Below are 114,708 nucleotides of genomic sequence, written 5' to 3'. Positions count from 1 at the left end.
CATCGCTGTCATGCGTCCCGTCCATCCCAGGAACGTAGCGGAATGCGTCATGCCGTGCTCACATCACCTCCCAGATGGGGATACTCACACCATGTCTGCCGAGTACGCGACCTTCGGTCTGGCACCGGCCATGCGCGCCGGTGGAGTCCTCGCCAACGGCGAGTATCAAGTCCACCGCGATTTCGTCGACTTCATCGTGAACGGGCGCCCGCTGCTGTTCCAGCTCTCCGACCTCGACGCCGTCTCCCCACTGGCCTCCGACGTACCACCCGCGATCTTCACCCACCATGTACGCGGACTCCTCCTGGAGACGGAGGCGCCCCTGCACGACGACCGTCACGTCATCTACGGCTGTCCCGAGTGCGAAGGCCTGGAGTGCGGGGCGGTCACGGCGGTCATCGAGCGGGCCTCGGACGGCACCGATGCCTACGTCTGGCGGGACTTCGCCTGGCAGACGGCCGAGCGTGCCGACCTGGAACTCAACGGCTACCACGGCATAGGGCCCTTCCGCTTCGACGGCGCCGAATACCGCGACGCGCTCGGCCAGTTGCTCGACCGCGGCGAACCGGCGGCGCGGCGCAGGGTGCTCCTGATCGGCGCCCGTGTCGCCGTGCTCGCCAAGCTCGCGGCGGCGCTGCGCACGATCGGTGTCGGCGCCGAGATCGCGGCGGACGCGGCGGGTGTACCGCCGGACGAGCTGCGGACGTACGGGGCGGTGGCCTTCGGGCGGGCCGTCCCCGCGGCGACGCGTGACGCGGTGCGCGCGGCGTTCGAGGGCGCGGGGGTCCAGGTGGCGTACGTCGACGGTCTTGCCTCGATCATCCCGCTCCTGGTCGCGCAGATAGAACACGCCCTGGACCGCAGCCCGTTGGAGCAGCGCCGCCTGACGCGGCTCGCGGCGGCGGACGGCTCGGCGGACGTCGAGATCACCTCGACCTGCCGGATCCGGCTCATCGCGTACCGTCTCGACCGGCTCTCCCGCACCCAGGTCCACGAGGTCTTCGACGGTGTTCTGGAGCCCGGGGAGCACCGTGTCGCGCTGGACGAGAAGGCGACCAAGGGGGAGTCGTTCGTGGTGGCACGGACGACGGACAGTGTCCTGGTGGCGCCGATAGTGAGGTAGCCCTCCACTCCGCGCCCGCCGACCCGCAGCAGCCCGGCAATGCAGCAGCACGGCACTCCCCGACCGACCCTGTGATGTGGCTCACACTCGCGACCTGTCACGCCAGGGCGGACGTGTCTGTCCCATGGGCGTCACCGACACGACGCCCCCGGAACGGGGCACGAGCGCGGGAGTTGCAGATGAAGAGCGAGCACCGGATCGTCGTCCTGGGCGCCGGCTACACCGGCCTGCTGTGTGCGATCCGCCTGGCGCGCCGCACCCGGCGGACCGGCGCGCGCGTCACGCTGGTGAACCCCACGCCCCGGTTCACCGAGCGGCTGCGGATGCATCAGGTCGTCGCGGGACAGGAGCTGGCGGACCATCAGATCCCCGAACTCCTCGACGGGACGGGCGTCGTGTTCGTGCGCGGCACGGCGGCGGCCATCGACACCGAGCACCGGACGGTGGCGGTCGACACGCCGGACGGTCCTGCCGTGCTCGCCTACGACAGCCTGGTGTACGCCCTCGGCAGCTCCACCGACACGAGTACGGTTCCCGGAGCCGAGGAGCACGCCCACACCCTGAACAGCCCGCTCGCCGCACGCCACTTCGCGCAGCGGCTCGCGGAGCTGGCCCGCACCGGCGGCACGCTGAACGTCTGCGGCGGCGGGCTCACCGGCGTCGAGGCCGCCACCGAGATCGCCGAGAGCCACCCCGGCCTCCGGGTCACGCTGATCAGCCGGAGCGAACCCGGCCCCCTGATGAACACGAAGGCACGCGCCCACCTCTACGCGGCGTTCGAGCGCCTCGGCATCACCCTGCGCGTCGGCTCCACCATCAGTAAAGTCCTGCCCGGCGGCGTCGAGTTGGCCGACGGCGCACTCGTCGCCGCCGATGCCTGCCTGTGGACCACCGGCGTACGGGTCCCGGCCCTGGCCGCTGACGCGGGCATCGCCGTCGACGAGCGCGGCCTGGTCCTGGTCGACGCCACCCTCCGCTCGACCTCGCACCCGCAGATCCACGCGATCGGCGACGCCGCCGCCGTCCGGCAGGCCTGGGGGCCGGTCCACGGCACCTGCCAGAGCGGCCTGCCCGTCGCCGCGTACACCGCCGACGCCCTGGCGAGGCGGCTGCGCGGCAAGAGCGTCAAGCCGTTCCGCTTCGGCTACTTCCACCAGCCCGTCAGCCTCGGCCGCCGGGACGCCGTCATCCAGTTCACCCACGCCGACGACACCCCGCGCCGCTGGTTCATCGGCGGCAGGGCGGCCGTCGCCTACAAGGAGGCGATCAGCGGCAGCCCGCTGAAGATGTACCGCCTCAGCAAGCGCGTCTTTGTCTCCGCCTCCCTGTCCAAGGGCGGCCGCGCGACCCGCGCCGAGAGGAGCGCCCGATGAAGGTCCTGCTCGCCGGAGCCACCGGCGCGATCGGCCGCCCCCTGACCCGCGCGCTGATCGCCTCGGGCCACCAGGTGCTCGCCCTGTCCCGCAGCGAGGAGTCCGCATCCGCCGTACGCGGACTCGGCGCCGAACCCGTCCGGGCCGACGCCCTGGACCGCGACGAACTCCTGCGCGCGGTGGCGGGGTTGAGGGCGGACGCGGTCATCCACCAGCTGACCTCGCTGAGGAGACCAAGGCGCACGCTCGACGCGCGTGACCCCAGCAACCTGCTGCGCACCCGCGGTACCACCCACCTCCTGGAGGCCGCCGAGGCCATCGGTGCGCGCAGGTTCCTCACCCAGTCGATGGTCCTCGGCCACGGCTACGCCGACCACGGCTCGCGGACGTTCACCGAGGACGACGACTTCGGTGTGAAGCACGGCAACGTCGCCGACTTCATCATCGACGGGCTCCGCTCCACCGAGGGTCAGGTTCTCGGTGCCGGTCACCTGGACGGGATCGCGCTGCGCTACGGGGTCTTCCACGGCCCCGGCACGTGGTTCGACCCCACCCCCGGCAGCCGGTCGACTCCCGTCCCCCGCAACGGAGGTGGCTCGGTCCCCTGGATCCACGTCGCCGACGCGGCGGCCGCCACCGTGGCCGCGCTGGAGCGGGGGCGCGGCGGACAGGCGTACACGGTCGCCGAGGACCGTTCCGCGAGCTGGGGCGAGGTCGCCGCCGCCACCGCTGCGGCCCGCGGCGGTCGCGCGCTGCGGCTCCCGTCCTGGCTGCTGCGCCGGATGGTCCCGTACCTCGGTGTCCTGATGGCCGACACCACGCTCCGCGCCTCGCACGCCAAGGCCGTACGCGAACTCGGCTGGGAGCCCGTGCGCCGCGCCACGGAGCACGAGGTGCCCTCTGTGAAACATCGCGCCTCATGAGGGCGACGCGGCACCGCACATCACCAACACCCCATCACCGTCAAGGAGGTCTCCAGATGACTGCAGTCGTCTCACCCACACCGGCCGCCGCGGCAGCGACACGCGCCTCGAGCCGCCAGGCCCTCACCGGAATCAGCTTCGCCGTCCTGTTCGTCGCCAGTCTGGTCTTCTCCGGCCTGGCAGGAAGCTCCACCTACCCCTCGCCGTTCGACGCGGACAAGGTGGCGGAGGCGTACTTCGCCGACAACGGAGGTGTCGTCGTCGGCATGAGCGTCCTGCAGCTCCTGTCGGCCGTGCCCCTGGCGGCGTTCGTCCTCGCGCTGACCAGGAGGGCGGGCGGCGGCCTCGCGCGGGCCAGCGGCCTGTGCGCCGCGGCCGGCCTGGCGGTCTGCGCGCTGACCGGCCTCGCCATCCCGGTCCTCGACGCGAGCGGCGACACCCTGCACAGCCTGCATCACCTCACCTTCATGGCCGGAGGCCCCGCCCACGTCCCGTTCCTGGGGATCCTCGTCGGCGTGAGCGCACTGGCGCTGCGTACGTCGGCTCCCCGCTGGACCACGGTCCTCGGACTCGTGTCGGCGGGCCTCGCGCTCCTGTCGGTCCTCACCTTCGTGAGCGAGTCGGTCATGCCGCTCCTGCCGCTCGGCCGGTTCACGGCGATCCTCTGGATCGTGGTCACCGCGATACGGGCGGCCCGGCTCCGCAAGTGAAGGGGTCCGGTGCGGGCCGCGTACGCCTTGTCGCCCTGTTCGCCACGCTGGGAGCATGCCCCGATGACCGACGCCACGCCCGCACTTGACCCGTTCCTCGAGCACCGGCGACTGCTGCACTCCACCGCCTACCGGATGCTGGGCAGCGTCGCCGACGCCGAGGACGTCCTGCAGGACGCGTGGCTGACCTGGAGCGCGGCGGACCGCGACGCGGTACGCCACCCCAAGGCCTACCTCGTGCGCACGGTCACCAACCTCTCCTTGAACCGCCTCACATCGGCGCGGGCCACCCGCGAGACGTACATCGGACCGTGGCTCCCCGAACCCCTGCTGACCTCACCCGACATAGCCGAGGAGAGCGAGATGGCCGACACCGTCTCCACGGCCATGCTGGTCGTCCTCGAATCCCTGAGCCCGGTGGAGCGCGCCGTCTTCCTGCTCCGCGAGGTCTTCGGCTACTCCCACGCGGAGATCGCCGAGACGGTGGAGCGCCCCGAGGCCACCGTCCGGCAGATCGCCCGCCGGGCCCGCGCCCACGTCCAGGCGCGCCGCCCCCGCTTCGACACCGATGCCGGCCAGCGCCGCCAGGTCACCGCACGCTTCCTCTCGGCCTGCTCGGGAGGCGACCTGAACGCCGTCATGGAACTCCTCGCCCCCGATGTCACCGCCTGGTCCGACGGCGGCGGCAAGGTCACGGCGGCCCGCCGCCCGCTGTACGGCACGGACCATGTGGCGCGCTGGTTCCTCGGCGTCCTCGCCAAGCCCGCGCTGACCGGCGTCACCCTGGAGCCCGCCACGGTCAACGGCGAACTGAGCGTCCTGTTCAAGCTGGGCGACTACGTCGGAGGGTGCCTGACCTACGACATCGCGGACGGCCTGATCCACAACATGCGGTTCCAGTTCAACCCCGACAAGCTGAGCGGCCTGCACCTCTCGTGACGGCCGCGCCGTGCTGCCGGGGGAGAGGGCTCGGGCCTGGCCTAAACTCGACCCCCTGATGACCGCAACCCTCGTCGCCAAGAATCTCGCCGCCGGCCACGGCGACCGCTCCCTCTTCTCCGCCCTGGAGCTGGTCGTCGCCCCCGGCGACGTCATCGGCCTGGTCGGCGCCAACGGCGCCGGCAAGTCGACCCTGCTCCGCCTCCTCGCGGGCCTGGACACCCCGGAGACCGGCGAACTGCGCCTCTCCCCGCCCAGCGCGTCCGTCGGCCACCTCCCGCAGGAGCCCGAGCGCCGCCCCGGCGAGTCCATCCGCAGCTTCCTGGCCCGCCGCACCGGCGTCGACGAGGCCCAGCGGACCATGGACGAGGCCACCCAGGGCCTGGTCGACGGAACCCCCGGCGCGGACGACGCGTACGCACTGAGCCTGGAGCGCTGGCTCGCGCTGGGCGGCGCCGACCTGGACGAGCGGGCCGAGGAGGTCGCCGCCTCCCTCGGGCTCGACGTCGGCCTCGACCAGCCCATGACCTCCCTCTCCGGCGGCCAGGCCGCCCGCGCGGGCCTCGCCTCGCTCCTCCTCTCCCGCTACGACGTCTTCCTCCTGGACGAGCCGACCAACGACCTCGACCTGGCGGGCCTCGACCGCCTGGAGAGCTTCGTACGCGGGCTGCGCGCGGGCACGGTGGTCGTCAGCCACGACCGCGAGTTCCTCACCCGCACGGTCACCAAGGTTCTCGAACTCGACCTCGCCCAGCAGCAGATCAACCTCTACGGCGGCGGCTACGAGGCCTATCTGGAGGAGCGCGAGGTCGCGCGCCGCCACGCCCGCGACGATTTCGAGGAGTACGCCGACAAGAAGTCCGCCCTGGAGGGCCGCGCCCAGATGCAGCGGGGCTGGATGGACAAGGGCGTCAAGAACGCCCGGCGCAAGGCGGGCGACAACGACAAGATCGGCCGCAACTTCCGCAGCGAGGCCAGCGAGAAGCAGGCGTCGAAGGCCCGCCAGACGCAGCGCATGATCGAGCGGCTCGACGTCGTGGAGGAGCCCCGCAAGGAGTGGGAGCTGCAGATGGAGATCGCGTCGGCGCCGCGCTCCGGCAGCGTCGTCGCCACCCTGCGCGACGCGGAGGTGCACCGCGGCCACTTCACGCTGGGCCCCGTGACGCTGCAGATCGACTGGGCGGACCGCGTTGCGATCACCGGCGCGAACGGCGCGGGAAAGTCGACGCTGCTCGGCGCCCTGCTGACCCGCATCCCCACCGACGCGGGCCACGCGACGCTCGGCTCGGGGGTGCTCGTCGGTGAGGTGGACCAGGCCCGCGCGCTCTTCCACGGCCCGGAGTCGCTCCTGGACGCGTTCTGCGCGGCCGTGCCCGACACCGAACCGGCCGAAGTGCGCACGCTGCTCGCCAAGTTCGGCCTGAAGGCCGCCCACGTCCTGCGCCCCGCGGCGACCCTCTCGCCGGGAGAGCGCACCCGGGCGGGGCTCGCGCTCCTTCAGGGCCGGGGCGTCAACCTCCTGGTCCTCGACGAGCCGACGAACCACCTCGACCTGCCGGCGATCGAGCAGCTGGAGTCGGCGCTCGAAGCGTACGAGGGCACGCTGCTCCTGGTGACGCACGACCGCAGGATGCTGGACGCGGTCCGGGTGACGAGGCGGCTGGAAGTGACTGACGGCAAGGTGCTGGAACTTCCCGCGCCTTGACGGTTCGGGGTAATCGGGTGGGTGGCCGGGGCTCTCCCCGCCCACCCACCCGCGGAAGTCAGCGCTTCTTGGGGTCCAGGAGCCCGGCCCGCCGCAGCGCGTCCGCCATCGCGTCATTGGCCGGCGCCGGCCCCTGCCGCTCCTTGCGCTGGCCCTGACCCTGGCCGCCCTGGCGCTGGGGGCGCTGACCGCCGCCGCCCTGCTGCCGCTGCTGCGGGGGACGCCCGCCGCGCTTCGGGCGCTCTCCGGTGGTGTCCGCCGCGGCTTCGTCGTCCAGGCGCAGCGTCAGCGAGATCCGCTTGCGCGGGATGTCGACGTCCATCACCTTCACCTTGACGATGTCGCCCGGCTTCACCACGTCGCGCGGGTCCTTGACGAACGTCCTGGACATCGCGGAGACATGCACGAGACCGTCCTGGTGGACGCCGATGTCCACGAAGGCACCGAACGCCGCCACGTTCGTGACGACACCCTCGAGGACCATCCCGGACGCGAGGTCGGAGAGCTTCTCGACGCCGTCCTTGAAGGTCGCCGTCTTGAACGCGGGTCGCGGGTCGCGCCCCGGCTTCTCCAGCTCCTTCAGGATGTCGCTCACCGTGGGCAGACCGAAGGACTCGTCCACGAACTCGTCGGCCCGCAGCGAGCGCAGCGTCGCCGTGTCGCCGATGAGCGAGGCGACCTCGCCGCCCGTCTTCTTCGCCATCTTGCGCACCACCGGATACGCCTCGGGGTGCACGCTGGACGCGTCGAGCGGGTCGTCGCCGCCCCGGATGCGCAGGAAGCCCGCGCACTGTTCGTACGCCTTGGGGCCGAGGCGCGCCACGTCCTTGAGGCCCTTGCGGGACGAGAACGGGCCGTTCGTGTCGCGGTGCGACACGATGTTCTCGGCGAGTCCTGCCCCGATGCCGGAGACCCGGGAGAGCAGCGGCGCGGACGCGGTGTTCACGTCCACTCCGACGCCGTTCACACAGTCCTCGACGACCGCGTCGAGCGAGCGCGAGAGCTTCACCTCGGAGAGGTCGTGCTGGTACTGGCCGACGCCGATGGACTTCGGGTCGATCTTCACCAGCTCGGCGAGCGGGTCCTGGAGCCGCCGGGCGATGGACACGGCGCCGCGCAGCGACACGTCCATGTCGGGCAGCTCCTGCGAGGCGAAGGCCGACGCGGAGTACACCGAGGCGCCCGCCTCGGAGACCATCACCTTCGTGAGGTTCAACTCCGGGTGCTTCGTGATGAGTTCACCGGCGAGCTTGTCCGTCTCGCGCGACGCCGTGCCGTTCCCGATCGCGATCAGGTCGACCGCGTGCTCCTTGGCGAGCTTCGCGAGGGTGGCAAGGGACTGGTCCCACTTGTTCGCCGGGACATGGGGGTTGATGACGTCGGTGGCCACGACCTTGCCGGTCGCGTCGACCACGGCGACCTTCACGCCCGTACGGAAACCGGGGTCGAGCCCCAGCGTCGCGCGCGTGCCCGCCGGTGCGGCGAGGAGCAGGTCGCGCAGGTTCGACGCGAAGACCCGCACGGCCTCGTCCTCGGCACTCGTGCGCAGCCGAAGGCGCAGGTCGATCCCCAGGTGCACCAGGATGCGGGTCCGCCAGGACCAACGCACCGTGTCCTGCAGCCACTTGTCCCCGGGACGGCCGCGGTCGACGACCCCGAAGCGGTGGGCGACCATCCCCTCGTACGAGGACGGTCCCTCCGTGGCCTCCTCCGGTTCGAGGACGAGGTCGAGCACGTCCTCCTTCTCGCCGCGCAGCATCGCGAGGATGCGGTGCGAGGGCAGCTCCTTGAAGGGCTCGCCGAAGTCGAAGTAGTCGGCGAACTTGGCGCCCGCCTCCTCCTTGCCGTCGCGGACCTTCGCCGCCAGACGGCCCCGCACCCACATGCGTTCACGCAGCTCGCCGATCAGGTCGGCGTCCTCGGAGAACCGCTCGGCGAGGATCGCCCGGGCGCCGTCGAGCGCGGCCTGCGGGTCGGCCACGCCCTTGTCGGCGTCCACGAAGGCCGCGGCCGCGGCGAGCGGCTCCACCGAAGGGTCACCGAGCAGGCCGTCGGCCAGCGGCTCAAGGCCTGCCTCGCGGGCGATCTGCGCCTTCGTGCGCCGCTTCGGCTTGAACGGCAGGTAGATGTCCTCAAGCCGTGCCTTGGTGGCGGCGGCGCGGATCTGCGCCTCCAGCTCGTCGGTGAGCTTGCCCTGCTCGCGCACCGATTCGAGGATCGCGGCGCGCCGCTCCTCGAGCTCCCGCAGATAGCGCAGCCGCTCCTCGAGCGTGCGCAGCTGCGCGTCGTCGAGCATCTCGGTCGCTTCCTTGCGGTAGCGAGCGATGAAGGGCACCGTCGAGCCGCCGTCGAGCAGGTCGACGGCGGCCTTCACCTGCCGCTCCCGTACGCCGAGTTCTTCGGCGATCCTGCCTTCGATCGATGCTGGAGTGGACGTCTGCAGAGGTGCCACGTTTCCCGCCTTCTCACTGGGGTTGCGGGGCAATTGTGGCAGGTGGCGCCGACAGCGGGGGGATCAGACCCGGCGTGCCCGCCCCGACCGGCGCCCCGACCGTCCCGACGACCGGCGGCCCGATCGCCGCGTGGCGCTGGAGGCACCGCCGAAGAGCCGGGCAACGGCGCGGAACGGCAGCGTCACCACGGTGGCGAGCGCCGCGCCGATCTGACGCAGGACATCTGTGATCGCTCGGAACACGGGATTTCCCCTTTCGTCGCCCGGCCCGGCACGGAAGTGCGCGGGGCCGGAGACGGACGAGTACCTCGGACGGCGCCGTCCATGCGCCCGCCGCGGCCCGGCCCGGCCGGTCCCCGCGTCTACTCCTTGCCGAGCAGGTCCGCCGGGAACGCCCCCGCCTCCAGGGCCGCGCCCGCGAACACCGTCCCCAGCTCCGTCAGGCGCTCGACGGCCGCCGCGCCCAGGTGCTCGTACGGCGCCCGGTCCAGGCGGTCCGTGGCCTCCTCGACGTCCCGGCGCAGCTCGACGCCCGCCTCCGTCAACTCGGTCACCCCGTTGTGCAGTCCGCGGTCGTGGAGCCGCCGCACGGCGGCGTCCCAGTCCTCCTGGTTCCAGCCGCGCGTGGTGAAGTTCCACTTCGGCGTCATGCCCTTGCCGGTCGCCGTGTGGCTCACCAGGGCCTCCAGGCCGTCGAGTTCGGCGTACTGGAGGGCCGTGAGGTGCCCGTCGCCGCGGTGCTCGCGCAGCAGCGTCGCGGCGTGCCAGAGCGCGAGGTGCGGCTGCTCGGGAACGGGCAGGTCCGCGTGGGCGGAGTACAGCGGCCGCGCGGAACGGGAGCAGGCCTCGGTGGCGCGCAGCGCGAGCTCGGCGGCCTCCGCCATCTCCGGGGACGCGATGGCCTCCTCGCCGAGCAGGCGCCGCAGGGTCGTGTCGACGGCCCGCAGACGGGCCGCGAGGACGTCCTCGGGGGACGCGGTGCGCCAGATGCCGGGCACGTGCCGGGCGACGAGTTCGTGCTTGTAGTTGTAGAAGGCCGCCGTGACCGCTCCGGCGCCGACCGGGCCCATGGCCGCCGTGCGCACGGCGAAATTCACGGCCCTGGGGCTGGTGATGCCGAGCTCGGCCAGCTCACGCCCCGCGTCGGGCGAGAAGTAGTGCGTCGAGTGCAGCGCATTGAGCACGTTGTGACATCGACGTCCCGCGCGCGGGTGCAGTGCGGAGGCCGGGGTGGGGGGCGTGAGAGAAGTCATGGAGGCACGTTACCGACTGGTTGGTATGAGGTGAAGCCCGGGGCGCTCACACGGGCGGTCCGCCCCGGCGCCGCGTCCAGCGATGGCAGAAAGGGTGGGCCATTCGTCATTGCGGCCATCCCGCGCGGGGCCAAGAATCAGGACATGGAGCAGCGAACTGTCCTGGTCGTCCTCTTCGACGGGGTCCAGAGTCTCGACGTCACGGGGCCGGTGGAGGTCTTCGCGGGCGCCGCGGCCGTCCGCGGCGGAGGCAAGCCGGCCTACCGCATCCGCACCGCGTCCCTGGACGGAGCCCCCGTACGCACCTCCAGCGGCCTCACGCTCGTACCGGACTCCTCCCTCGCCGACGCCCCCGAGCCGCACACCCTGCTCGCCCCGGGCGGCCTCGGCACCCGCGAGGCCGACCCCCGCCTGATCGACTGGCTCCGGACGAACGCCTCGCGCGCGCAGCGCCTGGTCTCGGTCTGCACCGGCGCCATCCTGTTCGCCGAGGCCGGGCTCCTGGACGGCCGCCGGGCGACGACCCACTGGGCGTACTGCGACAAACTCGCCCGCGACCACCCCGCCATCGAGGTCGAACCCGACCCGATCTTCGTCCGCGACGGCCATGTCGCGACCTCCGCGGGCGTGACCGCCGGCATCGACCTCGCCCTGGCCCTCGTCGAGGAGGACCTGGGCCGGGACGAGGCGCTCATGGTCGCGCGGTATCTCGTGGTCTTCCTGCGGCGCCCGGGGAACCAGGCGCAGTTCAGCGCCCAGCTCGCCGCGCAGACCGCTCAGCGCGAGCCCCTGCGCGAGGTCCAGCAGTGGATCACCGAGCACCCGCACGAGAACCTCTGCGTGGACTCGCTCGCGGCCCGCGCCCGGCTCTCGCCCCGGCACTTCGCCCGCGCGTTCCAGACGGAGACGGGGATGACGCCGGGCAAGTACGTCGAGCGCGTGCGCGTCGAGCACGCGCGCCGCCTCCTGGAGGACACGTCCGACGGCGTCGAGGAGGTCTCGCGCGCCTGCGGCTACGGCACTCCGGAGGCGATGCGCCGGGCCTTCGTCAAGATCCTCGGCGCCGCTCCCGCCGAGTACCGGCGCCGCTTCCACGCCCCGTTCGCCACCCAGGCGGCACCCGCCCTCAACGGATAGGCAGCACCCATGCAGATCGCCATCGCCCTGTTCGACCGCTTCACCTCGCTGGACGCGGTCGGTCCCTACGAGACCCTCAGCCGCATGCCCGGCGCCGAGACCGTCTTCGTGGCGGAGCGCCCCGGGCCGGTCCGCAACGACAGCGGCTCCCTCGCGCTGGTGGCCGACCGCGCCTTCGCCGACGTACCCGCTCCCGACGTCCTCGTCGTCCCCGGCGGCCCAGGACAGAGCGACCACATGACGGACGAGGCGCTCCTGGCCTGGCTGCGCTCCGCCGACGCCACCAGCACCTGGACGACGTCGGTGTGCACCGGCTCCCTCCTTCTGGCCGCAGCGGGGCTGCTCAAGGGCCGCCGCGCCACCTCGCACTGGCTCGCGCTCGCGGAGCTGGAGAGGTTCGGCGTGGAGCCGACGGGGGAGCGGGTGGTGTTCGACGGCAAGTACGTCACGGCGGCCGGAGTCTCCTCCGGGATCGACATGGGGCTCGCCCTCATCGGCCGGATCGCCGGCGAGGAGCAGGCCCAGACCGTGCAGCTCCTGACGGAGTACGACCCCCAGCCGCCCTACGACGCAGGGTCCCCGCAGAAGGCGCCCGCGCACCTGGTCGAGAAGTTCCGCGCGGGCAGCCGCTTCGGCCAGTAGTTCAGTGACGGGGAGCCGCTTCAGCCAGCGGCGGTGTCGCCGGGCGTCCACGTGAAGCGCGGCTCGCGACGCTCCAGGAAGGCGGCGACCCCTTCGGCGGTGTCGCCGCCGGAGCGCGCCTGCCCGGTCCAGTAGGCGTCCCGATCGGTGTGTCCCGCCGCGAACTCCTTGGCCGCCGCCTGCGTCAGCTGTGAGCGCGCGGCGAGGATCCTGGTGAACTCCGCGACCCGCTTGTCCAGTTCACCCGCGGGCAGCACCTCGTCCACGAGGCCGGTGCGCAACGCGCGCTCGGTGTCGATCAACTCGCCCGAGAACAAGAGGTACTTGGCGGTGGCGGGCCCCACGAGCGACACCAGGCGCCGGGTGGACGAGGACGGGTAGACGATCCCCAGCTTCGCCGGAGTGATCCCGAACAGGGCGCCCTCGTCCGCGAACCGCAGATCACAGGCCGCCGCGAGCTGGCTCCCCCCGCCCACGCAGTAGCCGCGCACCGCGGCGAGCGTCGGCTTCGGGAAGGCGGCGAGCGCCTCCTCGGCCCGCACCGCGAGCTCCTGCGCCTCGCCGGGCGACTGGCGCAGCGAGGAGATGTCGGCACCCGCGCAGAAGGTCGCGCCCTCGCCGGTGAGCACGACCGTGCGTACGGCCGGGTCGGCCGCGAGCCCGGCGAGCAGCGGCGGCACCTGCCGCCACATGTCCGCCGTCATGGCGTTGCGCTTGGCCGGATGGTCGATGACGACGGTGGCGACGCCGTGGGTGACGGCCTGCCTCAGCTGCGGCTCCATGCGCAGGATGCTATCCGTACTACTCGAACGTACGATCAAGGAGGGGCGGACCCGAGAACTCTCTGCGGACCTGAGAACTCTCTGCCGTGGGGGAAGCAGGACGGAGACGCTGATGGCCCGATCCAAGAGCGCCAAGGCCGCCGCACCGGAGGCCCAGGGCGCCAAGCAGCTCAACCGCAGCCTCGGCTGGCTGGCCCTGATGGGCGCGATCCTCGCGGTGGCGGGGCTCGTGGGCCTCGTCTACACGGGCGTCGCCACCCTGACCTCCATGCTCCTCTTCGGCTGGCTGCTCCTGATCGGCGGCTGCGTCGGCCTGCTGCACGCGGTGCAGTCGCGCGGCACGAACTTCTTCTGGCTCGGGGTGGTCGTGGCCGCCCTGAACCTCGCCGCCGGTGTCGTGATCATCCGTCGGCCGGATGTGGCGGCGGAGGCGTTGACCATGTTCGCGGCGCTGCTGTTCCTGACCGGCGGTGTGTTCCGTCTTGTCGGCAGCCTGGTGGTGCGCGGCCCGCAGTTCGGCTGGACGCTCGTGCAGGGCGCCTTCGGACTGCTCCTGGGCATCCTGGTGCTCGCCAACTGGCCCAGCAGCAGCCAGTACGTGATCGGCTGCTTCTTCTCGCTCGCGCTGCTCTTCGACGGCCTCGGCCTGCTCGCCACGGGCCTGGGCGGGCGCCGGATCGTGAGCATGGTGGCCGAACCCGTACAACCCGAAGAAAGCTTGAAAGCGAAACCAGAGGGACAGGAACAGTCGCACAATTGACGCGACCGGGCGCCAGCGATCAAATGTCGTCGATAGTCGCTGACTTCTGGTCAGTTATGCGGTCCGGACCAGGAGATTCCCAACACTCGATGCGTGGTGACAATCGAGCGCAAGGGCGGCGACCGGACGATGGACGACGACGGGAGGGGGCACGGCCCACTCCCTCGGGAGCCCGGACGGGAGACCGGAGAGGTGCCGTACGAAGGCGTGTGGCGGTTCACCGCCGCCGCCGTCGACGCCTCGGTGCCCCAGGCGCGGCACGCGGTACGCGACCTGCTCGCCCGGCAGGGCGTGCCCGCGGCGGACGACCTCGTGCAGGGCCTGCTCCTGATCGTCTCCGAACTGGTCACCAACGCGGTGCGGCACGCGGCGCTGCTCTCGCCGATGCTCGCGGTGGAGGTGGCGGTGGGCGCCGAGTGGGTGCGGGTCTCCGTGGAGGACGACCACCCCTACCGCCCGACCGCCCTGGTGGCCGACCACGGCCAGACCGGCGGCCGCGGCCTCCTCCTGGTCCGCGAGATCACCCAGGAGGCGGGCGGTGCCTGCGACGTCGAGCACACCGCGAGCGGGGGCAAGGTCATCTGGGCGGCCCTGCCCCTCAAGCCCAACGGCTCTTCCTAGCAGCCCAACGGCACTTCCCGGATGAGGAGTTGACTCACCAGCCCGCGGAAGGCCCGGTGAGCTCGCGGATCGCGGGGCGCGCCGCGTCCAGGACGGTCATGAACCACGCGGAGAACGGCCCCTTCGCGTGCCGTTCCGCAAGCTCCTCGGCCGTCACGAACGCGGTCTCGCCGACCTCGGACGGGTCGGGCCGCAGCGGCGACTGGACCATCCCCACGAAGAGATGGTTGAACTCCTGCTCCACCAGGCCCGAGTCGGGGTCCGGGTGGTTGTAGCGCACGGTGCCCGCCTCGGCGAGCAGTGAGGGCGAGACACCCAGCTCCTCGTGGGTCCGGCGCGCGGCGGCCGCGAACGGGGCCTCGCCCGGGTACGGGTGGCCGCAGCAGGTGTTCGACCAGACGCCGGGGGAGTGGTACTTGCCCAGGGCGCGCTGCTGCAGCAACAGCCGCCCCTGCTCGTCGAAGAGGAAAACGGAGAACGCCCGGTGCAGCTGCCCGGGCGCCTGATGCGCGGAGAGTTTCTCCGCTGTGCCGATCGTCCTGCCGTCCTCGTCCACGAGTTCCAGCAAGATCGCTTCTCCGGTGCCGTTCGACGAACTGTTCGCCGCGGTGGCAGGTGTGGTCGGCATACCCATCCTTCGCTTCGGTCTTCGAGCCTCAAGTCTGCCGCACAAGACCGGTGCTGCTCGCAAGGAACCACCGGAAGCCACCCTCAGGGGCGTCAGTGGCAGAGCTTCGCCTCGTGCTCCGCGTGGCCGACCGGCTCCAGCTGGAAGGTGCAGTGCTCCACGTCGAAGTGGTCGCCCAGGCATCCCTGCAGCTCGTGCAGCATCTTCTCGTGGCCGATCGCGTTCAGTGTCTCGGTGCTGACGACCACGTGTGCGGAGAGGACCGGCATCCCCGAAGTGATGGTCCAGGCGTGCAGGTCGTGGACGTCCTCGACGCCCGGCAGATCCAGTATGTGCGAGCGGACCTCGGCCATGTCGACGCCCTTCGGGGCGGACTCCAGGAGCACGTTCAGGGTCTCCCGGAGCAGCTTCACCGTACGCGGCACGATCATGAGGCCGATCACGAGCGAGGCGATCGGGTCCGCCGCCTGCCAGCCCGTGGTCAGGATCAGGACCGCCGCGACGATCACCGCCAGGGAGCCGAGCGCGTCGGCCATCACCTCCAGGAAGGCGCCGCGCACGTTCAGGCTGTCCTTCTGGCCGCGCATCAGGAGAGACAGCGAGATCATGTTCGCCACCAGGCCGATGACGCCGAAGACGATGGTCAGTCCGCCCTCGGTCTCGGCGGGCGTGATGAACCGCTGGATCGCCTCGTACAGGACGTAGCCGCCGACGCCGAGCAGCAGAAGGCAGTTGGCGAGCGCGGCGAGGATCTCGGCGCGGGCGTAGCCGAAGGTGCGGTTCTCCGTCGCCGGGCGATTGGCGAACTGGATCGCGAGCAGCGCCATGCCCAGGCCAAGGGCGTCGGTCGCCATGTGCGTCGCGTCCGCGATGAGCGCGAGCGAATCCGCCATGATGCCGCCGACGATCTCGACCACCATGACGGTGACCGTGATCGAGAGCGCGATGCGCAGCCGCCCCCGGTACGCGGCCGTCGCGGTCCCCCCGTGTGAGTGTCCGTGGTCGTGCCCAGCCCCCATGGAAGCCGCCTCCGTGTGATCGGTATCGGTCTTCTGTTCCCCGGTCGTGCGTCTGTCGCGATCACAGTGAACTACGGGTGGGGGGTATCCGGCAACACGGCACTGAACACCGTTGTCATATGCTCTGACCTGCGGAAATGACCGCAGGTCAGAGCGTTGACCGGTGCTGAGTGCCTCAGGCGCGGCGCGCCTCGGGATGGTGGAGGCACCAGCCCTCCCACGCGGATTCGACCATCTCGCGCACCCCGCGCCTGGCCGTGAAGCCCAGCTCCTTCGCGGCAAGGCCCGCGTCCGCGACGGCGCGCGGGGCGTCGCCCTCGCGCCGCGGCTCGACGAGCGCCGGGCGGCGGTCGCCGGAGACCTCGCCGATGAGCGTGACGAGTTCGCGCACGGAAACGCCGTCGCCGCGGCCGATGTTCACCGTCAGGTCGCCCTCGGGGTGCGCCTGGACGCGGCGGGCCGCCGCGAGGTGGGCGTCGGCGAGATCGGCGACATGGATGTAGTCGCGGACGCACGTGCCGTCCGGGGTCGGGTGGTCGTCGCCGAAGATCCGCGGCGCCTCGTCGCGGGTGAGCCGGTCGAAGACCATCGGGATCACGTTGTAGACCCCGGTGTCCGCGAGCTCGGGCGACGCGCTGCCCGCCACGTTGAAGTAGCGCAGGCACACGGTCGCGATGCCGTGCGCCCGCCCGGCGGCCCGCACCAGCCACTCCCCGGCGAGCTTCGTCTCGCCGTAGGGGTTGATCGGCACGCAGGGGGTGTCCTCCGCCACCAGGTCCACGTCGGGCGGGTTCCCGTACACCGCGGCCGACGAGGAGAAGACGAACCGCTTGATCCCGGCATCGGCGACCGCTTCGAGCAGCGTCACCAGGCCGCCGACGTTCTCCCGGTAGTAGCGCAGCGGCTGCTCCACGGACTCGCCGACCTGCTTGCGCGCCGCGAGATGCACCACACCCGTCACGCCGTGCTCGGCGAAGAGCCGCCGCAGCAGCTCACCGTCGAGCGATGAGCCCCTAATGAGAGGGATGTCCGCGGGAAGCCGTGCGGGCACCCCGGCCGAGATGTCATCGAGGACGACGACCCGCTCCCCGGCGCCGGCCATCGCCCGCGCCACATGTGCCCCGATATATCCCGCTCCACCTGTGATCATCCATGTCATGGGCGTCGACTTTATGTCGTTTGTGCCGGTCGAATGAAGTGCGGTTTGTGGGCGCCGCCTCCGATCGACCATGATGATCGAGTTGGCACGGGCTCTCGCAGGCCGTGCTTATCGGGCCGTAAACGGGCGGTGAACGCCTGCTTCCCATCATCCGATAGCCTCTGCCGACGTGCCGCCCGGCCGCTGCCGGCCTGGGGCGCCCCTCATCACGCACGTGCCCGGCGCGAGCCGCGCCGGCAATCAAGGAGTGAGTTCGTCTGTCGACCGCCATCCTGACCGGTCAGCCGGTCCCCGGGTCGCCGCTCGAAGGCGATCTGCGGTCCCTGGGGTTTGACGTCCGGGTCGCCTCCGACGCGGCGGACACCGAGACGCTGCTGCGCGCCGTCCCCGAAGGCCAGCGGGTCGCGATCGTCGACGCACGCTTCGTGGGCCACGTCCACGCGCTCCGCCTCGGTCTGACGGACCCGCGCTTCGCCGCGTCCGCAGTCCCCGGCGCCGTCACCGCGCAGCCCGAGGCCCGACCGGACCTGACGCGCGCGCTGCGCGCCACCACAGGCTCCGGCAACGGCGGCGGCTCCGCCCTGACGGTCGAGGCGATCGCCGACCACGTGGCCGAGGCGATCGAGGCCGATGGCCGCGCGCTCCACCGCCCCGACCTCGGCACCCTCGTCGCCACCGTGCCCAGCGACCCGCAGACGCGGAACGAGGCACGGCAGGCCGTCGCCGCCGTCGATGACGAGGCCGTACGCCTGCGGACCGCCGTCAAGTCGCGGGACGGCTTCTTCACGACGTACTGCATCTCCCCCTACTCGCGCTACATCGCCCGCTGGTGCGCGCGCCGCGGCCTCACCCCGAACCAGGTCACCACCGCCTCGCTGCTCGTCGCCCTGATCGCGGCGGGCTGCGCGGCCACCGGCACCCGCCCCGGCTTCGTCGCGGCCGGCCTCCTTCTGCTCTTCTCCTTCGTCCTCGACTGCACGGACGGGCAGCTCGCCCGATACTCCCTGCAGTACTCGACGCTCGGCGCCTGGCTGGACGCGACGTTCGACCGCGCCAAGGAGTACGCCTATTACGCGGGCCTCGCGCTCGGCGCGGCCCGCGGCGGCGACGACGTATGGGCGCTCGCGCTCGGCGCGATGGTCCTCCAGACCTGCCGGCACGTCGTGGACTTCTCCTTCAACGAGGCGAACCACGACGCGACCGCCAACACCAGCCCCACCGCGGCCCTCTCGGACAAGCTCGACAGCGTCGGCTGGACGGTCTGGCTGCGCCGGATGATCGTCCTTCCGATCGGTGAGCGCTGGGCGCTGATCGCCGTGCTCACCGCGGTCACCACGCCGCGCATCACCCTGGTCGTCCTGCTCATCGGCTGCGCGCTCGCCGCCTGCTACACCACGGCGGGGCGCGTCCTGCGCTCGCTGACCCGCAAGGCGACCCGCACCGACCGCGCCGCACAGGCACTCGCGGACCTCGCCGACACCGGACCGCTCGCGTCCGCCTTCGCGGCGCTCAAGCTCGGAGGCCTGTCCCTGCCCGCCCCGGTCCTCGCCTTCGCCGGCGGGGCAGTGGTCGCCTGCGTGGCGGGGTTCACGTCGTACGGCAGCCCGTGGGTGGTCGTCGCCGCGGTGATCTACGTCATCACTTCGGGTCTCGCCGTCGCCCGCCCCCTCAAGGGCGCGCTCGACTGGCTGGTCCCGCCGTTCTTCCGCGCGGCCGAGTACGGCACCATCCTGCTGCTCGCCGCCAAGGCGGACGTGAACGGCGCCTTGCCCGCGGCTTTCGGACTGGTGTCCGCTGTCGCCTACCATCACTACGACACGGTGTACCGCATCCGCGGCGACGCAGGCGCGCCGCCGCACTGGCTGGTGCGGGCGATCGGCGGACATGAGGGCAGGACGCTGGCCGTCGCGCTCGCCGCCGCTCTGCTCACCGACACAGATTTCACCGTCGCGCTCACGGCCCTCGCCGTGGCCGTGGCACTCGTGGTGCTCGTCGAGAGCATCCGCTACTGGGTGACCGCTCACAAACGTGGAGCACCCGCCGTACACGATGAAGGAGAACCCGCATGATCGGCCTTGTGCTGGCGGCCGGCGCCGGACGGCGTCTTCGCCCCTACACCGACACGCTTCCCAAGGCCCTGGTGCCGGTCGACGGTGACACCACCATCCTCGACCTGACCCTCGGCAACTTTGCGGAGATCGGTCTGACCGAGGTCGCGATCATCGTCGGTTACAAGAAGGAGGCGGTCTACGACCGCAAGGCGGAGCTCGAGGCGAAGTACGGCCTCAAGCTCACGCTGATCGACAACGACAAGGCCGAGGAGTGGAACAACGCCTACTCCCTCTGGTGCGGTCGTGACGCGATCAAGCACACCGTGATCCTCGCCAACGGCGACACCGTGCACCCCGTCTCCGTCGAGAAGACGCTGCTCGCCGCCCGCGGCGAGGGCAAGAAGATCATCCTCGCCCTCGACACGGTGAAGAACCTCGCCGACGAGGAGATGAAGGTCATCGTGGACCCCGAGAAGGGCGTCCAGAAGATCACCAAGCTGATGGACCCGGCGACCGCCACCGGTGAGTACATCGGTGTCACGCTCATCGAGGGCGACGCCGCCGAGCAGCTGGCCGACGCCCTGAAGACGACCTTCGAGCGCGACCCCGACCTCTACTACGAGGACGGCTACCAGGAGCTCGTCAACCGCGGCTTCAGGATCGACGTGGAGCCGATCGGCGACGTCAAGTGGGTCGAGATCGACAACCACGACGACCTCGCCAAGGGCCGGGAGATCGCGTGCCAGTACTGACGAGGCTCATCCCCTCGCCGGTCGTCGTGGACATCCGGCCGGGGGCGCTCAACGACCTGGCCGGTGTCCTCGCGGACCAGCGGATCTGCTCGTCAACCGGCAAGCTCGCCATCGCCATCAGCGGCGGCTCCGGCGCGGTCCTCCGTCAGCGGCTCGAACCGTCGCTGCCCACCGCCGAGTGGTTCGAGGTGGGCGGCGGCACGCTCGACGACGCCATCAAGCTCGCCGACGCCATCAAGAAGGGCCGCTACGACGCGGTCGTCGGCCTCGGTGGCGGCAAGATCATCGACTGCGCCAAGTTCGCCGCCGCGCGGGTCGGCGCGCCGCTGGTCGCCGTCGCGACGAACCTGTCGCACGACGGTCTGTGCTCGCCGGTCGCCACGCTCGACAACGACGCGGGCCGCGGCTCGTACGGAGTGCCGAACCCCATCGCGGTCGTCATCGACCTCGATGTGATCCGTGAGGCCCCCGTGCGCTTCGTGCGCTCCGGCATCGGCGACGCCCTGTCCAACATCTCCGCGATCGCGGACTGGGAGCTGGCCGCGCGCGAGCGCGGCGAGGACATCGACGGGCTCGCGGCCGCCATGGCGCGCCAGGCCGGCGAAGCCGTCCTGCGCCACCCCGGCGGTGTCGGCGACGACGCCTTCCTGCAGGTCCTCGCCGAGGGTCTGGTCCTCACCGGCATCGCGATGTCCGTGTCGGGCGACTCCCGCCCGGCGTCCGGCGCCTGCCACGAGATCAACCACGCCTTCGACCTCCTCTTCCCCAAGCGCGCCGCGAGCCACGGCGAGCAGTGCGGCCTGGGCGCGGCCTTCGCGATGTTCCTGCGCGGAGCACGCGAGGAGTCGCTGTACATGGTGGAGGTGCTGCGCAGGCACGGCCTCCCCGTGACGCCGGAGGAGATCGGCTTCACCGTGGACGAGTTCGTCCAGGTCGTGGAGTACGCCCCGCAGACGCGCCCCGGGCGCTACACGATCCTCGAGCACCTCAATCTGAATTCCGACCAGATCAAGGACGCATACGCCGACTATGCCAAGGCCATCGGTAGCTGAACTCCGCCCCGTCGTTCACCCCGCAGGGGTGAAGGACCGGCGCAGCGGTGAGCACTGGGCGGGACGCCTGTACATGCGAGAGATCTCGCTGCGCTGCGACCGCTACCTGGTGAACACCAGGATCACGCCCAACCAGCTCACGTACCTGATGACCGTGGCAGGCGCCCTCGCCGCCCCGGCCCTTCTGGTGCCGGGGATCACGGGCGCCGTGCTCGGCGTGATCATGGTCCAGCTGTATCTCCTGCTCGACTGCGTCGACGGCGAGATCGCACGCTGGCGCAAGCAGTACTCCATGGCCGGGGTCTACCTGGACCGGGTCGCCGCCTACCTGTGCGACGCCGCGGTCCTCGTCGGCTTCGGCCTGCGCGCCGCCGACCTGTGGGGCTCGGGCCGCATCGACTGGCTGTGGGCCTTCCTCGGCACGCTCGCCGCGCTCGGCGCCATCCTGATCAAGGCGGAGACCGACCTCGTCGGCGTCGCCCGTCACCAGCAGGGCCTCGCGCCGGTCAAGGAGTCGGCCTCCGAGCCGCGCTCCTCCGGCATGGCCCTGGCGCGCAGGGCCGCGGGCGCCCTGAAGTTCCACCGGCTCGTGCTCGGCATCGAGGCGTCCCTGCTCATCCTGGTCCTCGCGATCGTGGACTCGGTCCGGGGCGACCTGCTCTTCTCGCGGATCGGTGTCGCCGTACTCGCCGGCATCGCGATGCTCCAGACCCTGCTGCACCTCGTGTCCATCCTCGCCTCGAGCAGGCTGAAGTGAGTGCGGCGGGGAGCCGGCCCCTGAAGGTCGGCGCGGTCATCATCACCATGGGCAACCGGCCGCAGGAGCTGCGCGCCCTTCTCGACTCGGTCGCCAAGCAGGACGGTGACCCGGTCGAGGTGGTGGTCGTCGGCAACGGCGCCCCCGTGCCCGACGTCCCCGAAGGCGTACGCACCGTCGAGCTGCCCGAGAACCTCGGCATCCCGGGCGGCCGCAACGTCGGCATCGAGGCCTTCGGCCCCGGCGGCACCGACGTGGACATCCTCCTCTTCCTCGACGACGACGGCCTCCTTGCCAACACGGACACGGCCCAGCTGTGCCGCGAGGCCTTCGCGGCCGACCCGAAGCTCGGCATCATCAGCTTCCGCATCGCCGACCCGGACACGGGCGAGACCCAGCGTCGCCACGTCCCGCGCCTTCGCGCGGCCGACCCGATGCGCTCATCGCGCGTGACGACCTTCCTCGGCGGCGCCAATGCCGTCCGTACGCAGGTCATGGCCGAGGTCGGCGGTCTGCCCGACGAGTTCTTCTACGCCCACGAGGAGACCGACCTCGCCTGGCGTGCGCTGAACGCGGGCTGGATGATCGACTACCGCGCCGACATGGTGCTCTTCCACCCGACGACCGCCCCGTCGCGGCACGCGGTCTACCACCGGATGGTCGCCCGCAACCGGGTCTGGCTCGCACGCCGCAACCTGCCCGCGCTCCTGGTGCCGGTCTACCTTGGTGTGTGGATGCTCCTGACCCTGGCCAGGAAGCCTTCGGGCCCCGCGCTCAAGGCCTGGTTCGGCGGGTTCAAGGAGGGCTGGACGACGCCCTGCGGACCTCGCCGGCCGATGAGGTGGCGTACGGTGTGGCGCCTGACCCGACTGGGCCGACCTCCTGTCATCTGACAAGCTCGGGTCTGAGAACATCTGGGCCATACCCCGGTCCCTGGCCCACGCCTACGCCCGACCGGCTGCGCATCTGAAGACGAAAGTTTCCACTCGTGAGTGAGACAACGCATGACGGCGGAGTCGCGGTGACCGCGCCTCCGTCGCCCGATGACGGGCTCTCCCGGGCCGATCTCGCCGCCAAGTACGGTCTGACCGTCAGCGGCGCGCGGCCCGGACTTTTCGAGTACGTCCACCAGCTCTGGGGACGGCGCCACTTCATCCTCGCCTTCTCGCAGGCGAAGCTGACCGCCCAGTACAGCCAGGCCAAGCTGGGCCAGCTGTGGCAGGTGGCGACGCCGCTCCTGAACGCCGCGGTCTACTTCTTCATCTTCGGACTGCTGCTCGGCGCGAGGGAGGGCATTCCGCACCACATCTACGTGCCGTTCCTCGTGACCGGTGTCTTCGTCTTCACGTTCACGCAGAGCTCGGTCATGGCGGGCGTACGGGCGATCTCCGGCAACCTCGGCCTGGTCAGGGCCCTGCACTTCCCGCGGGCCTCGCTGCCGATCTCCTTCGCGCTCCAGCAGCTCCAGCAGCTGCTGTTCTCGATGATCGTGCTCGTCATCATCATGTGCGCGTTCGGGATCTTCCCCGCCCTGTCCTGGTTCCTGGTCCTGCCCGCGCTGCTCCTGCAGTTCCTGTTCAACATGGGCCTGGCGCTGATCTTCGCCCGGATGGGCAGCAAGACGCCCGACCTGGCGCAGCTGATGCCGTTCGTGATGCGGACCTGGATGTACGCGTCGGGCGTCATGTTCAGCATCCCCGCGATGCTCGCGACCAAGGAGAGCGTGCCGAGCTGGGTGGGGGACGTGCTCCAGTGGAACCCGGCCGCCGTGTACATGGACCTGATCCGCTTCGCCATGATCGACGACTACGGCAGCTCGTACCTGCCCGAGCACGTGTGGTTCATCGCCGCCGGCTGGGCGGTCCTGTTCGGCGTGGTCGGGTTCGTGTACTTCTGGAAGGCTGAGGAGAGGTACGGCCGTGGCTGACGACAACAGCGCAGACAAGCCCGACAGGACGCACATCCCCACTGTCATCGCCGACGAGCTGCACATCGTCTACCGCGTCAACGGCGCGAAGACGGGCAAGGGCAGCGCCACGTCCGCGCTGAGCCGCATCATCAGGCGCGGCGAGGAGCGCGGCGTACGCAAGGTGCACGCCGTGCGCGGCGTCAGCTTCACCTCCTACCGCGGCGAGGCCATCGGCCTGATCGGCTCGAACGGCTCCGGCAAGTCGACCCTGCTCCGCGCCATCGCGGGCCTGCTGCCCGCCGAGCAGGGCAAGGTCTACACCGACGGCCAGCCCTCGCTGCTCGGCGTGAACGCGGCCCTGATGAACGACCTGACCGGCGAGCGCAACGTCATACTCGGCGGGCTCGCGATGGGCATGACGCGCGAGCAGATCAGGGAGCGCTACCAGGACATCGTCGACTTCTCGGGGATCAACGAGAAGGGCGACTTCATCACGCTCCCCATGCGGACGTACTCCTCCGGCATGGCCGCCCGCCTGCGCTTCTCCATCGCCGCCGCCAAGGATCACGACGTACTGATGATCGACGAGGCGCTCGCGACCGGCGACCGGAAGTTCCAGAAGCGCTCCGAGGCCCGCATCCGCGAGCTGCGCAAGGAGGCCGGCACGGTCTTCCTGGTCAGTCACAACAACAAGTCCATCCGTGACACCTGTGACCGCGTGCTGTGGCTCGAACGCGGTGAGCTGCGCATGGACGGGCCGACCGACGAGGTCATCAAGGAGTACGAGAAGTTCACGGGCAAGTAGCCCGTCCGTACGTCCGAATGTGTCAGGGCCCCACCGGAGTCAACCCGGTGGGGCCCTGCTGCGTCCTGAGTCTTCGACTGCCCCGGTGGCCCCTCAAGTCCCTCTGGCCCAGGGAAGATTGACGCCAATCGGTGTGTTGTTGTGATGCGCGGAACACCCCGACGATGCAGGCTGCGTTGTACAACGTAAGCTGTACCGGTGCTGATTCGCGGCAAGTGGGGCGATATCGCGCGGCGCCCCGGCTCATGACTCGGTCCGCCTCGCGGAGTGCCGGGCGGCGTGTCCGAAATGGGATGTATTGGGTCGGCAGTGTAGAACGGGAGATGTGACGGCAATGGCTACGGATGATCTCCAGCTACGCGACGCATCCGCCGTCCTCGCGAAGGCCGCGGACGAGAACTTCCCGGTGGCGCCCTTCTTCCTGCCCCGCGCCTGGCGCGACGACCTCATGGCCGTGTACGGCTACGCCCGCCTGGTGGACGACATCGGCGACGGCGACCTGGCCCCCGGCGGCGCCGACGCCCGGTATCTCGGTGTGGACCCCGAGGCCGCCGACGACCGCATCGCCCTTCTCGACGCCTTCGAGGCCGACCTGCACCGGGTCTTCGACGCCACACCGCTGCACCCCCTGATGCGGGCGCTCCAGCCCACCGTGCGCCGCTGCGGCCTCACGCCCGAGCCCTTCCTCGGCCTGATCGAGGCCAACCGCCAGGACCAGCGCGTCGCGCGCTACGAGACGTACGACGACCTCCTCGCCTACTGCGAGCTGTCCGCGAACCCCGTGGGCCGTCTCGTCCTCGGCATCACCGGCACCGCGACCCCGGAGCGGATCCGCCGCTCGGACGCGGTGTGCACCGCCCTTCAGATCGTCGAGCACCTGCAGGACGTCGCCGAGGATCTGGGACGGGACCGCATCTACCTGCCGGCCGAGGACATGAAGCGGTTTCATGTCCAGGAGCGGGATCTCGCCGCACCGACAGCAGGCGCGTCGGTGCGCGCACTGGTTGCATATGAAGCAGAACGCGCCCGCTGCCTCCTGAATGAAGGCACCCCCCTGGTGGGTAGCGTCCACGGCAGGCTGAAGGTGCTGCTTGCGGGCTTCGTGGCTGGGGGGAGGGCGGCGGTTCATGGGATCGCCGCTGCCGGATACGACGTACTTCCTGGACCGCCGAAACCCACCAAGTCGCGATTGCTGCGCGAGGTGGGGGCGGTTCTGCGAGGAGAGGGGTGAGCCGGACCGTGGAGTCAGGCCCGAACGTGTCCGCGCCGGTACTCGCCGCATACAGCTACTGCGAGGCCGTGACCGGACAGCAGGCACGCAATTTCGCGTACGGCATCAGGCTGCTGCCGATGCCCAAGCGCCGCGCGATGTCGGCGCTCTACGCCCTCTCCAGGCGCGTGGACGACATCGGCGACGGCGCGCTCGCGCCGGACGTCAAGGCCGAGCGCCTCGACGAGACCCGGGCGCTGCTCGCCCGGATCCGCAAGGGCGAGGTGGACGAGGACGACACCGACCCGGTGGCGGTCGCGCTCGCGCATACCGCGACGCACTTCCCTGTCCCGCTCGGCGGGCTCGACGAGCTGATCGACGGTGTCCTGATGGACGTCCGCGGTGAGACGTACGAGACGTGGGAGGACCTCAAGGTCTACTGCCGGTGCGTGGCGGGGGCCATCGGGCGGCTCTCCCTCGGCGTGTTCGGTACGGAGCGGGGGGCGCTGAACGTCGAGCGCGCGCCGGAGTATGCCGACACGCTCGGTCTCGCGCTCCAACTCACCAACATCCTGCGCGACGTTCGCGAGGACGCGGAGGGCGGGCGCACCTACCTGCCCGCCGACGACCTCGCCAAGTTCGGCTGCTCCGCCGGGTTCTCGGGCCCGCAGCCGCCCGCCGGTTCCGACTTCGCCGGGCTCGTGCACTTCGAGGTGCGCAGGGCGCGGGCGCTGTTCGCCGAGGGATACCGCCTGCTGCCGATGCTCGACCGGCGCAGCGGGGCCTGTGTCGCCGCCATGGCGGGCATCTACCGGCGGCTTCTCGACCGCATCGAGCGCGAGCCGGAGGCGGTCCTGCGCGGTCGCGTCTCGCTGCCGGGCCGCGAAAAGGCGTATGTCGCCGTGCGCGGTCTCTCCGGTCTCGACGCACGCACCATCTCCCGACAGACCGTCAGGAGGCGTACGTGATGGGCATCCGCGGCGAATGCGCCGAACGTAGGGCAACCTCCTGCAACCGGTGGGCAACCCTCCGCTCCGCCCCGGCGTCCCAGACTGCAACGGCCGAGGGGGAGAGAGCATGAGCGACGACGACATGCGATCGGCCGGCGAGGCCGACGGCCATGCGGGCCGGGGGGCCGCCGTGGTGGTCGGCGGGGGTCTCGCCGGCATCACCGCGGCGCTGTCCCTCGCCGACGCGGGGCTGCGCGTGACGCTGCTCGAAGGACGGCCGCGCCTGGGCGGGCTGGCCTTCTCCTTCAAGCGCGGCGAGCTGACCGTGGACAACGGCCAGCACGTCTATCTGCGCTGCTGCACCGCCTACCGCTGGTTCCTCGACCGAGTCGACGGCGCCGCCCTCGCACCCTTGCAGGAACGTCTCGACGTGCCCGTGCTCGACGCGGACCGCAACCGGCTCGGCCGCCTGCGCCGCACCGCGCTGCCCGTGCCGCTGCACCTGGCGGCGAGCCTCGCCACGTATCCGCACCTGTCGCTCGCGGAGCGCGCCAACGTGGGGCGCGCCGCGCTCGCCCTCAAGGGACTCGACCCGGCCGACCCCAAGCTGGACGGCCAGGACTTCGGCAGCTGGCTCGCCGCGCACGGTCAGTCGGCGCGCGCGATCGAGGCCCTGTGGGACCTGGTCGGCGTGGCCACGCTGAACGCCGTCGCGGGGGACTCGTCGCTGGGTCTGGCCGCGATGGTGTTCAAGACCGGGCTGCTCTCGGAGCCGGGCGCCGCCGACATCGGCTGGGCCCGGGTGCCCCTCGGTGATCTCCATGACACGCTCGCCCGCAAGGCGCTCGACTCCGCGGGCGTGCGAACCGAACTGAGGACACGAGTCACCTCCATCTCCCGTACGGAGAACGGGGGTTGGAAGGTCGAAGTTCCCGGCGAGGAATTCGCCGCCGACACCGTCGTGCTCGCGGTGCCGCAGCACGAGACCCACGACCTGCTCCCGGACGGTGTCCTCGACGAGCCCGACCGGCTGCTCGACATCGACACCGCGCCGATCCTCAACATCCACGTCGTGTACGACCGCAAGGTGCTCAAGCGGCCCTTCTTCGCGGCCATCGGCTCGCCGGTGCAGTGGGTCTTCGACCGCACCGACGCCTCCGGGCTCACCGACGGGCAGTACCTCGCGCTGTCCCAGTCCGCCGCCCAGGACGAGATCGACGCGCCCGTCGCCGCGCTGCGCGAGCGCTATCTGCCGGAGCTGGAGCGGCTGCTGCCCGCGGCACACGGCGCCGAAGTGAGGGACTTCTTCGTGACTCGGGAGCGCACGGCCACGTTCGCGCCGACTCCCGGTGTGGGCCGGCTGCGGCCCGGTGCTCGCACCAAGGCTCCCGGCCTGTACCTGGCCGGGGCGTGGACCGCCACCGGGTGGCCCGCGACCATGGAGAGCGCCGTCCGCAGCGGCATCAGTGCCGCCGACGCAGCTCTCCGTGCACTCGACCGCCCCCGTGACCACCTCTTCGACGTCGAGGAGGCCGCGTGATGCTCGACCTTCTGGGGTCAGGTCCCCAGAAATCCAGCACCGGAACAAGAGGAGAGACTGTGCCGACTGTGCCCTCGGCCGAATCGGCTGCCGACACGGTGGACGTGACCTCACTGCTCGAGCGCGGAAGGACGCTGGCCACCCCGGTGCTGCGGTCCGCCGTGGACCGCCTCGCGCCGCCCATGGACACCGTCGCCGCCTACCACTTCGGCTGGATCGACGCCGAGGGCAACCCGTCGGACGGCGACGGCGGCAAGGCCGTGCGCCCCGCGCTCGCCCTGCTCTCCGCGGAGGCCGCGGGCGCCGCTCCGGAGGTCGGCGTACCGGGGGCTGTCGCCGTCGAACTGGTGCACAACTTCTCGTTGCTGCACGACGACCTGATGGACGGCGACGAACAGCGCCGCCACCGCGACACGGTGTGGAAGGTGCACGGCCCGGCCCAGGCCATCCTCGTCGGCGACGCACTCTTCGCGCTCGCCAACGAGATCCTCCTGGAGATCGGCACCGTCGAGGCGGGCCGCGCCACGCGCCGCCTGACCACCGCGACCCGCGCCCTGATCGACGGCCAGGCGCAGGACATCTCCTACGAGCACCGCGAGCGGGTCACCGTCGAGGAGTGCCTGGAGATGGAGGGCAACAAGACCGGCGCCCTGCTCGCCTGCGCGGTCTCCATCGGCGCGGTCCTCGGCGGCGCGGACGACCGCACCGCCGACACCCTGGAGAAGTACGGCTACCACCTCGGCCTCGCCTTCCAGGCCGTGGACGATCTGCTCGGCATCTGGGGCGACCCGGAGGCCACCGGAAAGCAGACCTGGAGCGACCTTCGCCAGCGCAAGAAGTCACTGCCGGTCGTGGCCGCCCTCGCCGCGGGCGGGCCCGCGTCCGAGCAGCTCGGCGAGCTGCTCGCGGCCGACGCCAAGAGCAACGACTTCGACAGCTTCTCCGAGGAGGAGTTCGCCGCACGCGCCGCCCTGATCGAGCAGGCGGGCGGCCGCGAGTGGACCGCCGAGGAGGCCCGGCGCCAGCACACCATCGCCATCGAGGCGCTCGACACCGTCCAGATGCCGGACCGGGTGCGGGCACAGCTCGTCGCGCTCGCCGACTTCGTCGTCGTACGAAAGAGATGATCACTATCGGGCAGATATGACTCGCAGTCGCCGGCCGGCGCCCAGCGCGTCGGCCGACGGCGGACCCACAGCAGAGAAGACGACTGCACGAAGGGGAAGCCATGACAGCGACGACCGACGGAAGCACCGGAGCGGTGACGCCCCGCGCAGCCTCGGCCAGCCAGCCACTCGACCAGGCCGCCGCGACGGCACCAGGGCCGCTCGACGCCGCCACGCGCGCCATACAACGCTCCACCGCATTCCTGCTCGCACAGCAGGACGCCCAGGGCTGGTGGAAAGGTGACCTCGACACGAACGTGACGATGGACGCCGAAGACCTGCTGCTCCGTCAGTTCCTCGGAATCCGGGACGAGAAGACCACCCGCGCCGCCGCGCTCTTCATCCGCGGCGAGCAGCGCGAGGACGGGACCTGGGCCACCTTCTACGGCGGCCCCGGCGAACTCTCCACCACCATCGAGGCGTACGTGGCGCTGCGTCTCGCGGGCGACGCGCCGGACGACCCGCACATGGCGAAGGCCTCCGCCTGGATCCGTGACCAGGGCGGCATCGCCGAGAGCCGGGTCTTCACCCGCATCTGGCTCGCCCTGTTCGGCTGGTGGAAGTGGGACGACCTTCCCGAACTCCCGCCGGAGCTCATCTACTTCCCCAAGTGGCTTCCCCTCAACATCTACGACTTCGGGTGCTGGGCCCGGCAGACGATCGTGCCGCTCACGGTCGTCTCCGCCAAGCGCCCGGTACGGCCCGCGCCCTTCCCCCTTGACGAGCTGCACTGCGACGCACGCGTACCGAACCCGGGCAAGCCCCTTGCTCCCATGGGGAGTTGGGACGGCGTCTTCCAGCGGCTCGACAAGGCGCTGCACCTCTACCACAAGGTCGCCCCGCGCAAAGTGCGCAAGGCGGCGATGAACAGCGCCGCTCGCTGGATCATCGAACGCCAGGAGAACGACGGCTGCTGGGGCGGCATCCAGCCGCCCGCCGTCTACTCCGTGATCGCGCTGCACCTGCTCGGCTACGACCTGGAACACCCGGTCCTCAAGGCAGGCCTTGAATCGCTCGACCGGTTCGCGGTCTGGCGCGAGGACGGCGCCCGGATGATCGAGGCGTGTCAGTCGCCCGTCTGGGACACCTGCCTGGCGACCATCGCGCTCGCCGACGCGGGCGTGCCCGCCGACCACCCGCAGCTCGTCAAGGCCGCCGACTGGATGCTCGGCGAGGAGATCGTGCGCCCCGGCGACTGGTCCGTACGCAGGCCGCAACTGGCCCCGGGCGGCTGGGCGTTCGAGTTCCACAACGACAACTACCCCGACATCGACGACACCGCGGAGGTCGTCCTGGCGCTGCGCCGCGTCGACCACCCGGACCGCCCGCGCATGGAGAACGCGATCGCCCGCGGCGTGCGCTGGAACCTGGGCATGCAGTCCAAGAACGGCGCCTGGGCCGCCTTCGACGCCGACAACACGAGCCCGTTCCCCAACCGGCTGCCGTTCTGCGACTTCGGCGAGGTCATCGACCCGCCGTCGGCCGACGTCACCGGACACGTCGTCGAGATGCTCGCCATCGAGGGCAAGGCACACGACCCGCGCACCCGGCGCGGCATCGAGTGGCTGCTCGCCGAACAGGAGGCGGACGGCTCGTGGTTCGGCCGCTGGGGCGTCAACTACGTATACGGGACAGGGTCCGTGGTGCCCGCGCTCACCGCGGCAGGCCTGCCGGGCTCGCACCCCGCGCTGCGCCGCGCCGTCGACTGGCTGGAGTCGGTGCAGAACGACGACGGCGGCTGGGGCGAGGACCTGCGCTCCTACCGCTACGAGGAGTGGCGGGGCCACGGCGTCTCCACCGCCTCGCAGACCGCCTGGGCGCTGCTCGCGCTGCTCGCGGCCGGCGAGCGGGACTCCAAGGCCGTGGAACGGGGCGCGCTCTGGCTCGCCGAGACGCAGCGGGACGACGGCTCCTGGGACGAGCCGTACTTCACCGGCACCGGCTTCCCCTGGGACTTCTCCATCAACTACCACCTCTACCGCCAGGTGTTCCCGCTCACCGCCCTTGGCCGGTACGTCAACGGAGAGCCGTTCGCGGGCCTCTCCGCCAAGGGGGGTTGATGGAACGGACCCCGGCCGTGCCGGACCCCGCACCGCTGCTGATCGCCTGCGCGCTCGGCATCGAACGCCTCGCCCTGTGCACGGGCGACCGCACGGGCTCGCACGGGCAGGTCACCGTGCTCCGTACGGGCATGGGCCCCAAGAACGCCGAGCGCGCCGTCACCGGCGCGCTCGGCAAGGAACCGCTGCGCCACGCCGCCGTCGTGGCCACCGGCTTCTGTGCCGGGCTCGCCCCCGGCATGCACCCCGGCGACCTCGTCGTCGCCGAGCAGACCCGCGACGCACACGGCCACACGACCTGCGTCGGCACCGATCTGCTGGTCAAGGAACTGGTGCGCGCCGTGCCCGGCCGCACCGTGCACACCGGCCCGCTCATCGGCTCCGACCACGTCGTCCGCGGACACGAACGCACCGACCTGCTCGCCACGGGAGCGATCGCGGTGGACATGGAGTCCGCCGCGACGCTGCACAGCGCGATGCGGGCGGGAGACCGGCCGGTTGCCGCCGTCCGGGTGGTCGTGGACGCCCCACAGCACGAACTCGTCCGCATCGGCACGGTGCGCGGTGGAATATCGGCTTTCCGCGTTCTTCGTGCCGTGCTTCCTGCATTTTTCGAATGGCACCGTTCTTCTTTGCTCCCCCGGAGGTGAGCCAGATGGCCATGCCGCTGCGCCAGACCATCAAGGTCGCGACGTATCTCTTTGAACAGAAGCTCCGCAAGCGGGAGAAGTTTCCGCTGATCGTCGAGTTGGAGCCGCTCTTCGCGTGCAATCTCGCGTGCGAGGGATGCGGAAAGATCCAGCACCCGGCCGGAGTGCTCAAGCAGCGCATGCCGGTGGCCCAGGCCGTGGGCGCCGTGCTCGAATCCGGTGCGCCGATGGTGTCCATCGCCGGTGGCGAACCGCTGATGCACCCTCACATCGACGAGATCGTGCGCCAGTTGGTGGCGAAGAAGAAGTACGTCTTCCTCTGCACCAACGCCATGCTGCTGCGCAAGAAGCTGGAGAAGTTCACGCCCTCCCCGTACTTCGCGTTCGCCGTGCACATCGACGGAATGCGGGAGCGGCACGACGAATCCGTCGCGAAGGAGGGGGTGTTCGACGAGGCGGTGGAGGCCATCAAGGAAGCCAAGAGGAGCGGTTTCCGGGTGACCACCAACTCCACCTTCTTCAGCAACGACACGCCGCAGAACATCATCGAGGTCCTCAACTTCCTCAACGACGAGCTGGAAGTCGACGAGATGATGCTGTCACCCGCCTACGCCTACGAGAAGGCGCCGGACCAGGAGCACTTCCTGGGCGTCGAGCAGACCCGCGAGCTCTTCAAGAAGGCCTTCGCGGGCGGCAACAGGCGGCGCTGGCGCCTGAACCACTCGCCGCTGTTCCTCGACTTCCTGGAGGGCAAGGCGGACTTCCCGTGCACCGCGTGGGCGATCCCGAACTACTCGCTCTTCGGCTGGCAGCGCCCCTGCTATCTGATGAGCGACGGGTACGTCCCCACGTACAAGGAGCTCATCGAGGAGACCGACTGGAGCAAGTACGGCCGCGGCAAGGACCCGCGGTGCGCCAACTGCATGGCGCACTGCGGCTACGAGCCGACCGCCGTCCTCGCCACCATGGGCTCCCTGAAGGAGTCCATCCGCGCCGCCCGTGAAACGGTCTCCGGAAACCGCGGGTGACGTCATGACCCCTGGAGCGCCCGTCGCACTGGGCCTTCCTGAGCTGCCGGTCCGGCCGATCTCGGAGCGTCGCGTCTCGCGGCGCATCGAGGTCGGGCCGGTGGCCGTGGGGGGTGGTGCGCCCGTCTCGGTGCAGTCGATGACGACGACGCGTACGTCCGACATCGGGGCGACGCTGCAGCAGATCGCCGAACTCACGGCGTCCGGCTGCCAGATCGTGCGGGTGGCGTGCCCGACGCAGGACGACGCGGACGCGCTGTCCACCATCGCGCGCAAGTCGCAGATCCCGGTGATCGCGGACATTCACTTCCAGCCGAAGTACGTCTTCGCGGCGATCGACGCCGGGTGCGCCGCGGTGCGCGTGAACCCCGGCAACATCAAGCAGTTCGACGACAAGGTGCGCGAGATCGCGCGGGCCGCGAACGACGCGGGCACCCCGATCCGGATCGGCGTGAACGCGGGCTCCCTGGACGCGCGCCTTCTCAAGAAGTACGGGAAGGCCACCCCCGAAGCCCTGGTCGAGTCGGCCCTGTGGGAGGCGTCGCTCTTCGAGGAGCACGGCTTCCGTGACATCAAGATCTCGGTCAAGCACAACGACCCGGTGGTCATGGTCAACGCCTACCGGCAACTGGCCGCCCAGTGCGACTACCCGCTGCACCTCGGCGTGACGGAGGCGGGCCCGGCCTTCCAGGGCACGATCAAGTCGGCGGTCGCCTTCGGGGCGTTGCTGAGCGAGGGCATCGGCGACACCATCCGGGTCTCGCTGTCCGCTCCGCCCGCCGAGGAGGTCAAGGTCGGCATCCAGATCCTGGAGTCCCTGGGTCTCCGCCAGCGGCGCCTGGAGATCGTCTCCTGCCCGTCCTGCGGGCGGGCCCAGGTGGACGTGTACAAGCTGGCCGACGAGGTCACGGCGGGCCTGGACGGCATGGAAGTGCCGCTGCGTGTCGCCGTCATGGGGTGTGTCGTGAACGGGCCGGGGGAGGCCCGTGAGGCGGATCTCGGTGTCGCGTCCGGCAATGGCAAGGGGCAGATCTTCGTCAAGGGCGAGGTCATCAAGACCGTGCCCGAGTCGAAGATCGTTCAGACGCTCATCGAAGAGGCGATGAAGATCGCCGCACAGATGGAGGACGAGGGCGTCACCTCAGGGGTGCCCGACGTCACCGTGAGCTGAGAAGAACCGAAGAACCAGAGAGGGGGCCCGAGCATGACCATTCTGGAAACCATTCGGGGGCCGCGCGACCTGAAGGCGCTGACCGAGGCCGAGCTCGTCGAACTGGCCGAGGAAGTACGGGAGTTCCTGGTGCACGCGGTCGCAAGGACCGGAGGTCACCTCGGGCCCAACCTGGGGGTGGTGGAACTCTCCATCGCCCTCCACCGGGTCTTCGAGTCGCCGCTCGACCGCATCGTGTGGGACACCGGCCACCAGAGCTACGTGCACAAACTCCTGACCGGCCGGCAGGACTTCTCCAAGCTGCGCGGCAAGGGCGGCCTTTCGGGCTACCCCTCGCGCGCGGAGTCCGAGCACGACATCGTCGAGAACAGCCACGCCTCGACGGCGCTCGGCTGGGCCGACGGCCTGGCCAAGGCGCGGCAGGTCCTGGGGGAGCGGGGCCATGTCGTCGCCGTCATCGGGGACGGCGCGCTCACCGGCGGTATGGCCTGGGAGGCGCTCAACAACATCGCGGCCGCGAAGGACCGGCCGCTGATCATCGTCGTCAACGACAACGAGCGTTCGTACGCACCGACCATCGGCGGCCTCGCCAACCACCTCGCCACGCTGCGCACCACCGACAGCTACGAACGGGTCCTGGCCTGGGGCAAGGACATACTCCAGCGCACACCCGTCGTCGGCCACACGCTGTACGAGTCGCTGCACGGCGCCAAGAAGGGGTTCAAGGACGCCTTCGCGCCGCAGGGCATGTTCGAGGACCTGGGGCTCAAGTACGTCGGGCCGATCGACGGCCACGACACCGGCGCCGTCGAGTCGGCACTGCGACGTGCGAAACGCTTCCACGGACCCGTCCTCATCCACTGCCTCACCGAGAAGGGGCGCGGCTATGAGCCCGCGCTCGCGGACGAGGCCGACCGTTTTCATACGGTCGGTGTGATGGACCCGCTGACCTGCGAGCCGCTCGCGCCCTCCAACGGGCCTTCCTGGACCTCGGTGTTCGGCGACGAGATCGTGCGCATCGGTGCCGAGCGGGACGACGTGGTGGCGATCACCGCGGCCATGCTCGGCCCGGTCGGCCTGACCAAGTTCGCGCAGGCCTACCCCGACCGGGTGTGGGACGTCGGCATCGCGGAGCAGCACGCCACCGTGTCGGCGGCCGGGCTCGCGACCGGAGGCCTGCACCCCGTCGTCGCCGTCTACGCCACCTTCCTCAACCGGGCCTTCGACCAGCTCCTGATGGACGTCGCGCTGCACGAGTGCGGCGTCACCTTCGTCCTGGACCGGGCCGGGGTCACGGGCGTCGACGGAGCGTCGCACAACGGCATGTGGGACATGTCGATCCTCCAGGTCGTGCCGGGCCTTCGCATCGCCGCGCCGCGCGACGCCGACCAACTGCGGGCGCAGCTCCGGGAGGCGGTAGCCGTGGACGACGCGCCGACCCTCCTGCGCTTCCCCAAGGAGTCGGTGGGGCCCGCCCTTCCCGCCGTCGACCGGATCGGCGGCATGGACGTCCTTCGCCAGGACCCGGACCCGCAGGTCCTGCTGGTGGCGGTCGGCGTGATGGCGCCCGTCTGCCTTCAGGCCGCCGAGCTGCTGCGGGAGCGGGGACTCGGCTGCACCGTGGTCGACCCGCGCTGGGTCAAGCCGGTCGACGCCGAGCTGCCCGCCCTCGCCGCGCGCCACCGTGTCGTGGGCGTCGTCGAGGACAACAGCCGGGCGGCCGGGGTCGGCTCCGCCGTGGCCCTCGCGCTCGGCGAGGCCGAAGTCGACGTACCCGTAAGGCGGTTCGGCATCCCCGAGCAGTTCCTCGCACACGCCAAGCGGGGCGAGGTGCTCGCGGACCTCGGGCTCACCCCGGTCGAGATCGCGGGGCGGATCAGCGCCACCCTGGCAGCCAAGGAGCACGGAGCATGACCAAGGAGTTCGACCTCGGCAGACTTCTCGCCGAGCGGGGAGCCGAGCGCTACGAACTGCACGCGCGGCACCTGAACCATCAGCTGCCGCGCATGCTGCACACCATCGGCTTCGACAAGGTCTACGAGCGGGCCGAGGGCGCGTACTTCTGGGACGCGGACGGCAACGACTACCTCGACATGCTCGCGGGCTTCGGGGTGATGGGCCTCGGCCGGCACCACCCCGTCGTACGCAAGGCGCTGCACGACGTCCTGGACGCCTCGCTCGCCGATCTGACGCGCTTCGACTGCCAGCCGCTGCCCGGCCTCCTCGCCGAGCAGCTGCTCACCCACAGTCCGCACCTGGACCGGGTGTTCTTCGGCAACAGCGGCACGGAGGCCGTCGAGACCGCGCTCAAGTTCGCGCGGTACGCGACGGGCAGGCCGAGGGTGCTGTACTGCACGCACGCCTTCCACGGCCTGACCACCGGCTCGCTCTCGGTCAACGGCGAGTCCGGCTTCCGGGACGGGTTCGCGCCGCTGCTTCCCGACACGGCGATCCCGCTGGGCGATCTGGACGCCCTGCGCGAGGAGCTGAAGAAGGGCGACGTGGCCGGGCTCATCCTCGAGCCCATCCAGGGCAAGGGCGTGCACGAGACGCCCCCCGGCTATCTGCTCGCCGCCCAGGAGCTCCTTCACCGGCACAAGGCGCTCCTGATCGCCGACGAGGTGCAGACGGGCCTCGGCAGGACCGGCGACTTCTACGCCTACCAGCACGAGGAAGGCGTCGAGCCGGACCTGGTGTGTGTCGCGAAGGCCCTGTCGGGCGGCTATGTGCCGGTGGGCGCGACGCTCGGCAAGGACTGGATCTTCAAGAAGGTCTACTCGTCCATGGACCGGGTGCTCGTGCACTCGGCGAGCTTCGGGTCCAACGCGCAGGCCATGGCGGCCGGGCTCGCGGTCCTGTCCGTCATGGAGGACGAGGAGATCGTCGCGAACGCGCGCGTGACCGGCGAGCTGCTGAAGTCGCGGCTCGGCGCGCTCGTCGACCGCTATGAGCTCCTGAGCGAGGTGCGCGGCCGGGGTCTGATGGTCGGCATCGGGTTCGGGCGCCCCAAGTCGCTGAAGCTGCGCAGCCGTTGGACGATGCTCCAGGCGGCGCGCAAGGGGCTCTTCGCGCAGATGGTGGTCGTGCCGCTGCTGCAGAAGCACCGCATCCTCACCCAGGTCTCCGGCGACCATCTGGAGGTCATCAAGCTGATCCCGCCGCTGACCATCGGGGAGCGGGAGGTCGACCGGTTCGTGGAGGCCTTCACCGAGGTGATGGACGAGGCGCACAGCGGCGGCACCCTGATGTGGGACTTCGGGAAGACGCTGGTGAAGCAGGCGGTCGCGAACCGCTGAGGCCTCCTGAGGCCTCGCATGTCGTCGGGACCGGAGGCTTTTGCCTCTGAGGCAAGAAAGTTGCCTCGGAGGCAAGGGCCTGGCTCAATCGACGTATGAGCACCGCTGAGCCCGTCGAGCCCGTCGAGCCGCCGGAGGGGGCAGAAGCGCTGTCGGCCGTCGCGCCCCAGCTGCGCGAGCTGCGCCGCCGCGCGTCCCTCACCCTGGAGGCCGCGGCCCGCAACGCCGGGCTCTCGCCCGCCCATCTCTCGCGCCTGGAGACCGGGCAGCGCCAGCCGTCCCTGCCCCTGCTGCTCGCACTCGCCCGCACCTACGGTACGACGGTCTCGGAGCTCCTCGGCGAGACGCCCGCGGACCGGGACGCGATCGTCCGCGCCGCGGACATGGAGCCGACGCGGGCGGGCGGCTGGACCTACTGGCAGGCGGGCGCGCAGGCCCGTGGCATGCAGGCCCTGCGGGTGCACGTGCCGCACGGGGCGCAGGGCGACATCGTGCGCGTCCACCCGGGCGAGGAATGGCTGTACGTCCTGAAGGGGCGCCTTCGGCTGCGGCTCGGCGACACCACGTACGCGCTCGACCCCGGGGACAGCGCGCACTTCGACTCGCTGACCCCGCACCGGATCGCCGCCGCGGACCACCTCGGCACCGACCTGCTCTTCGTCCACACCCTGCTGCAGAGTCCCGCCACCGCGCTGTGCATCGGCGGGACCCCGCACAGCCCCACCATGGGAGACCCGCGATGACGGAACCTGAAGCGCAGCAGCCCGACCGGACGGATCCCGTGCCCGCTCCCGCTCCCGTTCCCGCGCCCGCCAAGAAGGCGATGTCGATGGAGGAGAAGCTGCCCCGCGGGCTCTGGATCCGGCTGATCATCTACGTGGCCGTCGGACACCTCTTCGCGGCCTTCATCTACCTGCTGTTCTCGCTGGGCGCGCAGAACCAGTAGCCGTGGGCGCGGCCGCTCAGTCCAGGAGGTGCTCGCGCAGCCGCTCGCGGATCTCCGGGGTCACCTTGAGGCCCTCGGCGAGGTAGGTCTCCGTGTCGCCCCAGATCTGCTCGATCGTCTCGAAGGCCGCGGCCAGATACTCGGCGCGGGCCTCGAAGAGCGGGCTGAGCAGCTGCATGACCTCGGGGGACATGGCGTTCGGGGAGTCGTCGCCGCGGCGGACCTTGTAGCGGCGGTGGGTGGCGTTCGACTCCAGGTAGTCCGCCTCGATGGCGTCGCGCTCGACGCCCACGGCAAGGAGCGTGACGGCTATGGAGAGGCCCGCGCGGTCCTTGCCCGCGGCGCAGTGCATCAGGGCGGGCACGCTGTCGGCGGCCAGCTCGTGCAGCACGCGGCTGTGCTCGGCGGTGCGGTCCCTGATGATCTCGCGGTACGTGTCGGAGAGGCGCCCCGCGGCCTGCCCGTCGGAGAGCGCCGCGCGCAGCTCGTCCAGGTCGCCGTCGCGCACCATCGTCCAGAACTCGGCGCCGTGGGCCGGGTCGGTCAGCGGCAGGTTCACGTTGCGTACGCCGGGCAGCTCGACGTCCGGGCCCTCGAGCCGCTGGTCGGCCGCGTTGCGGAAGTCGTAGATCGTGTGCAGACCGAGGGTGGAGAGGAACGCGGCGTCGGACGCCGTGGCGTGCGCGAGGTGCCCGCTGCGGAAGAGCCGGCCCTGCCGGACCCGGCGGCCGTCCACGGTCGGAAGTCCGCCCACGTCACGGAAGTTGCGGACTCCGGCCAGTTCGGGCTCGGTCAGCTTCGTCGGCGGGACTTCCTGCGTCACGGGGGCTCCTCCCGTCCGGCCGCCGGCGCGGCTCGCCGGTGGGGATGCGACTTCGACCATACGACATGGGTTCCTGAGGCAATCACTGCCCGTGCATGAGCGTTGCCTCACAGGTGGCGCGCCTCGATGATGTGCGCAGGCGTGCGTGCCTGTTCGTTTCATGTCGGATCCGTGTCCGTGTCTGTGGGGGATTGATGATCGAGGTCGGCGAAGACGGGCGTACGTGGCTGCTCTCCGGGCCCACCAGCAGTTATGCGCTGCGGCTCACGGACGACGACGAGCTGCTGCATCTGCACTGGGGGCCGCGCATCGGGCTCGCCGACGCCGAGGCGCTCGCGGCGGAGCCGCTGCCCGCCGAGCGGTCCTTCGAGTCGCGGCTCGACGGGCGCGAGGAGTATCCGGTCGAGGGCGGGCGGCGTTTCGTGCGTCCCGCGCTCTCCGTACGGGGCGCCGGGGTGCGCGGCAGCGAGTGGTGGTTCTCGGGATCCGTGGCCGAGCACGACGAACTGCGGGTCCAATTCACCGACGCCGTACACCAGTTGGGCGTCACGCTCGTCTACCGGACACGTGGGGACGTCATCGAGCGGTTCGCCGTCCTGCGTCACGAAGGGCCCGCGGACGCACCCGCCCTCGAACTGCTCCGGGCCGACTCCGCGACCTGGACGCTGCCCTCGCGCGAGCGGTGGCGGCTCTCGCAGCTGCACGGGCGCTGGGCGGCAGAGTCGCGGCTCGTGCGGTCGGAGATCACGTACGGCGAGAAGGTCATCGGCAGCCGCCGCGGGCACACCGGGCATCAGCACCTGCCCTGGGTGGCGCTCGACGCGGAGGGGGCGACCGAGGAGCACGGCGAGGTCCACAGCTGCGCGCTCGCCTGGTCGGGGTCCTGGCGGATCGCGGTGAGCCGACTCCCGGACGGCGCCGTGCAGATCACCGGTGGCCGGGGGCACGACGACTCCGGGCAGGAGCTGCTCGCGCCCGGCACCGAGACGGTGACACCGGTCTTCGCCGGGCTGTGGAGCGACGGCGGCTTCGGCGGGGCGAGCCGGGCCTGGCACACCTATCAGCGCGCGCACGTGATCCCGGACGCCGACGTGCCGCGGCCCGTGCTCTACAACTCCTGGGAGGCCACCCGGTTCGACATCTCCGAGGACCAGCAGCGTGCGCTCGCCGGGCGGGCGGCGGCGATGGGGGTCGAGCTGTTCGTGGTCGACGACGCGTGGTTCGGGCAGCGTGTCAGCGACCGGGCCGGGCTCGGCGACTGGACGCCCAACCCGGACCGCTTTCCCGGTGGCCTCAAGCCGCTCGCCGACGACGTGCACGCGCTCGGCATGCGGTTCGGGATCTGGGTGGAACCGGAGATGGTCAACCCGGACAGCGATCTCTACCGGGCGCACCCCGACTGGGCGCAGCACCAACCCGGCCGTACGCGCACGGAGTTCCGCAACCAGCTGGTGCTCAACCTCGCCCGCGCGGACGTCCAGGAGCATCTGTGGGAGCAGCTCGACGCGCTCCTCTCCAGTGCGCCGATCGACTACGTGAAGTGGGACTTCAACCGCAGCTTCACCGATCCGGGCTGGCCGGGCGAACGCTATCCGCAGGGGATCTGGAACGCCCATGTGCACGCTCTCTACCGGCTGTTGGACCGCCTGCGCGCCGCGCATCCGTCCGTCGCCTTCGAGTCCTGCTCGGGCGGCGGAGGCCGGATCGACCTGGGGATCCTCTCCCGCACCGACCAGGTGTGGACCTCCGACAACACCGACCCCCTCGACCGCCTCGCCATCCAGGACGGCTTCAGCCAGGTGCACCCGGCGCGGGCCATGGCCGCCTGGGTGACGGACAGCCCGAACACCCAGCTCAACGGCCGGGTCAGCGCGTTGCGCTTCCGCTTCGTGAGCGCGATGGCGGGGGTGCTCGGCATCGGCGGCGACCTCATGGAGTGGAGCGCGGACGAGCTGGCCGAAGCGGCCGACTGGGTCAGGCTCTACAAGGAGATCAGGCCCGTGGTGCAGCTCGGGGACCTCCACCGGCTGCGCCCGCCGTCCGAGCCGCTGAGCGCGGTGCAGTACGTCCACGGTGACGAGGTCGTGGCCCTCGCGTGGCTGCGGGCCCAGGCCTACGGGGAGGAGCCGCCCCGGGTGCGGCTGCGGGGGCTCGACTCCACGGCGACGTACGTCTGTCAGGAGACGGGGCAGGTCCACCGGGGCGCGGTGCTCCTGCATCACGGACTGCGGACCGGGCTGCGCGGGGACCTGGACGCGGCGGTGTTCCGCTTCCGCCGTGTATGAGTGGCGCGGGACCCGCCGTGTATTCCTGGCTTGGACGAATCTTGACCGGTGGCTTATCTCACCCCCCGTCAACCCCTCCCTACGGTGGCGTAGGTCACTTAGGGAGGTGAAAGATATGACGACGTGAGAGCAGAGTCGACATCCTTCATCCCTGACACATTCACCTCCTACGCAGCGGTCGGCGACAGCTTCACCGAAGGCGTGGGGGACCCCGGCCCGGACGGAACGTTCGTCGGCTGGGCCGACCGTCTTGCCGTGCTGCTCGACGACCGGATGCCGGAACACACCTTCCGGTACGCCAACCTCGCCGTGCGCGGCAAGCTGCTCGACCAGGTCGTCGCGGACCAGGTACCCCTGGCCAAGAAGATGGGCCCCGACTTCCTGTCGTTCTGCGCGGGCGGCAACGACATCATCCGTCCCGGCACCGACCCGGACGAGGTCGCCGAACGCTTCGAGCGGGCCGTCGTCGACCTCACGTCGGCGGTCGGCACCGTCATGGTGACCACGGGCTTCGACACCCGCGGGGTGCCGGTCCTCAAGCACCTGCGCGGCAAGATCGCCACGTACAACGGCCATGTGCGGGCGATCGCCGACCGCTACGGCTGCCCGGTCCTGGACCTGTGGTCCCTCAAGACCATCCAGGACCGCCGCGCCTGGGACGGCGACCGGCTGCACCTCTCGGCCGAGGGGCACACGCGCGTGGCACTGCGCGCCGCCCAGGTCCTCGGCCTCGAGGTCCCCGCGGACCCGGACCAGCCGTGGCCCCCGGAGCCGCCGCGCGGCACGCTCGAGGTGCGGCGCGACGACATCAACTGGGCGCGCGAGTACCTGGTGCCGTGGTTCGGGCGACGGCTGCGGGGAGAGTCGTCGGGCGACCACGTGGAGGCGAAGGGCAGCGTGGACCCGTACACCGTCAGGATGCACATCGAGTCGGCGTCCTGAGGGAAAACCTGATGCCTCCGCGGGCGGAGATCGCTACGGTGAAGGCGTCCAGGTGCGAAGGCGCGGGTTACTTCCTTTGATGAGGCGGTCGCGGGTTCGAGTCCCGTCGTCGACTTCGGGTCGGCGTAGCTCAGTTGGCAGAGCACCTTTTGTTCACCCGCACCGACTTCGATCTCTGGACACCTCGCGCGAGCCGTCTGCCCTCGGGGGAAACCGGGCAGGCGGCTTCGTTGCGTCCGGTCAGCCTGCCGACGGGCCGGCCGCGGGCAGACTGAGCTCCCGTGTCAGGGCCTCGTCCACCCAGGCCAGCATGCGGGACCGGGGCAGCGTGCCCTCGTAGGCCGTCATCTGGACCGCCAGGCCGTCCAGGAGTGCCGTGAGGCGCAGAGCCGTGTTCCGGGGGTCGGGGCAGGAGAACTCGCCCGCGGCGACGCCTTCCCCGATGACCTCGGCCAGTGCGGCCTTCCACTGCTGGTCCAGGTCGCGCGTCACCGTACGCAGAGTGGGTTCGCGCAGAGCGGCTGACCAGCCCTCGATCCACAGGCGCCAGCCCTTGGCCTGGCCCGTGGGGGCGTACCAGCGGACGGCGGCGCGCAGGCGCCGCAGAGCCGTCGTGCGGCGGCTCAGGAGGGCGCGGAGATGGGCGAGGTCGCCCTCCGCCGCGTGCGTGAAGGCGGCTGCGACCAGCTTCTCCTTCGTGGAGAAGTGGTACAGGACCAGCGCGTTGCTCACCCCGAGCGCCGCGGCCACGTCCGCGATGCGCACGGCCGCCACGCCACGCACCTCGATCTGTTCGACGGTGGCGGCCAGCAGCTCCGCCCGCCGTTCCGCCACGCTCAACCGCACTCTCGCCACGCCGGGCAGCCTACCGACCTCACGGCTGCGGGCCGTACCAGCCGAATCGCTCTCCGATCAACGGCAGACGGTCGGCCATCAGCGCGTGGGCCGCGGCGCGCGGCGTCGTGCCGTCCGCCTCCGCGCGGCGCAGCATCACGTCGACCAGGGCCCGCATCGAGCGGCGCGTGTGCGCGAAGGCCTCGTCCGCGTCGGCCCCGATGTCGCCGAAGAGCGTCCACCACCACCATGCGTTGGTCCCGGAGTTCACGACGACGTCCGGCAGGACCGTGACGCCGCGCTCGGTGAGGAGCCGCTCCGCCTCCGGCAGGACCGGCATGTTGGCGGCCTCCGCTATCCAACGGGCCGTGATCCGCGCCTGGTTCACCTGGTTGATCGTGTACGACACCGCGGCGGGGACCAGGATCTCCGCCTCCGTGGACAGCCAGGCCTCGCCCGGCAGCTCGCGGTCGCCGGGGCGCAGGGCCGAGCGGTCCACCGTGCCGTGCGCGTCGCGGGCGGCGAGCAGCGCCTCCACGTCGAGTCCCGCCGGGTTGGCGATCGTGCCCTGGACGTCGGCGACGGCCACCACGCTCAGCCCCGCGCGCGTGAGGAAACGGGCGGTCGCGCCGCCCATGGTGCCCAGGCCCTGCACGGCCACGCGCGCGCCAGCGTGCGCGTGGCCCGCGCGGTCCAGCGCCGCGAGGACCGCTTCGGCGACTCCGTGGCCGCCGACCAGCTCGTCCAGGCCGATCCCGTCGACCTCCACGGCGAACGCGTCCGCCAGGCGCCCACGGGCCGCCGCCTCGTCGTCCAGGAGCGGGTAGACGGCCTGGACGGAGGAGATCAGGCCCGCTTCCGCGGCCGCCCTGTCGACCAGGTCCTGCGTCAGGCCCAGATCCTCGCCCGTCGTCCAGGAGCTCTCGACGTACGGGCGCATCGCCCTCAGGTAGCGCACCAGGACGTCGTACGCCTCCGGGGCGCGCGGATCGCAGTCGATGCCGCCCTTGGCTCCGCCGAGCGGGATGTAGCGGGCGCTCGGGTCGTAGTGCAGGGCCTCCTTCATCGTCATCCCGCGGGCCAGACCCGTGACCTCGTCGAGGGTGCAGCCGGGGCGCATCCGCAGGCCGCCGCTGCAGACACCGCGTACGAGACGGTCGATGACCAGAAAACCCCGGTGGCCGGTGATGTGGTCGGTCCAGGTGAGGGAGAGCAGGGGCGTGGGGGGGAACGGTGACGGGCGCGACGGGAACCGCCGGCACTGGTGGCACTGCTGGCATGGAGCGCACTCCTACTGAATGGGGGATCAGTAGGAGTACATCACGCACCGGCGCGTGCGTGGCCGATGCGGACCCCTCCGGACGGCCGCTGTCGGAGGCGGTGCACATAATGGAGATCTGACCCACCCATTCCAGGAGGTGCCGTGTCCCGTTCGCTGAGCTCTGGGCTCCGCTCGCTCAGGACCGCCCCCTTCGGCGCGGATCCGGCCGGCGAGCGGCTCGCGAGGATCCACAGATCGCCGAACTTCGCCGACGGGTCCTTCCAGAACCCCGAGGGAGCGCGGACCCGGCCCACCGGGTCGACGCTCGAGTTCGCGAAGATCTATTTCCGCAAGGAAGAGCGGATCCGGCGCGGCCCCATGGGCACCATCCCCGTGCATGCCACGACCCTCGCCGACCTCGCCGAGCCACCGGCGAGCGGACTGCGGATCACCTGGATGGGGCACTCCAGCGTGCTCGCCGAGATCGACGGGCAGCGGGTGCTCTTCGACCCGGTCTGGGGCGAGCGGTGCTCTCCCTTCTCCTGGGTCGGACCCAAGCGTCTGCACCCCGTTCCGGTGCCGCTCGCGGCGCTCGGCCCGGTGGACGTCGTGGTGATCTCGCACGATCACTACGACCACCTCGACATGCCCACCATCCAGGCCCTGGCCGGCACGGACACGGTCTTCGCGGTGCCGCTGGGCGTCGGCGCCCACCTGGAGCGCTGGGGCGTCCCCGCCGACCGGCTGCGCGAGCTCGACTGGAACGAGTCCACGAAGGTGGCGGGCCTGACCCTCACGGCGACGCCCGCGCGCCACTTCTGCGGCCGCGGCCTGCGCAACTTCCAGCACACCCTCTGGGCGTCGTGGGCCGTCACTGGGCCCGAGCACCGCATCTATCACAGCGGGGACACCGGCTATTTCGGCGGCTTCCGCGACATCGGCGCCGAGCACGGACCGTTCGACATCACGATGATCCAGATCGGTGCCTACAGCGAGTTCTGGCCCGACATCCACATGACGCCCGAGGAAGGGGTGCGCGCGCACCTGGACCTCCAGGGCGGGCGGCCCGACGGCGTGATGCTGCCGATCCACTGGGGCACGTTCAACCTCGCGCCCCACCCGTGGTCCGCGCCGGGCGAGGGCACGGTCGCCGCGGCCGGGCGCGTAGGGGCGAAGGTCGCGCTGCCCGTCCCGGGAGAGCCCTTCGAGCCCGCGTCGGACTCCGCTCCGGCCGAGCCGTGGTGGCGCGGCGTCGCGATCGAACCGGAGGGCGGGTGGAACCGCCCGCAGGACATCACGGCAGGCGTCGAACACGCCGGGCCCTCCGAACGGCCTGAGCACACGGAGGGCACCGGAGAGCCCGAGGCGGCGCGGGTCGGCTGACGGCAAGCAGGCGGGGAGCAGGCAGGGAGCGGGCAGGAAGCAGGCCGGGAGGTACCGCGGGTGCTCGCGGTACCTCCCGGGAGGCGGGGGCGGTCGCGTATGACGGACGCGCCGCCCCGAAGCGTGTGTCAGCCGGGCGCGGCCGTCAGGGCCCCGCTGCCGGCGCCCTGCTCCGCCGACGCGAGCAGCAGGGTGAACCAGACGGTCTTGCCGCTGAGGATGGGCCGCGTGCCCCAGGCGTCGGCGAGGGCCTCGACCAGGAGCAGGCCCCGGCCGTCCTCCTCCGTGCTCTCGGCGAGCCGGGCCCGGGGCCGGGGCGTGCTGTGGTCGGTGATCTCCACGCCCAGCTCGCGGACGCTGTGCCACACCCGCAGATTCAAGGGACCGCGCGCGTGGCGGACCGCGTTCGTCAGGAGTTCCGAGGCCAGCAGGAGCGCCGTGTCGGCCTGTGCCGTGAGGCCCCACTCCCGCAGCTTCGCCCGCAGGAACCGCCGTCCGGCCGGGACCGAGACCGCCTCGCAGTCCAGACCCGTGTCCGCGGTGGCCAGCGGAGCCGTGGGGAAGGTGACGAGCAGCAGGGTCACGTCGTCGGCGTACGTGTCGGTGTCCGGCAGCAGGGTGTGCAGGACGCGGTCGGCGGCGCTCTCCAGGCCGCCGGCGGTGGCGAACGCGTCCTCCAGCATGGTGGTCACCAGCTTCAGCCGGAGGTCGATGTCGCTGCTCGACGTCTCCACGAGCCCGTCGGTGTACAGGGCCAGGGTCGTCCCGGCCCGCAGCGGCAGGCGGACCTGCTGATGCGGCACGCCACCCACCCCGAGGGGGATGCCGGTGGGCACCGGCAGCTCGCGGACCTGCGCGTCCGGCTCGATGAGGAGTACGGGCAGATGGCCCGCCGAGCAGACGGTCATCTCGCCCTGGGCCGGGTCGGCCTGCAGATAGACGCAGGTGACGAAGGGCTCGGGCAGATCACGCGTGAACGCGTCAAGCGTCTGCATCAGTTCGCACGGCGGGAGCCCCGCAAGGGCCAGGGCGCGCGCCGCTGAGCGCAACTGCCCCATGACCACGGCCGCGTCCAGACCGCGCCCCATCACGTCCCCGACGAAGACCCCGACCCGCCCGGCGCCCAGATCGATCAGGTCGAACCAGTCCCCGCCGACCCCCTGCCCCTGGGTCGACGGCAGGTAGCGGCTCGCCGCCTGCGCTCCGGGAATCTGCTTGGCGTTCCCCATCAGGTTGAGGGCCAGGGCGATCTGCCGCTGCTGCGCGTGCAGTTCGACGAGCTCCGCCTCGGCTCTCTTGCGCTCGGTGATGTCGCGCATGATCGAGCAGGCGGCGGTGATGGCTCCGTCGCGGGTGCGGATCGGCCACAGGGTCACGTCGATGTCCAGGGCGACTCCGCCGCTGGTGGTCCGACGGGTTTCGTAGTGCTCGATCCGCACACCGCGGGCGATCTGTTCGAGCAGACAGGCTTCCTCGTCCTTGAGGTCGGGCGGCACGATCATGCCGACGTGGCTGCCGATCGCCTCATCGGGGGTGAATCCGTACAGCCGTTGCGCGGCGGCGTTCCAGAAGGTGATCTCCCCGTCGAGGGTCTTCATGAGGATCGCGTCCTGGGAGGACTCGACCAGCTCACGGAACAACCCCAGCTGGCTTCCGCCGCCCCGGAGCCTTTCCACTGACATCATTGATGCCTCGCTTCATGTGACGCGTCCGCACCTGGGCGAAGAGACCCGCGTCCCGCCGCCTTTGCGCCTCCGCGCCGTCCATCACCTGATGAGATGACGGATATTGCAGCACACCAGATGTCGACTTGATGGTTCTGACGGTATTTGCCGCCAAGGATTCGCAGTTGCCCCTTCTGTGCAACGTCCGTGCAGACCAGGGGTCACATTGGGACTGTCGGCCTCATCCGAAACGGTGGCCCCTGGTCAAGGCGCTACCGCCGTCCGCCGAACTCCCAGTCGTGGACCTCGATCCCGGCGTACCGGTCAGGGGTCAGGACGGCGCGTGCCGTGTCCGGGTCCGGGGCCAGGACCAGCGCCGCCGTGCCCACCCAGGTGGTGTCGTCGTCGGACAGGAGCGGCCCGTACGCGATCAGTTCGTCGTCACGGTCGGGTGGCGTGTCGAGGGCGGCGTCCAGGCCCGCGCCGAGGCCGATGACCAGATACCGGTTGCCGCCGGTGGTGCCACCGGGGAAGTCCCACATGGTGCGCCCCAGCGTGTTGCGCCACCGGCGCAGCAGCACGTCGCGGTACGCGCCCGCCTGGTAGTTGGGCTCGTCGAAGGCGAACGCGCGGGCGGCGGCGGGATCCGGCAGGTCGACGATGTGCACGCTGCCGGTGGGCGTCTCGCCGTCGGCGGCGAACGTCGGGCCGCGCGCGATCAGCTCGCGCGCGTACCCGTCCATGTAGGACCAGTGGTCCTCCAGCAGCTTCTCGCGCAACGAGGTGGAGCCGGGCCGGTCGCGGTGGTAGCAGAAGAACTCCATGAGCACAGACTCTCCCGACATGCGTCAGCAGCTCAACGGGCTTTCGTGACAACAGGACGTGCGCATGGTGGAACTGACGTCCGAAGGGGCATTCGGACGGCCGTGCGACGCGTCATACCAGAGCGGGACGCTGGGTGCCGGACTTTGTCAACTGCCTCCCGCACATGAAGCGTTGGTGACTACCGTGAGTGTCCGCCGGTCGACGCAGGGATCATGGCAGGGGTCACACCTGCGCCCTCCCGACCGGCACGGCGATGCCGCGAAGCCACGCGTCGCGCGCCCGTCGGAGCCCGCACCCTGAACGAGGACGCTGATGTCTCACCTTCGTGCACCGGCCGCCCGCGCAGACCGCCGCGAGGGCGGGAGGCACGGCAGGCCCGGGAGCCGAACCGCGCCGCTGCCCGAGGCCCGGATACGGCCCCAGCTCCTGCGCATCGCCGTACTGCCCGTCGTCGCGGTGCTGCTCTGCGCCGGCGGTGCCGTGCTGTTCATCGTCCGCTCGGCCCCCGGACCGCTCGCCCCCCAGCTGCTCCTCGTCCTCGCCGCCGCCGGAGCCATCGGCCTGGCCAGCGTCGTGATCGCCGCCGTCGCCGCCGACCGCACCGCGACCTCCGTACGCGACCGGGTCGGAGCCCTGCGCCGCACCACCGCACGCGGTCAGGCCGAACTGCGCGACGTGGTCGAGAAGCTGCGCCGCGGCGACGGCCCGCCCCCGCGCAGGGCGCCGGCCAGATCCGCCCCGGACGGCGACGACTTCGGACTGCTCGCCGATGAGCTGTCCCGGGCCCAGGACGTCGCCGTCACCGCCGTCGTGCAGGCCTCGCAGCTCTCCAGCCACGCGGGCAGCGAACAGAAGGTCGAGGTCTTCGGCAATCTGGCCCGGCGGCTTCAGTCCCTCGTGCACCGCGAGATCTCGATCCTCGACGACCTGGAGAACGAGGTCGAGGACCCGGAGCTGCTCAAGGGCCTCTTCCACGTCGACCACCTGGCCACCCGCATCCGCAGGCACGCCGAGAACCTCGCCGTCCTCGGCGGCGCCATCTCGCGCCGCCAGTGGAGCAACCCCGTCTCCATGACGGAGGTGCTCCGCTCGGCCATCGCGGAGGTCGAGCAGTACTCCCGGGTCAAGCTGGTGCCGCCGATCGCCGGGACCCTGCGCGGCCACGCCGTCGCCGACGTCATCCACCTGCTCGCCGAACTCGTCGAGAACGCCACGGTGTTCTCCGCCCCGCACACCCAGGTCCTGCTGCGCGCCAACCTGGTGACGGCCGGGCTCGCCGTCGAGGTCGAGGACCGCGGGCTCGGCATGCCCCTGACCGAGCAGAACAAGATGAACCACCTGCTCGCCGACCCGGACCAGGTCAACGTCGCGAGCCTCCTCCAGGACGGCCGCATCGGCCTCTACGTGGTCTCCGCGCTCGCCCGCAGGCACGGCATCGCGGTCCGTCTGCAGACCAACATCTACGGAGGCGTGCAGGCCGTACTGATCCTGCCGCAGGGCCTGTTGGGCACCGAGCCGCAGAACGAGCCCGTCGCCGCCGCCCGCCCGCAGCAGCCCCCGGAAGCAGCACCCCCGGCCGCCCCCGGCGGCGTACGGCAACCGGCTCAGGCACCCGCCCCGGCGCCCCACCCGGCGCCCCGCCCGGCCCCTCACCCGGAACCGGTGGCCGTGCCGCGCCAGCCACAGCCGCAGCCGGACGTGCCGCCGAGCGCGGCGCACACCCCCGTGGCGAACGGCTCCGGCCCCGCCCCGCTGCCCGTACGGGGCAGGGAGGGCCGGCCGACCCCGGCCGACGCCGTGCCGGGGATCCGGCCGGAGGACCGGCAGGCAGCGGCCGAGCACGCCGGGACACCGCCGACGCCCCTCAACGGCGCCGTGCGCGGCCGGGTGGGAAGGCCGCAACTGCCCAAGCGGCGCGCCCAGGAACACATCGCGCCCCAACTGCGCGACGCGCCGTCGCCCCGCCCGGAGAGCGAACACCACATCGGCCACGACCCGGGCCTGATGGCCGCCTTCCAGCGCGGCATCGGGCTCGCCGCCGCACAGGAGATGCGTGACCCGGCGCCCGAACCCGATCTCCACGGCCCCCGCGACGGGGGCGACCAGGGTGGCTGAACCGCACCACCCCGCAAGCACCACGTCTGCCCCGGCAGACCCTCGTACCCAAAGGAGTCGATCCACCATGGCGAGCGATGCGCCGACCGGGCAGGTATCCGACCTCGACTGGCTGATGAGCGGACTCGTGCAGCGCGTGCCGCACACCCACAGCGCGGTCCTGCTCTCCTCCGACGGACTCGTGAAGTCGGTCCATGGCCTCGACCCGGACAGCGCCGACCACATGGCGGCCCTCGCCTCCGGGCTCTACTCACTGGGGCGCAGCGCGGGCATCCGGTTCGGCGACGGCGGCGACGTGCGCCAGGTCGTCGTGGAACTCGACTCCACCCTCCTGTTCGTCTCCACGGCGGGCTCCGGCACCTGTCTGGCGGTGCTCGCCGGGCGCGACGCGGACGCGGCGGTGCTCGGCTACGAAATGACGATGCTGGTCAAGAGCGTGCGCCCCTATCTGATGACCGCGCCCCGGCAGCCCGCCGGTGAACCCGCCCCGATGAGGCATTGAGCGTGGCGGCCCCCCACGACGGGCCATGGCTCGACGAATCCGCCGGGCGGCTCGTGCGCCCCTACACGGTCAGCGACGGGCGGACCAGGCCCACCGCCCAACTGGACCTCCTGACGCAGGTGATGGCCACCGGAAGGCCGGTCATCGGCTACCTCGGGCCCGAGCACACGCAGGCGCTCGGGCTCTGTGCGGCACCCACGTCGGTCGCCGAGATCGCGGCGCAGCTGAAGCTGCCCGCGGTCGTGACCAAGGTGCTGCTCTCCGATCTCGTCGACTGCGGGGCGCTCACCCTGAGAGCCCCGGACTTCTACCACAACCCCACTGACCGGTCCCTGTTGGAGGCAGTGCTCGATGGACTACGACGACAGCTCTGACCCCTTCCCCACCGCGTTGAAGATCCTGATCGCGGGCGGTTTCGGGGTCGGCAAGACGACCTTCACGGGCGCGGTGAGCGAGATCGCGCCGCTCAGCACGGAGGAGCTCCTCACCACGGTCAGCGAGGGCACCGACGATCTGTCGGGCGTCGAGAACAAGACCACGACGACCGTGGCCATGGACTTCGGGCGCATCACCCTCGACCCGGAGCACGTGCTCTATCTCTTCGGGACGCCAGGCCAGGAACGCTTCTGGTTCATGTGGGACGAACTCTCCGAAGGCGCGCTCGGCGCGGTGGTCCTGGCCGACACCCGTCGCCTGGAGGACTGCTTCGCGGCGGTGGACTTCTTCGAGCAGCGCGGCATGGGATTCATCGTCGCCATCAACGAATTCGACGGCGCCCACCGCTATGAACCCGAAGAGGTGCGCTCCGCCATCGACCTGGATCCGCAGGTGCCCGTCGTGCGGTGCGACGCACGGATCTCGAGCTCGGGCATCGCGACCCTGCTCACCCTCGTCAAGCACCTCCTCGCCCACGCCCCGGCCGCCCCGAGCTACGGAGCCCACACCTGATGTACGACGCGACCGCGAACCTGCTGCTCACTCCCGTCGACAAGGAGGCGCCGAACCGGGTGCGGCGGCTGCGCAGGCTCGGCATAGGACTCCAGCCGGACCTCGCCTTCGACGCCTTCGCCGACCGGCTCGCCGAGGTCACGGGCGCGCCGTACTCCATGGTCAACTTCATCGACGAGAACCGGCAGTTCTTCGCGGGGCTGCACACCCCGGACGACATGGGCGCCGGCTCCGAACTGACCTCGACGGCGGCCACGGAGAGCACGGCGCACCGCTATATGGCGCGCGACCACGGCTACTGCCCGCATGTGGTCGTGCGGCGCAAGGCCCTCGTCCTGGAGGACGTCTGCGACTATCCGCGGTTCGCGGGGAACCCGGTGGTTGACGAGATCGGGATCCGCTCCTATCTCGGCGCCCCGCTCATCGACCGCACGGGCATCGCGCTCGGCACGGTCTGTGTGGTGGACGTCGAGCCCCGGCCCTGGGGCAGGGCGGGCCTGGAGACCATCAAGGCGATGGCGGCGGAGCTGATCGAGCAGATTCACCGCCGCGAGGACGGCGGGATCTGATTCACACCTCCAGCACATCGCCGTCGGGAAAGCGGACGCGCACGGCGCCGCCGTCCACCTCGCAGGAGATGGCCTGCCGCAACGCCTCGGGCCGGACGGTGTCCTGGGAGAGGGCGATGAGCGTGACGTGGACGCTCGTCCCGCCCTCGTGCCCGGCGCACGTCAGGTACGGCGTCGCCGAGTGCGGTCCGTACGCGTTGGCCGCCACCTCACGGGCGATGCCCGCCCCCTCGTCCCAGCCGTGCAGCGCGACCACGGCGCTGGTGAGACCCGACTCCGTGCGGGTGAGCGCCCAGCCGGGGCCCTGCTCGGCGTACGGCTGTGTCGCGTCGGCCACCGCGTAGCCGCCCTCGCGGACCGTCACGCCCGCCGGGGCCTGGACCCGGTGGACGCGTATCTCCCACGGGCCGTGCAGCGCACTGGTCGTCTCTACGGGGAACTCACCTTCGAAGCCCGGCAGTTGAGCGTCGTGCCGGGAAGCGGCCACGCGTCCCTCGCACCGCACCGGGTGGATCCGGCGGCGGCGTGAGGGGGTGCCGTCCGGTGCGATGAGCGCGAGGTGGCTGTCCACGGTGCGCTCCCACGCGCTCGGGGCGGTTTCGGGGGCGGTCGCCGTGGAGTAGCCGAACTTGGCGTAGTGCGGGTCGTCGGCCGCGGGGCCTTCGAGCGGGTTGTGGTCGCTGCCGTGGTTGATCAGGCGGACGATGCCGTCGTGCCGCGTGCCGTGCAGGAGCCAGCCGGGCTCGGGGAGGGCCGTGTACTGGTCGGACTCCTCTACGGGGAGCGGGAGTTCGGTCTCCGTCCACACCGGGTGATCGGCGGGCAGGAGCAGGCCGAGGAAGCCCTTGCTGGCCCAGTATGGGGACGCGGGACCCGAATAGGCCTGCGTGGACGGCAGGAACGTCCCGTACCAGCCGAGCGGGAGCAGCCCGCGCTCGTCGGGGACGCCGCGCTCCACGAAGTGCCGTGCGGTGCCGGACGCGAGGCGCCGGGTGAGGCCGGGGGCCAGGGGCGTGCAGTCGGCGAGGGCGCCCATCCAGAGGGGGGCGGTCGCCGCGAAGCGGTACGTCAGGGAGCGGCCCTGGTGGACGGGTGCGCCGTCGGCACCGAAGAACTGCGGGTACGTGGTGAGGAATTGGGTCAGCCGCTCGCGGTACACCGTGCCGCGGCCCTCGCCGTCCGGGCCCGCCATGCGGGCCCAGAGCAGCGGGTACAGGTGCATCGCCCAGCCGATGTAGTAGTCGAAGTTGCGCCCGTCGCCGTCGCTGTACCAGCCGTCGCCGCGGTACCAGTCCTCGATGCGGTCCAGGCCTCCGTCGATGTCCGCCTTGCTGTACGGCGCGCCGACGGAGGCCAGGAACTGCTCGGACACCACCTGGAAAAGACGCCAGTTGTTGTCCCACGTCCTGCCGCCGACGAAGCCGGAGAACCAGTCGACGACCTGCTCCTGGACCCGGGGATCGAGCTTGTCCCAGATCCAGGGGCGGGTCTCGTGCAGGCCGATCGCGATCGACGCGGCCTCCACCATCTGCTGTGAGCAGTCGGTGAGTCGGGGCCAGGCCTCGCCGCCCGCGCCGTCCCGGTCCGTGCCCGCTGTCAGACCCTGCGCGTAGCGTTCGATGAGGTGGGGGTCCACCTCGCCGCCCGCTCCCGCGATCCGGAAGGAGGCGAGGAGGAAGGACCGTGCGTACCCCTCGAGACCGTCCGACACCACCCCTGACCAACTGCTGCGCCCCGGCAGCCGGTACTGCGCGAAACGGGGCGTCGCGTAAGGGACGAGCGCCTCCAGCTGCCGGTCGGCGAGCGCCTCCCAGTGCGCGCGGGTCCAGCCCGTGCGCGGGGACAGGATCCGGTCGGTGGGCGGCAGGGCCAGGTGCGGTGCGGGCATGGTGGATCCGTGCTTCCTATTCGCGGTAGGTGCTTGCGTCGACGGAGGGCTTGTCCAGGCCGAGCGCGGTGATGCGTGCCTTGCCGGACGCGGTGAGGGGGAAGCGCCACTTGGTGACGAAGAACTCCGAGAGGTCGCGCCCCGCGGCCCGGCTCGCGTACACGGCGAGGTTGTCGTAGCGGTCGGCGTCCGCAGCCGACGCGGGGTTGTCGGTGCGGATCAGCCGGTGCAGCTCGGGCCAGACGCCGGTGCCGAAGGCGAGCCGCAACTGCCACAGCGGCACGAGCTTCTGCCACACGTCGAGCGCGGTGTACTCCGTGCCCGAGTCGCGGGCCGTGAAGGCGCGGTCGTACACGTCCTTGCCGCCGGAGTCCTTGGTCAGCAGCCGTGAGGTCTGGCCGAGCGTGCGCTGCGCGGCGAGCGAGTAGAGGTTGCAGGTGACCTCGGTGAGCGCGCCGGGCTTGTACGCGAACTGCTGATGCTGGTGGCCGAGTTCGTGGTACATCCCCCAGCCGCCGGTGCGCAGACCGTTCACGCCCGCGATGTACGTCATCGCGCCGCTCGGGTAGCCCGTGTAGCCGTGCGTCGCGTACGCACCCACGCCGGACGCCACCTTCGTGACGTTCACGAAGTGGTACGGCAGCGGATTGCGGGCGTGGGTGCCGGTGCTGCCGCTCAGTCCGCTGAACGTCGCGTGCGAGGTGAGGAGTTGCTCGTAGGTGTCGAGGAGGGCCGCGTGGTCCTCGGTGCGGTACTGCAAGGCGGTGGCGCGGGCGAGGGTGACGATGGCGTGGGCCGAGCGCAGCTGGACGTATCCGGAGGCCGTCGCCGAGTCCAGCTGGGCCTGGAAGGCGGACTCCGACGTCGACCCGTGGACGAAGGTGGGCATCGGCACGGAGCCGGTGCCGATGGTGACCGTCGCGCGCTCACCGCTGCCGGTCAGGGTGAGGTGGACCGGGCCGCCGTGCGGGTCCGTGACGGTGTTCGCGCCGGACTTGAGGGCATACGAACGCGGGGCGTTGGGAGTGGCGTAGTAGTCGGGGATGCCGACGTACAGCGTGGGCAGCACGCCGTCCGGGGCGGAGACGGTGACCGTCACGGGGGTGTTGGCCGGGGCGTGGGCCGCCGTGGTGAAGAAGTCGCTCGCCCGCTGGGCCGCGCCGAGACGGATGCGCTGGGACTCGGCGGAGGCCCGCGCGGTGAGGGTGATCGCGGCGGCTGCCCGGGGGCGGGCCCGACCGGCCGCTCGGGCGGGGGAGGGGAGGAGGGTCGCGCCCGCGAGGGCGGACAGGCCGGTGAGGACGGTGCGGCGGGGCGGAGTGGATCTCATGGTGCACTCCTTCGGGTGGGGAACTGGATGGACGGGACCTAGGGGTGGGGCGGGGAGCCGGTCACCGCAGGTGCGCGGTGTGCGTGTGGCCTCGTGAGCCCTCGACGCGGGCGGTGACGACCGGGCGGCGGCCCGGAGTGACGGTGACCGTGTCGTCGGCGCTGACCACCTTCCGTACGGCGAAGGGCAGTTCCACGGTGACGCTCGTGCCCGTGCGGCCCGGGTCGGCCACGGCCAGCGACATGCCGTCGCCGCCGCGGCGCACGATCACGGTGCAGGGGCCCGACGCCGTGAGCCCTGCCGCGCTGCCTGGCTGCCAGAAGTGCGCGGCGACGAGGCCGTGGCGGCGGGCCTCGACGGCCTGGGCGGTGGCGTTGTTGGCCAGGACGCGGACCGGCCGCGAGTGGGACCAGACGGCGGTCGCGGCGGCGCTCGCGCCGGGCAGCAGGACGTAGGCGTACGAGGACGGGGCGGGGGAGACGCCGTGGTCGAGCCACAGGGTCAGATAGCGGCGGGTCACCGGAGTGGTGCTGCCGCCCGTGTCCGCGCCGGTGTTGATGTCCCGCCAGGCGCCGGTCCGCTCATCGCGCAGGGCGTGGAGGCGGGCGCCGCCCCGGCCGGAGGAGGACTGCGCCGGGTCGTCGGGGAAGACATAGCCGCCGGTGCCGTCCAGGTGGGCCCAGCGGGCGCCGGGCAGGGGCGCCGACCAGCCCGTGCGCGAGGGCTGCCGGCGGCCGTCGACCGTGAGCCGGGGTGCCCCGTCCTCGTAAAGATTCCGGTTCTCGACGACCGTCTCGATGCTCCGGCCGTCGCTCGCGGTGATGTCCGCGCCCAGGGCGAGCACCGCGTTGTCGAGGAAGAACCACGCCTTCTTGGCCCGCAGTGTGCTGCCGTCGGCGAGGAGCTCCATCGCGGCGGCGCCGAACCGGTCGTCGAGCGCCGCGCCGCCCGCGACGGCGTTCTTCGGAACGTAGGTCCCCGTCCCGCCGCCCGAGCCGATGTCGGCCCGCGTACGGGTGTCCACGGTGGTGCCCGGCAGTCGGTACGGATCGACCGTCGCCCAGAAGCCGTCCCCGAACTGCCCCAGGTCGTCGCCGTCGTACAGATAGGCCATGCCGTCGCCGGTGTACCAGCCGTGCAGGTTCTCGCCGTTGCCCGCCTCGTACGCGGCGATGCGCTTCGAGGAGAGCGAGAGCGTGAGCGCCCAGCCGGGGCGCCGGTGCACCACACGGTCCATGTCCGCGAACGCGAAGTGCCCGGTGAGCCGCTCGGTGGCCGGTACGGCGTCGTCGTCGAGGACGGCCTTGGCACGGGCGAGGGCGGGGACGCCCACCAGGCCCAGGTAGGGGTGGGACGTGTTGCGGCGGATCCAGCCCTTGGCCAGGGCGCGCCAGCGTGCGGCGTACGCGGCGGGGGCTCCGTCCGCCAGCTGCAGGATGTTGGTGAGGGTGACCGCGCCGTCCTTGTGGTCCGGTGCCTTCTCGCGGGATGTCGCACGGCCGCGCAGCGCGTCCATCATCAGGCCGTCGAAGACCACCGGCGAGAACGTCCGCTCCACCGCCTCGTACAGCACGGACGTCTTCGGGTCGGTGACGGCCCACTCGGAGTCCGCGAGCAGCGCGATCAGCTGGCCCGCGCTGCCGAGCAGGACGCTGCCGTACGTCCCCGTGTACGCGACGGAGCCGTGCTGCACGAACGACCCGTCCTCGTAGAACCCGTCGCCCGAAGTGACGTACGTGAACAGGCTGTTCCTGCCCTTGTCCCGGACGTCGGAGAGACCGTCGCGGGCCAGCGCCAGGGTCGCGGGGTCCTGTGCGAGGAGCCCGCGCAGCGCCACGATGACGGCCTTGTCCGCGCGGTTGGCGCCGGTCTCGGACAGGGTCGGCGCGTTGGTGCGGCGGTCCGGGTCCGGGCAGAACTTGGCCACCGCGGAGACGTACTTCGCCAGGTCGGCCGCAGCGATCTTCTCCCGCAGCAGCACGCACGTGTCCATCAGGGCGCGGGGTGCGCCGATCTCCCAGAACCACCAGTTGCCGGATTCGGGGCGGCTCGGGTTGTAGGCGTCGGCGTGCAGGAACCGCAGGGCGTCGAGCAGGGCGTCCGCCGTTTCGGCGCTGTCGCTGAGGGAGGTGCCGGGCGTGGCCCAGGCCGTCGCGATCGTGCGCAGGCGGGTGTAGCTCTGGCCGAAGTTGCCCGGCTCCTTCGCGGGGGAGAGGTCGGCCCACAGGGCGGTGCGCCCCGCCGACCGGTCCAAGTCCTTCCACCAGCCGGACGCCTGGGTGTCCAGGACCTTCAGCGCCGCCGCGAAGTCCGGGTCGGCCGCGTCGAACGCGCCGCCGGTGAGTTGCGCTGCCGCGCGGGCGAGCAGGGTGTCGTACGGGTCCGCGTCCGGCGCCGCGCCCCAGGCCGTACCGCCCGCCGCCAGCGGCACGAAGGCGGACGCGGCGGCACTCGCGGCGAGGATCGTGCGGCGTCGCGGCCCGGTGGAGCCGGAGCGGGGCATGCGCATAGGGAACTCCCATGAGGCGTCAGGGCAGCGGAGGGCGTCGGTCGCCGGGCGGGGAACGAGAGGCGTGAGCGATTCGGCGACAGCATGTAAGCGGTTGCTGTGCGGGGGCAAGAGGGCTCGGCATCTTTCTATGTTCTTTCTGTCCTGGCCCTGCCTCCGTGAGGCACGGTCGAGGGTTAACCGGTTACTGCACCCGCCGTGCCGCCACCGAATCCCGCACCACGATGTGCGTGCCCAGCGTCAGTCCGCCCTCGGCGGGCTGCTGCCACGCGTCGGCCTCCGCGTTCGGGCCCGGGACCGCGAGCCGCACCGCTTGGCGGCCCATCTCCTCCAGCGGAACGTGCACGGTCGTCAGGCGCGGGCGCATGACCTGGGCCGTGGGCACGTCGTCGTAGCCGACCAGGGAGACGTCCTCCGGGACCCTCAGGCCCGCCTCCTCCAGGGCCTGCAGCGCCCCGATCGCCACCATGTCGTTCGCCGCGAACACCGCGCTGAACGTGAGCCCGGACGCCAGGAGTTCGGTCAGCCGGCGGTGCCCGAAGGCGGGGCTGAACGCGCCGGTGTGCACCAGCTCCGGCGCGCAGGGGACACCGCGCAGCTCCAGCGCTCTGCGGTGTCCTGCGATGCGGTCGCGGGTGGTGGAGAGGTCGGGCGGGCCGCCCAGGTAGAGGATCCGGTCGTGGCCCTGCGTGAGGAGGTGGTCGGTGAGGGCGAAGGCACCCCCTTCGTTGTCGTACTCCACCGAGAGGGTCGGCACGTCGCGGCCCACCGACGGCCTCCCGCACAGCACCAGGCGTGCCCCGCCCGCATGCAGATCCCGTGCCCTGCGGGCGACTTCGCGGGCGTACGCGCGATCCGAGTGCGCGCCGCCGACCAGGACCACCGCGTCCGCGCGCTGTTCGTGCAGCAGGTCGACAAAGGCCAGCTCGCGCCGCGGGTCGCCGTGGGTGCAGCAGACCATGCAGAGCCGCCCGGCCTCCGATGCCGCACGTTCGACGCCGCGCGCGATGTGGGCGAAGAACGGGTCGACGACGTCGTGCACGATGATGCCGACCGTCCGGCTCGAGGTCCCGGCGAGCGCCCGCGCGTGGGCGTTGACGACGTACCCGAGCTCCCGGACGGCGTCCTCGACGCGCTCGCGGGTGGCCCGCGCCACCGGGTAGTTGCCGTTCAGGACGCGGGAGACGGTGGCCGACGAGACCTCGGCGCGTGCCGCGACGTCGATGACCGTCGCCCGTCGCCGCTCCGGGCCACGCGCTGCTGCTGCCGCTGCCGCCTCTGCCATGTGCTCGCCCCTCTTGTCGTACGGATCGTCGTGGCTTGTCGCGCAGTTCCCCGCGCCCCTTACGGGGCACGTCCCGCCCGGTATGGATAGTAAGCGTGTACCGAAGCCAGCTCACGGCTCCTGAGAGATGGGGTGAAAAGTCCAAGAGCAGTGGGCGTCCTAGGTGTTGACGGCAACAGTAAGCGATTACTACGTTGCGGCCCCATGGCTGAGAACAGGACCCGAACCGTACGCGCTCGCAGTACCCGGACCGTCCGTGCTCGCAGTACCCGGACCACCGTCCGCGCCGCGACGGCGACCGCAGCCGCGGCCGCCACCCTCGCGCTCGCCCTCCCCGCCCACGCGGCGCCCTTCGACCCGGCCCCGGGTGCGGACGGCGTCGGCGACCCGCTGTTCCCGACGCTCGGCAACGGCGGCTACGACGTCCGCCACTACGACCTCTCCTTCGACTTCACGCCGGTGACGTACGACTTCACCGGCACCATGAAGATCAAGGCGAGAGCCACCCAGGACCTGTCGTCCTTCAACCTCGACGTCGACTCGTTGGCCATCGACGCCATCAAGGTCAACGGCAAGAAGGCCACGTGGGCGATCGGCCCCGGCCAGAGCGGCCAGGAGCTCACCGTCACCCCGGCGGGCGGCCTGCGCGAACACCGGTCCTTCGACGTCGAACTGACCTATCACGGCAACGGAAAGACCAAGCCGGTCGGCCAGCCGGGCTGGCGTCACATGTCCGACGGCGGCTTCGCCTCCGCCGCCCAGGCCTCCCGCGCCGACACCTTCGCGCCGGTCAACGACCACCCCTCCGACAAGGCCACCTGGTCCTTCCACCTCACCGCCCCCGACGGCTGGACGCCCGGCGCCAACGGCAACCTCACCGGCACCCGTGATGCCGCCGATGCCAAGAAGACCTGGGACTTCTCCCTCAAGTCACCGATGGCGCCCGAGCTGTTGGGGATCTCCGTCAACAAGCAGACCTACCTCTACGGACGCGGCCCGCACGGAGTGAAGCTGCGCCACCTCGTCCCCGAGGACCAGCAGGCCAAGTACAAGCCCATCGCCGAGGAGACCGGCGGGCAGCTGGCGTGGCTGGAGAAGACCCTCGGCGTGCGCTACCCGTTCGACACGTACGGCGTGCAGATCGTGCGCGACGGCTACAGCGACGCGCTGGAGAACCAGACCCTGTCGCTGTTCGGCCCCTCGTGGTTCGACAAGCCCACCTACTCGACCACCATGGTCCACGAGCTGACCCACCAGTGGTTCGGCGACTCCGTCACGCCCGCCACCTGGCAGGACGCGTGGATGAACGAAGGGCCCGCCGTCTACTACGCGGCCGTGTGGGCGGACCAGAAGGGGTTCCAGCCCATCGAGGAGAAGATGAAGACCGCGTACGCCAAGCTCGACGCGGTCCGCAAGACCGACGGCCCGCCCGGAAAGCCCACCGGACTCGGCGGCTTCAACATCTACGACGGCGCGGCGGTCTCGCTCTACGCCCTCAACCAGCAGATCGGGCAGGAGCGGTTCGAGGCCGTCATGAAGTCGTGGCTCGGCAAGCACCGGCACGGCAACGCCACCACCCAGGACTTCATCGCCAACGCCGTCGAGGTCACCGGCGACGCCTCGGTCGGCACGTTCCTGAACCACTGGCTGTTCGACCTCGACAACCCGCCCATGCCGGGCCACCCGGACTGGGGTGTCGCGAAGTGAAGCGGCGACAGGGCGCGGGCCAGCGTCCACGTATCGCCGCCGGAGTCATCGCCGTCGCGGCCGTCGGAGCGGTCATCGCCCCGCAGAGCACCGCCCAGGCCGCCCAAGCAGCCCAGGCCGCCCCGAGCCCCAAGATCCTCCACGTCGCCCCGAACGCCTCGGGGGAGTCCTGCACCACCGCCCGCCCCTGTTCCCCGCAGGCGGCCCGTGACGCGGCCCGCACCATCAGCGGGCGTGACGTACGCGTCGAACTCGCGGATGGCACCTACGAGATGAGCGAGCCGCTGAAGCTGGACGCGGCCGACTCCGGGCGCGACGGGCACACCGTCACCTGGACCGCCGCGCGCGGTGCCCGCCCCGTCCTGTCCGGCGGCCGGGCGCTGACCGGGTGGGAGAAGGCCGCCGACGGCACCTGGACGGCGGATGTCCCCGAAGGGGTCACCCCGCGCCAGCTGTTCGTGAACGGCGACCGGGCCCGGCGCGCACGGGGCGCGGCCTGCGCGGCGAGCACCTGTGACGCGACGAAGACCGGCATGACGGGTGCCACCGCCACCGGCATCGCCACGTGGCAGCGGCCCACCGACGCGGAAGCTGTCATCAAGGTCCGCTGGCGCGACTACCACTGCCGTATCACGGGCGTGGAAGGGGACAACCTCACCTTCGCGCAGCCCTGTTGGACCAATTCGGCCAGCGGCACGAACCGTACGGGCCCCGCCTGGGACTCCACCACCGTCGACTCGGCGCGCTACTCCCAGGTCGCCTTCTTCGAGAACGCCCGCGAACTCCTGGACAAGCCGGGCGAGTTCGTCTGGGACTCCGAGGACCGCACCGTCACCTACCTCCCGCGCAAGGGCGAGGATATGGGCCACGCGCGCGTGCTCACCCCGGTGACCGAGCGGCTCATGGTCGTCGACGGCGCGCACGACCTGCGCGTGCAGGGCATCGGCTTCGCGTACGCCGCGTACGGCCAGCCCTCCACCGACGAGGGATACGCGGGCACCCAGGCCGGTCTCACCCTCACCGGGGCGAGTGGCCCGGTCGATCACGCGGGCCGTCACTACACGAAGCCGAGCGCGGCGCTCACCGTGCGAGGCGGTCGCCATGTGGCTGTCACCGGCGCCGAGTTCACCCATCTGGGCGGCGCCGGAGTCGTCCTCGAAGGCGGCACCAAGGACACGTCGGTCACCCGCTCCCGCTTCACGGACCTGTCGTCCGGTGCCGTGTACGTCGGCGACACCGAGCCGAAGCCGGAGGCGGAACTCGCCGGTGAGCGCAACACCGTCGCGTACAACACGATCCGCCGCACCGGCGTCGAGTACACCGACGCGGTCGGCATCTGGGCCGGATACGAGGCCGAGCTGACCGTCGACCACAACACTCTCGACGACCTGCCCTACTCGGGGATCTCCGTCGGCTGGGGCTGGAACCAGCCGGAGGCCCAGAAGTCGGTCCTGAGGGACAACCGGGTCACGAACAACCGGATCACGAACGTGATGCGCGTCGAGCACGCCCAGCACGACGGCGGCGCCATCTACACCCAGGGCGCACAGCCCGGCACGGTCGTCTCCGGCAACTACATCAACCGCTCCGCCTACGGGAACACCGAGCGCGACGGCAACGGCATCTACCTCGACGAGCAGTCCTCGCACATCCGCGTCGAAGGCAACGTCATCACCCGCATCGGCTACAAGTGGGTCTCGAACTGGGCCGATTACGGCATCCAGAACCACGCCACCGGCAACTGGACCGACACCGACGCACCGGCCCTCACCGGCACGGGATCGACGATGGAGGGCAACCACACCGAGCTCGACCGGCTCCCCGCCGAAGCGCTCGCCGTGGCGGCACGCGCGGGCGCGCACGGAGCCCCGGCCGAGCAGCTCCGCCCGGACCTCGCCCGCGAAGGCACCGCGTCCCAGTCCTCCACGGACGGCGCGGCCGACGCTTCGTACGCGACCGACGGGGACACCTCCACCGACACCCGCACGCTGTCCGAACCGGGTGCCTGGTGGCAGGTCGACCTCGGTGCCGCGCGGCGCGTGGGACAGGTCGAGGTCTGGAACAACACCTCCATGACCACGGCGGACTTCGACGTGCAGCTCGCCAGGACAGCGGACTTCGCCGACGCCACGACCCTGCACGTCACGGGACGATCCCTTCGGCCCACACTCCTCGACACGGACGCGGAAGCCAGATACATAAGGATCAAGCTCACCGGCACGGGAAGCGTGGCGCTCGCCCACGTACTCGTGCACCCTGCACGTACATAGGCAACACCCGCACTCGCACAGGTATTTGTACGGAAAGGCACACCATGACCGACCTCCGTCTCGGCGTCCTCGGCTACGGCCTGCGCGGTTCGCTCGCCCGAACCGCCCACCGGCCCGGCGCGGGCTCCCGCGTCACCGCGCTCGCCGACCACGACGTGACCGCCCGGACGGAGGCGGCCGTGGCCTTCCCCGGCGCCCTGATATCCACCGACCACCGCAAGGTCGTCGAGGACCCGGACGTCGACGCCGTCGTGATCCTCACCCCCGACCACACCCACGCGCAGCTCGCCTGCGAGGCGCTGCGCGAGAACAAGCCCGTCTTCGTCGAGAAGCCGCTGGAGATCGGCATCGAGGCCTGCGACGCGATCCTGCGGACCGCGTACGAGACGGGAACGCGGCTCTACGTAGGCCACAACATGCGCCACATGCCCGTGGTCAGGCTGATGCGCGACATCATCAGGCGCGGCGAGATCGGCGAGGTCAAGACGGTCTGGGTACGCCACTTCGTCGCCTACGGAGGCGACTGGTACTTCAAGGACTGGCACGCCGAACGGCAGCACACCACCGGCCTGTTGCTCCAGAAGGCCGCCCACGACATCGACGTCCTGCACTGGCTCGCCGACGGCTACACCCGCCAGGTACAGGCCCTCGGCGACCTCATGGTCTACGGGGACAATCCGCACCGCCGCGAGCCGGGCGAGCCGAAGACGGACGACTGGTACAGCAAGGACGGCCACTGGCCGCCGCACACCCAGCGCGACCTCAACCCCGTCATCGACGTGGAGGACGTCTCCCTGGTCAACATGCGCCTGGACAACGGAGTCCTCGCCTCCTACCAGCAGTGCCACTTCACGCCCGACTACTGGCGCAACTACACCGTCATCGGGGACGCGGGCCGCCTGGAGAACTTCGGTGACGGCCCCGGGGGAGTGGTGAAGGTCTGGAACCAGCGGCGCTCGTCCTACCGCCCCGAGGCCGACGCCGAGTACCCGGTGCCGGACGCCCAGGACGAGGGCGGGCACGGCGGTTCCGACCCGCTGCTCATCGACGAGTTCGTACGGTTCGTGCGCGAGGGAGGGCGCACCGACACCTCGCCCGTCGCGGCCCGGATGGCGGTGGCGGCGGGCGTGCGCGCGACGCAGTCGCTGCGGGACGGGGGCGTTCCGCGGGAGGTGCCCGACCTCGATCCGGAGCTCGTCGCGTACTTCGAGCGGGGTCAGACCCGCGCCTGAAGCAGAGGCCTGAAACAGAGGCCTGAAGCAGGGCCTGAAGCAGGGCCTGAAGGAAAGCTGCGGCGGCGCTTAAGAAATCCTCGATGGACCAGGGCGCCGCCGTAAGGAAGATTCCTGTGTCGTCGGGGGAAGAAGCGACGTACGACAGGAGCCGCTGCGGTGAAGGCGCTGGTCAAGGAGAAGGCGGAGCCAGGGCTCCGGCTGATGGACGTACCGGAGCCGGTGATCGGCCACGGAGACGTCCTGATCAAGGTGCTCCGCACCGGGATCTGCGGCACCGATCTGCACATCCGGGCCTGGGACGGCTGGGCGCAGCAGGCGATCGAGGCGCCGCTGGTCGTCGGACACGAGTTCGTCGGCGAGGTCGTCGAGACCGGGCGTGACGTCGCGGACATCAAGATCGGCGACCGGGTCAGCGGCGAGGGCCACCTGGTCTGCGGCAAGTGCCGCAACTGCCAGGCGGGCCGCAGACACCTGTGCCGCGCGACGGTGGGTCTCGGTGTCGGCAGGGACGGGGCGTTCGCGGAGTTCGTCGCGCTGCCCGCCGCCAACGTCTGGGTGCACCGCGTGCCCGTGGACCTCGACGTGGCCGCGATCTTCGACCCGTTCGGCAACGCCGTGCACACCGCGCTCTCCTTCCCGCTGGTCGGTGAGGACGTCCTGATCACCGGGGCGGGACCGATCGGCCTGATGGCCGCGGCGGTGGCCCGGCACGCCGGTGCCCGCAACGTCGTCATCACGGACGTCAGCGAGGAGCGCCTTGAGCTCGCCCGCAAGGTCGGCGCGAGCCTGGCCCTGAATGTCGCGGAGACCTCGATCGCCGAGGGGCAGCGCGAACTGGGCCTGCGCGAGGGCTTCGACGTCGGCCTGGAGATGTCGGGCAACCCCGTCGCGATGCGCGACATGCTCGCCAACATGACGCACGGCGGCAAGATCGCCATGCTCGGTCTGCCGGCCGAGGAATTCGCCGTCGACTGGTCCCGGATCGTCACCTCCATGATCACGATCAAGGGCATCTACGGCCGCGAGATGTTCGAGACCTGGTACTCCATGTCCGTGCTGCTCGAAGGCGGCCTCGACCTCGCCCCCGTGATCACCGGCCGGTACGGCCACCGTGACTTCGAAGCGGCCTTCGACGACGCGGCGAGCGGCCGCGGCGGCAAGGTCATCCTCGACTGGACCTCCTGAACCCCACGGCTTCCCACGGCTCCTCTCGGCTCTCCACGGCTTAACTCCCAAAGGAATCAAGCATGTTCGACTCCGTACGCGACGACCTGCGCACCACCCTCGACGAGATCCGCGCCGCAGGACTGCACAAGCCCGAGCGCGTCATCGGCACCCCGCAGTCCGCCACGGTCGCCGTCACCGCGGGAGGCCGCCCCGGTGACGTACTGAACTTCTGCGCGAACAACTACCTCGGCCTCGCCGACCACCCCGAGGTGGTCGCCGCCGCCCACGAGGCCCTGGACCGCTGGGGCTACGGCATGGCGTCCGTGCGCTTCATCTGCGGTACGCAGGAGGTGCACAAGGAGCTGGAGGGGCGCCTGTCCGCGTTCCTCGGCCAGGAGGACACGATCCTCTACTCGTCCTGCTTCGACGCCAACGGCGGAGTCTTCGAGACGCTGCTCGGCGCCGAGGACGCGGTCATCTCCGACGCCCTCAACCACGCCTCGATCATCGACGGCATCCGGCTGAGCAAGGCCCGCCGCTTCCGCTACGCCAACCGCGACATGGCAGACCTGGAGCAGCAGCTGAAGGAGGCATCCGAGGGCGGCGCGCGCCGGAAGCTCGTCGTCACCGACGGCGTCTTCTCCATGGACGGGTACGTGGCCCCGCTGCGGGAGATCTGCGACCTCGCCGAGCGCTACGACGCGATGGTGATGGTCGACGACTCGCACGCCGTCGGCTTCGTCGGCCCCGGCGGCCGCGGCACGCCTGAGCTGCACGGCGTCATGGACCGCGTCGACATCATCACGGGCACCCTCGGCAAGGCGCTCGGCGGCGCCTCCGGCGGTTACGTCGCCGCCCGCGCGGAGATCGTCGCCCTGCTTCGCCAGCGCTCGCGCCCGTACCTCTTCTCGAACACCCTCGCCCCGGTGATCGCGGCGGCATCCCTGAAGGTCCTCGACCTCCTGGAGTCGGCGGGCGACCTGCGCGAGCGGCTCGCCGCGAACACGGCGCTGTTCCGCTCGCGGATGACTGAGGAGGGCTTCGACATCCTGCCGGGCGACCACGCGATCGCCCCGGTGATGATCGGCGACGCCTCGGTCGCGGGACGCATGGCCGAGCTGCTCCTGGAGCGCGGCGTGTACGTGATCGGCTTCTCGTACCCGGTGGTGCCGCAGGGCGCGGCCCGTATCCGCGTCCAGCTGTCGGCCGCGCACTCCACCGACGACGTGAACCGCGCGGTGGACGCCTTCGTGGCGGCGCGCGCGGAGCTGGACGCTTCGGGTACCTGAGCGGCCTGGTGGGGCCGCTGGTACCGGTGCGCCCGGTGGTTTGGGAGAATCGGCCTCATGATTGAAGCGCGGCGGCTGCACATCCTCCGTGCGGTGGCCGACCACCGCACGGTCACGGCCGCTGCCGCCGCGCTCTACCTCACGCCGTCCGCGGTGTCCCAGCAGCTGACGGCCCTGGAGCAGGAGACGGGCCACCGCCTGGTCGAGCGCGGTGCCCGCGGGGTCCGTCTCACCCCGGCGGGCGAGATCCTGCTCTCCCACACGAACGCGGTCCTCGCCCAGCTGGAACGGGCCGAGGCGGAGCTCGCCGCGTACAGCTCGGGCGCGGCCGGGACGGTGACCGTGGCGTCCTTCGCCACGGGGATCGCCCTGGTGGTCGGTCCCGCCCTGGCCCGTCTCTCGTCCGCGGCGCCCGGGATCCGGGTGCGGGTCCAGGACGCGGAGGGCGACGCGAGCCTGCCGATGGTGCTCGACCGGCAGGTGGACGTCGCCGTGGCGGTGGAGTACCGAGGGGCTCCGGGCGCGGACGATCCGCGCCTCACGCGGGTCCCGCTGTACGCGGAGCCGTTCGACGCGGTGCTCCCCGAGACGCACCGCCTCGCGGCGGCGGAGCGCGTGCCGCTCGCGGAGCTCGCCAAGGACGCGTGGATCGGTCCCTTCGCGGGCAACCCCTGCCATGACGTGGTGATACTCGCCTGCGAGGCGGCGGGCTTCCAGCCCCTGCTCGAACACTGGTCGGACGACTTCCGGGCGGTGGTCGCCCTGGCATCGGCGGGCGCGGGCGTGGCCCTGGTGCCGCGGTCGGCGCTGCGGGGCATGGACGTCTCGGGGGTGGTGATCCGCCCGGTGGAGGGCGTGGCCCCCACTCGCCGGGTGTTCGCGGCGGTGCGGTGCGGGGCGGAGGAGCACCCGCTGATCCGTCCGGTGCTCGATGCCCTGGGCGAAGCCGCGGGATAGCGGTCGTGCCAGGCTGCGGCCCGGCCCCGTCGGCGGTGCGCCCGACGGGACCGGACCTGACCGGGTGCGGACGCCGGCGACGGCGCCGGTGGCTACATCCAGAGGCCGTCGAGGAACGGATAGGCCTCGGTGAGCCTGGCCGGGCCCTGGATGAGCTTGTCCTCGGAGACGACGACGAACTCGTCGCCCTTGGTGAGGAAATAGTGCGCCGTGGATTCGCTGACGGCCGTGGTCGCCGCGTCCGGTCCGAACCCGAAGGCATCGGGTGCGGCCGTCAGCTGGAACCGCTGGTGGGACGGTCCACGCGCCGGGTCGACCCCCGCGGTGCAGGTGTCCCTGCGGCCGAAGACCAGCAGCCTTCCTCCGTCGGCACCGAAGCCGGTGACGTCGCACAGCTCGCCGACCTGTTCCAGCAGGAGGTGGTGCAGGAAGTGCTCCGCGTCCTGGACGGGGCCGTGGCCCTTGTCGGAGAACTCGACGGCCTGGCCCCCGGTGAAGCCCAGATATGTGTGACCGCCGCGCCTGGCGGCGGGACCGACGGCGTCGAAGCCGTCGCTGAAGGGCTTGGGCAGGTCCGGGAACTGGTCGGCGAGCTTCCGCGGTCCTGACTCGATGCCGCGCCGCTTGGAGAAGCGGATGAACTCGTCGCCGCGGAAGCCCTCGAAGCGTACGTAGGGCGTGCCGCTGTCCGGGATCGCCTTGGCCGCAGACTCGAAGATCCCGCCGCCCGCGTCGAGCGCCTGCTTGGCCGCGCCGCTCAGGGAGCCGAGGACCGAGCCGAGGATGCCGCCGCCGGCGGAGACCACGGTGGCCGTCAGCGCGTCGAACGCCTTGACCTCACCGCGACCCGGCACCCGCTCGAAGCGCCACTCCTGTGCGGGGCGGGGCCCCATGGTGGGCTTGCCCGCCTGCTCCAGGGCCGCGTCGGGCGCGCTGCTGTCGTCGTGGACCGACAGCAGGTGGCCGCTGTTCACGTTGACCAGCGTGTACCGGTCGTCGCCGACCGCCACCGGCCGCCACAGCTGGGACACCAGCAGGTCCTGCCGTGTCTCCGGTGGGCACTGCTGCACCGGTGAGCCCACGCGGCCGCGGCCGGTCATGATGTCCATGCGCAAGGTGCTGTGCACGTTCTGCAGCGTCCAGGCGCCCTCCTTGGCGGCGTCGGGCCGCAGATGCCACAACTGACTGTGCCGGGCGGCTCCTTGCGGGTTCAGCTCCTGCTGCACGACCGGGACGCTCTGTGCGGTCTTGGCTCCCTGCACTCCCGCGTACAGCCCGCTCGCCTCGTTCTTGAGCAGGTAGATCCCCTCGGACAACGCAGACATTGCCAACCTCCGTGGAAGACGGACAGTGATCCCCCGCGTGTGCGCCTCACAGAGTAGGAGCTGAGTCCGTTTGCCGATACGGGTGGATTTCGGCTGCTATTAACCCCTCAATTACCGGTACGCGTGGCGGCCGTTCGCACAGGTGTCGACGCAGGTGGCGTCAACTCTCCCCGTCGGCGCATCCGTTGGCGGGGCGCGCGGCGCGGCGGGACGCGCCCGGAATGGGCGGGGCCGGTTCTCACCCATGACGCGGGCTTCAACTGGGCTCCGGCGGGCCCCACTTGCTGCTCTGAGCTGCCAGGCCGCCGGACACAGGGGCTGGGCCGAGGTCGGCGTCCCCGTCCTCGTGGCGCAGGACCCAGTCGTCGAGGTCGCGTGCGGCTTCGAGAGGGTTGCCGACGGTGTAGGCCCGCCACCATGGGCCCGCCTCGCTGAGTTCGTGGTCGGGACCGTGGTCGGGGCCGTGGTCGCGGTCGGGGGAGATCTCCTCCCGGAAGCAGGACTCGGCCGCGGCGAAGCGTGCCCGCGCTGTCCGTGCGTCCACGCCCAGGACGTCACCGATGACCTGCCAGCTCGCGCCGCCGATGCGCTCGCTCACGGCGGCGGCCTCGAAGAACCGGTGCGCGGCCCTGAGTACGAGCGCTGCGTCGGCCAGTACGGATCCGGGGGAGCCGGCGGTGCCGTCGGGACGCAGCTCGTGCTCGCCGATCGGTACGGCGGCACGCGCGAGACCGGCGAGGTCGCACGCCTCGTGGGCCATCGCGAGACGTGCGCGCGCCGCGTCGGTGTACGGCGATTCGGTGTGAGCCTTGTACGGCGACACGGCGGTGGCGAAGTCTTCGTCGTCCATGGCGGTCGGCCTCAACCGCGCACGAAGTAGAGGACGGTCATCGTCACGGCGGTGGTCAGGATGATGCTCCGCAGCAGCGGGTCGGAGAGGCGGCGAGCGAAGTGGGCGCCGGCGAAGCCGCCCGCCAGTGCGCCGACGAACATGGGGGCAAGGACGAGCGGGGCGCTCAGCGCGTCCGATGCGACGAGGAGCAGCGCGGTCGCGCTGAGGTTGATGGCCGCGATCTGGGTGACCCGCATCGGATTGCTGACCGCGGTGTCGAGCCCGAGGCCGATGCCCCACAGGGCGAACATCATGATGCCTACGGCACCGCCGAAGTATCCCCCGTACAGCGCGAGGAAGAACTGCCCGATCAGGACGGCCCGGGAGCTGATGCCGATCTCGCGGCCGAGCGCACTGCTCACTGCACGGGAGAGGCGGCGGCCGAAGGCGAGAACCACCGTGGCGAAGGCGAGCAGCCAGGGCACGGCGGCGTCGAACGACGCCGCGGGGAGCGCGAGGAGCAGGGCGGCGCCGAGTCCGCCTCCGACCACACTGATGACCGTCAGCGCTTTGGTGGACGTCGCCCCGACCGGGGTGAGTTCGCGTCGGTAGACCCATCCGCTGGCCACGGCCCCCGGCACGAGGGCGATGGTCGACGACGCGTTCGCCGTCACGGGGGACAGGCCCACCGCGACCAGCGCGGGCAGCGCCACGAACGTGCCTCCGCCGCCGACGGAGTTCAGCGCTCCGGCGGCGGTGCCTGCCAGCAGGACGAGCAGAATTTCGGACACCCGCCGAGCATCGCCCTGTGACGGGCGGGCCCACAATGCGTTATCGGTGTACCCAGCCTAAGGCTGTGCCTTAGGCTCACGAGGGTGCGCTACGACCTGGACGATCTGCGGCTCTTCCTCGACATCGTGACGGAGGGGTCCATCACGGCGGGTGCCCGCCGGATGCACCTGAGTCTGCCGTCGGCCAGCGCGCGGGTCCGCTCCCTTGAGCAGCAGGCCGGAGTGGCACTGCTGATCCGCGGCCGGAGGGGAGTGCGCCCCACCCCGGCGGGGTCCACGCTGGCCCGGCACGCGCGCGAGGTCCTCGCCCAGACCGTGCGGCTCGAGAGCGCGGTCGCGAGCTATACGAGATCCCCGACCGCACCGCTGACCCTCCTCGGCGGCGGCTCGGCGGTGCACCGACTCGTGCCGCAGGCCCTGGTCTCGTTCCTCCGGGCGCACCCGGACACCGACGTGCGCGTCTCCGAGAAGCGCACGCCGCAGATGGTGCGGATGCTGGCCGACGGCGAGGCGGACCTGGGCATCGTCCTGGACGACGAGGCCCGCGACTGCGGTCTGGCGATGGAACCCCTCGGTGACGACTCCCTCGTGGTGGTCGGCCAGCCCGGCGGGATCCTCGCGGGGCGTACGTCGTTGACCTACAGCGAGGCCGCCGAGCACCCCCTTGTCGGTCTCGACGCCGGCGCCTCGCTGCGCCGCTGGATCGAGAGGCATGTCGGCCCCCACGCGCCGGTGGTACGCCACCGCACCACGGTCGCCAACCTCAACGTCCTGGTCGCACTCGCCGCAGCGGGCGTGGGCCTCGCGATCGTCCCGCGCCGAGTGATCGACCCCACCCAGCCCCTGGACGTATGCGAATTGCAGGACCCCTGGGCCCGCCGCCACCACCTGCTGGCATGGGGCGCCAAAACGGGCCCGGCATCCCCGGCGACAAAGTCACTGGCCGACCACCTGCGCAAGGCATCAACCTCGGAACCTGCGCTGCCGGGGCGTCGGGGGGCTGGGTGGGGGTGAGGCGTATCCCCGAACCCCGAACCCCGGCCCCTCAAGCCGCAGGCCGCCCCGTGCTCGCTCGCAGCACCACCTCGCCCCGCACCCGTTCCACCCGCGACCGCACGCCCCGCTCGCGAAGGGCGAGGGCCAGCACGTCCCGGCCCATCCGCGTCAGCGGCAGCGCAACGGTGGTCAGCGGTGGTGTGAGTTCCCCGACCAGGGGGATGTCGTCGAAGCCCGCGAGCGACACGTCGTCCGGCACCCGGAGCCCCCGTTCCCGCAGCGCACCCAGCGCCCCCACGGCCATCACGTCCGTCACCGCGAAGACGCACGTCGGCCGCTGCCCCCGGCGCAGCAGTTCGAACGCCGCCGCATGGCCCCCGTCACGGGTGAAGGCGCCCTCCACGATCCGCTCCGGGGGAAGGGCGACCCCCGCGTCGGTCAGCGCCGCGCGGAACCCGGCCAGGCGGTCCGCGACCGTGGTGAGCCGTTCGGGGCCGGTGAGTACGGCGAACTCCCGGTGGCCCAGGGACAGCAGCGCCCGCGCCAGCGCACCCGCCCCCGCCCGGTTCTCCGGCTGCACCGTGTCCACGCGCAGACTGCGGTGCCGGCTGACCACGGCGACGCGGCCCCCGTCACGTATGTAGGGGGCGAGCTCCGACTCCAACGCCCGCTCCCACGCGGGGTCCTGGAAGCCCGAGCCGATGAGCAGGATCGCGCGGGCCCGCTGAGCCCGCAGCATCGAGACGTACGCGATCTCCCGCTCCGGCGCGCGGAAGGTGCTGGCCAGCATCACGAGGAGGTCCTGCTCGGCCGCCGCCGCCATCACACCGCTCGCGATCGCCGCGAAGTAGGGGTCGCCGACGTCGTGGCAGATGACGCCGACGGTGTTGTTCGACGAGCTGGCGAGCGCCTGCGCATGGGCGTTGGGGATGTACCCCAGCTGGTCCGCCGCTTCGAGCACCCGGCGCCGCAGGTCCTCGCGGACGCGCGTCGTGCCGTTCAGGGCACGTGACGCGGTGGCGGGGGAGACCCCGGCGGTGCGGGCCACCGCGTACAGAGTGACGTGAGGCCCGTGCTCGCGCCCTCGTCCGACCGCGGGGCCAAGACCAGGGCCGGGTCCTTGCTCACCTCCGCGTCCGGACGCGAGCCCTTGACCGCCTCCCCGTCCGGGTGCGGGGCCCCGCTCGCCGCTCCGTCCGGGCGCGAGTCCTCGACCGTCTCCGCCTCCGCCTCCCCGTCCGGGTGCGGGGCCCCGCTCGCCTCCGCGCCGGGGTGCGGGTTCGTGCTCGCCACCTCGTCCGGGTGCGGGCCCTTCCCCGCCTCCCCGTCCGCGCGCGGCCTCTCGCCCGCGCGCCCGCCCGGCCCCGGGTTGCTCCTCAGCGCCCCGCCCGGCCCCGGGTTGCTCCTCAGCGCCCCGCCCGGCCCCGGGTTGCTCCTCAGCGCCCCGCCCGGCCCCGGGTTGCTCCCCAGCGCCCCGCCCGGCCCCGGGTTGCTCCCCAGCGCCCTGCCCCGCCCCCGCTCCGTGTCCCTGCGCCCGCCCCGCCCCGGGTCCCTGCTCGCGCCCTAGCGCCCGCACCGCGCCCCCTTCGTCTCGCGCCGCGAAACTTCGAGCCGACCTATTGACCCTGCGGTCAGCCAGTCATTAGCGTGGCGGAGACCTTATCAGAAAGCGCTTTCTGAAAGCGGTTTCCGCACCACCGACGCTCCGCAACTGCCTCCGAAGTTCGCTGAATGCCAGGGGAGTTCACCGTGAGCCAGAGCGCACTGCAGGCAACTCCCGTCAAAACGGCAGGCGTTGTCGACCGTAGCCGCCCTACCTTGCGACAACGTACCGCCGAGGCGGCCGAGAAGAGCTGGCGTCCGCTGGTCCTGCTGCTCGTCTGCTTCGGGGCCTGGTGGCTGATCGCCGCCACCGAGATGGTCGAGGCGTACCTCGTGCCCTCGCCCGGCGCGACCCTCGACGTGATCCTCGACAAGCCCGACTACCTGTGGCAGCACACCTGGGTCACCACCTACGAGACCCTGCTCGGCTTCCTCATCGCCGTGGGCGTCGGCATCCTCTCCGCGGTCGTCATGGTCTACTCGACGACCGTCGAGAAGACGCTCTATCCGATCCTCCTCTTCGCCCAGGTCGTGCCGAAGATCGCGATCGCCCCGCTGTTCGTCGTCTGGCTCGGCTTCGGCATCGCCCCGAAGATCCTCATCGCCGTCCTGATCGCCTTCTTCCCCGTCGTCATCTCGATGGTGACCGGCCTGAAGGCCGTCGACCCGGAGATGCTCCAGCTCTCCGCCACCATGGGCGCGCGGCCCTGGCAGACCTTCCTCAAGATCCGCTTCCCGGCGTCGCTCCCGCACCTGTTCTCGGGTCTGAAGGTGGCCGTCACGCTCGCCGTCACCGGCGCCGTCGTGGGCGAGTTCGTCGGCGCGAACGAAGGCCTCGGCTATGTGATCCTCCAGGCCAACGGAAATCTCGACACCCCGATGCTCTTCGCGGGGCTGCTCGTCATGTCGCTGATCGGCGTCGTCCTCTTCGTGCTCGTCGAGATCGCCGAGAAGCTGCTCCTGCCGTGGCACGCGAGCCGCAGGGACGTGGCCGCCACCACTGCCTACTGACACCCACCACGCGGTGCCGGCGCACCCACCCCGCCATGTCCGATGTTCGACGTACGCGAGAAGGGCCGTCCCATGCACGCGCGCAGACTGCTCACCGGAATCGTCCCCCTGGCCCTCGTCGCGGTGACCGCGACGGCCTGCGGCGGTGACGACGACAAGACGAGCACCAGCGACTCCGGCAAGAAGCTCGACAAGGTGACGCTGACCCTCAACTGGTATCCCTACGGCGAACACGCGCCGTTCTACTACGGCAAGCAGCAGAAGATCTTCGAGAAGCACGGCATCGACCTGGACATCAGGGCGGGCCAGGGCTCCCAGAAGACCGTGCAGGCGACCGGCGCCGGGCAGACCGACTTCGGCTGGGCGGACACACCGGCGGTGCTCGCGGGCGTCGACCAGGGCGTCAAGGTGAAGAGCCTGGGGGTCTTCCTCCAGACGACGCCCGCCTCCGTGCAGTTCTTCGACGCGCAGGGCATCAAGGCGCCCGCCGACCTCAAGGGCAAGATGATCGCGGGCACGGCGGGCGACGCGCTCACCAAGACCTTCCCGATCTTCCTGGAGAAGAACGGCATGGAGCTCTCGGACGTCAAGGTCCAGAACACCGACCCGGCGGGCAAGATCGCCGCGGTGATCTCCGGCAAGACGGACGCGCTGCTCGGGTACGCGAGCGACCAGGGCCCCACCATGCAGAACAAGGCCAAGAAGGACGTCTCGTATCTGCGCTTCTCCGAGAACGGCCTCAACTTCTACTCCAACGGCCTCATCGCCGGGCCCAAGACCCTTCAGGGCAGGGGCGATCTGGCCAAGCGCATGACCGCCGCCGTGAGCGAGTCATGGGCGGCCGCCGAGAAGAGCCCGGAGCCCGCCGTCGCCTCCATGGACGGCGCGTCCGAGCAACTGCCGCCCAAGGAAGTGCTGTCCGAGCAGTTCAAGACCACGCTGACGCTGCTGCACACCGACGCCACGAAGGGGAAGGCGCCGGGTGCCAACACCGAGGCGGACTGGCAGCAGACCATCGACGTCTTCTCCGAGGCGGGCATGGTCAAGAAGGCCAAGCCCGTCGCGGAGTACTGGGACGCGGCCAAGGGGATCAAGGGCTGAGGGGCGGCAGGGCAATGACGAAGGACGCGACTCTCAGGATGAGCGACGACCCACGTGCCGCGGCGGGGGATGCGAGGCCGTCCGCGGTGCGCATCGACGACGTCGCCGTCCGCTTCCGTACGAAGAAGAAGGACGTCACCGCGTTGCAGGACGTCTCGCTGAACGTCGGCGCGGGCGAGTTCGTGGCGATCGTCGGGCCATCGGGGTGCGGCAAGTCCACCCTCCTGAAACTCGTCGCCGGGCTGCTCGCGCCCTCCTCGGGCGACGTGCTCCTCGGCGGCGAACAGGTGCGCGGGCCACGGCGCGACATCGGATACGTCTTCCAGCGCGCGGCGCTCCTGGACTGGCGCACCGCACGCCGCAACATCCTGCTCCAGGCGGAGATGCGCGGCATCCCCGGCGCCGAGGCACGCGCGCGCGCCGACGACCTGATCCGCATGACCGGACTCGGCGGCTTCGAGGACGCCTATCCGCACGAGCTGTCCGGCGGCATGCAGCAGCGCGTCGCACTCTGCCGCGCCCTCCTGCACGAGCCGCCGGTGCTGCTCATGGACGAGCCCTTCGGGGCACTCGACGCGCTCACGCGCGAGCAGATGAACGTCGAGCTGAACCGGATCTGGCGCGAGACCGGAACGACGGTCCTCCTGGTGACCCACTCGATCCCTGAGGCGGTCTATCTCGCGGACCGCGTCGTCGTGATGAGCCCCCGCCCCGGGACGGTCGAGGAGATCATCGACGTCGGCCTGCCCGCGGAGCGTTCGTACGCGACGACGCTGGCGACGGCCGAGTTCCGCGAGGCGACCGGGCGGATCCGCGAGCTCCTCGGGGCGGTGTCCGCGCACGAGTGAGGTGTGAGCCACAGGGGTCGGCGATGGCCATGTGTCCCATATCCGGGATAGCGTGCCAGATATGGAACACGATGGCGTCGACGACCGGCTCGCCGCCCGCCTCGCCGAGCTGCGCGCGGAACGCGGCTGGTCCCTCGGCGAATTGGCGGACCTCAGCGGCGTGAGCCGCTCCACCCTGTCCAGGGCCGAACGCGCGGAGATCAGCCCCACCGCGTCGCTCCTGAACCGGCTCTGCGCCGTCTACGAACGCACCATGTCGCAGCTCCTGAGCGAGGTGGAGGCCGAGCCCGCGCAGCTGGTGCGCGCGGCCGAGCAGGGCGTGTGGACCGACAGCGCGTCCGGCTTCGTGCGGCGGTCGGTGTCGCCGCCCCACGCGGGGCTGCGCGGCGAACTCGTCGAGGGCCGCCTGGAACCGGGCGCGGACGTCGCATACGACCGGCCTCCCGTGCCCGGCATCGAACAGCACATCTGGGTGCTCGACGGGGCGCTGGAGGTCACCGTCCAGGGCGATCCGCACACGCTGAACGCGGGGGACTGTCTGCGCTTCCGGCTGTGGGGGCCTACGCGGTTCCGTTGCGTGGGGGAGCGGGCCGTGCGGTACGCCCTGGTGGTGGTCGCGCGATGAGGGACGACCGAACGCCGATACGCCTCTCCGCGGAACAACTCGTCGCGGCCGCGGACGACTTGGGCGCCCTGCTCGCCGACGTCGTGGACGGCGGCTCGTCCCTCGGCTTCCTCGCGCCCCTCGGCCCGACGGCAGCAGCCGACTGGTGGCGGGGCCTGGCACCGGCGGTGGCGGAAGGACGCCTCGCCGTCTGGGCCGCACGCGACGCCGAGCGCGTCACCGGGACGGTCAGCGTGGGCTTCGTGGACAAGCCCAACGGCAGACACCGCGCCGAGATCCTCAAGCTCATGGTCCACGGCTCCGCCCGCGGGCAGGGCCTCGCCCGCACCCTCCTGGCCACGGCGGAACAGGTGGCGGCCGAAGCGGGCGTGACCCTCCTGGTCCTGGACACGGAGACGGGCAGCCCAGCCGAGTCCCTCTACCGGAGCGGAGGTTGGACGGCGGCCGGGGTCATCCCGGACTACGCGGCCGATCCGGCCGGGGTGCTCCACCCGACGACCCTCTTCTTTAAGAAGGTGGTCGGTTCGGGCGCACCCCGACCGGACGACCCGGCACGTCAGTACCGCAGCGCCGCCAGATAGGCGTAGCTGTTGCGTGCCGTGGCGAACGGATCGCTGGGGGTGTCGTGCTCCACCAGCCACTGCTTGACGCCGCCCACGCGCGCGTGGTCGAACATCGCGGCGAAGTCCAGCGTCCCCGAGCCGACATCGGCGAAGCCGCCGTCAGGTGCCATGTCCTTCACATGGAGCGCGGGGAAGCGCCGCCGATGCCGTACGAAGTACGTCGCCGGATCCGCGCCGCCCTTCGCCGCCCAGTAGACGTCCAGTTCGAAGCCGACCAGGTGCGGGTCGGTCTCGGTGACGAGGATGTCGTACAGGCTCGTGCCGTCCACCACCACATGGTCCGTGCCGTGGTTGTGGAAGAGCACCGGGCCGAGGCCCGCGTCGCGCGACGCCTGCCCGATGCGGTTGAACTGCCGTGCCGCTTCCCGGAATCCGTCCGGCGTGTGCAGCGCGCCGGGCAGGCTCGGCACCACCGGCCACTTCGCGCCGAGGGTGTGCAGATCCTCGAGGGCCTGAGGCAGGCCGCTGCCCTTGAGCGTGTCGTACGCGACGTGTTCGAGGACCGCCTTCAGGTCCACCGCGTCGAGCATCCGCCGGATGTCGGCCGCGCTGTTCCCGTGCCGGCCGCTCACCCCCACGGTCGCGTAGCCGATGTCGGCGAGCTGCTCCAGCGTGCCCGCGAAGTCCTGTGCGAGGACGTCGCGCATCGTGTAGAGGTGCATGCCGATGCCGCCGCGCGGGATGCGCCGGCACCGCGACGCCTCACCCGCGCGCGCGGGCAGTGCGGTACCGACGGCTGCCGCGAGCCCCATCGACGTACCGAGAAAGGCGCGTCTGGTCCCGTTCAGTCCTGATCTCTTCTTGGCTGACATGGGTGCCCTCACTTCGCCGTGATCCGGACCGCGCCGGTCGTCGTGTCGCCCTTGTCGTCGGTGACGGTCAGATGCGCCGTGTACGTGCCCTTGCGCGCGTACGTGTGCTCGGCGCTGCCGCTCTCCGTGCCGGTGGGCTTGGCGTTGTCGCCGAAGTCCCAGTGGTACGAGGCCGCGGTGCGGCCCTCCGGGAGCTTCACCGTGCTCGTGAGCTTGACGGCGAGGGGAGCGTTGCCGCTGCCCGGTGCCGCCTTGGGCGTCACCTTCGCGCCTGCCTTCTTCTCGACCCCGGGGCCGTTGAAGTGCAGCCAGTCGACCGTCAGGAGGTCTTCCTTGCCGGACGACCACTCGGGGTTGGTGAAGACGGCGTACAGCTTCGTCGTGCCGTCGTGGTCGGCCAGTTCGGTGGTCGGCGAGATGAAGTTGCCCCAGCCGCCCGTGTTCGGCACGCTCACCTTGCCGAGCAGCTTGCCCGTGGGAGAACCGGCGCGGAACTCGATGTCGCCGCCGAGGCCGCCCGAAGCGGCGCCCACCGTCAAGGAGTCGACGCCCTTGAGGTTCACCGGGTCGAACGACACCCAGTCGCCGTCCTCGATCTCGATGAGCCGTTTGCCGCCGGAGGCGTCCGCGCGGTCACCGATGACCGCACCCTCGTGCGCGCCGCCGGTGGCGGTGCGGTGCTCGCCCTCGCGGAAGGAGGTCCGCAGGGTCAGCGAGGAGGAACCCGTCAGAGCGGGCACACCGGAGGCGCCCTTGTCCTCGTACTGGGCCGTGATCCCGTAGTAGAGATTCTGGCCGGCGCCATGGCTGTCGCCCGCGTCCGTCACGATCTCGCCCGCGCATCCGGTGTAGTTGTCCAGCGGGTGCAGATGGGTGTCGTGCCCGAGCTGGGACTGGACGACGACCCGCTTGCAGTCGATCGGCCCGTCCTCCTTGTCCGTCACCTTGATCTTGAACGGAATGGTGTCCCCGAAGCTGAACGTCCCGCCGTTCGGCGGCTGTTGGATCGTCACCACGGGCCGGGTGTTCCCGACGGTGATCTCCTGCACGGCCAGACCGCTCAGCTCGTCCGGCCCCGTCACCTTCAGGCGCGCGCTGAACTGCCCCTTCTTGGTGTAGGTGTACGTCGGGTTCGCCTCGGTCGAGTCGGTCGTGCCGTTCCCGTCGAAGTCCCACGCGTACGTGACCGGTTTGTCGCCCGGCAGCCCCGAACCCTCGCTGGAGAACGTGACCTTGAGCGGGGTGCTGCCGTTGTCGGGACTGGCCGTGACACGGGCGTCCGGCAGCCGCCCGTCCGCCACGTAGTCGATGCGGTAGATGCCCGCGCCTTCGTTGCTGCCGCCGCGGCCCGTGCCGCTGCCGAGCCCGAAGTCGATGACGTACATCGCGCCGTCAGGACCGAAGTCGGCGTCGAAGGGCTGGTTCCATTTCAGGTCGGGGAAGATGGAGTTGATCGAGTTCAGATCGCCCGACTTGGCAGGATCGAAGCGCGGATCGGTGAACGTCTGGTCCTTCTCCTGCATCGAGAAGACCTTGAACCACTGCCGTGTCAGCTCGTAGTTGAACCACTTCCCCTCGAAGTACTCGGGGAATTTGGTCTTGTACGTGTTGTCCGCGTCGTAGTCGTAGACCGGACCGCTCATCGGGCCGCCGCCGCCCGTGCCGAGTTCGGGGAACTTCTCGGAGGCGGAGTAGGCGTACCAGACGGTCGCGGGCTGCGCCGGCGGCAGTTCGCGCAGTCCTGTGTTGTTCGGTGAATCGTTCACGATCTTCGCGCAGTCGAATTTCGCGCCCGACGTCTTCGTCGCGAAGTCGTAGTCGTTGAACGGGGTGTTGTCGCCGACGCAGTAGGGCCAGCCGTAATTGCCCGCCTTGGTGATGCGGTTGTACTCGACCGTCCCCTCGGGACCGCGGTCGGGGGCTGCGTTCTTCGAGTCGGGCCCGTAGTCGGCCATGAGGAGGGCGCCGCTCACCGGGTCCGTGGTGATGCGGAAGGGATTGCGCATGCCCATCGCGTAGATCTCGGACCGGGTCTTGTCCGTCCCCGGCGCGAAGAGATTCCCCTCGGGCACGGCATAGGTACCGTCGTCCTTCGGCGTGACGCGCAGGACCTTGCCGCGCAGGTCGTTCGTATTGCCCGATGTGCCTTGCGCGTCCCAGGCGCGGCGGCCCTCGCGCTCGTCGATCGGGCTGAATCCGTCCGAAGCGAAGGGATCGGTGTTGTCACCCGTCGCGATGTACAGGTCGCCCTTCTTGTCGAAGGCGATCGAACCCGCCATGTGCGAGTTCGCCCGGCCTTCACCACGCCAGGTGGGAATGGTCAACAGCCGCTTCTCCGAAGCCGGATCGACCTTTCCGCCCGCCTCGGTGAAGCGGGAGAGATTGATGCGTTTCTCGGTCTTGTCGGAGTTCAGGAGATACACCCAGTGGTTGTCCTGGAACTTCGGATCGAGCGCGAGACCGAGCAGCCCGTCCGACTGGCTCGTCATCTCGGGCGTGTAGTCGAAGTCGAGCGCCGTGGAGACCTTCAGCGTCTCCTGGTCGATGATCTTCAGCTTGCCGGTGCGCTGGATGAAGAACACCCGGCGGTCGGGGGCGACGGCCAGCTCGAAGGGGTCGGCCAGGTCGTTCGTGGCGAGCGGTGTGCGCTGGAAGGCGCCGGTCTTGGTGGCGGTGCAGTCGCCGGGCTTGTTGCCCGCGGCCCACTCGATGCCGCCGAGGATGTGCTTGAGGAAGCCCTCCTCCTGGAAGGCCGAGGCGGCGTGCCCGCCCGCCGTGTACCAGGAGCGGCCGCCGTCGTAGTTCTGGCACCAGGACCAGGGCTGGTCGACGCCCTCGTCGAGGCCGGTGACGCCGTCGCGCACCTTGACCTGCGCGAGCGTGTGCACCTTGCCCGTCGGATTGGTGCGCCAGTTGTACCACTCCTCCGTGCGCTCCCAGAGCTCCGGAAGCCCCTTGGTGGAGGGGTGCGCGTGGTCGAGCACCTTCACCCGCCCGGTCTGCACCTCGGGGTGCTTGTCGAAGATCGCGCCGACCAGACCCTCGTACCAGGTCCAGTCCCGCTCGCTGGCCGACGCCGCGTGCAGGCCGACATAGCCGCCACCCGCGCGGACGTACTTCTGGAAGGCCGCGCGCTGCTCGGCGTCGAGCAGATCGCCCTTCTCCGGGGTGGAGTTGGTGTTGTTGAAGACGATGGCCTGGAAGCGGGCGAGATTGGCGTCGGTGAAGGCGGCGGCGTCGTCCGTGGCCTCCACTTCGAAGCCGTTCTCGGCGCCGAGCTTCTTGATGGCCTCGACGCCCGCGGGGATCGAGGCGTGGGGGAAGTTCGTGACCTTGGAGAAGACCAGGACGCGGAAGGGGGCCGCCGCGACCGTCGGCTCGGTCTGGGCCGTCGCGCGGTGCGGTGCGGTGAGGCCGAGGCCGATGACGAGGGCCAGCAGGGCGATGAGCGCGAGCCAGGGGCTCGGCGTGGTGGGGCCTGGTCTCGGCCGGACGGGGCCGCGTCTGGGCGCGGCGGGACTCGTGGAACTCATGGCGCTCCCTGGGCTGGGCGGGTGGACGGCTGCCGGTAGCCGGGTGTGCGGTGAGTGCGAGTTGCGCGGGGGGTGCGGTGCGCGGGGTGCTGCTAGAAAGCGCTTTCTCCTGCGCGTTGTTCAGCGTAGGTTCCGCTCTGACGGGGGGTCAATGGGTCGGAAGGGCCTGGCGTCGTCTGGCGTGAGAAGGGAGTCACCGCGCCGCGCTGGTATGAGGCCGCGTGTGCGGGGGAGGGTTTCAGGGCCAGGAACCGCAGCCGTACGGGAGCTGTGTGCAGGAGCCGAAGCCGAAGCCGAAGCCGAAGCCGAAGCCGTGCGGAGGCCGTGCTGCACAGGAACCGAAACTGTGCGGAGGCCGCGCTGCGCAGGAGCCGAAACCGCACAGCTGCCGTACGGAAGCCATAAAAGAAGCCGCACAAGGGGAGCCTTCCGCAATGCCTGACCAAGCCTCGACGCCCGCCCCCGCCGCGTACACCGCCGGACTCGTGAACGCGGCGGACGGCGTGCCCGTCGCCACGTACACCTGGCTGCCCGACGGCGGCCGACCGCGCGCCTTCGTGCAGATCGCGCACGGCGCGGGCGAACACGGCCTGCGCTACGACCGGTTCGCGCGCCATCTGACGGCGCACGGTTATGGGGTGATCGCCTCCGACCACCGGGGCCATGGCGCGACGGCGCAGGCGACCGGCGGGTACGGGGTGACGGGTTCGTCCGCCGACGCGGGGTCGGGCGAGCCGTCCGACCCAGCGTCCGACGCCCCGTCCGACCCGGCGTCGGACCTCGCGTCCGACGCCCCGTCCGAATCGCCGTCCGGTGCGGCAGCCTCCGACAGTTGGCGCGCCATCGTCGACGACCTCAAGGCGATCGGCGACCAGGTACGCACCCTGCACCCGGGGACCCCGCTCTTCCTGCTGGGCCACAGCATGGGCTCGCACCTGGCCAGGGACTACGCCCAGGAGTACCCGGACGACCTCGCGGGCCTGATCCTCTCCGGGACCTTCCGCTCCCTGCCGGGGGTCGGGATCGAGGAGTCGATCATCCGCCTGGAGCGCGAGATCGCCGAGGACGGCCGCGAAACGCTCTCTTCCTACCTCCCCGAACTCTTCGCCGCCTTCAACGACCCGTACCCCCACCGCACCGGCTTCGAATGGCTCTCGCGCGACGAGGCCGAGGTCGACGCGTACGTGGCCGACGAGCGCTGCGGATTCCCCTTCTCCGCCGGGCTCTGCCTGGACTGGGTGCGTGCCGTGCGCAAGATGAACGACCCGCGGAACCTGGCCCGCGTTCCGGCGGACCTGCCCGTCCACATCGCCGTCGGCACCGAGGACCCCTGCAACCAGGGCATGACGCTGGTTCACGAACTCGTGGAGGACTTCCGGTACGTGGGCCTGGACGACCTCACCTGGAGGGGGTACGAGGGGGCGCGCCACGAGATCCTCAACGAGACCAACAGGGACGAGGTGCAGGAGGACCTGCGGAGCTGGCTGGACAAGCACGTGTTGTGAGGGTGAGCTGTGAGGACGTGCTGTGAGGACGTGTGGCTCGTCGAGATGGGTGGCACCTACGAGGTACGGGCCGGGCCGGGCTGTCGCAGGGCCGGAGCAGTGCGCTTCGGCACCCGGCGCCCGGCGCCCGGCACCCGCATCCAGCCATGCACAGCGCCTGATCCGGCCTCAGTTGCTCCTGCTCGGAGCAAGCTGCTTCCCATCAACACCCCTCGTCCCTATGGTGATACGGATTCGACAGCGCGCCTGGGGGTGAGACCGATGTCCTTTACCGAGATTGCCGTAGCCGTGATCACGGCCGGGCCTGCCTACATTGCGGTCTGGTTGACCGCCCGCAAGGCCCAGGGCGAGCCGGCACAACCACAGGCTTGTGCGCAGTGCGCCGTCTGTGATCAGTGCGAGGGTCGAACCCCGCCGGGTGGCATGCCGGGTGACGTCACGGTTTGGGCTCTCGCGGCCTGATCCCCTTCTCTTCGCGGTACTGCGGCGCCCGCCACCTCCAGGGTGGCGGGCGCTGTCAGTGGTGTTGGCTACCGTTCGTGGCATGTCTCGAGCTCATGCCAAAGCCCACGTCACGGGTGACGATGTACGCCGTGTCGCACTGGCCCTGCCGGATACGACGGAGAAGATCGCCTGGAGCATGCCCACCTTCCGGGTGGCCGGAAAGATGTTCGCCACACTCCCCGAGGACGAGACGTCCATCGCCGTGCGGTGCCCGAAGGAGGAGCGCGACGAGTTGGTCCTCGCGGAGCCGGACAAGTTCTGGATCGCCGACCACGAGGCGATGTTCGCCTGGGTGCGCGCACGGCTCTCGGCCCTGGACACCACTGAGCTGAAGGACATCCTCGCCGACTCCTGGCGCCAGGCGGCTCCCACCCGACTCCTGGACGCCTACCCGGAGTTGGGGCTCCCGCCGACGAGCTAGCCGGGCCAACAGCGGCCGGTCCACAAAGGATCGGCCGCTGTCAGTGCCCCGTGGCATGATCCAGGCAGGGGTGGCGGGTGGGGCTCGCGGGACGACCGGCCGGGCACAGCCACCAGGGGAGGGGCAGGGGTGCGGGTGCCGTCAGGTGACGGGTTTGACGAGGGTGGGCGTCCTGACGAGGGCGGACGGTTCGTCGAGGGCGGGCGCGAGAGGGACTCGGTGGAGGGCGGCGCGCCGCGCGACCCCGACCCCGAGGTCATGGCGACCGGGCGCAAGGCCGAGCCTCGCGATCTCAAGGCCATGGTGACCGACCGGAAGGTCGTGCCTCGCGGCCGCAAGGTCATGCCGCCGACCGGCGGCGCGGTCTTGTCGATGACCGCTGAGGGCGAGCGTCAGGGCATCTGGTCGCGGGACTTCGGGTTCTTCTTCGGCGCGCGGACCGTGGCCAAGCTGGGCGACACCATGCTGCCCGTCGCGCTCGCCGCGGGACTGCTCCAGCACGGGCACGGAGCGGGCGCCGTCGGTCTCGCGATGGCCGCCACGACGGTCTGTTTCGCGGGCCTGGTGATCTTCGGCGGGGTCTTCGCCGACCGGTTCAGCACCCGCCTGCTGATGATCGGCGCAGACGTGGTCAGGCTCGCCACGCAGTCGGTCGCGGCGGTCCTCTTCTTCACCGATCACGTCGTCCTCTGGCAGATCTGTGTGATCGGCGCGGTGAACGGCGCGGCGGGCGCGCTCTTCCAGCCCGGCGTCGCCAGCACGGTCCCGCGTCTGGCCACCGACGTCCAGAAGGCCAACGGCGCGATACGTGTCGCGGAGTCGGCCGCGGCCCTGGCAGGACCGGCCGTCGCGGGCGTCCTCGTGGCCTTCGCCTCGCCGGGCGCGGTCTTCGCCGCGCACGCGGGAACGTACGGACTGAGCGCACTGTGCCTGGTGCTGCTCCGGCTGCCGCCCGCGCTGCCCGGCTCGCTCCCGCACAGCAACGGCTTCCGGGCGGATCTGGTGCAGGGCTGGCGGGAGTTCAGGTCCCGCACCTGGCTCTGGGGCGTCATCGCCATCTTCTGCGTCCTGATGATCACGACCACGGGCCCGCTGACGCCACTCGTCGCCACGCTCGTCGTCCAGGAGCACGGCTCGGGAGCGTACGGCCTGGTGAACTCCGCCCTGGGCGCGGGCACCGTGCTCGGCGGCCTGGTCGCTCTGCGCCTGCGCCCCCGCCGCATGCTCCGCGCCGGGTCCCTCGCCCTGATCGGCTACTGCGCGTTCCCGGCCGCCGTCGGCGCCCAGCTCGGCGTCCCGCTGATGGCGCTGGGCGCCGCGATCGCGGGCGCCGGGCTCTCCTTCTGGGGCGTCATGTGGGCGACCAGCGTCCAGACCCAGGTGCCGCCCGACGTCCTCAACCGCATCCATGCCTACGACGTCGCGGGATCGATCGCCCTGCTCCCGGTCGGCCAGGCACTCGCGGGTCCCGCCGCGAGTGCCTTCGGCGCGGAGCAGGTGCTGATCACAGGCGCCGTGACGACGGTCGTCGTCTGCCTGGGCCTGCTCTCGGTGCCCGCGATACGCGGATTGGTGCGGGTGGACGGGAGAGCACCTGTGTCGGCCGGGGGAGCGGATCCCGGACGGCCGGATCGAACGACGGCTAGTCGGAGGACGCCTGCACGAGAGCCCGCGCCCCCAGGAAGCCGGTGATCCGCTCCCGCAGTGAGCGGACGTCGAGACCGTGCGCGGCCATGTGCTCGTCGATCTGACCGTAGCGGCGCAGCTCGGCACGGCCGACGCCCAGCCCGAGGACCCGGTGCGGGACGTCGGCGAGGGCATCGTTCGCGGCGGCGGTGGAGGTCCCGGCGAGGTAGGGCTCGACCACGACGACATCGGCGACCGCCCCCGTGCCCGCCGCCGTGTCCGACCCCGTCGCGCGGCGCAGTGCTTCCCCGTCGAAGGGCCGCACGGTGGTCGCGTACAGCACGGTGAGATCGAGGCCCTCGGTGGCGGCGAGCACGTTGTCCAGCATCGGCCCGACGGCGATCACGACCCCGTCGCGCCCTTCGCGCACGGTGTGGAAGCGCGCTCCGTCGACCGGCAGCCCCCGGGCGTTCGACTGCACCGAGAGCCGGACGTACACCTTGTCGTCGCCCGCGGCGACAGCGTGCCGCAACAGCGTCTCGGCCTCGTCCGGGTGCCCCGGCACGTGCACGGTCCAGCCGTCCAGCGTGTCGAGCAGGGCCACGTCGCCCGGCGACATGTGCGTGAAGCCGCCGGCGGGCCAGTCGAAGGAGGCGGCGGCACTGACGAGTACCCCGCCCACGCCTTGATGCCCGAAGTCCAGCTTCACCTGCTCGAACGGCCGCTCCACGAGGAAGCTCGCAAAGGTGTGCACGACGGGCCGCAGCCCGGCGAGGGCGAGCCCGGCGCCGGTCCCGACGAGCAACTGCTCCCGGATCCCGACATTGATCACCCGGTCCGGGTGCTTGCGTTGCGCCTCCGTGAACGCGTCCGCGCCGATCTCGGCGAGGACGACGGCGACGCGGGGATCCTCGTCGAGCAGCCGGGAGAGGACGGGGCCGAAGCGATCACGCATGGTGTCCATGACAGAGAAACCTCCACTAGAGGACTGAAGAATCAGCGCATAGGTGGGTCGGGGAGAGAGCTCAGGCGACCTTGGGCTCGCCCACGGCGCCCTTGCCCTCGACCCGGGCCACGATCACCCGCGGCCGCCCCGGATGCGGCGCGGTGAACGCCGCGTACAACGCGTCGTGATCACGTCCGTCGACGGTCTCGGCGGACCACCCCGCGGCCTCGAAGCGCGCTGCGATGCCGCCGGGCCTGGCATGCCGGGCGGACGCGTTGTCGATCACGACGGTGTGCAGAGGCTCGAGCCCGGACGGCCCGGCGAAGGCGATGGCCTCGTGATTGCTGCCCTCGTCCAGCTCCGCGTCCCCCACGAGCACCCACACCCGGGCGTCGGCGCTGCCCCGAGCCCTGAGTCCCAGCGCCGTACCGACCGCGATCGGCAGCCCATGCCCGAGGGACCCGCTCCCGATCTCGACCCCCGGCACGAGCACCCGGTCCGGGTGGTGCCCCAGCGGGGAGTCGTAGCCCCCGAACCCCTCAAGCCAGTCGACGGGAATGAATCCCTTGGCGGCGAGGACGGCGTAGTACGCCATGGGCCCGTGCCCCTTGGAGAGCAGGAACCGGTCGCGCCCCGGGTCGTCCACACGCTCGGGTGTGACCCTGAGCACCCGGTCGTACAGAACCCAGAGCGCGTCGAGGGTGGACGTCGCTGCGGGCCCGTGCTTCTCGTCCCCCGTCATCCGCCCCATGAGGCGGGACAGGTCTGCGTATCCATGTCCGTATCCGCGTTCCGCTGTCGTCGTCATGACACCGAGCGTGCAACCTCAAGCGGGCTTGAGGTCAACAGGGCGCGAAAGGCGTGAGCGATCACGGCTTGGAGTGCGGTATTGTTTCGGTGCGCGTTCGGCCAGGGGAAACCCCAGGTCACACGGGCACCGGGACGTGGCGCAGCTTGGTAGCGCACTTGACTGGGGGTCAAGGGGTCGCAGGTTCAAATCCTGTCGTCCCGACGGAAACGTCGCAGGTAGGGGTCACCTTCGGGTGGCCCCTGCTTCGTTGTGGGGGCTTTTGGGTACGGGGAGCCGCTCCCCGTACCCCTGTGGTGCTCGGCCGGCTGTCACGGCTGCTTTTTGTTCGCCGTCCAGGTCGCGGTGTACTCCGCCAGCATCGACTCCAGGTGCCCCACCATGAAGCGGTAGTAGTCGTGCATGTCGCGCAGCCGCCCACGCTGTTCCTCGGACATGTCGGCGGACATGTCGGCGCCGCGCTCCTGTGCGTGCGCGGCGAGTTCGCGCAGTTCCGTGGTCGTGGCCACGATGTGGCGCAGGCAGCCGACCCAGGCGTCGTCGCGCCACCGGTAGACGAAGTGCCGCGCCCCTGGCTCCTTGTAGCGCTCCACGGTGCCGTTGGCGATGAGCAGTCGCGTCATCTCCGAGGCCGACCCCTTGCTGGCGTCCAGGGCTTCCTGGAGTTGGGCGAGGGCCAGCGGCTTGTCGCTCAGCATCAGCAGTCCTGCGGCGCGGCCTGCCATGCGCGGCCAGCCCATGGCCCTGCCGACGTGGGTGCCGAACTCCTCGACCAGTGCATCGGGCGCGTTGTGTGAGCTGTGTGAGTCGTGCGAGTCGTCTGTGCCGTGCTCGGTCGCCTGGCCGCCCTGATCGGACACGGAACTCCTGGAAGTCAGTAGAAGATGAACGTTCAGTCTTGACTGAACTCACTACAAGGTCGATATTACAAGCTCTCCGGCCCGATACCTAGGCCACGTCAGATCGCCCTGAGTTCGCCCTACGGCGGGAGAAGCAGCATGACGAGCACGAGCTGGGACGTCATTGTGGTGGGTGCCGGGTCCGCCGGCGCCGCGCTCGCCGCGCGCTCGGCGGAGAAGGGCAAGCGCGTCCTCCTGGTGGAGGCCGGCCCCGACTACCGCTCCGCGCAGATGCACGAGGCGTGGCGCTCACCCAATCCGGCGGTCGCGCTGATGAACCCCACCGCGGCCGAGGGGCTGCTGTGGGCGGGCCTGAATTCCTCGCGCACCGACTCGCAGACGCAAGCGCCGTACTGGCGCGGCAGGGGCGTCGGCGGCAGCTCGTCGATCAACGGGCAGATCGCGATCCGGCCCCCCATGGCGGACTTCGAGGACTGGAGCGGGCTCGGGTGTACGGGCTGGTCTCCGGCGGATGTCCTGCCGTACTTCGCGAGACTGGAGGACGACGAGCAGTTCGGTGACGAGCCGTATCACGGCCGCGGTGGACCGACACCGATTTACCGGACGCCACAGGACGAGTGGGGTGGGGTCGACACCGCGCTGTCCCGCTCCGCCCTCGCGGCGGGGTTCGGCTGGGCCGCGGATGTCAACGCCCCTTCCTCGCACGGGGTTTCGCCCTATCCGATCAACTCCCGGGGCGGCCGCCGGGTGTCGGTCAACGACGCGTACCTGGAACAGGCCCGGGAGCTGGGCACGTTGACCGTGCTGGGTGACGCCCTGGTCGAGAAGGTGGTGTTCGCCGGGGACCGGGCGGTGGGGGTGCGGCTGCTCGTCGACGGACGGGTGACGACCGAGCGCGCCGGCACGGTCGTGCTCAGTGCAGGCGTCATCCACTCACCCGGCATCCTCATGCGCTCGGGCATCGGACCCGCGTCGCACTTGCGCGCGCTCGGCATCGACGTGCGCCACGACCTGCCGGTGGGCCACGGCATGCAGGACCACCCGATGGCGCTGGTGTCGATCCCGCTGCGGGAGTCGGCGGCGGTCAAGACGCCGCACGACCGGCACACCAACGTCTGCGTCCGGTGGACCAGCGGCGACGACGCCCCCGACAACGACCTGATGTTCGTCTCGCTCAACCAGAACGTGCTGGCGATGGCCGCTGCCACAACCACCACCGCTTCCGGGGCGTTCGGAATCTGGCTGAACCAGAACGACTCCCGGGGCGTACTGACGTTGGCGTCCGCCGACCCCTTCGACCAGCCGCTGGTGCGGCAGCGGATGCTGTCCGACGAACGGGACCTCCGCCGCATGCGTCACGGCGTACGGGCGCTCGTCGACCTGGCGCGCCGACCCGAGACGGCAGCCATCACGGAAGGATCGCTCGAGAAGGAGAACGCGGCACTGTTCTCCGTCCTGGACAGCGACCGGGGCCTCGACGGCTACCTGCTGACGACGGTCATGGACGCACAACACGGCACCAGCACCTGCCGCATGGGCCCGACCGACGACCCCGGCACTGTCGTGGACAGCGCGTGCCGCGTCCTCGGCATCGAGGGCCTGTACGTGGTCGACGCCTCGGTCTTCCCGTCCGTGCCCCGGGCCAACACCAACCTGGCCACGATCATGGCGGGCGAACTCATGGCCGACCGCATCGCCTGACACGGCGCGCTCGTGACCCGGCACGCTCGTGCCACGGCACCGCTTGCCCGACACCGCTTGCTCGACCGAGGCGTGCGCGCCGCCGCGTCTTCACATGAAGGAGATTCCCGATGAGGACCTTGCAGAACCTGACCGGCGGCGTCTGGGGAGACTCCTTCGATGACGCGCTGCTCGACGTCGTCAACCCCGCGACCGAGGATGTCATCGCCCGCCTGCCCGGCGGCTGTCGGGCCGACGCGGACCGGGCGGTGGCCGCAGCGGTGAAGGCGCAGCCCGCATGGGCGGCCCTGACCGTGACCGAACGCGTCACACACATCTCGGCGTGGGCCGACACCGTCGCCGAGCACGCGGACGAACTCGCCGACCTGGAGTGCCGGGAGATGGGCAAGCCGGTCGGCGTCGGCCGTACGTTCATCGACGGGGCGGTCGCCGGCCTCAAGGCGTCCGCGGCCCAGGCGCTGTCGTACGGCTTCGAGGAGAACGTCGGCCATCCCGACGGCAGCGCCACGAAAATCCTGCGCCATCCGCTGGGGGCCACCGCGGTGATCACGCCGTGGAACTTCCCCGTCGCCATGGTGCTCGGTGCGCTCGGCCCGCTGCTGGCCGTCGGCAACACCGTCGTCGTCAAACCCTCCGAACGATCGCCGTTGTCGACCGTGCGGCTCTTCGAACTGCTCGACCTCCCGCCCGGTGTGGTCAACCTCGTCCTCGGCGACGCGCGTGCCGGAGCGCCGCTGGCCGAGCACGCGGACATCCAGCTCGTGCACTTCACCGGATCCGTCGGGGCCGGCCGGAAGGTCGGTGCGGGAACCGGCAAGCTGCTGCACCGCGCCGTCCTCGAACTCGGCGGCAAGGACCCCGTCGTCGTCGACGCCGGGGTCGACCCCGGCGCGACAGCGAAAGCGGTGGCGTTCGGTGCCTTCATCAACACCGGGCAGATCTGCACGTCCATGGAGCGCATATACGTGCATCAGGACATCGCCGAGGAGTTCATCGAGGCCCTGGTGGAGGCGGCGGGGACGTACACCGTCGGCGACGGTCATGGCGAGGGCGTCATGATGGGACCTCTGGTCGACGAGCGGCAGCGCGACACGGTCCGCAGGCATGTCGCCGAGGCCGTCGAGCGCGGTGCGACGGTCCGTGCGGGGGGAGTCGAACCGGACGGCAAGGGCTTCTTCTACCCGGCCACGGTGCTGACCGGCGTCGACGACTCGATGCTGGTGATGACCGAGGAGACCTTCGGACCGCTCGCCCCGGTCGTGGTCGTCTCCTCCTTCGAGGAAGGGCTCGAGCGTGCCGCCCGGTCCCGCTTCGGCCTCGCGGCCACCGTCTACACCCGCGACCCCGACCATGTGGCCGCAGCCACCCGGATCCCCGCGGGCGTCGTCTGGATCAATCAGTGGCAGGGCGGTGGCCCCGAACGCCTCTACGAACCGGCCGGCGACAGCGGCATGGGCGCCACCGGTGCGAGCGCGGCCTACGACGCCGCCACCCGCCCGGCCTCCGTCCACATCGCTGCCAGGACCGCGTCGTGAGATCCGCGCCGATGCATCCCAAGACCCTCATCGAGAAGCGGATCCGGGCTGCGGAGCGCGACCTGGTGAGCCTCTCCCATCGCATCCACGCCCATCCGGAACTGGCCTTCGAAGAGGTCCGTGCCAGTACCTGGGTCGCCCAGCACCTGAGCGCGGCCGGCTTCGACGTCGAGCACGGCTGCTACGGCATGCCCACCGCGGTCCGCGCCACCGTGGGCTCCGGGCCGCTGCGCCTCGCCATCTGCGCGGAGTACGACGCGCTGCCGGAGATCGGCCACGCCTGCGGGCACAACATCATCGCCGCCGCCGCGGTGGGCGCCGGAGTCGGCCTCGCCGGACTCGCCGACGACCTCGGACTGACGGTCACCGTGCTCGGGACTCCGGCCGAGGAAGGGGGCGGCGGCAAGGTCCTGATGCTCGAACGCGGAGCCTTCGAGGAGATGGACGCCGCCATGATGGTGCACCCCGCGGCTGTCGAAATGGCTGCCATGCCCGGCACCGCGGTCTCCCAGTTCGACATTCATTACCGCGGCACGCCCGCGCACGCGGGCGCCTACCCCGAGCGCGGAGTCAACGCCGCCGACGCCATGACCGTCGCCCAAGTGGCCATCGGTCTGCTGCGTCAGCAGACCACGGGCGCGGACCGCATCCAGGGCATCGTCACCGAGGCAGGCAGCGCGGCGAACGTCATCCCGGATTCCAGCCGAGGCCGATGGGTGGTCCGCTCGGACACCCTGGAGGCGCTCGCCCCCCTCAAGGCCCGTGTGGCGCGCTGCTTCGAGGCCGGAGCGCTGGCCGCCGGGTGCGAACTGACCGTGAGCCCCGTCGGCCCCGACTACGCCGACCTGCGCCCCGATCCCGCGATGCTGGCTCTGTACCGGGCCAACGCCGAGGCCCTCGGCCGCACTTTCCCGGCCCTGCCCGGCGGAGCTGCCGTCGGAGCCGCCACCGACATGGGCAACGTCTCCCACGCCGTACCCACCATCCATCCCATGCTCGGTCTCGACTGCGCGCCCGCGGTCAACCACCAGCGCGAGTTCACGGCCGCGTGCGTCACACCGGCCGCCGACCGCGCCGTCCTCGACGGCGCCATCGCGATGGCCTGGACCGCGGCCGACCTCGCCGCAGCCTTTGACCGCGCGTCGTGAGCACCCACCCGATCATTCCTAGTCGGGCGTCCCGTCGCGCGCACTTCTCTGGGCGAAGCGCTGGAATTGCCCTTCGTGTATGTCGTTCACCCACTCCCAGCCGGGCTTGACGGAGGGGCCGATCCGTGGGTCGTCGGGAACATGGGCGTCACGCAGGGCGTGCACGTACGCTCGATCCTGGTTGATCCTTGCGCGTACCTGATCAGCTATGCCGACGGACCCATGACCGGGGATGAGGACATCAACGTCGTCCGCCACGTCCTCGAGCAGCCGCAGCCCGACGAGGTAGTCCTCAATCGGGTCGGCAGAGTCGTCGAGCATCGGAATGAAGAGATCGGAGAGCATGTCGCCGGCGACGAGAACCCTGCGTTCTTCGATCAACAGCGCCGCATGGCCCGGGGCATGCGCCGGATGCTCAATGATCCGGACCTTGGGGCCGTCCCAAGGGATCTGCGCGGTTTCAGCCGGCAGACCCGTGATGAGGCCGAACAGGTCCAACGGTGTTTCCTCGGCGATTTCCGGCGGCAATCCATCGGTGACGCGGGTCCGCCAGTCCGCGTTCGACAGCAGATCCTGCATGAAGGACGCGCAGCGCGCTGTACCGTAACGAGGGGCTTTGCCAAGGTCGGCATGCCAGAGAACGTGATCCCAATCAGGATGCGTCGAGAATCCTGCGATGACGGGCTGGCCCAACTCACGAAGGTCGTTCGCCAGGCAGGTCATTTCCCCGCTTGTTATCCCGGCGTCTATGATCAACACGCCGCCCCTGCCCTGCACGACAGCGGTGTTGTTCTGGAGTAACTCGCTCTGGTGGACCAGCACACCCTCCGCGACCTGCTTCAGCATGGGGCTCCTCCCGTTGGTGACTTGCCGGAAAGACTGACGCACACCACTCTCAACGGCAAGGGCGAACCGGGAAGACCAACGGCAGTTGACTCAGCCGCAGGCGCATTGTCGTGCTCTGGAGATCTACAACCCGGCTTCGCGAAGAGCTACCTTCTGTTTCTCAGCTGCCCTCTGCTTCGCCCGCCTGTCTTGAGCCCACCCTTCGGTTATCGGTGAATTCGCTTCGAGCTCTGATTTGCGAGCCGTAAGTTCGTTCAACTGGGTGCGAGAGGTTTCGGCGGTCGGCATACTAAGGTGCGCAAGGTCGTAGTAGGAGGTCCGCAGAGTCGCGAAGCCTGCCGCTGCGCGTCGATGGGCTTCAGCTTGTTCCTTGAGTCCGAGTTGCGCCTCTAGAGCTATCGACGCGGCGCCCAACGCGCCAAGCGATCCGGCCACGTACGACCATGAGGTCCCAGTTTCTGCGGCCGCCAAAAGAGTTCCTCCGGCAAGAGCGCCGAAAACAGCACCAAACCCAGTGAGAATCGCGGAAAGGAATCGCCACCTGCGGTGCGAAAGCTGATGTTCTCGTGCTCTCTCGCCGCATCCCCGGACGTGCTGACGGGCGCGCTTTTGGACTTCTTCCACCGTGGGCTCACCCATGGCGGTTCGCCGCCTTCTGAGGTCCTGTCCTTCAACGTCCATGATAGGTGAGCGTGATGAAAGCCACCCCTTGGGCATACACCTGACTGTCGACGCCCACCACCCGAACTGATCAAAGTGGCGGCGCAGATCACGCTTGTCGAGTAGATCATGCTTGTCGAACAGCGTCCGGAGAGCCGTGCTCCACGGAGGAGCAGGGGTGTTCCGCGAGTCGCCCAGAGGTGTCGACGGAGAAATCCCCTCCCTCTCGTCATTCTTCTTTCGAATGATGCTCACTGGCAGTGATTTGGGCACGCTCAACCCCTACGAACGGTCAACACTCCGGGTCTACACTGAGGTTCGCGTCATGGGGGGTCGCATGGAGCCACAGATTCGGTTAGCGGGTTCGGCGAGGCAGTTCATGCGGGAGCTGGGCAGGCCTGAACAGCGGATTCTGGCCGAGGCGCTCAAGTCCGCGTTCGGCGGGAAGAATCACTCTTTGGTCGTACGCGCGCGACTGGCGCCCGACGGGTACCTGGGAATGCTGTTGGCCATCGGGTACTTGATCGCCTATCGGCCGATGACCAGCGCCGATCTCAAGCAGTACGACTGTGATCGCGGGGTCATCATTATGGACATGATGAGTGGCAGTGATGCTCAGCCCTTCTGAAAAGCGTTGGCCAGAGCCTGGCGCTGAGGGCGGCCATCTTCGTCAGTTCGCCACGCAGATCACGGGTGGACTCTCGGGCTTGGGCGGATTGGCGGCGTAGGCATAGGAACTGAGGGCCAGGACCGCAATGAGTGAGGCCCAGGCAAGACGGACTCTCATACGTCGGAAGAGCTGCAGGGTCCAGTAGTAATTGGCGCACTGGACCACTTCGCGTGCCGTGGCGCGCAACCGGTCGGCAAGGAGCAGTGCCGCTTCACGTCTGGCGGGTTCGGTGGCCGGGGAGTTGATCTCGTCGTCGGTCTCACGGAGCTTGCGATGGAGGGCGCCGAGGTCAGTGGCCACGTGCCCGTACAGCTCAAGCCGGTTCTCGTCCAGCCGTCGAACGACTGCCCCGAAATGTCGGCGGCGTCGGCTGTCCGGCTCGTCATGCAGCAGGGAGTCCACGTCCTCATCGGTGAAGCTTCCGAGCGTGACCCAGTCCTGCGAGAGGACGGACGAGGCGCTGGTGGCCATGTAGCCGAGGGCGGCGAGGGCGACGGCCGCGCTTGCCAGGGCTACCCATAAACGCCAGGAATCCGCGCTGAGTTCACCTATGCCGGTGAGCTGAAGCCCTGCCGCCAGGGCCGCTCCTGCGCCGGCGAAGGCGGTGAGCAGCCACTTCGCGGTCGAGCGTAACGACTCCAGGGCGGTGGTGTATCCCGAGCCCAGGCTTGGCTGTTCGACGCTGTCGGACATCTCGGCCCCCTCATCCGGCGACCCCTGATGTGCCGTCAACGGTTGACGACAGCTTTTGAAGGGTACATCCTCGTAGACGAGCCGACAACCGTCGCACCTCGGGCGGAATCGCACAGAAGTCGACGGGGGCAAGTCCATGCAAACGATCGGGATTCGCCAGGTCTCCGGGGACCTCATCGCGGCCGCCGCAGAGCGCGGCGAAGTCTTGGGGATCACGAACGGGCGTGTTCTCGCCGGAGTGCTCATGCCGTTGACGACGAAGACTGTTGAGCATCTCCTCGACCAGAACCTCACCCGGATCGTGCAGAACATCCGGGAGGGCGAGCGCGAGGCAGCGGCAGGTGACTCTGTGAGTCTCGACGACCTGATGAACGAGGAGCCGCGGCCCACGAGCCGTCGGGCACCGGAGCGCGTGACGATCCGAGGACTCTCCGGGGCGCGCATCAGCGCGGCTGCCGATGCGCGCGAGGCGCTCGTCGTCACACATGCGGGAGCGGCGATCGCGTTGCTCATCCCTGTCACCCTCCAGTGGGTGGAGCAGCTCGTCGACCGCAACCTCTCCCGCATCCGGTACAGCATTGAACGTGGGGAGCGCGAGATCGCTGCCGGCGGCCATATGCCGACCCTTGACGAGCTTCTGGAGGAGAGTCAGTCGGCCTCCGATGCGGCGGATGTGTCAGCTGCGCCGCCGCGCGCACCTCTGTCGCCGCCCGCCGGCGTTCTGGAGGAGCGGGCCATCGGCATCAAGATTGTCTCGGACGATGTCCATGGCGTGGATCGGCTGGTGGGTGTCGTCACGGACATGCTCGCCCGTACTGTGCATGGCCCGATCGAGATGCCGCTGCCCGACTGGGACAGGGGAAAGGTCCTGGCAAAGATTCTCGATCTGATCGGAGATCTCCAGGCCAGATTGATTCCGGAGCACGAGCACTTGACCGGCGTGGGGTTGGGAGTCGGTGGGCATGTGCATCGCGGGACGATCATCAACTCACCGAACGCCAGCTGGCACAAGTTTCCGCTGGCATCGCTGATTCGGCAGCGCCTCGACGTGCCAGTCGTATTGGAGAACGACGCCAACTCCCTTGCGGTACGAGAGCGGTTCCTGGGCAGCGTCGATGACGAGAGCATGGTCGTCATCCTCATCACTGACCGGGGAGTGGGCTCCGCGCTCGTCCTCAACGGGCAGGTATTTCGAGGCGCCCACGGCATGGCGGGCGAACTCGGCCATATTCCTGTGGAGACCGGTGTCCGGGGCTCCACCACCAAATGCCGCTGCCAGAGCTCCGGTTGCCTGGAAGCGGCCGCGGCCCCCTACTCCATCACGCGCACTCTGAAGAGCGAAGGCGTCAAGGAAGGTTACGAAACAACGGGCAATGGCCAGGGGGGCGTCGTCCACCAGACCCTCGTCCATGCGGGGGAGGCCCTGGGGCGTGCTGTTGCGACACTCATCAACGTATTCAATCCCACCACAATTGTTCTCTACGGCCCGCAGCCACTCGTAGGCATGCCGCGCACATTCCGTGGCACGGAGGGGCCGATCAGCCCCGGGGCGGCGAGTGTCTACATGAGTGCCATGACTCAGGCCGCTCACGCTCACGCCTTCTCCACCGGCGCGGAGGAATGCAAGTTCGTCGTCCGCCAAGCGGACGACACCGACAGCGCCGCTGCTGCAGCAGCCTGTGTCATCCAGCAATTCGCCCCGCTCGCCGGGAAGTACGCCCTGAGTCCTCAGAAATAGGGCCACAGTCCCGGCGAGCACAGTCCGGCGAGGGCGTTGTGGGTGGGGAGGGGCTCACCGGTTGTCTGTCTCGTCCTCCCAAGGGCGCCAGCGGCCGGTGTCGTCGACGGTGCCGAGTTGCTGGTCGGCGAAGTGCACGCCGAAGCCGAAGACGTCGCTCTTGGCCAGGAATTCCACGAGTCGGCGACGTGAGTGCTCGGCCTGGGCGCGGTCGTGGTCGAGGACGACTTCCCAGTCGGGATGCTGGATCTGGACGGGTGAGTGCATGGCGTCGCCGAAGGCAACGATCCGGCGGCCGTCACCGGTGTCCAGGATCCAGGCCGTGTGCCCGGTGGTGTGCCCGGGCAGCGCCCAGGCGCGTACTCCCTCGGCGATCTCTGTTCCGTCGGTGACAGCTGTGGTCCGTTCGCTCTGTCCGGCGAGCCGTGGGCCGGAGGCCGGGTTCAGCCCCTGCAGTTCTCCTTCCCCGACGACCCAGCGCGCGTGGGGGAACAGGCTGCGCGGGTCGTCGACGGCGTCCGGCCTGGCCCATCCCGTGTGGTCGTCGTGCAGGTGGGTGAAGGCGACCGTCTCCAGCGCGGCCGGATCGACGCCCAGGCGCTGAAGGTGATCGGGCAGGGTCCGTACGTGGTCGAAGCCGTGCTGGAAGTGTTCGGGGTCCTCGCCCGAGATGCGGCCGTGGCCGGCGTCCAGGAGCAGGCGCTTCCCGCGACGCTCGACGAGCAGCGCGCCGCATCCCATGGCCAGGTGGCCCGCGTCCGTCATGTGGGGGCCATGGTCCGTCCAGTCCTCGTCGGCGGAGGCGGGATAGACCCGGGTGGGGATCATGTGGACGCCGGCGTCGGGGACGTACGTGAGGGTGAGGTCGCCCAGGGTCCGCGTCCACAGGCGGGGCAGGCGGCCCCCTGAATCGTCGGTGGGATCGTGCTGCGGGTGGGCGCTGGTGGTCTGCTCGCCGGGGGGCATGGTGGGCATGGTGGGTTCCTGTCCTTGTTGGTGTGTGTTCGTGTGTTGGGGGGCGGGACGTGGTCCGCTCACGGCGTGAGCAGGCGGACCGGTTCGTCGGCGGCGTAGGCGAGGATGCCGCCGAGTGCGTCGCGGTAGAAGACTTCGTAGGCGTCGGCGGTGACGTAGCCCAGGTGTGGGGTGAGGATGGTTCGCGGAGCGCTGCGCCATGGCGAATCGGTGGGCAGTGGCTCGGTGAAGTGGACGTCCAGGGCCGCGCCGCCCACCGTTCCGGCGTGCAGTGCGGCCAGCAGTGCCTCCTCGTCGACGACGGGTGCTCGGGAGGTGTTGATCAGCAGCGCGTCCGGCCGCATGAGGGCGAGTTCGTCGGCACCGATGAGGCCGACGGTGCGTGGGGAGAGCCGGACGTGGAGCGTCACCACGTCCGAGGTGGTCAGGAGTTCGCGTTTGCTGACGGGGGTGACGCCCAGTGCTTTCGCGTGCCCGGGATCGAGGTGCGTGCTCCAGGCGGCGACGTCCATGCCGAAGGCGACCCCGACCTGGGCCACGCGACTGCCCACGCTGCCAAGGCCGATGACACCCAGGCGGGCGCCGTGCAGATCGCGACCCACGGTCTGCTGCCAAGCGCCCTCGCGCAGGTTGCGGTCTTCGGCGGGGAGCGAGCGGGTCAGGGCGTGCAGGAGTCCCCATGTCAGCTCGGCCGTCGACGTCAGTCCTGCGGCGCGCGTGCCGGACACCACGATGCCGCGCCGCGCGGCCGCGGCCGTGTCGATGGCCGCGTTGGCGGGGCCGGTGGTCACCAGCAGGCGCAGGTTCGGCAGCCTGTCGAGTACCTCGGCGGGGAAGGGAGTTCGCTCGCGCATGGCTACGACCACGTCGAATGGCTGCAGTGCGGCTGTCACCTCATCGGGGCCGCCCAAGTGTTCGGAGAAGTAGGTCAGGTGGGCGCCTTCGGGCAGGGAGTCCCAGGCGGCGTAGCGGTGTGCCGTGTGCTGGTAGTCGTCCAGGATCGCCACTCGGCGGATCTCAGGCATGAGCGGCCTCCTCGGTGTGTGCCTGTGCCTGTGCCTGTGCGTGTTCCTGTGCGTGGGCGCGGTCCGCGCTTGCGCCAGAGGCAGAGGCAGAGGCAGAGGCAGAGGCAGGGGCAGGGGCAGGGGCAGGGTCCGCGTGGACGTTTTCGTCCGCCTGTGGGTCGGCGAGCGGTTCCGCGGGGCTCGGGCGCAGCAGTTCCAGGGACCAGATCGCGAGGCCGATCAGCGCGATCACCGCTCCGAGCGCGGAGACCCCTGCCCAGCCGACGAGCGGGTACAGCGCGGCTGTCAGGGCGGAAGTGACGGTGCTGCCGGCGAAGGCGGAGACCATGAGCGCTGTGGTGACCCGGCTGCGTGCGTGCGGGATGCGGCGGTACAGGACGCTCTGGTGGCTGATCAGCAGTGCCTGCTGTGCCAGGTTGAGCGCCACGATGCCGACCATCAGCGCGCTCAGACCGAGCGGGCCTCCTCGACCGGCGAAGACGAGCACACCCCAGCTCCCCGTCAGCACGATCAGCCCGCCTGTTGTCACTTGACGGGCGCGACCGCGGTCCGCGAGGCGGCCGGCCACCGACGCGGCCGCGGCTCCGACGACCCCGACGAGGCCGAACAGGCCGATGACCGCAGGACCGTACCCGTAGGTGGGGCCGGCCAGTAGGAACGACGAGGCGGTCCACAGGACCGTGAAGCCACCCATGCCGACCGCGGCCAGAGCCATGCGCCTGCGCAGCAGCGACTCGGTGCGCACCAGAGTCACCACCGAGTGCAGCAGCCGGGGATAGGGCGTCTTCGTGGTCGGCGGGACGAGAGGCAGAACCAGGCGCAGGGTGATCGCAAGGACCACCATGACGCCCGCCGCGAAGACGAACACCAGCCGCCAGTCCCCGAATTCGGCCAGCGCCCCGGCAACCGTTCGCGCCAGCATGATGCCGATGAGCAGGCCGCTCATGACCGTTCCCACCACCGCGCCGCGCTCATGGTCGGCGGCAAGAGAGGCCGCCATCGGCACCACGATCTGCGCCACGGCGGAGGTCACCCCGACCAGCGCGACCGAGGCGTACAGCGCACCCAGCGAGGGAGAGGCCGCCACACCGAGGAGAGCGACAGCGCTCAGGGCGAGCAGCCCGCTCACAAGACGGCGCCGCTCCAGTACGTCACCCAGGGGCACCAGCAGTGCCAGCGAGAGCGCGTAGCCGATCTGCGAAGAGGTGACGATCAGGCCTCCGGCCCCCTCGGAGACCCCCAGCGCCTTGGCGACAACGGGCAGCAACGGCTGGGCGTAGTAGATGTTCGCGACCGCCGCGCCACACGTCACCGCCAGCAACAGCACCATCGCGCGGCTCAGCGGGGAGCGGACGTCGGCGCGGTCCTTTCTGAATTCTGGATCGTTCATGCCGGAATGCTCGCCTCGGCGTGACGTGCTGGTCAAGTAGTTTTGGATCGATCGATCCAAAAGTGATCAGGGTCACTGCGGGCCGTCGATGCTCGCGCACTCCGGTACTTGGCGTTTTGTGGAGCGGTTGGTCCAATATGGGAGGCAGGGCAGCGCTTGCCATGCCGGAGCCGCTCGTCTTGAGATGCAGGAGGTCCCTATGCCGCCAGCCGGCCGTCCCCGCGCCTTCGATATGGAGGCCGTACTGGAGTCCGCGATGCTGCTGTTCTGGGAGCAGGGCTACGAAGCGACCTCGCTGGCACAGCTGCGAGCCGCCACCGGGCTGTCCTCCGCGAGCCTGTACGGCGCTTTCGGCTCGAAGGAAGGGCTGTTCAAGCAGGTCGTCGAGCACTACATGGAGGGGCCGGGCGGCGCTGTCGAGGTCATCGAGGACGAGACGGTCAGCCCGCGAGAGGCCGTGGCCGGCCTGCTGCACCGTTCGATCGACATGCAGGCCGATTCGTCTCACCCCACCGGCTGTCTCGTCGCCCTGTCCGGCACGATGCGGGCGCCGGGAGAGGAGCACGCCTCAGTGCGCGCGACCGTCGCGGCACGGCGTGCAGCCGACCGCGTGCGCATCAGGGCCTGCGTAGAGCGAGGCATCGCCGCGGGCGAACTCGATGCCGTCGTCGACGTCGACGGGGTGACCGCCATGATCCACAGCTTTCTCCTCGGCCTCTCCACGCAGTTGCGCGACGGGGTGGCCGCAGTGACTCTGCACATGGCGGTCGAGACCCTCCTGCTCAACTGGCGCCGCGCATAGAGAAGCAGTGAGAGAAGGAGTCCGCCTGCGGCCCCCGCCGGCTGCGGTCGGCCGGACGCCACGAGCCGCCGGATGTCGCTGGGGGCGGAGACATCCCCCAGTGACAGCAGAGCCGGCAGGTCAGCAGACGCTGTCCGTCGGCTTCGGGTTGCCCAGGCCGAACAGCGGGCGCAGGCGCAGGCCTGCCCAGGTGCCGAGGATGGCCACGGCTGCCCAGATCCAGCCGTGGAGGGACCCGGAGGCGATGCCGGCCAGGTAGGCGCCGATGTTGCAGCCGCCGGCGAGGCGGGCGCCGACGCCCATCAGGATGCCGCCGATGACGGCGGCGAGCGCTGTGCGGGCGGGGATGTTGCGGTGCAACTGCCACACGCCCCCGGCGGCCGCCGCGACGGCCGCGCCGACCATGATGCCGATGTCGGTGAGGCTGTTCTTGTCGGCAAGGACCGGTCCCGACAACTGGGCCGCGCTGTCGGGCTGTTGCCAGAAAGCCCAGGTCTCCGGCATGCCGCCGAGTGCGCCCACGACCTTCGAGCCCCACAGGGCGAACGCGCTGGTGACGCCCCAGGCGCCGCCCGAGGCGAGCAGTACGCCGGCGCCGAGCACCGCCAGCGCCACGGCGCCCGCGGCCAGCGGCCACGAGCCCCTGACCGCACGGCGGAGGGCGCCGCGCGCTGACGGCGGGGTGCCGACCGGCGGGGGATTGCGGCGGGTCTGCACGGCGCGGGCGATGAACCAGATCGCGGCGAGCGCCGTGATCGTCGCCGCCCAGGAGCCGAACCAGCCGACGTGGTCGGAGAGTACGTACGGGTCGAGCGCGGGCAGATCGTTCCAGAGGCCGAACTGCCAGGCGGCGAGGGTGGAGCCGGTGATGAAGCCGAGGAGGGTGAGCACGATGGTGCCCTGGCCGGAGCCGACGGCAAAGAGGGTCCCGGAGGCGCAGGCGCCGCCGAGCTGCATGCCGATGGCGAAGAGGAAGGCGCCGATGAGCAGCGCCACCCCGATCGGCCCGGCGCTGGGGGCGGGCACGGAACCGAACAGGCCGCTGCCGGTGCCGATGATCAGAGCGAAGAGCGTCGCGGTGGTGCCGAGCAGCAGGGTGTGGGCACGCAGCCCGGTGCCGTTCCCGACGGCCACCAGCTGCCGCCAGGCGGAGGTGAACCCGAACCGGGAGTGGAACAGGGCGAACCCGAGTCCGATGCCGAGCAGCAGCAGGACGCCGGGCTTGGCCCCGTGCTCCGCGAAGACGTAGCCGGCGAGCGCGACACCGATGGCGCCGGCGACCGCTAGCGGCACCCGCCGGACCGGCGGCGAGGCCTCGGCCGGAGGGGCGGAGGCGGAGGTGGGGGCAGGGGTGAGCAGGGCGGCCCGGGGCGGCGCCCCGGCATCGGGAGCGGTGGTCAAGAGGGTCTCCGGGAACGGGAGGGGTGGGCCGGACAGGCGGTGATCGCGTGAGCGCGAGAGCGGGGTGAGCGCGAGAGCTGGGCGCTGAGAGCGGGGCGCTGGGCGCTGAGCGAGGCGTCAGCGGCGACAGAGCGCGTCGTCGACGCTCCACGGCGTGGCCGCGAAGAGCGCGAGAGCGAGCTGACGAGCGGGTCCGAACATGCGCTCCACCTTAGGTATCCCGCAAAGATCCCGGAACGCCGTCTCACATAGAGAGAGCTGCCGGGCGACCTGCCGGGCATCGGTGTGCACGACTGAGGCCAGCTCGCTCGGCGACGCCACCGGCCGCAGGGCCCTGCGGCACGGTGACACGGACCTCCGTCAGCCGCGCCGAGCGCCCGTGGCCGTCGAGACCGACGGCGACGAGCGCGCCGGCCAGTCCGTCGGCGATGGCGAACAGGTACGTGCCTCCGGTACGGCTGATCGCGTAGACGCAGACGCAGACGCAGACGCAGACGCAGACGCAGACGCAGACGCCGACCACCGCACCCGTAGCCATCGCAAGGGCAACGCGGAAGGCCAGCCCGCCAGCGATTCCCCACCCGGCAGCCATTCCCCGCACCGGATCCTGCTGACCGGCCTCCCACCGCAGAACCACAAACGCGGTACTACCGCCGCGACTTGACCAAAGCCTCAGAACGCGGAGTTGGCGAACCAGTGTGCCAGGAGGTCCTCGTCTCCCTCGTGTGAGAGGACCGCATCGTCGTGGTGCAGGCGGCCGTAGACGAGCAGCAGCAGGTCGCCGGCGGTTCCCCGGACCGTCGCGTCAGCGGTGGCTGCCTCCGCGCCGGCCGTGGCGAGCGCGAAGCCGTCGGGTCGCAGGCGTACCAGCCAGTCGCCGTCGCCGTCGCCATCGGTGGCGCGGAAGCGGATGGTCCTGTCGGGGGCGCGCAGATTGACGACATGAGGGGCGAAGAAGGCGGCGAAGGGCAGGTTGACGAGGAATTCGTCGATCCCGTCGACCGCGACCGCTCGGTCGATCGCGGGCCGCAGGCCGAGTGCCAGTTCGGCGTCGGCCCGGTGCAACAGGGTCTCGAAGAGCATCCGGCGTGCCCAGAACCGGGCGTGCTGGTCGGCTCCCCACGCCCACATCGGCAGGTTCGGGTCGGTGGCCGCGAAGGCGTCCGCGGCCACCGTCGCGCTCTCGGCCAGCCAGTTGGCGTATCCGTCCTGCTGGTCCGGAAGGTGCAGGTCCACCTCGCGGCTCCGCGGTGGTTCCTGGATGCGCGCCCGCAGCAGAGTGGCGAACCAGCGCTGGACGCTGCCGGTGTGTCTGATCAGGTCGGCCAGTGTCCAGCCGGGGCAGCCGGGCACAGGGGTCGCCAGGTCAGTGCCCCTGACCGTCGTGACGAAGCGCGCCGTCTCCGCCGCGACAGCCGCGCGGTGGTCGACGAGTGCCGGGGTGTGGTCCACGCTGTCCGAAGTCTTCATCGAGGTATGCCTTTCCGGGGGGTGCCGGTTCCGCTGAGCGCGGCGGCACTCCAGTAGCTGGTCTGATCAGACGAGTTCGGCGGCAGGCTTCGATCCCGCGTGCTGCGCGTGCTGCGCGTGCTGCGCGGGTTCCGCGTGCTGCGCGAGCTCCGCCGACTGCGCGGCCGCGACCTCGCGCACCGCGGATGCGCGGGGCGCGTGTTCAGCCTTGAGCCCGATGAGGGCGACGATCACGACCAGGGCGAAGGCCGCTCCGGCGATGGCGAAGCTCAGCGTGAACTGGCTCTCCTGCGGCAGTGCGGGCATGCCGTCGGGCAGCTCGATGGTCTTCGACGCGAGGAGCGTGGTGATCATGGCGCTCGCGACGGCGCTGCCCACCGAGCGGGAGATGGAGTTGATTCCGTTGGCGATTCCGGTCTGGTGGGCCGGGACGGAGGCGACGATGAGCGCCGGCATGGAGGCGTAGCCGAAGCTGATCGCGAGGCCGATGATCATGCCCGCGCCGATCACCGAGGCGCTGGTGCCGTGCGCGGCGGTCAGCCAGGCGAAGCCGAGCACGCCGAAGGCGGCGCCGACGGCCAGCGTGGAGCGGGCGCCGATCCGGCGCACGAGCAGCCCTCCGACCTGGGCACCCACGAGGGAGACGAGCGTGGTGGGCAGCAGGTAGACGACGGCGGCGGCGAGCACTGAGGCGCCGAATCCGTACCCCGCGACACTCTCGGGCATCTGCACGAGGTACGAGACGCCGATGAACTGGGCGAACATCGCGAAGCCGAGGAGCAGCCCGGCCAGGTTGGTGAAGAGGACAGGCCGGTGGGCGAACATCCGCATGTCCACCATCGGCTCCTTGACCCGGCGCTCGACCGCGACCCACACGACCGCCATGACGAGCGCGCCGACGAAGGCGCCGATCGTCCGGCCGGACGTCCAGCCCCACTCGTGGCCCTGCGAGATGGGCAGCAGGAGCAGCACGAGCAGCATCGCGAGGGACAGGGCGCCCAGCCAGTCGGTCCGCCCTCCCGTCTTCGCCCGGGAGGCGGGCACGACGAACAGCACCCCGGCAAGCGCCACGACGGCGAGTACCACCGCGAGCCAGAAGACCCGGTGGTAGTCGGGGTCGGCGCCCTGGGTGAGGAGTCCGGCACCGACAAGCGCGAGCCCGCTGCCGAAGGCGAGCGTGCCGCTGACCAGGGCCATGGCTCCGGGCAGCTTGGCCGGCTTGATCTCCTCGCGCAGGACGGAGAGGGCGAGCGGGAAGATCGCGGTCGCGGCGCCCTGCATGATGCGGCCGATGATCAGCCAGGTCAGCGAGCTGGTGGTGGCGGCGAGCACCGAACCCGCGATCATCACGAGCAGGACGCCGACGAGGGTGGGCTTCTTGCCGTGCTGGTCGCCGAAGCGGCCGAGCAGAGGGGTGAAGACGGCGGCCGACAGGAGAGTGGCGGTGGTCACCCAACTGACGTTCGCCGTGGTGGCGTTCAGGTCCTCCTGGATGATGCCCAGCACCGGGACGACCAGGGTCTGCATCATCGAGACGACCATGGCGGCCAGACCGAGGGCCAGGACGAGCAGGGTCTGCCCGGAGGTCCGTGGGGGCGCGGCGCGGTGTGCGTGGGACACGGTGTTTCTCTCTCAGTTACTTGACAACCTTGATGCTTGAGATCCTCAAGCAATGAGTCGAAGGTAAACATTGATATTTGAGGTAGTCAACTTTCAGGGGGTAAAGTGACTCTCATGACAGGCACTCCCCGCACCGACACGGGCCGGCTCATGGAGCTGCTCTCGGTGTCGCTCGGCGCCTACTACGGCGACTTCACGCTCGCGGCAGCGAGCGAGAACCTCACGGCGAGCCAGGGCAAGGCACTGACCGTGCTGCGCCGTGGCCCTGCGGCGATGCGCTCCCTGGCCGACACCTTGACCTGCGACGCGTCGAACATGACCGGGATCATCGACCGGCTGGAGAAGCGCGGCCTGGTGCGCCGCGAACCCAGCCCCTCCGACCGGCGCGTCAAGAACGTCGTCCTCACGGCCGAGGGCGAGCGCGTCACCGACGCGCTCCGCGCGAGGATGAGCGCCACGCGGGAGGGCCTGGAGCGGCTCAGCGCCCAGGACCGGGACACGCTGCACAGCCTGCTGGAACGCGTCTTCGTCTCCCAGTGACGGAAACGTCGCAGGTGGGGGCGCCTTCGGGTGTCCCTACGGCCCTGTGGCCGGGAGCGGTTGGCACAGGACCGGGACGCGCTGTACGAGGTTGTTTCCGAAGCCCCCTCGGTTCCAGGGCTGTTCGAGGGGCTGGGCATGTCCGTCGGCGTCGGTCGCCCGGACGCTCAGGGTGTGGCGGCCGGCGGCCGCGGTCCAGGTGGTGTGCCAGGCCTGCCACCCCCAGCGGTGCGGGCCGCGGGAAGAGACCTCGGCGTCGGTCCAGGTGCTGCCGTCATCGGCGCTGACCTCGACCCGTGTGACCGGCCCGTACCCGGACCAGGCGCGTCCCTCCAGCTCCACGGGCCCGGGGCGCACGACCCGTACGCGTGACATGAAGTCCGGGAAGCCGGGTGGGATCACCAGGGCGCGAGGGGCGATCCGGGTGACGGGCTCGCCGGGGTCGTCCGGGGACTGCCGGAAGCGGTACGCCACGGCCTGCTGGAAGCCGGTGAACGGGGTGTCGGCCAGTTCGACGGCGCGGAGCCATTTGACGTGCGCCATGCCGTACCAGCCGGGGACCACGAGCCGCAGCGGGTAGCCGTGTTGGGGCGGCAGCGGCCCGCCGTTCATCGCGTACGCGAGCAGTACGTCCGCGTCCACGGGGAGTGGCAGGCTGCGCCGGTAGTCCTGCTCGACGCCACGCTCGACTCCGTGGTCCGCGCCCGTGAACACGGCCTCGACGGCGCCGTCCTCGACCCCCGCTCGGGCGAGCACCGTCCGCAGTGGCACGCCCGTCCAGTCGGCCGTGCCCACCGCCTCCACGAGCCAGGGCTGGCTGACCGGGCGCGGGCTCAGCCGGGCGCGGCCGTTGCCCGCGCACTCCATCGTGACCCGGTGAGTGACGGCCGGCAGCGCCTGAAGTTCGGCGAGCCCCAGCTCCAGGGGGGTACGGACCCGCCCGCCCACGGTGAGCCGCCACGTGTCCGCGTCGACCACGGGGATGTCGTAATGGGTCAGCAGATAGTGGAGGCCGGGCGGTGTGACGTCATGGCGCAGGGCCTCCAGCGGCAGCCCGTGATTGCGTGCCGCGAGCGCCAGCTCTTCCTCGCTGATGCCCTCACCGGCGGCGGCGACGCGTCCCGGTGTGCTGACCTCGCCGAGGGGGATGCCCGCTCCGTGCCTCCATTCCATGCCTTCATGGTCGCCCCAGCGGGCCGGGCCCGCAGGGCAACCGGCTTTTTGCGGCTTTCAGGCTCCGGGAATCCAGTAGTTGTGCACGGAGAACGCCTCGGGCTGCCCTCCGGGACCGGACAGGCCGGCCGACTCGGCGATCGGCATCATCTTCTCGCCGAAGGCCTGCATGTGCTGCTCGGACTCCCAGATGTCGTAGATGTCCAGGCCGTCGCTGCCCGGGACGCAGACGTGGGCGATGCAGCCGTCGAAGATCTCGGGCGTCTGCTGGAGCTTGGCGTTGAGGGCGTCGTACTGGTCGGTGGTGACACCCGGGAGGGAAGCGTGCATGAAGATCGCCATGGCGGCTGCTCCTTAGGGGAGGAGGGAGTGTGCGGTGAGGGTCTTGAGGAGGGGGTCGCCGCACGGCGGCCGCTGTCCCATGGCCAGGACAGCACGCCCGTCCACCGATGGCACCCGCAAGCATTACGGCGAGCACGGCGGGGGCCGGGGATTCGGCCCCCGCCGATCAGCCGACGCTGTTGCCGTTGCCGTTGCCGTTGCCGTTGCCGCCTCCGCCTCCGCCTCCGTTGCCGTTGCCGTCAACGGAGGCGGCGAAGGCGGCGATGTCCCTCACCACGCGTTCCGGCATGTCCCAGTGCACGATGTGCCCCGCTCCCTCGTAGACGATCAGCCGGGAGCCGATAACGGTGTCGAGGATCGTCTGTTGTTCCTCGCGCGTCAGGATCGGGTCGCGGTCGCCCCAGACGGCCAGCGTGGGTACGAGGATCCCGGACAGCGTCGCCCGCAGATCGGTCTCAAGGAGGCCGCGCAGCGTCTCGCGCCACACGCGGGCGGGTGCCTTCAGATTCTCCTCGACGACGGTCTCCAGGAAGCCGCGAGCGAGAGGTTCGGCCGTCATGCCGAGCGCGAACCGTTCCGCGAGGTCACGGTCCACCGGATCCTCCAACTCCCGTACGACCTGCCATAGTTCAGCGGCGACAGGCTTGTCGGCGAGGGTGACCGGAACGCCCAGGAGCACGAGCCCGGCGACCCGGTCGGGGTAGCGGCCCGCGACGATGCGTGCCTGCACCCCACCGCTCGAAGCCCCGACGAGCACGGCGCGCTCGATTCCCACGGTGTCCATGAAGGCGACGAGGTCGGCCGCGAAGTCCTCGGGGAGATAGCCGTCCGGGGGCTTGTCGGCGTCTCCGTGGCCTCGTTGCGTGGGCGCGTAGACGTGCAGGGAGGAGGGCATGCGCCGCAGCAGCGGCTCGAACACCCACCAGGAGTCGACGTAGCCGTGGACCAGGACGACCGGCGTACCCGCGGGGTCGCCCACCTCGGCGTACGGCAGGACAAGTCCCGCGCGCAGCGTTGCCTCGTGCACGGCGACGGCGGACATGACGGCCCTCCTCACCTCTGTGTCCAGCGTAAGGAGGGGCGGGCCTTGGGGCAGGTCGAGGCTGCCGTGGCGGGGAGGGGCGAGAGACGCGTGGGAGAGGTGTGATGTGGGCATGTCACTTCTGGTCGCGGCCCCACACCGCGACGGATCAGGAGGACATGGTGAAGAAGGCCTCACGCATCCGCAGAGCGTCGTTCGTCGTCGGCAGCGCCTTCGCGCTGGTCATCGCTCTTCCGGGCAGTGCGCTCGCGGATCCGCCCACGTCGTTGCCCGCCAGTGCGGACGGTCTTGAGCAGACGTTCCAGCCGGCCTACGACTACGACACCGACGGCTGCTATCCGACGCCTGCCATCGGGCCCGACGGCAGCGTCAACGGAGGCCTCAACCCGTCGGGGGCCGTCAACGGTCAGTGCCGTGACTCCTGGGACCTCGACAACACCAATGGGTACGCCCGGTCCAAGTGCAACAACGACTGGTGCGCCATCATGTACGGCCTGTACTTCGAGAAGGATCAGGCCGTGGCGGGCAGCGGCCTCGGTGGGCACCGGCACGACTGGGAGCACGTGGTGGTGTGGGTGCAGAACAACGAGGCTCGCTACGTCTCCACATCGGCCCACGGCAACTTCGACGTCTACGGCCGCGACCAGATCCGCTGGGACGGTACGCACCCCAAGGTCGTGTACCACAAGGACGGTGTGAGCACGCACTGCTTCCGGCCCGCCGCCTCCAGCGACGAGCCGCCGGAGAACCACGATCAGGCTTGGCAGTTCCCCGGGCTCGTCGGCTGGAACGGCTATCCCGCGGGCGTGCGGGAGAAGCTGATTCAGGCCGACTTCGGCAGTGCCGTCTTCGGGCTCAAGGACGGCAATTTCAACTACCACCTCGAGAAGGCCAAGCCCGCCGGGATTCCGTTCGACCCCAACGCCTGAACAGTGTCCGGGAGTTCTAGGGACCCGCGTGCACCTGGCACGCCCACAGGCTCGGGGTCTGGGGATACGTGTCGCGCAGCGCACGCACCGTGGAGTGCAGGGCCTCGGCCGTACGGTCGACGTCCAGCGCTCCGCCACCCTTGCTCAAGGCCTCGTAGACGTCCTGGGCGACACGGGCGCCGATCGTGTCGTCGACGTGCCACAGCGAGCCGACGACATGGGGGAAGCCCGCGATCTGGAAGGCGCTGACGATGTGGACGGCCTCGTCCGCGAGTTCGGGGCTGGTCCGCAGGGTGTCGCAGGCCGAGAGGTAGACGAGGCGCACCGACGGAAGCCTGAGCCGGGCGAGGTCGCGGACGGTCAGCGGTCGTTCAGTGTGATCGTGCAGGACGAGGCGGCTGCCGGACGGGCGCTCCAGATCGCCCACCGCGTGGCACGCGAAGTGCGCGTACGCGTGCCGGTGCAGGGCGGAGACCACCGCGGAGTGGGTGGCGGACGCGCCGGTGAGCATCTCGGGGCCCGGCAGCAGCCCGGCGAGGTGTTCGGCCTCACGGTGCGCGGCGGGCAGGGGTGGGAAGCCGGTCGCCTCGCCGACGGCGACCACGAGCGCACCGGTGCCCGCAGGGCGCGCGGCCCGCTGCCTGGCGTGGTGCAGCGCGCGCAGATTCGGCGTGTACGAGGAGATCGCCCGGTCCAGCGCACCGGACGCTCCGTCGACGGGAGCCGCTGCGTGCAGCGGCATTGTGCCCAGGGCTCCGGCGGGCGACCACCACACGCGGGGCAGTGGTCCGGTGGGCGTGGCCCGGAACGCCAGGTGGTCGAGCACGGGGCCGGTGACCACCTGCCACAGCCAGGCGAGTGTGTCCCGCACGACGTGCTGGGCGCGCAGTGACTGCTTTCGGGAGGTCCCGGGCGCCTCTACGCGTTCCAACGCGTCCTGAAAGGCCTTCCGGTGTGCGGTCGTTGCCTCGGGGGTGAGCCCCGGGAGCGGCACGGTGTCGATGGAGTGCTCGCTGACGACAAGGGCGTCGCTGCCGTGCGGGGACACGTTGACCAGGACGACCGGACCCGCCGCGGCTGTCGCGCGCAGTTCATGTTCGTGCCACTCCCGCACCGGACGCAGCAGGCCGAGCTCCGGGTGCGCGGCACGGATCCGGTCGGTCAGCTCCCGCCATTCGGCGGCCAGTTGTTGACGCCGGTCGGCTTGAGCGTCGTACGCCCGCGATGTGTGCAAGGGGCCTTCGCCCAGGAACTCCGCGCCGAGCGGGTCCCGGCCCTCGGTCGCCGTGTCGAGGGCGTCGCGGAGTTCCTCGAAGCGGTCGGCGAGGTCCGGGGCGGTCTCCCGGAGCCGGGTCAGATCGCTGTCGGCGTCGAAGGCGTGGGACAGCAGCACGCCTCTGGCCTGTTCGAGGAGCCCCACCGCCAGTTGGGGCCGTCCGCAGCGCACCGCGCACGCCGCCGCCGCGGCACCCAGGCCGACGGTCCGGCCGAGCAGCAGCTCCTGGTCGTCGCGGACGAGATGGCGGGGCGCGACGGAATGCAGCAGGTCGACCGCCACCACGTAACCGTCAAGGGCGCGGTCCCAGTCGCCGAGTTCCGCCGAGGTGTCGCCCCAGGACCGGGCGGCGTCCAGGCGCTCGGAGGGCGCGCACCGGGGCTCAAGGGCCGCTTCCCGGAACACGTCGGCCGCCTCGGCCAGTGCGGCCCGGCGGCCGCGGCCGGTCGACAGGACCCGCAGGATTTTGCCGAGGTTCGTCAGGCGCAGCGTGCGCTTCGCATGGTCGGGCGGGGTGACCTCGACCGCCCGACGGAACAGCGCGATCGCCTCGCCACGGACCGTCGACGACAACAGGGCGCCACGGCCCGACAGGCGGGCGCCGGCGGCCGCCGTCAGGGCACCGGGCAGCTCGGGAGAGCCCGCGGGCAGTGAGGCGATCACCGCGTCGACGAGAGTGCGTGCCTCCCGCGCGTCGGCGGTCCCTCGCGCCGCCTGGCTGCGGTTGATCAGAGCTGTGGACAGGTTGAGGCGCCGACGCGGCAACTTGGGGTCGTCGGCCGGGGTGAGGGCGAGCGCCTCCCTGAACAGCTCGATCACTTCGTCGAGTTGGGCTGCCGGGTCGGCGGCACGCCCGAGTCCGCTCATCCGGCTGATCGCCGTGGAGCCGAGCAGGGTCGCACGGTGGGCGACGCCGAGACCGGGCAGCTCGGCGGCCCGGCTCCGGCACGCCTGGGCCTCCCGCAGGTCCGCACCGTCCTCGGTGAGGCGGTGGCGCAGGCCCAGGGCCATGCCGAGGTTGAGCAGCCGTACGCCGAGAATCTCGTGCCCCTCGGAGGTGAGCTCCACCGCCTCCCTGAGAGCCTGGATCGCCTCGTTCAACTCCTCTGGACGTCCGGTGCGTTCGTGGCTGGTGCTCAGCACCATCCCGAGGTCGCTGAGCGTCACGGGCCGCTCCGGGTGGTCCGGTGGCAGGAGCGGCTCGGCCTGACGCAGCAACCGCAGGGCCTCGACGAGGTCCGCGCTGTTGCCTTCCGGGTCGAGGCCGTACCGCGCGTGCAGGGCCATCGCGGGGGCGATCAGCTGCGGTGCGGTGCGGGACGTCGGCTCCCCGGCCTCGATGACCACGGCGGACAGATGCGTGATCGCCGCGTCCAGATCGGCCGGATCGCCGGTCAGTGCGAAGCGTGCGCGCAGCGCGTTGCCGAGGGTGCTGCGGACGGGGATGCGCCGGGCCGGGTCCCCCTGTGCCGACTCCAGCGCTGCGGTCAGCACGGCGACCATCTCGTGCAAGTCGTGCGGAAGGCCGACGCGTTGGTACCGCAGAGTGAGCGCGATGCCCAGGTTGAGGCCTGCCGTCGCCGGGCCCTTCGGGTCGTCGGGAGCGGCACGGCGGAGCAGGTCCACCACCTCGTCGTACTCCTCGGGCGTGCCGCCCTCCCGCTGCCGCAGCGCCAGCAGAGCGCCGCCCAGGGTGCTGAGGCAATGGGCCAGATGCGGGCTCCGCGCGGGCAGTTGGGCCAGGACGTCACGGGCCATGCCGACCGCTTCGTGCAGGTCGTCCGCGTCGTACGACTGCTTGTACCGATCCAGGAACTGGACGCCCAGATTGCTGAGAGTGAGCAACCGGTCGGGTGAGTCGGCCGGAAGGCCCTTGAGGGTGTGGTGGGTGAGACGCAGCGCCGTGTCGGAGCCCCCGCTGCCGGTCTGACCCACGTGCTGCCCGGCGAGGGACAGCACGTGGGTCAGATCGGCTACCCGGGTCGCGTACGCGGGGTCGTGCTCCGGCGTCGCGAGAACGGCGAGGCTGCCCATCCCGACCGCCAGGCCGAGCAGCACCTCACGCGAAGGTGTCGAGGTGCCCACCCGCACGGCAAGGTCGTACAGCCGCAGGTCGTCCTCGGTGGCATCCGGCGGCGGTCGGTGCTGCCGGCCCTCGGCCGCGATCACGGCCGCGGCACACTCCGCCGACCACTCGGCGGGACCGTCCGCGTGCGCCGGGTCGGGGCGGTGCGCGGGGTCGGTGGCTTCATAGCCTGCCGCCAACTGCGGTGGTACGAGCGCCGGGTCGGCCATCCACACCGGGAACAGCAGCGTTCCGGCCATGCCTCCGTGGACGTCGGCCCGGGCGTCTTCGGAGGCCGCCGCGCGAGCCAGGCAGAGCCAGCCGGCCACATGCCGGGCCTCCAGGTCAAAACCGGTGTCGGCGCTGCACAGCAGTGCCCGGAGCTCGGCGTTCGCCTCGGGGGCGAACACCACGTTCGCGCGCACCACCCCCTCGGATGCCCCGGCCCGCGCCAAGCGCGCACGGATCGCCTGCACATGCCGGTCCCGGTCGTCACTCACCCTGCAGCTCCCCCTCTTGCCGACTCCGGTGGCGTTCGCCG

The 114,708-nt window shown here is 70.8% G+C and carries 99 protein-coding genes, 1 tRNA gene and 1 pseudogene (1 of these 101 only partly in view); 61 read left to right on the top strand and 40 right to left on the bottom strand.

The window, feature by feature from the left end; translation table 11 throughout:
• Window positions 1-25, bottom strand: the 5' portion of a protein-coding gene (locus ABZ833_RS10040; RefSeq protein WP_361043651.1) for an FAD-dependent oxidoreductase. It extends 944 nt beyond the left edge of the window; the window shows 25 of its 969 coding nt (coding positions 1-25); the start codon lies at window positions 23-25; its stop codon lies off the left edge, out of view.
• Between the two features lie 66 nt (window positions 26-91).
• Between ABZ833_RS10040 and ABZ833_RS10035 the strand changes: the two genes are divergently transcribed.
• From ABZ833_RS10035 to ABZ833_RS10010, 6 genes are all read left to right on the top strand, one after another.
• The gene (locus tag ABZ833_RS10035) at window positions 92-1,123 is read left to right on the top strand and encodes an oxidoreductase (RefSeq protein ID WP_361043648.1); all 1,032 of its coding nucleotides are present in this window, start codon (window positions 92-94) and stop codon (window positions 1,121-1,123) included.
• 179 nt (window positions 1,124-1,302) lie between these two features.
• Entirely contained in the window at window positions 1,303-2,496 is a 1,194-nt protein-coding gene (locus tag ABZ833_RS10030; RefSeq protein ID WP_361043645.1) for an FAD-dependent oxidoreductase, read from the top strand.
• On the top strand, window positions 2,493-3,419 hold the full coding sequence (locus ABZ833_RS10025; protein ID WP_361043642.1) for an NAD(P)-dependent oxidoreductase: 927 nt from the start codon (window positions 2,493-2,495) through the stop codon (window positions 3,417-3,419). Before ABZ833_RS10030 ends, ABZ833_RS10025 begins: the two co-directional genes overlap by 4 nt.
• Before the next feature lie 56 nt (window positions 3,420-3,475).
• Window positions 3,476-4,129 carry a hypothetical protein gene (locus ABZ833_RS10020; RefSeq protein WP_361043639.1) on the top strand — a complete coding sequence of 218 codons (654 nt, stop codon included), beginning with the start codon at window positions 3,476-3,478 and terminating at the stop codon, window positions 4,127-4,129.
• A 63-nt stretch (window positions 4,130-4,192) separates the two neighbouring features.
• Window positions 4,193-5,068 carry an RNA polymerase sigma-70 factor gene (locus ABZ833_RS10015; protein ID WP_361043636.1) on the top strand — a complete coding sequence of 292 codons (876 nt, stop codon included), beginning with the start codon at window positions 4,193-4,195 and terminating at the stop codon, window positions 5,066-5,068.
• A 58-nt stretch (window positions 5,069-5,126) separates the two neighbouring features.
• On the top strand, window positions 5,127-6,773 hold the full coding sequence (locus ABZ833_RS10010; protein WP_361043633.1) for an ABC-F family ATP-binding cassette domain-containing protein: 1,647 nt from the start codon (window positions 5,127-5,129) through the stop codon (window positions 6,771-6,773).
• A gap of 58 nt (window positions 6,774-6,831) precedes the next feature.
• Here the strand turns inward: ABZ833_RS10010 and ABZ833_RS10005 are convergent, their stop codons facing one another.
• The 3 genes and pseudogenes from ABZ833_RS10005 to ABZ833_RS09995 all read right to left on the bottom strand — a co-directional run bounded on the left by ABZ833_RS10005 (window position 6,832) and on the right by ABZ833_RS09995 (window position 10,478).
• Window positions 6,832-9,225 carry a Tex family protein gene (locus ABZ833_RS10005; protein ID WP_361043631.1) on the bottom strand — a complete coding sequence of 798 codons (2,394 nt, stop codon included), beginning with the start codon at window positions 9,223-9,225 and terminating at the stop codon, window positions 6,832-6,834.
• A 120-nt stretch (window positions 9,226-9,345) separates the two neighbouring features.
• Window positions 9,346-9,468: pseudogene (locus ABZ833_RS10000) on the bottom strand (LPFR motif small protein); the annotation flags it as partial.
• A gap of 119 nt (window positions 9,469-9,587) precedes the next feature.
• The gene (locus ABZ833_RS09995) at window positions 9,588-10,478 is read right to left on the bottom strand and encodes a hypothetical protein (protein ID WP_361043628.1); all 891 of its coding nucleotides are present in this window, start codon (window positions 10,476-10,478) and stop codon (window positions 9,588-9,590) included.
• A gap of 144 nt (window positions 10,479-10,622) precedes the next feature.
• Here ABZ833_RS09995 and ABZ833_RS09990 point away from each other — a divergent pair, with 144 nt between their 5' ends.
• Both ABZ833_RS09990 and ABZ833_RS09985 read left to right on the top strand, forming a co-directional pair.
• The gene (locus ABZ833_RS09990; protein ID WP_361043625.1) at window positions 10,623-11,615 is read left to right on the top strand and encodes a GlxA family transcriptional regulator; all 993 of its coding nucleotides are present in this window, start codon (window positions 10,623-10,625) and stop codon (window positions 11,613-11,615) included.
• A gap of 9 nt (window positions 11,616-11,624) precedes the next feature.
• Window positions 11,625-12,257, top strand: coding sequence for a DJ-1/PfpI family protein (locus ABZ833_RS09985; RefSeq protein ID WP_361043622.1), 633 nt, complete (start codon window positions 11,625-11,627; stop codon window positions 12,255-12,257).
• A 20-nt stretch (window positions 12,258-12,277) separates the two neighbouring features.
• Here the strand turns inward: ABZ833_RS09985 and ABZ833_RS09980 are convergent, their stop codons facing one another.
• Entirely contained in the window at window positions 12,278-13,039 is a 762-nt protein-coding gene (locus ABZ833_RS09980; RefSeq protein ID WP_361043620.1) for an enoyl-CoA hydratase-related protein, read from the bottom strand.
• A 112-nt stretch (window positions 13,040-13,151) separates the two neighbouring features.
• Between ABZ833_RS09980 and ABZ833_RS09975 the strand changes: the two genes are divergently transcribed.
• Both ABZ833_RS09975 and ABZ833_RS09970 read left to right on the top strand, forming a co-directional pair.
• Window positions 13,152-13,799, top strand: coding sequence for a DUF308 domain-containing protein (locus ABZ833_RS09975; protein WP_249586477.1), 648 nt, complete (start codon window positions 13,152-13,154; stop codon window positions 13,797-13,799).
• Window positions 13,800-13,928: 129 nt separating this feature from the next.
• Window positions 13,929-14,420: an ATP-binding protein gene (locus tag ABZ833_RS09970; protein ID WP_361044752.1), complete on the top strand. Its 492-nt coding sequence runs from the start codon at window positions 13,929-13,931 to the stop codon at window positions 14,418-14,420.
• 34 nt (window positions 14,421-14,454) lie between these two features.
• On the opposite strand, the gene idi is transcribed toward ABZ833_RS09970, so the two are convergent.
• From idi to galE, 3 genes are all read right to left on the bottom strand, one after another.
• Complete coding sequence (idi, locus tag ABZ833_RS09965) at window positions 14,455-15,048, bottom strand: isopentenyl-diphosphate Delta-isomerase (protein WP_361043616.1); 594 nt, start codon at window positions 15,046-15,048, stop codon at window positions 14,455-14,457.
• Window positions 15,049-15,140: 92 nt separating this feature from the next.
• Window positions 15,141-16,067, bottom strand: coding sequence for a cation diffusion facilitator family transporter (locus ABZ833_RS09960; protein ID WP_361043614.1), 927 nt, complete (start codon window positions 16,065-16,067; stop codon window positions 15,141-15,143).
• A 175-nt stretch (window positions 16,068-16,242) separates the two neighbouring features.
• On the bottom strand, window positions 16,243-17,226 hold the full coding sequence (galE, locus tag ABZ833_RS09955; protein WP_361043611.1) for a UDP-glucose 4-epimerase GalE: 984 nt from the start codon (window positions 17,224-17,226) through the stop codon (window positions 16,243-16,245).
• Window positions 17,227-17,483: 257 nt separating this feature from the next.
• Here galE and ABZ833_RS09950 point away from each other — a divergent pair, with 257 nt between their 5' ends.
• The 19 genes from ABZ833_RS09950 (at window position 17,484) to ABZ833_RS09860 (ending at window position 38,569) form a co-directional block, all read left to right on the top strand.
• Window positions 17,484-19,295 carry a DUF5941 domain-containing protein gene (locus ABZ833_RS09950; protein WP_361044749.1) on the top strand — a complete coding sequence of 604 codons (1,812 nt, stop codon included), beginning with the start codon at window positions 17,484-17,486 and terminating at the stop codon, window positions 19,293-19,295.
• Window positions 19,292-20,029 (top strand): phosphocholine cytidylyltransferase family protein, encoded by a 738-nt coding sequence (locus ABZ833_RS09945; RefSeq protein ID WP_361043609.1) that lies wholly within the window; start codon window positions 19,292-19,294, stop codon window positions 20,027-20,029. The genes ABZ833_RS09950 and ABZ833_RS09945 overlap by 4 nt, the downstream gene beginning before the upstream one ends.
• The gene (locus tag ABZ833_RS09940) at window positions 20,017-21,081 is read left to right on the top strand and encodes an iron-containing alcohol dehydrogenase family protein (protein ID WP_249586470.1); all 1,065 of its coding nucleotides are present in this window, start codon (window positions 20,017-20,019) and stop codon (window positions 21,079-21,081) included. The genes ABZ833_RS09945 and ABZ833_RS09940 overlap by 13 nt, the downstream gene beginning before the upstream one ends.
• The gene (locus ABZ833_RS09935) at window positions 21,059-21,838 is read left to right on the top strand and encodes a CDP-alcohol phosphatidyltransferase family protein (RefSeq protein WP_249586469.1); all 780 of its coding nucleotides are present in this window, start codon (window positions 21,059-21,061) and stop codon (window positions 21,836-21,838) included. The genes ABZ833_RS09940 and ABZ833_RS09935 overlap by 23 nt, the downstream gene beginning before the upstream one ends.
• Before the next feature lie 20 nt (window positions 21,839-21,858).
• Complete coding sequence (locus ABZ833_RS09930; RefSeq protein WP_249592733.1) at window positions 21,859-22,731, top strand: glycosyltransferase; 873 nt, start codon at window positions 21,859-21,861, stop codon at window positions 22,729-22,731.
• Between the two features lie 95 nt (window positions 22,732-22,826).
• Window positions 22,827-23,765, top strand: coding sequence for an ABC transporter permease (locus tag ABZ833_RS09925; protein WP_361043604.1), 939 nt, complete (start codon window positions 22,827-22,829; stop codon window positions 23,763-23,765).
• Window positions 23,758-24,552, top strand: a complete 795-nt coding sequence (locus tag ABZ833_RS09920; protein ID WP_361043601.1) for an ABC transporter ATP-binding protein — start codon at window positions 23,758-23,760, stop codon at window positions 24,550-24,552. Before ABZ833_RS09925 ends, ABZ833_RS09920 begins: the two co-directional genes overlap by 8 nt.
• A gap of 334 nt (window positions 24,553-24,886) precedes the next feature.
• Window positions 24,887-25,783, top strand: a complete 897-nt coding sequence (gene hpnC, locus ABZ833_RS09915; RefSeq protein WP_361043598.1) for a squalene synthase HpnC — start codon at window positions 24,887-24,889, stop codon at window positions 25,781-25,783.
• Complete coding sequence (gene hpnD / locus ABZ833_RS09910) at window positions 25,780-26,730, top strand: presqualene diphosphate synthase HpnD (RefSeq protein ID WP_361043595.1); 951 nt, start codon at window positions 25,780-25,782, stop codon at window positions 26,728-26,730. Before hpnC ends, hpnD begins: the two co-directional genes overlap by 4 nt.
• Before the next feature lie 109 nt (window positions 26,731-26,839).
• A complete protein-coding gene (hpnE, locus tag ABZ833_RS09905; RefSeq protein WP_361043592.1) occupies window positions 26,840-28,252 on the top strand; it encodes a hydroxysqualene dehydroxylase HpnE in 1,413 nt (470 codons plus the stop codon).
• Complete coding sequence (locus ABZ833_RS09900; protein WP_249586464.1) at window positions 28,252-29,379, top strand: polyprenyl synthetase family protein; 1,128 nt, start codon at window positions 28,252-28,254, stop codon at window positions 29,377-29,379. The genes hpnE and ABZ833_RS09900 overlap by 1 nt, the downstream gene beginning before the upstream one ends.
• 101 nt (window positions 29,380-29,480) lie before the next feature.
• The gene (gene shc, locus ABZ833_RS09895) at window positions 29,481-31,478 is read left to right on the top strand and encodes a squalene--hopene cyclase (RefSeq protein WP_361043589.1); all 1,998 of its coding nucleotides are present in this window, start codon (window positions 29,481-29,483) and stop codon (window positions 31,476-31,478) included.
• Window positions 31,478-32,128: a 1-hydroxy-2-methyl-2-butenyl 4-diphosphate reductase gene (locus ABZ833_RS09890; protein WP_361043586.1), complete on the top strand. Its 651-nt coding sequence runs from the start codon at window positions 31,478-31,480 to the stop codon at window positions 32,126-32,128. The genes shc and ABZ833_RS09890 overlap by 1 nt, the downstream gene beginning before the upstream one ends.
• A gap of 5 nt (window positions 32,129-32,133) precedes the next feature.
• On the top strand, window positions 32,134-33,156 hold the full coding sequence (gene hpnH, locus ABZ833_RS09885) for an adenosyl-hopene transferase HpnH (protein WP_361043584.1): 1,023 nt from the start codon (window positions 32,134-32,136) through the stop codon (window positions 33,154-33,156).
• Window positions 33,157-33,160: 4 nt separating this feature from the next.
• Complete coding sequence (gene ispG / locus ABZ833_RS09880) at window positions 33,161-34,327, top strand: flavodoxin-dependent (E)-4-hydroxy-3-methylbut-2-enyl-diphosphate synthase (protein ID WP_361043581.1); 1,167 nt, start codon at window positions 33,161-33,163, stop codon at window positions 34,325-34,327.
• A gap of 33 nt (window positions 34,328-34,360) precedes the next feature.
• Window positions 34,361-36,241, top strand: coding sequence for a 1-deoxy-D-xylulose-5-phosphate synthase (gene dxs / locus ABZ833_RS09875; protein ID WP_361043578.1), 1,881 nt, complete (start codon window positions 34,361-34,363; stop codon window positions 36,239-36,241).
• On the top strand, window positions 36,238-37,623 hold the full coding sequence (locus ABZ833_RS09870) for an aspartate aminotransferase family protein (protein WP_361043575.1): 1,386 nt from the start codon (window positions 36,238-36,240) through the stop codon (window positions 37,621-37,623). Before dxs ends, ABZ833_RS09870 begins: the two co-directional genes overlap by 4 nt.
• 95 nt (window positions 37,624-37,718) lie before the next feature.
• Window positions 37,719-38,366 carry an XRE family transcriptional regulator gene (locus ABZ833_RS09865; protein WP_361043572.1) on the top strand — a complete coding sequence of 216 codons (648 nt, stop codon included), beginning with the start codon at window positions 37,719-37,721 and terminating at the stop codon, window positions 38,364-38,366.
• Entirely contained in the window at window positions 38,363-38,569 is a 207-nt protein-coding gene (locus tag ABZ833_RS09860; protein WP_361043569.1) for a DUF6126 family protein, read from the top strand. Before ABZ833_RS09865 ends, ABZ833_RS09860 begins: the two co-directional genes overlap by 4 nt.
• A 16-nt stretch (window positions 38,570-38,585) precedes the next feature.
• Here ABZ833_RS09860 and ABZ833_RS09855 read toward each other — a convergent pair whose 3' ends face one another.
• Window positions 38,586-39,392 (bottom strand): tyrosine-protein phosphatase, encoded by an 807-nt coding sequence (locus tag ABZ833_RS09855; protein WP_361043566.1) that lies wholly within the window; start codon window positions 39,390-39,392, stop codon window positions 38,586-38,588.
• Between the two features lie 194 nt (window positions 39,393-39,586).
• Between ABZ833_RS09855 and ABZ833_RS09850 the strand changes: the two genes are divergently transcribed.
• Both ABZ833_RS09850 and ABZ833_RS09845 read left to right on the top strand, forming a co-directional pair.
• Window positions 39,587-41,677: an alpha-galactosidase gene (locus ABZ833_RS09850; RefSeq protein WP_361043564.1), complete on the top strand. Its 2,091-nt coding sequence runs from the start codon at window positions 39,587-39,589 to the stop codon at window positions 41,675-41,677.
• Between the two features lie 123 nt (window positions 41,678-41,800).
• Window positions 41,801-42,619, top strand: a complete 819-nt coding sequence (locus ABZ833_RS09845) for an SGNH/GDSL hydrolase family protein (RefSeq protein WP_249586453.1) — start codon at window positions 41,801-41,803, stop codon at window positions 42,617-42,619.
• Between the two features lie 240 nt (window positions 42,620-42,859).
• Here ABZ833_RS09845 and ABZ833_RS09840 read toward each other — a convergent pair whose 3' ends face one another.
• Both ABZ833_RS09840 and ABZ833_RS09835 read right to left on the bottom strand, forming a co-directional pair.
• Window positions 42,860-43,474, bottom strand: a complete 615-nt coding sequence (locus ABZ833_RS09840; protein WP_361043560.1) for a TetR/AcrR family transcriptional regulator — start codon at window positions 43,472-43,474, stop codon at window positions 42,860-42,862.
• A gap of 19 nt (window positions 43,475-43,493) precedes the next feature.
• Window positions 43,494-44,669, bottom strand: a complete 1,176-nt coding sequence (locus ABZ833_RS09835; protein ID WP_361044745.1) for a Glu/Leu/Phe/Val dehydrogenase dimerization domain-containing protein — start codon at window positions 44,667-44,669, stop codon at window positions 43,494-43,496.
• Window positions 44,670-44,876: 207 nt separating this feature from the next.
• Here ABZ833_RS09835 and ABZ833_RS09830 point away from each other — a divergent pair, with 207 nt between their 5' ends.
• Window positions 44,877-46,097 (top strand): MBL fold metallo-hydrolase, encoded by a 1,221-nt coding sequence (locus ABZ833_RS09830; protein ID WP_361043557.1) that lies wholly within the window; start codon window positions 44,877-44,879, stop codon window positions 46,095-46,097.
• 128 nt (window positions 46,098-46,225) lie between these two features.
• On the opposite strand, the gene ABZ833_RS09825 is transcribed toward ABZ833_RS09830, so the two are convergent.
• Together ABZ833_RS09825 and ABZ833_RS09820 are read right to left on the bottom strand one after the other, a co-directional pair.
• A complete protein-coding gene (locus ABZ833_RS09825) occupies window positions 46,226-47,773 on the bottom strand; it encodes a SpoIIE family protein phosphatase (protein WP_361043554.1) in 1,548 nt (515 codons plus the stop codon).
• A 260-nt stretch (window positions 47,774-48,033) separates the two neighbouring features.
• Window positions 48,034-48,585 carry a YciI family protein gene (locus ABZ833_RS09820; protein WP_361044742.1) on the bottom strand — a complete coding sequence of 184 codons (552 nt, stop codon included), beginning with the start codon at window positions 48,583-48,585 and terminating at the stop codon, window positions 48,034-48,036.
• A gap of 313 nt (window positions 48,586-48,898) precedes the next feature.
• On the opposite strand from ABZ833_RS09820, the gene ABZ833_RS09815 reads away from it, so the two are divergent.
• The 5 genes from ABZ833_RS09815 to ABZ833_RS09795 all read left to right on the top strand — a co-directional run bounded on the left by ABZ833_RS09815 (window position 48,899) and on the right by ABZ833_RS09795 (window position 52,720).
• Window positions 48,899-50,701 carry an ATP-binding protein gene (locus ABZ833_RS09815; protein WP_361043551.1) on the top strand — a complete coding sequence of 601 codons (1,803 nt, stop codon included), beginning with the start codon at window positions 48,899-48,901 and terminating at the stop codon, window positions 50,699-50,701.
• A gap of 67 nt (window positions 50,702-50,768) precedes the next feature.
• Window positions 50,769-51,203 (top strand): roadblock/LC7 domain-containing protein, encoded by a 435-nt coding sequence (locus ABZ833_RS09810; RefSeq protein ID WP_249586448.1) that lies wholly within the window; start codon window positions 50,769-50,771, stop codon window positions 51,201-51,203.
• 2 nt (window positions 51,204-51,205) lie between these two features.
• Entirely contained in the window at window positions 51,206-51,577 is a 372-nt protein-coding gene (locus ABZ833_RS09805) for a DUF742 domain-containing protein (protein ID WP_249586447.1), read from the top strand.
• A complete protein-coding gene (locus tag ABZ833_RS09800) occupies window positions 51,555-52,151 on the top strand; it encodes an ATP/GTP-binding protein (protein WP_249586446.1) in 597 nt (198 codons plus the stop codon). Before ABZ833_RS09805 ends, ABZ833_RS09800 begins: the two co-directional genes overlap by 23 nt.
• Complete coding sequence (locus ABZ833_RS09795; RefSeq protein WP_361044739.1) at window positions 52,148-52,720, top strand: GAF domain-containing protein; 573 nt, start codon at window positions 52,148-52,150, stop codon at window positions 52,718-52,720. Before ABZ833_RS09800 ends, ABZ833_RS09795 begins: the two co-directional genes overlap by 4 nt.
• Window position 52,721: 1 nt before the next feature.
• Here ABZ833_RS09795 and ABZ833_RS09790 read toward each other — a convergent pair whose 3' ends face one another.
• The 4 genes from ABZ833_RS09790 to ABZ833_RS09775 all read right to left on the bottom strand — a co-directional run bounded on the left by ABZ833_RS09790 (window position 52,722) and on the right by ABZ833_RS09775 (window position 59,732).
• Window positions 52,722-54,608: a DUF2264 domain-containing protein gene (locus tag ABZ833_RS09790; RefSeq protein WP_361043548.1), complete on the bottom strand. Its 1,887-nt coding sequence runs from the start codon at window positions 54,606-54,608 to the stop codon at window positions 52,722-52,724.
• Window positions 54,609-54,624: 16 nt separating this feature from the next.
• Window positions 54,625-55,938, bottom strand: coding sequence for a M60 family metallopeptidase (locus ABZ833_RS09785; RefSeq protein WP_361043545.1), 1,314 nt, complete (start codon window positions 55,936-55,938; stop codon window positions 54,625-54,627).
• 61 nt (window positions 55,939-55,999) lie between these two features.
• On the bottom strand, window positions 56,000-58,447 hold the full coding sequence (locus ABZ833_RS09780) for a polysaccharide lyase 8 family protein (RefSeq protein WP_361043543.1): 2,448 nt from the start codon (window positions 58,445-58,447) through the stop codon (window positions 56,000-56,002).
• Between the two features lie 184 nt (window positions 58,448-58,631).
• Window positions 58,632-59,732 carry a LacI family DNA-binding transcriptional regulator gene (locus ABZ833_RS09775; RefSeq protein ID WP_361043540.1) on the bottom strand — a complete coding sequence of 367 codons (1,101 nt, stop codon included), beginning with the start codon at window positions 59,730-59,732 and terminating at the stop codon, window positions 58,632-58,634.
• A 204-nt stretch (window positions 59,733-59,936) separates the two neighbouring features.
• Between ABZ833_RS09775 and ABZ833_RS09770 the strand changes: the two genes are divergently transcribed.
• The 6 genes from ABZ833_RS09770 (at window position 59,937) to ABZ833_RS09745 (ending at window position 68,357) form a co-directional block, all read left to right on the top strand.
• On the top strand, window positions 59,937-61,439 hold the full coding sequence (locus ABZ833_RS09770) for a M1 family metallopeptidase (RefSeq protein ID WP_361043536.1): 1,503 nt from the start codon (window positions 59,937-59,939) through the stop codon (window positions 61,437-61,439).
• 74 nt (window positions 61,440-61,513) lie between these two features.
• A complete protein-coding gene (locus ABZ833_RS09765; RefSeq protein ID WP_361044736.1) occupies window positions 61,514-63,709 on the top strand; it encodes a right-handed parallel beta-helix repeat-containing protein in 2,196 nt (731 codons plus the stop codon).
• Between the two features lie 44 nt (window positions 63,710-63,753).
• The gene (locus ABZ833_RS09760; RefSeq protein ID WP_361043534.1) at window positions 63,754-64,941 is read left to right on the top strand and encodes a Gfo/Idh/MocA family oxidoreductase; all 1,188 of its coding nucleotides are present in this window, start codon (window positions 63,754-63,756) and stop codon (window positions 64,939-64,941) included.
• 159 nt (window positions 64,942-65,100) lie between these two features.
• Complete coding sequence (tdh, locus tag ABZ833_RS09755; RefSeq protein WP_361043531.1) at window positions 65,101-66,129, top strand: L-threonine 3-dehydrogenase; 1,029 nt, start codon at window positions 65,101-65,103, stop codon at window positions 66,127-66,129.
• Between the two features lie 62 nt (window positions 66,130-66,191).
• Window positions 66,192-67,400 carry a glycine C-acetyltransferase gene (locus tag ABZ833_RS09750; RefSeq protein WP_361043528.1) on the top strand — a complete coding sequence of 403 codons (1,209 nt, stop codon included), beginning with the start codon at window positions 66,192-66,194 and terminating at the stop codon, window positions 67,398-67,400.
• Between the two features lie 57 nt (window positions 67,401-67,457).
• Window positions 67,458-68,357 carry a LysR family transcriptional regulator gene (locus ABZ833_RS09745; RefSeq protein ID WP_249586437.1) on the top strand — a complete coding sequence of 300 codons (900 nt, stop codon included), beginning with the start codon at window positions 67,458-67,460 and terminating at the stop codon, window positions 68,355-68,357.
• A gap of 92 nt (window positions 68,358-68,449) precedes the next feature.
• Here ABZ833_RS09745 and ABZ833_RS09740 read toward each other — a convergent pair whose 3' ends face one another.
• The 3 genes from ABZ833_RS09740 to ABZ833_RS09730 form a co-directional block, all read right to left on the bottom strand.
• Window positions 68,450-69,682: an RICIN domain-containing protein gene (locus tag ABZ833_RS09740; protein WP_361043526.1), complete on the bottom strand. Its 1,233-nt coding sequence runs from the start codon at window positions 69,680-69,682 to the stop codon at window positions 68,450-68,452.
• Window positions 69,683-69,938: 256 nt separating this feature from the next.
• On the bottom strand, window positions 69,939-70,532 hold the full coding sequence (locus tag ABZ833_RS09735) for a hypothetical protein (RefSeq protein ID WP_361043524.1): 594 nt from the start codon (window positions 70,530-70,532) through the stop codon (window positions 69,939-69,941).
• 11 nt (window positions 70,533-70,543) lie between these two features.
• The gene (locus ABZ833_RS09730; RefSeq protein ID WP_361043521.1) at window positions 70,544-71,305 is read right to left on the bottom strand and encodes a sulfite exporter TauE/SafE family protein; all 762 of its coding nucleotides are present in this window, start codon (window positions 71,303-71,305) and stop codon (window positions 70,544-70,546) included.
• Window positions 71,306-71,389: 84 nt separating this feature from the next.
• Between ABZ833_RS09730 and ABZ833_RS09725 the strand changes: the two genes are divergently transcribed.
• A complete protein-coding gene (locus ABZ833_RS09725; protein ID WP_361043518.1) occupies window positions 71,390-72,319 on the top strand; it encodes a LysR family transcriptional regulator in 930 nt (309 codons plus the stop codon).
• A gap of 31 nt (window positions 72,320-72,350) precedes the next feature.
• On the opposite strand, the gene ABZ833_RS09720 is transcribed toward ABZ833_RS09725, so the two are convergent.
• The gene (locus tag ABZ833_RS09720) at window positions 72,351-73,349 is read right to left on the bottom strand and encodes a LacI family DNA-binding transcriptional regulator (RefSeq protein WP_361043515.1); all 999 of its coding nucleotides are present in this window, start codon (window positions 73,347-73,349) and stop codon (window positions 72,351-72,353) included.
• Entirely contained in the window at window positions 73,301-73,594 is a 294-nt protein-coding gene (locus tag ABZ833_RS09715; protein ID WP_361043513.1) for a hypothetical protein, read from the bottom strand. Before ABZ833_RS09715 ends, ABZ833_RS09720 begins: the two co-directional genes overlap by 49 nt.
• Window positions 73,595-74,050: 456 nt before the next feature.
• Between ABZ833_RS09715 and ABZ833_RS09710 the strand changes: the two genes are divergently transcribed.
• From ABZ833_RS09710 to ABZ833_RS09690, 5 genes are all read left to right on the top strand, one after another.
• The gene (locus ABZ833_RS09710) at window positions 74,051-74,914 is read left to right on the top strand and encodes an ABC transporter permease (RefSeq protein WP_249586430.1); all 864 of its coding nucleotides are present in this window, start codon (window positions 74,051-74,053) and stop codon (window positions 74,912-74,914) included.
• Window positions 74,915-74,986: 72 nt separating this feature from the next.
• Window positions 74,987-76,015 (top strand): ABC transporter substrate-binding protein, encoded by a 1,029-nt coding sequence (locus tag ABZ833_RS09705; protein ID WP_361043510.1) that lies wholly within the window; start codon window positions 74,987-74,989, stop codon window positions 76,013-76,015.
• Between the two features lie 38 nt (window positions 76,016-76,053).
• Window positions 76,054-76,863 carry an ABC transporter ATP-binding protein gene (locus ABZ833_RS09700; protein ID WP_361043508.1) on the top strand — a complete coding sequence of 270 codons (810 nt, stop codon included), beginning with the start codon at window positions 76,054-76,056 and terminating at the stop codon, window positions 76,861-76,863.
• A gap of 61 nt (window positions 76,864-76,924) precedes the next feature.
• Window positions 76,925-77,488, top strand: coding sequence for an XRE family transcriptional regulator (locus ABZ833_RS09695; RefSeq protein ID WP_361043505.1), 564 nt, complete (start codon window positions 76,925-76,927; stop codon window positions 77,486-77,488).
• Entirely contained in the window at window positions 77,485-78,069 is a 585-nt protein-coding gene (locus tag ABZ833_RS09690; protein ID WP_361043502.1) for a GNAT family N-acetyltransferase, read from the top strand. The genes ABZ833_RS09695 and ABZ833_RS09690 overlap by 4 nt, the downstream gene beginning before the upstream one ends.
• Here ABZ833_RS09690 and ABZ833_RS09685 read toward each other — a convergent pair.
• Window positions 78,045-78,923, bottom strand: coding sequence for a sugar phosphate isomerase/epimerase (locus ABZ833_RS09685; RefSeq protein ID WP_361043499.1), 879 nt, complete (start codon window positions 78,921-78,923; stop codon window positions 78,045-78,047). The genes ABZ833_RS09690 and ABZ833_RS09685 overlap by 25 nt on opposite strands.
• Window positions 78,924-78,931: 8 nt before the next feature.
• Window positions 78,932-82,456, bottom strand: coding sequence for a ThuA domain-containing protein (locus ABZ833_RS09680; RefSeq protein ID WP_361043496.1), 3,525 nt, complete (start codon window positions 82,454-82,456; stop codon window positions 78,932-78,934).
• A 434-nt stretch (window positions 82,457-82,890) separates the two neighbouring features.
• Between ABZ833_RS09680 and ABZ833_RS09675 the strand changes: the two genes are divergently transcribed.
• From ABZ833_RS09675 to ABZ833_RS09665, 3 genes are all read left to right on the top strand, one after another.
• Entirely contained in the window at window positions 82,891-83,961 is a 1,071-nt protein-coding gene (locus ABZ833_RS09675; RefSeq protein ID WP_361043493.1) for an alpha/beta hydrolase, read from the top strand.
• Between the two features lie 544 nt (window positions 83,962-84,505).
• The gene (locus tag ABZ833_RS09670; protein WP_361043491.1) at window positions 84,506-84,886 is read left to right on the top strand and encodes an MmcQ/YjbR family DNA-binding protein; all 381 of its coding nucleotides are present in this window, start codon (window positions 84,506-84,508) and stop codon (window positions 84,884-84,886) included.
• Between the two features lie 342 nt (window positions 84,887-85,228).
• The gene (locus tag ABZ833_RS09665; protein ID WP_361044733.1) at window positions 85,229-86,578 is read left to right on the top strand and encodes an MFS transporter; all 1,350 of its coding nucleotides are present in this window, start codon (window positions 85,229-85,231) and stop codon (window positions 86,576-86,578) included.
• On the opposite strand, the gene ABZ833_RS09660 is transcribed toward ABZ833_RS09665, so the two are convergent.
• Window positions 86,529-87,476: a transketolase gene (locus tag ABZ833_RS09660; RefSeq protein WP_361043488.1), complete on the bottom strand. Its 948-nt coding sequence runs from the start codon at window positions 87,474-87,476 to the stop codon at window positions 86,529-86,531. The two genes, ABZ833_RS09665 and ABZ833_RS09660, sit on opposite strands and share 50 nt — an antisense overlap.
• 61 nt (window positions 87,477-87,537) lie before the next feature.
• The gene (locus tag ABZ833_RS09655; RefSeq protein WP_361043486.1) at window positions 87,538-88,266 is read right to left on the bottom strand and encodes a transketolase; all 729 of its coding nucleotides are present in this window, start codon (window positions 88,264-88,266) and stop codon (window positions 87,538-87,540) included.
• A gap of 130 nt (window positions 88,267-88,396) precedes the next feature.
• Between ABZ833_RS09655 and ABZ833_RS09650 the strand changes: the two genes are divergently transcribed.
• A tRNA-Pro gene (locus ABZ833_RS09650) sits at window positions 88,397-88,470 on the top strand.
• Window positions 88,471-88,577: 107 nt separating this feature from the next.
• Here ABZ833_RS09650 and ABZ833_RS09645 read toward each other — a convergent pair.
• On the bottom strand, window positions 88,578-89,126 hold the full coding sequence (locus ABZ833_RS09645; RefSeq protein ID WP_361043483.1) for a hypothetical protein: 549 nt from the start codon (window positions 89,124-89,126) through the stop codon (window positions 88,578-88,580).
• Window positions 89,127-89,264: 138 nt separating this feature from the next.
• Here ABZ833_RS09645 and ABZ833_RS09640 point away from each other — a divergent pair, with 138 nt between their 5' ends.
• The 3 genes from ABZ833_RS09640 (at window position 89,265) to ABZ833_RS09630 (ending at window position 93,510) form a co-directional block, all read left to right on the top strand.
• The gene (locus ABZ833_RS09640; RefSeq protein WP_361043481.1) at window positions 89,265-90,827 is read left to right on the top strand and encodes a GMC family oxidoreductase N-terminal domain-containing protein; all 1,563 of its coding nucleotides are present in this window, start codon (window positions 89,265-89,267) and stop codon (window positions 90,825-90,827) included.
• Between the two features lie 110 nt (window positions 90,828-90,937).
• Window positions 90,938-92,362, top strand: coding sequence for an aldehyde dehydrogenase family protein (locus ABZ833_RS09635; protein WP_361043478.1), 1,425 nt, complete (start codon window positions 90,938-90,940; stop codon window positions 92,360-92,362).
• Complete coding sequence (locus ABZ833_RS09630) at window positions 92,359-93,510, top strand: M20 family metallopeptidase (protein WP_361043476.1); 1,152 nt, start codon at window positions 92,359-92,361, stop codon at window positions 93,508-93,510. Before ABZ833_RS09635 ends, ABZ833_RS09630 begins: the two co-directional genes overlap by 4 nt.
• Window positions 93,511-93,528: 18 nt before the next feature.
• Here the strand turns inward: ABZ833_RS09630 and ABZ833_RS09625 are convergent, their stop codons facing one another.
• Window positions 93,529-94,356 carry an MBL fold metallo-hydrolase gene (locus ABZ833_RS09625; protein WP_361043473.1) on the bottom strand — a complete coding sequence of 276 codons (828 nt, stop codon included), beginning with the start codon at window positions 94,354-94,356 and terminating at the stop codon, window positions 93,529-93,531.
• Between the two features lie 838 nt (window positions 94,357-95,194).
• Between ABZ833_RS09625 and ABZ833_RS09620 the strand changes: the two genes are divergently transcribed.
• A complete protein-coding gene (locus tag ABZ833_RS09620) occupies window positions 95,195-95,644 on the top strand; it encodes a hypothetical protein (protein ID WP_361043471.1) in 450 nt (149 codons plus the stop codon).
• A gap of 42 nt (window positions 95,645-95,686) precedes the next feature.
• Here ABZ833_RS09620 and ABZ833_RS09615 read toward each other — a convergent pair whose 3' ends face one another.
• On the bottom strand, window positions 95,687-96,379 hold the full coding sequence (locus tag ABZ833_RS09615) for a hypothetical protein (protein WP_361043469.1): 693 nt from the start codon (window positions 96,377-96,379) through the stop codon (window positions 95,687-95,689).
• 136 nt (window positions 96,380-96,515) lie between these two features.
• Between ABZ833_RS09615 and ABZ833_RS09610 the strand changes: the two genes are divergently transcribed.
• Window positions 96,516-98,117, top strand: a complete 1,602-nt coding sequence (locus tag ABZ833_RS09610; RefSeq protein ID WP_361043466.1) for an ROK family protein — start codon at window positions 96,516-96,518, stop codon at window positions 98,115-98,117.
• Between the two features lie 54 nt (window positions 98,118-98,171).
• Here ABZ833_RS09610 and ABZ833_RS09605 read toward each other — a convergent pair whose 3' ends face one another.
• Genes ABZ833_RS09605 through ABZ833_RS09595 form a run of 3 tightly spaced genes read right to left on the bottom strand, consistent with a single transcriptional unit; the run spans window position 98,172 to window position 101,507 of the window.
• Entirely contained in the window at window positions 98,172-99,092 is a 921-nt protein-coding gene (locus ABZ833_RS09605; protein WP_361043464.1) for an MBL fold metallo-hydrolase, read from the bottom strand.
• A gap of 59 nt (window positions 99,093-99,151) precedes the next feature.
• The gene (locus ABZ833_RS09600) at window positions 99,152-100,117 is read right to left on the bottom strand and encodes a D-2-hydroxyacid dehydrogenase family protein (RefSeq protein WP_361043462.1); all 966 of its coding nucleotides are present in this window, start codon (window positions 100,115-100,117) and stop codon (window positions 99,152-99,154) included.
• The gene (locus ABZ833_RS09595; RefSeq protein WP_361043459.1) at window positions 100,110-101,507 is read right to left on the bottom strand and encodes an MFS transporter; all 1,398 of its coding nucleotides are present in this window, start codon (window positions 101,505-101,507) and stop codon (window positions 100,110-100,112) included. The genes ABZ833_RS09600 and ABZ833_RS09595 overlap by 8 nt, the downstream gene beginning before the upstream one ends.
• Before the next feature lie 199 nt (window positions 101,508-101,706).
• Here ABZ833_RS09595 and ABZ833_RS09590 point away from each other — a divergent pair, with 199 nt between their 5' ends.
• Window positions 101,707-102,309 carry a TetR/AcrR family transcriptional regulator gene (locus ABZ833_RS09590; protein ID WP_361043457.1) on the top strand — a complete coding sequence of 201 codons (603 nt, stop codon included), beginning with the start codon at window positions 101,707-101,709 and terminating at the stop codon, window positions 102,307-102,309.
• A gap of 120 nt (window positions 102,310-102,429) precedes the next feature.
• Here the strand turns inward: ABZ833_RS09590 and ABZ833_RS09585 are convergent, their stop codons facing one another.
• From ABZ833_RS09585 to ABZ833_RS09570, 4 genes are all read right to left on the bottom strand, one after another.
• Window positions 102,430-103,710, bottom strand: coding sequence for a YeeE/YedE family protein (locus ABZ833_RS09585; protein WP_361043454.1), 1,281 nt, complete (start codon window positions 103,708-103,710; stop codon window positions 102,430-102,432).
• A 244-nt stretch (window positions 103,711-103,954) separates the two neighbouring features.
• The gene (locus tag ABZ833_RS09580) at window positions 103,955-104,248 is read right to left on the bottom strand and encodes a hypothetical protein (protein WP_361043452.1); all 294 of its coding nucleotides are present in this window, start codon (window positions 104,246-104,248) and stop codon (window positions 103,955-103,957) included.
• 134 nt (window positions 104,249-104,382) lie between these two features.
• Window positions 104,383-105,180: a maleylpyruvate isomerase family mycothiol-dependent enzyme gene (locus tag ABZ833_RS09575; RefSeq protein ID WP_361043450.1), complete on the bottom strand. Its 798-nt coding sequence runs from the start codon at window positions 105,178-105,180 to the stop codon at window positions 104,383-104,385.
• 66 nt (window positions 105,181-105,246) lie between these two features.
• On the bottom strand, window positions 105,247-106,800 hold the full coding sequence (locus tag ABZ833_RS09570; RefSeq protein WP_361043448.1) for an MFS transporter: 1,554 nt from the start codon (window positions 106,798-106,800) through the stop codon (window positions 105,247-105,249).
• Between the two features lie 114 nt (window positions 106,801-106,914).
• Here ABZ833_RS09570 and ABZ833_RS09565 point away from each other — a divergent pair, with 114 nt between their 5' ends.
• A complete protein-coding gene (locus ABZ833_RS09565) occupies window positions 106,915-107,340 on the top strand; it encodes a MarR family transcriptional regulator (protein WP_361043446.1) in 426 nt (141 codons plus the stop codon).
• Window positions 107,341-107,376: 36 nt separating this feature from the next.
• On the opposite strand, the gene ABZ833_RS09560 is transcribed toward ABZ833_RS09565, so the two are convergent.
• The 3 genes from ABZ833_RS09560 to ABZ833_RS09550 all read right to left on the bottom strand — a co-directional run bounded on the left by ABZ833_RS09560 (window position 107,377) and on the right by ABZ833_RS09550 (window position 109,897).
• Entirely contained in the window at window positions 107,377-108,513 is a 1,137-nt protein-coding gene (locus ABZ833_RS09560; protein ID WP_361043444.1) for a sulfite oxidase, read from the bottom strand.
• A gap of 57 nt (window positions 108,514-108,570) precedes the next feature.
• Window positions 108,571-108,855, bottom strand: coding sequence for a hypothetical protein (locus ABZ833_RS09555; protein ID WP_361043442.1), 285 nt, complete (start codon window positions 108,853-108,855; stop codon window positions 108,571-108,573).
• A 166-nt stretch (window positions 108,856-109,021) separates the two neighbouring features.
• The gene (locus ABZ833_RS09550; RefSeq protein ID WP_361043439.1) at window positions 109,022-109,897 is read right to left on the bottom strand and encodes an alpha/beta hydrolase; all 876 of its coding nucleotides are present in this window, start codon (window positions 109,895-109,897) and stop codon (window positions 109,022-109,024) included.
• A 161-nt stretch (window positions 109,898-110,058) separates the two neighbouring features.
• Here ABZ833_RS09550 and ABZ833_RS09545 point away from each other — a divergent pair, with 161 nt between their 5' ends.
• Window positions 110,059-110,826 (top strand): NPP1 family protein, encoded by a 768-nt coding sequence (locus ABZ833_RS09545; protein WP_361044730.1) that lies wholly within the window; start codon window positions 110,059-110,061, stop codon window positions 110,824-110,826.
• A 16-nt stretch (window positions 110,827-110,842) separates the two neighbouring features.
• On the opposite strand, the gene ABZ833_RS09540 is transcribed toward ABZ833_RS09545, so the two are convergent.
• Entirely contained in the window at window positions 110,843-114,667 is a 3,825-nt protein-coding gene (locus ABZ833_RS09540; protein ID WP_361043437.1) for a CHAT domain-containing protein, read from the bottom strand.
• Between the last annotated feature and the right edge of the window lie 41 nt (window positions 114,668-114,708).

The organism is Streptomyces sp. NPDC047525, from assembly GCF_040643025.1.
Lineage (GTDB): Bacteria > Actinomycetota > Actinomycetes > Streptomycetales > Streptomycetaceae > Streptomyces > Streptomyces durmitorensis.
Note: the sequence above shows the minus strand (reverse complement) of the source record. Positions and strands in the feature narration are given on the sequence as shown.

Coding starts and splice junctions, on each gene's coding strand:
- ABZ833_RS10035 (WP_361043648.1), top strand. CDS start 92: ATGTCTGCCGAGTACGCGACCTTCGGTCTGGCACCGGCCATGCGCGCC.
- ABZ833_RS10030 (WP_361043645.1), top strand. CDS start 1,303: ATGAAGAGCGAGCACCGGATCGTCGTCCTGGGCGCCGGCTACACCGGC.
- ABZ833_RS10025 (WP_361043642.1), top strand. CDS start 2,493: ATGAAGGTCCTGCTCGCCGGAGCCACCGGCGCGATCGGCCGCCCCCTG.
- ABZ833_RS10020 (WP_361043639.1), top strand. CDS start 3,476: ATGACTGCAGTCGTCTCACCCACACCGGCCGCCGCGGCAGCGACACGC.
- ABZ833_RS10015 (WP_361043636.1), top strand. CDS start 4,193: ATGACCGACGCCACGCCCGCACTTGACCCGTTCCTCGAGCACCGGCGA.
- ABZ833_RS10010 (WP_361043633.1), top strand. CDS start 5,127: ATGACCGCAACCCTCGTCGCCAAGAATCTCGCCGCCGGCCACGGCGAC.
- ABZ833_RS09995 (WP_361043628.1), bottom strand. CDS start 10,478: ATGACTTCTCTCACGCCCCCCACCCCGGCCTCCGCACTGCACCCGCGC.
- ABZ833_RS09990 (WP_361043625.1), top strand. CDS start 10,623: ATGGAGCAGCGAACTGTCCTGGTCGTCCTCTTCGACGGGGTCCAGAGT.
- ABZ833_RS09985 (WP_361043622.1), top strand. CDS start 11,625: ATGCAGATCGCCATCGCCCTGTTCGACCGCTTCACCTCGCTGGACGCG.
- ABZ833_RS09980 (WP_361043620.1), bottom strand. CDS start 13,039: ATGGAGCCGCAGCTGAGGCAGGCCGTCACCCACGGCGTCGCCACCGTC.
- ABZ833_RS09975 (WP_249586477.1), top strand. CDS start 13,152: ATGGCCCGATCCAAGAGCGCCAAGGCCGCCGCACCGGAGGCCCAGGGC.
- ABZ833_RS09970 (WP_361044752.1), top strand. CDS start 13,929: ATGGACGACGACGGGAGGGGGCACGGCCCACTCCCTCGGGAGCCCGGA.
- idi (WP_361043616.1), bottom strand. CDS start 15,048: ATGCCGACCACACCTGCCACCGCGGCGAACAGTTCGTCGAACGGCACC.
- ABZ833_RS09960 (WP_361043614.1), bottom strand. CDS start 16,067: ATGGGGGCTGGGCACGACCACGGACACTCACACGGGGGGACCGCGACG.
- galE (WP_361043611.1), bottom strand. CDS start 17,226: ATGACATGGATGATCACAGGTGGAGCGGGATATATCGGGGCACATGTG.
- ABZ833_RS09945 (WP_361043609.1), top strand. CDS start 19,292: ATGATCGGCCTTGTGCTGGCGGCCGGCGCCGGACGGCGTCTTCGCCCC.
- ABZ833_RS09935 (WP_249586469.1), top strand. CDS start 21,059: ATGCCAAGGCCATCGGTAGCTGAACTCCGCCCCGTCGTTCACCCCGCA.
- hpnC (WP_361043598.1), top strand. CDS start 24,887: ATGGCTACGGATGATCTCCAGCTACGCGACGCATCCGCCGTCCTCGCG.
- hpnE (WP_361043592.1), top strand. CDS start 26,840: ATGAGCGACGACGACATGCGATCGGCCGGCGAGGCCGACGGCCATGCG.
- ABZ833_RS09900 (WP_249586464.1), top strand. CDS start 28,252: ATGCTCGACCTTCTGGGGTCAGGTCCCCAGAAATCCAGCACCGGAACA.
- shc (WP_361043589.1), top strand. CDS start 29,481: ATGACAGCGACGACCGACGGAAGCACCGGAGCGGTGACGCCCCGCGCA.
- ABZ833_RS09890 (WP_361043586.1), top strand. CDS start 31,478: ATGGAACGGACCCCGGCCGTGCCGGACCCCGCACCGCTGCTGATCGCC.
- hpnH (WP_361043584.1), top strand. CDS start 32,134: ATGGCCATGCCGCTGCGCCAGACCATCAAGGTCGCGACGTATCTCTTT.
- ispG (WP_361043581.1), top strand. CDS start 33,161: ATGACCCCTGGAGCGCCCGTCGCACTGGGCCTTCCTGAGCTGCCGGTC.
- dxs (WP_361043578.1), top strand. CDS start 34,361: ATGACCATTCTGGAAACCATTCGGGGGCCGCGCGACCTGAAGGCGCTG.
- ABZ833_RS09870 (WP_361043575.1), top strand. CDS start 36,238: ATGACCAAGGAGTTCGACCTCGGCAGACTTCTCGCCGAGCGGGGAGCC.
- ABZ833_RS09865 (WP_361043572.1), top strand. CDS start 37,719: ATGAGCACCGCTGAGCCCGTCGAGCCCGTCGAGCCGCCGGAGGGGGCA.
- ABZ833_RS09860 (WP_361043569.1), top strand. CDS start 38,363: ATGACGGAACCTGAAGCGCAGCAGCCCGACCGGACGGATCCCGTGCCC.
- ABZ833_RS09850 (WP_361043564.1), top strand. CDS start 39,587: ATGATCGAGGTCGGCGAAGACGGGCGTACGTGGCTGCTCTCCGGGCCC.
- ABZ833_RS09820 (WP_361044742.1), bottom strand. CDS start 48,585: ATGGAGTTCTTCTGCTACCACCGCGACCGGCCCGGCTCCACCTCGTTG.
- ABZ833_RS09815 (WP_361043551.1), top strand. CDS start 48,899: ATGTCTCACCTTCGTGCACCGGCCGCCCGCGCAGACCGCCGCGAGGGC.
- ABZ833_RS09810 (WP_249586448.1), top strand. CDS start 50,769: ATGGCGAGCGATGCGCCGACCGGGCAGGTATCCGACCTCGACTGGCTG.
- ABZ833_RS09800 (WP_249586446.1), top strand. CDS start 51,555: ATGGACTACGACGACAGCTCTGACCCCTTCCCCACCGCGTTGAAGATC.
- ABZ833_RS09790 (WP_361043548.1), bottom strand. CDS start 54,608: ATGCCCGCACCGCACCTGGCCCTGCCGCCCACCGACCGGATCCTGTCC.
- ABZ833_RS09785 (WP_361043545.1), bottom strand. CDS start 55,938: ATGAGATCCACTCCGCCCCGCCGCACCGTCCTCACCGGCCTGTCCGCC.
- ABZ833_RS09780 (WP_361043543.1), bottom strand. CDS start 58,447: ATGCGCATGCCCCGCTCCGGCTCCACCGGGCCGCGACGCCGCACGATC.
- ABZ833_RS09775 (WP_361043540.1), bottom strand. CDS start 59,732: ATGGCAGAGGCGGCAGCGGCAGCAGCAGCGCGTGGCCCGGAGCGGCGA.
- ABZ833_RS09770 (WP_361043536.1), top strand. CDS start 59,937: ATGGCTGAGAACAGGACCCGAACCGTACGCGCTCGCAGTACCCGGACC.
- ABZ833_RS09760 (WP_361043534.1), top strand. CDS start 63,754: ATGACCGACCTCCGTCTCGGCGTCCTCGGCTACGGCCTGCGCGGTTCG.
- ABZ833_RS09750 (WP_361043528.1), top strand. CDS start 66,192: ATGTTCGACTCCGTACGCGACGACCTGCGCACCACCCTCGACGAGATC.
- ABZ833_RS09745 (WP_249586437.1), top strand. CDS start 67,458: ATGATTGAAGCGCGGCGGCTGCACATCCTCCGTGCGGTGGCCGACCAC.
- ABZ833_RS09740 (WP_361043526.1), bottom strand. CDS start 69,682: ATGTCTGCGTTGTCCGAGGGGATCTACCTGCTCAAGAACGAGGCGAGC.
- ABZ833_RS09735 (WP_361043524.1), bottom strand. CDS start 70,532: ATGGACGACGAAGACTTCGCCACCGCCGTGTCGCCGTACAAGGCTCAC.
- ABZ833_RS09705 (WP_361043510.1), top strand. CDS start 74,987: ATGCACGCGCGCAGACTGCTCACCGGAATCGTCCCCCTGGCCCTCGTC.
- ABZ833_RS09700 (WP_361043508.1), top strand. CDS start 76,054: ATGAGCGACGACCCACGTGCCGCGGCGGGGGATGCGAGGCCGTCCGCG.
- ABZ833_RS09695 (WP_361043505.1), top strand. CDS start 76,925: ATGGAACACGATGGCGTCGACGACCGGCTCGCCGCCCGCCTCGCCGAG.
- ABZ833_RS09690 (WP_361043502.1), top strand. CDS start 77,485: ATGAGGGACGACCGAACGCCGATACGCCTCTCCGCGGAACAACTCGTC.
- ABZ833_RS09685 (WP_361043499.1), bottom strand. CDS start 78,923: ATGTCAGCCAAGAAGAGATCAGGACTGAACGGGACCAGACGCGCCTTT.
- ABZ833_RS09680 (WP_361043496.1), bottom strand. CDS start 82,456: ATGAGTTCCACGAGTCCCGCCGCGCCCAGACGCGGCCCCGTCCGGCCG.
- ABZ833_RS09675 (WP_361043493.1), top strand. CDS start 82,891: ATGCCTGACCAAGCCTCGACGCCCGCCCCCGCCGCGTACACCGCCGGA.
- ABZ833_RS09670 (WP_361043491.1), top strand. CDS start 84,506: ATGTCTCGAGCTCATGCCAAAGCCCACGTCACGGGTGACGATGTACGC.
- ABZ833_RS09665 (WP_361044733.1), top strand. CDS start 85,229: ATGCCGCCGACCGGCGGCGCGGTCTTGTCGATGACCGCTGAGGGCGAG.
- ABZ833_RS09660 (WP_361043488.1), bottom strand. CDS start 87,476: ATGGACACCATGCGTGATCGCTTCGGCCCCGTCCTCTCCCGGCTGCTC.
- ABZ833_RS09655 (WP_361043486.1), bottom strand. CDS start 88,266: ATGACGACGACAGCGGAACGCGGATACGGACATGGATACGCAGACCTG.
- ABZ833_RS09640 (WP_361043481.1), top strand. CDS start 89,265: ATGACGAGCACGAGCTGGGACGTCATTGTGGTGGGTGCCGGGTCCGCC.
- ABZ833_RS09635 (WP_361043478.1), top strand. CDS start 90,938: ATGAGGACCTTGCAGAACCTGACCGGCGGCGTCTGGGGAGACTCCTTC.
- ABZ833_RS09625 (WP_361043473.1), bottom strand. CDS start 94,356: ATGCTGAAGCAGGTCGCGGAGGGTGTGCTGGTCCACCAGAGCGAGTTA.
- ABZ833_RS09615 (WP_361043469.1), bottom strand. CDS start 96,379: ATGTCCGACAGCGTCGAACAGCCAAGCCTGGGCTCGGGATACACCACC.
- ABZ833_RS09610 (WP_361043466.1), top strand. CDS start 96,516: ATGCAAACGATCGGGATTCGCCAGGTCTCCGGGGACCTCATCGCGGCC.
- ABZ833_RS09605 (WP_361043464.1), bottom strand. CDS start 99,092: ATGCCCACCATGCCCCCCGGCGAGCAGACCACCAGCGCCCACCCGCAG.
- ABZ833_RS09600 (WP_361043462.1), bottom strand. CDS start 100,117: ATGCCTGAGATCCGCCGAGTGGCGATCCTGGACGACTACCAGCACACG.
- ABZ833_RS09595 (WP_361043459.1), bottom strand. CDS start 101,507: ATGAACGATCCAGAATTCAGAAAGGACCGCGCCGACGTCCGCTCCCCG.
- ABZ833_RS09590 (WP_361043457.1), top strand. CDS start 101,707: ATGCCGCCAGCCGGCCGTCCCCGCGCCTTCGATATGGAGGCCGTACTG.
- ABZ833_RS09580 (WP_361043452.1), bottom strand. CDS start 104,248: ATGGCTACGGGTGCGGTGGTCGGCGTCTGCGTCTGCGTCTGCGTCTGC.
- ABZ833_RS09575 (WP_361043450.1), bottom strand. CDS start 105,180: ATGAAGACTTCGGACAGCGTGGACCACACCCCGGCACTCGTCGACCAC.
- ABZ833_RS09565 (WP_361043446.1), top strand. CDS start 106,915: ATGACAGGCACTCCCCGCACCGACACGGGCCGGCTCATGGAGCTGCTC.
- ABZ833_RS09560 (WP_361043444.1), bottom strand. CDS start 108,513: ATGGAATGGAGGCACGGAGCGGGCATCCCCCTCGGCGAGGTCAGCACA.
- ABZ833_RS09555 (WP_361043442.1), bottom strand. CDS start 108,855: ATGGCGATCTTCATGCACGCTTCCCTCCCGGGTGTCACCACCGACCAG.
- ABZ833_RS09550 (WP_361043439.1), bottom strand. CDS start 109,897: ATGTCCGCCGTCGCCGTGCACGAGGCAACGCTGCGCGCGGGACTTGTC.